Source organism: Corallococcus sp. CA054B (assembly GCF_003611625.1).
Lineage (GTDB): Bacteria > Myxococcota > Myxococcia > Myxococcales > Myxococcaceae > Corallococcus > Corallococcus coralloides.
The window spans coordinates 1-88,699 of record NZ_RAVY01000010.1 but is presented as its reverse complement, the minus strand read 5'-3'; the positions used below and the strand labels follow the sequence as shown (position 1 = coordinate 88,699).

77 protein-coding genes are annotated in these 88,699 nt (G+C 70.1%); 53 read left to right on the top strand and 24 right to left on the bottom strand.

Annotated features, from left to right (window positions below):
• The first annotated feature begins 166 nt into the window (after positions 1-166).
• The 9 genes from D7V80_RS04700 to D7V80_RS04660 all read left to right on the top strand — a co-directional run bounded on the left by D7V80_RS04700 (position 167) and on the right by D7V80_RS04660 (position 9,230).
• Positions 167-1,156, top strand: a complete 990-nt coding sequence (locus tag D7V80_RS04700; protein WP_120579511.1) for a MoxR family ATPase — start codon at positions 167-169, stop codon at positions 1,154-1,156.
• A 24-nt stretch (positions 1,157-1,180) separates the two neighbouring features.
• The gene (locus tag D7V80_RS04695; protein ID WP_120587007.1) at positions 1,181-2,062 is read left to right on the top strand and encodes a DUF58 domain-containing protein; all 882 of its coding nucleotides are present in this window, start codon (positions 1,181-1,183) and stop codon (positions 2,060-2,062) included.
• Positions 2,059-3,048: a hypothetical protein gene (locus D7V80_RS04690; RefSeq protein ID WP_120587006.1), complete on the top strand. Its 990-nt coding sequence runs from the start codon at positions 2,059-2,061 to the stop codon at positions 3,046-3,048. The genes D7V80_RS04695 and D7V80_RS04690 overlap by 4 nt, the downstream gene beginning before the upstream one ends.
• The gene (locus tag D7V80_RS04685; RefSeq protein ID WP_120587018.1) at positions 3,023-4,033 is read left to right on the top strand and encodes a VWA domain-containing protein; all 1,011 of its coding nucleotides are present in this window, start codon (positions 3,023-3,025) and stop codon (positions 4,031-4,033) included. The genes D7V80_RS04690 and D7V80_RS04685 overlap by 26 nt, the downstream gene beginning before the upstream one ends.
• Positions 4,033-5,088: a VWA domain-containing protein gene (locus D7V80_RS04680; RefSeq protein ID WP_120587017.1), complete on the top strand. Its 1,056-nt coding sequence runs from the start codon at positions 4,033-4,035 to the stop codon at positions 5,086-5,088. The genes D7V80_RS04685 and D7V80_RS04680 overlap by 1 nt, the downstream gene beginning before the upstream one ends.
• Positions 5,085-6,113 carry a tetratricopeptide repeat protein gene (locus tag D7V80_RS04675; protein ID WP_120587005.1) on the top strand — a complete coding sequence of 343 codons (1,029 nt, stop codon included), beginning with the start codon at positions 5,085-5,087 and terminating at the stop codon, positions 6,111-6,113. The genes D7V80_RS04680 and D7V80_RS04675 overlap by 4 nt, the downstream gene beginning before the upstream one ends.
• Entirely contained in the window at positions 6,097-7,974 is a 1,878-nt protein-coding gene (locus D7V80_RS04670; RefSeq protein ID WP_120587004.1) for a BatD family protein, read from the top strand. The genes D7V80_RS04675 and D7V80_RS04670 overlap by 17 nt, the downstream gene beginning before the upstream one ends.
• A complete protein-coding gene (locus D7V80_RS04665) occupies positions 7,974-8,699 on the top strand; it encodes an SH3 domain-containing protein (protein WP_014398936.1) in 726 nt (241 codons plus the stop codon). Before D7V80_RS04670 ends, D7V80_RS04665 begins: the two co-directional genes overlap by 1 nt.
• Positions 8,700-8,828: 129 nt before the next feature.
• Positions 8,829-9,230: a response regulator gene (locus D7V80_RS04660; protein ID WP_120587003.1), complete on the top strand. Its 402-nt coding sequence runs from the start codon at positions 8,829-8,831 to the stop codon at positions 9,228-9,230.
• A gap of 16 nt (positions 9,231-9,246) precedes the next feature.
• On the opposite strand, the gene D7V80_RS04655 is transcribed toward D7V80_RS04660, so the two are convergent.
• Complete coding sequence (locus tag D7V80_RS04655) at positions 9,247-9,579, bottom strand: PilZ domain-containing protein (protein WP_014398934.1); 333 nt, start codon at positions 9,577-9,579, stop codon at positions 9,247-9,249.
• 226 nt (positions 9,580-9,805) lie between these two features.
• On the opposite strand from D7V80_RS04655, the gene D7V80_RS04650 reads away from it, so the two are divergent.
• The 11 genes from D7V80_RS04650 to D7V80_RS04600 all read left to right on the top strand — a co-directional run bounded on the left by D7V80_RS04650 (position 9,806) and on the right by D7V80_RS04600 (position 18,802).
• A complete protein-coding gene (locus tag D7V80_RS04650) occupies positions 9,806-10,303 on the top strand; it encodes a hypothetical protein (protein ID WP_120587002.1) in 498 nt (165 codons plus the stop codon).
• 12 nt (positions 10,304-10,315) lie between these two features.
• Complete coding sequence (locus D7V80_RS04645) at positions 10,316-10,804, top strand: ATP-dependent helicase HrpB (RefSeq protein WP_120587001.1); 489 nt, start codon at positions 10,316-10,318, stop codon at positions 10,802-10,804.
• A 15-nt stretch (positions 10,805-10,819) separates the two neighbouring features.
• Positions 10,820-11,635, top strand: a complete 816-nt coding sequence (locus D7V80_RS04640) for a flagellar M-ring protein FliF (protein ID WP_120587000.1) — start codon at positions 10,820-10,822, stop codon at positions 11,633-11,635.
• Positions 11,636-11,642: 7 nt separating this feature from the next.
• Complete coding sequence (locus tag D7V80_RS04635) at positions 11,643-12,122, top strand: hypothetical protein (RefSeq protein ID WP_120586999.1); 480 nt, start codon at positions 11,643-11,645, stop codon at positions 12,120-12,122.
• Between the two features lie 165 nt (positions 12,123-12,287).
• Complete coding sequence (locus D7V80_RS04630; protein WP_233585135.1) at positions 12,288-13,406, top strand: FliM/FliN family flagellar motor switch protein; 1,119 nt, start codon at positions 12,288-12,290, stop codon at positions 13,404-13,406.
• The gene (locus D7V80_RS04625) at positions 13,403-13,897 is read left to right on the top strand and encodes a flagellar biosynthetic protein FliO (RefSeq protein WP_120586998.1); all 495 of its coding nucleotides are present in this window, start codon (positions 13,403-13,405) and stop codon (positions 13,895-13,897) included. The genes D7V80_RS04630 and D7V80_RS04625 overlap by 4 nt, the downstream gene beginning before the upstream one ends.
• Complete coding sequence (gene sctR / locus D7V80_RS04620) at positions 13,894-14,619, top strand: type III secretion system export apparatus subunit SctR (RefSeq protein ID WP_120586997.1); 726 nt, start codon at positions 13,894-13,896, stop codon at positions 14,617-14,619. The genes D7V80_RS04625 and sctR overlap by 4 nt, the downstream gene beginning before the upstream one ends.
• Positions 14,620-14,623: 4 nt before the next feature.
• Entirely contained in the window at positions 14,624-14,893 is a 270-nt protein-coding gene (locus D7V80_RS04615; RefSeq protein WP_120586996.1) for a flagellar biosynthetic protein FliQ, read from the top strand.
• Entirely contained in the window at positions 14,890-15,684 is a 795-nt protein-coding gene (locus D7V80_RS04610) for an EscT/YscT/HrcT family type III secretion system export apparatus protein (RefSeq protein WP_120586995.1), read from the top strand. Before D7V80_RS04615 ends, D7V80_RS04610 begins: the two co-directional genes overlap by 4 nt.
• Positions 15,681-16,727 (top strand): flagellar biosynthesis protein FlhB, encoded by a 1,047-nt coding sequence (locus D7V80_RS04605; protein ID WP_120586994.1) that lies wholly within the window; start codon positions 15,681-15,683, stop codon positions 16,725-16,727. The genes D7V80_RS04610 and D7V80_RS04605 overlap by 4 nt, the downstream gene beginning before the upstream one ends.
• The gene (locus tag D7V80_RS04600) at positions 16,727-18,802 is read left to right on the top strand and encodes a flagellar biosynthesis protein FlhA (RefSeq protein ID WP_120586993.1); all 2,076 of its coding nucleotides are present in this window, start codon (positions 16,727-16,729) and stop codon (positions 18,800-18,802) included. The genes D7V80_RS04605 and D7V80_RS04600 overlap by 1 nt, the downstream gene beginning before the upstream one ends.
• Positions 18,803-18,805: 3 nt before the next feature.
• On the opposite strand, the gene D7V80_RS04595 is transcribed toward D7V80_RS04600, so the two are convergent.
• The 6 genes from D7V80_RS04595 to ligA form a co-directional block, all read right to left on the bottom strand.
• Positions 18,806-19,156, bottom strand: coding sequence for an HU family DNA-binding protein (locus D7V80_RS04595; RefSeq protein WP_043321998.1), 351 nt, complete (start codon positions 19,154-19,156; stop codon positions 18,806-18,808).
• 125 nt (positions 19,157-19,281) lie between these two features.
• Positions 19,282-20,685 (bottom strand): YhjD/YihY/BrkB family envelope integrity protein, encoded by a 1,404-nt coding sequence (locus D7V80_RS04590; RefSeq protein ID WP_370452458.1) that lies wholly within the window; start codon positions 20,683-20,685, stop codon positions 19,282-19,284.
• Positions 20,686-21,035: 350 nt separating this feature from the next.
• Positions 21,036-23,720, bottom strand: coding sequence for an Rne/Rng family ribonuclease (locus D7V80_RS04585; RefSeq protein ID WP_120586992.1), 2,685 nt, complete (start codon positions 23,718-23,720; stop codon positions 21,036-21,038).
• Between the two features lie 575 nt (positions 23,721-24,295).
• Positions 24,296-24,739, bottom strand: a complete 444-nt coding sequence (locus tag D7V80_RS04580) for a DUF3052 family protein (protein ID WP_120586991.1) — start codon at positions 24,737-24,739, stop codon at positions 24,296-24,298.
• A complete protein-coding gene (locus D7V80_RS04575) occupies positions 24,736-25,023 on the bottom strand; it encodes an acylphosphatase (protein ID WP_120586990.1) in 288 nt (95 codons plus the stop codon). The genes D7V80_RS04580 and D7V80_RS04575 overlap by 4 nt, the downstream gene beginning before the upstream one ends.
• Positions 25,024-25,033: 10 nt before the next feature.
• Positions 25,034-27,058, bottom strand: a complete 2,025-nt coding sequence (gene ligA / locus D7V80_RS04570; protein WP_120586989.1) for an NAD-dependent DNA ligase LigA — start codon at positions 27,056-27,058, stop codon at positions 25,034-25,036.
• A 495-nt stretch (positions 27,059-27,553) separates the two neighbouring features.
• Between ligA and rho the strand changes: the two genes are divergently transcribed.
• Both rho and D7V80_RS04560 read left to right on the top strand, forming a co-directional pair.
• Positions 27,554-29,167 carry a transcription termination factor Rho gene (rho, locus tag D7V80_RS04565; RefSeq protein WP_014398916.1) on the top strand — a complete coding sequence of 538 codons (1,614 nt, stop codon included), beginning with the start codon at positions 27,554-27,556 and terminating at the stop codon, positions 29,165-29,167.
• A gap of 24 nt (positions 29,168-29,191) precedes the next feature.
• Positions 29,192-29,512: a hypothetical protein gene (locus D7V80_RS04560; RefSeq protein WP_120586988.1), complete on the top strand. Its 321-nt coding sequence runs from the start codon at positions 29,192-29,194 to the stop codon at positions 29,510-29,512.
• 22 nt (positions 29,513-29,534) lie between these two features.
• Here the strand turns inward: D7V80_RS04560 and D7V80_RS04555 are convergent, their stop codons facing one another.
• The 5 genes from D7V80_RS04555 to D7V80_RS04535 all read right to left on the bottom strand — a co-directional run bounded on the left by D7V80_RS04555 (position 29,535) and on the right by D7V80_RS04535 (position 35,742).
• Positions 29,535-32,099, bottom strand: a complete 2,565-nt coding sequence (locus D7V80_RS04555; RefSeq protein WP_120586987.1) for an ATP-binding protein — start codon at positions 32,097-32,099, stop codon at positions 29,535-29,537.
• 139 nt (positions 32,100-32,238) lie between these two features.
• Positions 32,239-33,456 carry an AI-2E family transporter gene (locus D7V80_RS04550; protein WP_120586986.1) on the bottom strand — a complete coding sequence of 406 codons (1,218 nt, stop codon included), beginning with the start codon at positions 33,454-33,456 and terminating at the stop codon, positions 32,239-32,241.
• A 129-nt stretch (positions 33,457-33,585) separates the two neighbouring features.
• Positions 33,586-34,047: a hypothetical protein gene (locus tag D7V80_RS04545; protein ID WP_120586985.1), complete on the bottom strand. Its 462-nt coding sequence runs from the start codon at positions 34,045-34,047 to the stop codon at positions 33,586-33,588.
• A gap of 3 nt (positions 34,048-34,050) precedes the next feature.
• On the bottom strand, positions 34,051-34,881 hold the full coding sequence (locus D7V80_RS04540) for a triacylglycerol lipase (RefSeq protein WP_120586984.1): 831 nt from the start codon (positions 34,879-34,881) through the stop codon (positions 34,051-34,053).
• A 102-nt stretch (positions 34,882-34,983) separates the two neighbouring features.
• Complete coding sequence (locus D7V80_RS04535; protein WP_120586983.1) at positions 34,984-35,742, bottom strand: glutamine amidotransferase; 759 nt, start codon at positions 35,740-35,742, stop codon at positions 34,984-34,986.
• 88 nt (positions 35,743-35,830) lie between these two features.
• On the opposite strand from D7V80_RS04535, the gene D7V80_RS04530 reads away from it, so the two are divergent.
• The 4 genes from D7V80_RS04530 to D7V80_RS04515 all read left to right on the top strand — a co-directional run bounded on the left by D7V80_RS04530 (position 35,831) and on the right by D7V80_RS04515 (position 40,627).
• The gene (locus D7V80_RS04530) at positions 35,831-37,318 is read left to right on the top strand and encodes an aldehyde dehydrogenase family protein (protein ID WP_120586982.1); all 1,488 of its coding nucleotides are present in this window, start codon (positions 35,831-35,833) and stop codon (positions 37,316-37,318) included.
• A 67-nt stretch (positions 37,319-37,385) separates the two neighbouring features.
• Positions 37,386-38,849, top strand: a complete 1,464-nt coding sequence (locus D7V80_RS04525; protein WP_199738370.1) for a glutamine synthetase family protein — start codon at positions 37,386-37,388, stop codon at positions 38,847-38,849.
• Positions 38,850-38,867: 18 nt separating this feature from the next.
• A complete protein-coding gene (locus D7V80_RS04520) occupies positions 38,868-40,052 on the top strand; it encodes an iron-containing alcohol dehydrogenase (protein WP_014398907.1) in 1,185 nt (394 codons plus the stop codon).
• A gap of 158 nt (positions 40,053-40,210) precedes the next feature.
• Complete coding sequence (locus D7V80_RS04515) at positions 40,211-40,627, top strand: ATP-dependent DNA helicase (RefSeq protein WP_120586981.1); 417 nt, start codon at positions 40,211-40,213, stop codon at positions 40,625-40,627.
• An 80-nt stretch (positions 40,628-40,707) separates the two neighbouring features.
• Here D7V80_RS04515 and D7V80_RS04510 read toward each other — a convergent pair whose 3' ends face one another.
• Positions 40,708-41,214 (bottom strand): hypothetical protein, encoded by a 507-nt coding sequence (locus tag D7V80_RS04510; RefSeq protein WP_233585134.1) that lies wholly within the window; start codon positions 41,212-41,214, stop codon positions 40,708-40,710.
• 91 nt (positions 41,215-41,305) lie between these two features.
• On the opposite strand from D7V80_RS04510, the gene D7V80_RS04505 reads away from it, so the two are divergent.
• From D7V80_RS04505 to D7V80_RS04495, 3 genes are all read left to right on the top strand, one after another.
• Positions 41,306-42,739: a hypothetical protein gene (locus D7V80_RS04505; RefSeq protein WP_120586980.1), complete on the top strand. Its 1,434-nt coding sequence runs from the start codon at positions 41,306-41,308 to the stop codon at positions 42,737-42,739.
• A 5-nt stretch (positions 42,740-42,744) separates the two neighbouring features.
• Positions 42,745-43,281, top strand: a complete 537-nt coding sequence (locus D7V80_RS04500; RefSeq protein WP_120586979.1) for a hypothetical protein — start codon at positions 42,745-42,747, stop codon at positions 43,279-43,281.
• A gap of 132 nt (positions 43,282-43,413) precedes the next feature.
• The gene (locus D7V80_RS04495; protein WP_120586978.1) at positions 43,414-43,818 is read left to right on the top strand and encodes an ATP-dependent DNA helicase; all 405 of its coding nucleotides are present in this window, start codon (positions 43,414-43,416) and stop codon (positions 43,816-43,818) included.
• 80 nt (positions 43,819-43,898) lie between these two features.
• Here the strand turns inward: D7V80_RS04495 and D7V80_RS04490 are convergent, their stop codons facing one another.
• The 7 genes from D7V80_RS04490 to D7V80_RS04460 all read right to left on the bottom strand — a co-directional run bounded on the left by D7V80_RS04490 (position 43,899) and on the right by D7V80_RS04460 (position 51,567).
• Positions 43,899-44,465, bottom strand: a complete 567-nt coding sequence (locus D7V80_RS04490) for a hypothetical protein (RefSeq protein ID WP_120586977.1) — start codon at positions 44,463-44,465, stop codon at positions 43,899-43,901.
• Between the two features lie 148 nt (positions 44,466-44,613).
• Positions 44,614-46,452 (bottom strand): glycosyltransferase family 39 protein, encoded by a 1,839-nt coding sequence (locus D7V80_RS04485; RefSeq protein ID WP_120587013.1) that lies wholly within the window; start codon positions 46,450-46,452, stop codon positions 44,614-44,616.
• A gap of 8 nt (positions 46,453-46,460) precedes the next feature.
• Positions 46,461-47,411 (bottom strand): hypothetical protein, encoded by a 951-nt coding sequence (locus tag D7V80_RS04480; RefSeq protein WP_120586976.1) that lies wholly within the window; start codon positions 47,409-47,411, stop codon positions 46,461-46,463.
• Positions 47,398-47,910 (bottom strand): hypothetical protein, encoded by a 513-nt coding sequence (locus D7V80_RS04475; protein ID WP_014398900.1) that lies wholly within the window; start codon positions 47,908-47,910, stop codon positions 47,398-47,400. The genes D7V80_RS04480 and D7V80_RS04475 overlap by 14 nt, the downstream gene beginning before the upstream one ends.
• An 85-nt stretch (positions 47,911-47,995) precedes the next feature.
• Positions 47,996-48,955, bottom strand: a complete 960-nt coding sequence (locus D7V80_RS04470; RefSeq protein ID WP_120586975.1) for a CarD family transcriptional regulator — start codon at positions 48,953-48,955, stop codon at positions 47,996-47,998.
• A 78-nt stretch (positions 48,956-49,033) separates the two neighbouring features.
• A complete protein-coding gene (locus D7V80_RS04465) occupies positions 49,034-49,249 on the bottom strand; it encodes a hypothetical protein (protein ID WP_120575436.1) in 216 nt (71 codons plus the stop codon).
• 98 nt (positions 49,250-49,347) lie between these two features.
• Entirely contained in the window at positions 49,348-51,567 is a 2,220-nt protein-coding gene (locus D7V80_RS04460) for a serine/threonine-protein kinase (RefSeq protein ID WP_120586974.1), read from the bottom strand.
• Between the two features lie 223 nt (positions 51,568-51,790).
• Here D7V80_RS04460 and D7V80_RS04455 point away from each other — a divergent pair, with 223 nt between their 5' ends.
• On the top strand, positions 51,791-52,507 hold the full coding sequence (locus D7V80_RS04455) for a hypothetical protein (RefSeq protein ID WP_370452457.1): 717 nt from the start codon (positions 51,791-51,793) through the stop codon (positions 52,505-52,507).
• Positions 52,508-52,686: 179 nt separating this feature from the next.
• Positions 52,687-54,495: an acyl-CoA dehydrogenase family protein gene (locus D7V80_RS04450; protein ID WP_120586973.1), complete on the top strand. Its 1,809-nt coding sequence runs from the start codon at positions 52,687-52,689 to the stop codon at positions 54,493-54,495.
• 33 nt (positions 54,496-54,528) lie between these two features.
• On the opposite strand, the gene D7V80_RS04445 is transcribed toward D7V80_RS04450, so the two are convergent.
• Entirely contained in the window at positions 54,529-55,239 is a 711-nt protein-coding gene (locus D7V80_RS04445) for a PilZ domain-containing protein (protein WP_120586972.1), read from the bottom strand.
• Positions 55,240-55,500: 261 nt separating this feature from the next.
• On the opposite strand from D7V80_RS04445, the gene mraZ reads away from it, so the two are divergent.
• The 18 genes from mraZ to ftsZ all read left to right on the top strand — a co-directional run bounded on the left by mraZ (position 55,501) and on the right by ftsZ (position 82,797).
• Positions 55,501-55,953, top strand: a complete 453-nt coding sequence (mraZ, locus tag D7V80_RS04440; protein ID WP_014398893.1) for a division/cell wall cluster transcriptional repressor MraZ — start codon at positions 55,501-55,503, stop codon at positions 55,951-55,953.
• Positions 55,954-56,003: 50 nt separating this feature from the next.
• A complete protein-coding gene (locus tag D7V80_RS04435) occupies positions 56,004-56,387 on the top strand; it encodes an STAS domain-containing protein (RefSeq protein ID WP_120587011.1) in 384 nt (127 codons plus the stop codon).
• Between the two features lie 22 nt (positions 56,388-56,409).
• Positions 56,410-57,315: a 16S rRNA (cytosine(1402)-N(4))-methyltransferase RsmH gene (rsmH, locus tag D7V80_RS04430; RefSeq protein WP_120586971.1), complete on the top strand. Its 906-nt coding sequence runs from the start codon at positions 56,410-56,412 to the stop codon at positions 57,313-57,315.
• Complete coding sequence (gene ftsL, locus D7V80_RS04425; RefSeq protein WP_014398890.1) at positions 57,312-57,704, top strand: cell division protein FtsL; 393 nt, start codon at positions 57,312-57,314, stop codon at positions 57,702-57,704. Before rsmH ends, ftsL begins: the two co-directional genes overlap by 4 nt.
• Entirely contained in the window at positions 57,701-59,722 is a 2,022-nt protein-coding gene (locus D7V80_RS04420) for a penicillin-binding protein (RefSeq protein ID WP_120586970.1), read from the top strand. Before ftsL ends, D7V80_RS04420 begins: the two co-directional genes overlap by 4 nt.
• 49 nt (positions 59,723-59,771) lie before the next feature.
• The gene (locus D7V80_RS04415; protein WP_120586969.1) at positions 59,772-61,310 is read left to right on the top strand and encodes a UDP-N-acetylmuramoyl-L-alanyl-D-glutamate--2,6-diaminopimelate ligase; all 1,539 of its coding nucleotides are present in this window, start codon (positions 59,772-59,774) and stop codon (positions 61,308-61,310) included.
• A gap of 27 nt (positions 61,311-61,337) precedes the next feature.
• Complete coding sequence (gene murF / locus D7V80_RS04410; protein ID WP_120586968.1) at positions 61,338-62,738, top strand: UDP-N-acetylmuramoyl-tripeptide--D-alanyl-D-alanine ligase; 1,401 nt, start codon at positions 61,338-61,340, stop codon at positions 62,736-62,738.
• Positions 62,738-63,916 carry a phospho-N-acetylmuramoyl-pentapeptide-transferase gene (gene mraY / locus D7V80_RS04405; protein WP_120586967.1) on the top strand — a complete coding sequence of 393 codons (1,179 nt, stop codon included), beginning with the start codon at positions 62,738-62,740 and terminating at the stop codon, positions 63,914-63,916. The genes murF and mraY overlap by 1 nt, the downstream gene beginning before the upstream one ends.
• A 32-nt stretch (positions 63,917-63,948) precedes the next feature.
• On the top strand, positions 63,949-65,319 hold the full coding sequence (murD, locus tag D7V80_RS04400) for a UDP-N-acetylmuramoyl-L-alanine--D-glutamate ligase (protein WP_120586966.1): 1,371 nt from the start codon (positions 63,949-63,951) through the stop codon (positions 65,317-65,319).
• Positions 65,320-65,324: 5 nt separating this feature from the next.
• Positions 65,325-66,488, top strand: coding sequence for a putative lipid II flippase FtsW (gene ftsW, locus D7V80_RS04395; protein WP_120587010.1), 1,164 nt, complete (start codon positions 65,325-65,327; stop codon positions 66,486-66,488).
• Positions 66,485-67,636, top strand: coding sequence for an undecaprenyldiphospho-muramoylpentapeptide beta-N-acetylglucosaminyltransferase (gene murG / locus D7V80_RS04390; RefSeq protein WP_120586965.1), 1,152 nt, complete (start codon positions 66,485-66,487; stop codon positions 67,634-67,636). Before ftsW ends, murG begins: the two co-directional genes overlap by 4 nt.
• On the top strand, positions 67,633-69,057 hold the full coding sequence (gene murC, locus D7V80_RS04385; RefSeq protein WP_120586964.1) for a UDP-N-acetylmuramate--L-alanine ligase: 1,425 nt from the start codon (positions 67,633-67,635) through the stop codon (positions 69,055-69,057). Before murG ends, murC begins: the two co-directional genes overlap by 4 nt.
• Positions 69,058-69,060: 3 nt before the next feature.
• Positions 69,061-69,993: a UDP-N-acetylmuramate dehydrogenase gene (gene murB / locus D7V80_RS04380; protein WP_120586963.1), complete on the top strand. Its 933-nt coding sequence runs from the start codon at positions 69,061-69,063 to the stop codon at positions 69,991-69,993.
• A complete protein-coding gene (locus D7V80_RS04375) occupies positions 69,990-70,946 on the top strand; it encodes a D-alanine--D-alanine ligase (RefSeq protein ID WP_120586962.1) in 957 nt (318 codons plus the stop codon). The genes murB and D7V80_RS04375 overlap by 4 nt, the downstream gene beginning before the upstream one ends.
• 134 nt (positions 70,947-71,080) lie before the next feature.
• On the top strand, positions 71,081-71,938 hold the full coding sequence (locus D7V80_RS04370; protein WP_120586961.1) for a cell division protein FtsQ/DivIB: 858 nt from the start codon (positions 71,081-71,083) through the stop codon (positions 71,936-71,938).
• Positions 71,939-71,979: 41 nt separating this feature from the next.
• Positions 71,980-73,215, top strand: a complete 1,236-nt coding sequence (gene ftsA / locus D7V80_RS04365) for a cell division protein FtsA (protein WP_120586960.1) — start codon at positions 71,980-71,982, stop codon at positions 73,213-73,215.
• Positions 73,216-73,557: 342 nt separating this feature from the next.
• Entirely contained in the window at positions 73,558-81,222 is a 7,665-nt protein-coding gene (locus D7V80_RS04360) for an Ig-like domain-containing protein (RefSeq protein ID WP_233585133.1), read from the top strand.
• A 339-nt stretch (positions 81,223-81,561) separates the two neighbouring features.
• Positions 81,562-82,797 carry a cell division protein FtsZ gene (ftsZ, locus tag D7V80_RS04355; protein WP_120587009.1) on the top strand — a complete coding sequence of 412 codons (1,236 nt, stop codon included), beginning with the start codon at positions 81,562-81,564 and terminating at the stop codon, positions 82,795-82,797.
• Between the two features lie 16 nt (positions 82,798-82,813).
• Here ftsZ and D7V80_RS04350 read toward each other — a convergent pair whose 3' ends face one another.
• Positions 82,814-83,158, bottom strand: coding sequence for a hypothetical protein (locus tag D7V80_RS04350; RefSeq protein ID WP_233585132.1), 345 nt, complete (start codon positions 83,156-83,158; stop codon positions 82,814-82,816).
• A 173-nt stretch (positions 83,159-83,331) separates the two neighbouring features.
• Here D7V80_RS04350 and D7V80_RS04345 point away from each other — a divergent pair, with 173 nt between their 5' ends.
• The 3 genes from D7V80_RS04345 to D7V80_RS04335 are packed head-to-tail and all read left to right on the top strand — an operon-like array spanning position 83,332 to position 85,700.
• Positions 83,332-84,681: an acetyl/propionyl/methylcrotonyl-CoA carboxylase subunit alpha gene (locus D7V80_RS04345; RefSeq protein ID WP_120586957.1), complete on the top strand. Its 1,350-nt coding sequence runs from the start codon at positions 83,332-83,334 to the stop codon at positions 84,679-84,681.
• Between the two features lie 29 nt (positions 84,682-84,710).
• A complete protein-coding gene (locus D7V80_RS04340; protein ID WP_014398873.1) occupies positions 84,711-84,923 on the top strand; it encodes a biotin/lipoyl-binding carrier protein in 213 nt (70 codons plus the stop codon).
• Positions 84,924-84,935: 12 nt separating this feature from the next.
• Positions 84,936-85,700: an enoyl-CoA hydratase/isomerase family protein gene (locus D7V80_RS04335; RefSeq protein WP_120586956.1), complete on the top strand. Its 765-nt coding sequence runs from the start codon at positions 84,936-84,938 to the stop codon at positions 85,698-85,700.
• On the opposite strand, the gene D7V80_RS04330 is transcribed toward D7V80_RS04335, so the two are convergent.
• Both D7V80_RS04330 and D7V80_RS04325 read right to left on the bottom strand, forming a co-directional pair.
• On the bottom strand, positions 85,697-86,290 hold the full coding sequence (locus D7V80_RS04330; protein WP_014398871.1) for a response regulator: 594 nt from the start codon (positions 86,288-86,290) through the stop codon (positions 85,697-85,699). The two genes, D7V80_RS04335 and D7V80_RS04330, sit on opposite strands and share 4 nt — an antisense overlap.
• A 76-nt stretch (positions 86,291-86,366) precedes the next feature.
• Complete coding sequence (locus D7V80_RS04325) at positions 86,367-88,235, bottom strand: FHA domain-containing protein (protein WP_120586955.1); 1,869 nt, start codon at positions 88,233-88,235, stop codon at positions 86,367-86,369.
• A 228-nt stretch (positions 88,236-88,463) separates the two neighbouring features.
• Here D7V80_RS04325 and D7V80_RS42540 point away from each other — a divergent pair.
• The coding region (locus D7V80_RS42540; protein WP_233585131.1) for a rhomboid family intramembrane serine protease at positions 88,464-88,699 on the top strand (236 nt) is incomplete at its 3' end.

Genomic DNA, 88,699 nt, shown 5'->3' with positions numbered 1-88,699 from the left:
GCCTTATCGTCGGCAGCGTCAGATGTGTATAAGGGACAGGGGCGGGACATGGGAGGATGACCCTTTACGGCACGGGGCGGCTTGACGGAATGTCCGGCGTACAGCGGTGTTGAGCCGGACGCCCGGGAACCCTAGGCTGCCCGCCGCCCAGGCCGACAGAGGGGACATGAACACCGACATTCGCGCGCTCACCGAACGCGTGCAGCAGGAAAGCAGCTTCGTCGAGGTCCTCAACCAGGAGACCGGCAAGGTCATCGTCGGGCAGCGGTACATGCTCGAACGCATCCTCATCGGCCTCTTGTGCAACGGCCACGTCCTCCTGGAGGGCGTGCCCGGACTCGCCAAGACGCTGACCGTGCGCACCGTGGCGGACTCGCTCAGCGCCACCTTCATGCGCGTGCAGTTCACGCCCGACCTGCTGCCGGCGGACCTCGTCGGCACCATGATCTACAACCAGCAGACGGCCGCCTTCACCGTCCGCAAGGGGCCCATCTTCGCGAACATCGTCCTCGCGGACGAAATCAACCGCGCCCCCGCCAAGGTCCAGTCCGCCCTCCTGGAGGCCATGGCCGAGCGCCAGGTCACCATCGGCGACCAGACCTTCGGCCTGCCCTCGCCCTTCCTGGTGCTGGCCACCATGAACCCCATCGAGCAGGAGGGCACGTATCCCCTCCCCGAAGCGCAGGTGGACCGCTTCATGCTCAAGGTGAAGGTGGGCTACCCGACCCGTGATGAGGAGAAGGTCATCATGGACCGGATGTCCGGCGGCTCGTCGCCGAAGGTCCAGCGGGTCATCGCGCTGGAGCACCTGGTGCGCGCGCGCGAGCTCGTCCACGCCATCTACATGGACGAGAAGGTGAAGGAGTACATCCTCAACGTGGTGTTCGCCACGCGTGAGCCCGCGCGCTACGGCCTCAAGGACCTGGCGGACTACATCCAGTTCGGGGCCTCGCCGCGCGCCACCATCGCGCTCGCGCAGGCGGCCCGCGCGCACGCGTTCCTGCGCCACCGCGGCTTCGTCACCCCGGAGGACGTGAAGGCCATCGCCTTCGACGTGCTCCGCCACCGCATCGCGATGACCTACGAGGCGGAGGCCGAGGAACTCACCCAGGAGAAGATCATCCAGCGCGTCTTCGACCGCGTGGAAGTCCCCTGACAAGGCCCCGGTAAGAGCGCGCCCGTGCTGCCCAAGGACCTCATCCGCCGCATCCGCAAGTTGGAGATCCGCACCCGCAAGGTGGTCTCCGACATGCTGGCCGGCCAGTACCACTCGGTGTTCAAGGGCCGCGGCATGGCCTTCTCCGAGGTGCGCCAGTACCAGCCCGGCGACGAGATCCGCTTCATCGATTGGAACGTCACCGCGCGCATGAACGAAGCGTTCATCAAGGTCTTCACCGAGGAGCGCGAGCTCACGGTGATGCTCCTGGTGGACGTGTCCGCCTCCAACGAGTTCGGCTCCAAGGACCGCACCAAGGCGGAGGTCGCCGCGGAGGTGGCCGCGCAGATTGCGTTCAGCGCCATCGCGAACAACGACCGCGTGGGGCTCATCCTCTTCTCGGACCGGGTGGAGAAGGTCGTCCCGCCGCGCAAGGGCCGCACGCACGTGCTGCGGCTCGTGAGCGACATCCTCACCTTCAAGCCCAAGGGCCACGGCACGGACCTGTCCGCGGGGCTCACGTACCTGACGCAGGTGTCCAAGCGGAAGGCCGTGACGTTCCTCGTGTCGGACTTCATGGCCACGGGCTACGAGAAGCCGCTGCGCCTCGTCGGCCGCCGCCACGACCTGGTGCCGGTGGTCATCGAGGATCCGCTGGAGCAGCGCTTCCCCGCCCACGGCCTGGTGGAGATGGAGGACCCGGAGACGGGCGAGCGCTTCGTGGTGGACACCAGCTCCACCGCCGTGCGCGGCAGGTTCATGCGCGCCATGCAGGCCCAGCGCGACGAGCGCCGCAAGCTGTTCAAGAAGCTGGAGCTGGACCACGTGGAGCTGCGCGCCGGGGATGATCACGGTAAGGCGCTGGCCAACTTCTTCCGCGCGCGGGCCCGGAGGATGGCGGCATGAGACACGCGCTCGTCCTCGCGGCCGTCCTCTTTGTCAGCGCGCCGGCCGTGTGGGCCCAGGCCCCCTCGCCCAAGGCCCCGGTCGCCCTGGAGACGGTGACGCCCACGGGCGCGTCCGCGCGGGTGGAGCCGGAATCGGTGCACATCGGCGAGCCCTTCACCTACCAGGTGACGCTCACGCACCCGAAGGACCAGCGCTATGAGCTGGTGGCGCCCACGGGTGAGGGCGCGGTGGAGCTGCTCCAGCAGACGCGCCAGCGCCAGGACAACGCGAACGACGCGACCACGACGTTCGGCCTGCGCTTCTCCGCGTTCGACCTGGGCGACGTGCAGCTGCCGGACCTCGCCTTCGACGTGGCGACGCCGGAGGGGCCGCGCCGCTTCGTGCTCAAGGGCAAGACCGTGGAGGTGACCTCCACGCTGCCGCCGGACGCGCAGGGGCAGGGCGCGGAGTTGTTCGACTACCAGCCCCCGCAGGAAGTGCCCATCCGTTCCTGGACGCTGCTCTACGCGCTGGCGGTGGCGCTGGCGGTGGCCGTCGCGGTCTGGGCGCTGGTGCGCTGGTGGCAGCGCCGGCCGAAGCGCGAGAAGGTGATCCCGGTGCTGCCGCTGGACGTGCGCGTGCGCCAGTCCCTGGACGCGCTCAAGCGCGAGGACCTGCCCGGCCGTGGCCACGTGAAGGACTTCTACTTCCGCCTCTCCGAAATCGTGCGCGGCTACCTGGGCGAGCGCTACGGCTTCGAGGCCCTGGAGTGCACGTCGTCCGAACTGATGGCGTCCCTGCGCCGGCTGCCCACGCCGGGCCTGCCGGAGGACGCGCTGATGCGCTTCGTCTCCGAGTCGGACATGGTGAAGTACGCCCGCGCCGACGCCTCCCCCGAGTCCTGCAATCAGGCGCTGGCCTTCGGCTACGACCTGCTCGCCAAAACGTACGTTCCTCCCGCTCCCCCCAAGCCCGATGCTGCCCCCGGACCTCGCGTTCAATAACCCGGAGGCGCTCTGGGCCCTGCTGTTGGCGCCGCTGCTCCTGGCGCTCGCGTTCTGGGAACGCAAGCGTCGAGCCACGCTGCGCTTCTCCGCCGCGCACGTCTTCGCGAAGGGCGGTCGGGGCTTCCGCACGTACCTGCTGCCGCTCTTGCCCATCCTGCGCGCGGCGGCGGTGATTGCGGCGGTGGTGGCCATCGCCCGGCCGCAGTCGCGCGACTCGCGCGTGCGCGACCTGTCGGTGGAGGGCATCGACATCGTGGTGGCGCTGGACCTGTCCACGTCCATGGAGGCCGGTGACTTCCGTCCGCAGAACCGACTCAACGTGGCGAAGGAAGTGCTGACCGAGTTCATCTCCGGCCGCGTGAACGACCGCCTGGGCCTGGTGGTGTTCTCCGGCGCCGCGTACACGCAGTCCCCGCTGACGCTGGACTACGGCGTGCTGAAGGAAGTGCTCAAGCAGCTGCGCACCCGCGTGCTGGAGGACGGCACGGCCATTGGTGACGCCATCGCCACGTCGCTCAACCGCCTGCGTGACTCCGACGCGAAGAGCCGCGTGGTGGTCCTCATCACCGACGGCGACAACAACGCCGGCAAGATTTCCCCGCTGGACGCGGCGAACATGGCCGCGTCGCTCCACATCCCCATCTACACCATCCTCGTGGGCAAGGGCGGCAAGGTGCCCTTCCCGCAGGGCACGGACCTGTTCGGCAACACCGTGTGGCGCGAGACGGAGATCCCCATCAACCCGGAGCTGATGCAGGACATCGCGGACCGCACCGGCGGCGAGTACTACCGCGCCACCGACCCGGAGGGCCTCAAGCAGGGTCTGCAGAAGGTGCTGGACGCGCTGGAGCGCTCGAAGCTGATGGAGGGCGGCGCCAGCGCCACGTACAAGGAGAACTTCCACCCGTTCCTGCTGGTGGCCTTCGGGCTCGCCGCGCTGGAGCTGCTGCTGCGCGCCACCCTCCTGCGGGTGTTCCCATGATGCCCACGATGGACGCCTGGCGCTTCACGCTCCTGGGCTACCAGGTGGGCCTGGCGCAGCCGCTGTTCCTGGGGCTGTTCCTGGTGGGCCTGCTGTTGGGGCTGCTCGCGCTGCTCAAGGCGCTGGGGCGCAGGACGCGGCTGTCGGCGCTCATCGCGGAGCGCCACGTGACGGCGCTCGCGCCCGGCGTGTCCGTGTGGCGGCCGGCGGTGCAGGGCGGCTTGTACGGGCTGGGGCTGATGCTGTTCGGGCTCGCGCTCGCGCAGCCCCAGTGCGGCACGAAGAGCGAACTGACGAAGCGACGCGGCATCGACGTGGTGGTGGCGCTGGATGCGTCCAAGTCCATGCTCGCCAGGGACGTGCAGCCCAGCCGGCTGGACCGCGCGCGGCTGGAGCTCAACACGCTGCTGGATGAGCTGAAGGGCGACCGCGCGGGCCTGGTGGTGTTCGCGGGGGATGCGTTCGTGCAGTCGCCGCTCACGTCGGACTACTCGGCGGTGAAGCTGTTCCTGCGCGCGGTGGATCCGGACGCGATGCCCCAGGGCGGCACGAACGTGGGCGCGGCGCTGCGGCTGGCCAAGCAGGTGCTGGACAACGCGGACCGGGGCTCCAAGGAGCGCGTGGTGGTGCTGCTGTCGGACGGCGAGGACCTCACGGGCGACGTGCGCGAGGCCACGGAGGCGCTCAAGGACGCGCGCGTCCAGGTGCTCGCGGTGGGCGTGGGTTCGGACTCCGGTGAGCCCATCCCCGTCTATGACCGGCGCGGCGAGTTCGTGGACTACAAGAAGGACTCCAACGGCGACACGGTCATCACGCGCCTGGACCGCGCGGGGCTCACGGCCATCGCGGACGCGACGGGCGGCGCCTTCTTCTACCAGCCCAACGGCGTGGCGATGGGACAGGTGGTGGAGCGCATCGACCAGTTGCAGAAGAGCGAACTGGAGAGCCGCGTGACGGTCCGCTACGACGAGCGCTTCCAGTGGTTCGCCGTCCCCGGACTGGTGCTGCTGGTGCTGGGCATGGCGCTCATCCCTTCGCGCCGGAGGGCCGCATGAGCACGCAACCGATGCGGCGGCGCGCGGCGCGTGCGGTGGCGGTGGGCCTGGCGGGCCTCCTGGCGCTGCCGGGGCCCGCGTGGGCGGTGGGGCCGCTGGAGAAGGACCACCCGCTGGTGCAGCGCGGGCGCGAGGCCTACGCGGCCGGACGCTACGAGGACGCGCTCCGGGACTTCGAGGCCGCGAAGAAGGAGCGGCCGAATGATCCGACGGTGGAGTTCAACCGCGGGGACGCGCTGGCGAAGCTGGGCCGCAATGCGGAGGCGCGCGAGGCCTTCAAGCAGGTGGCGGAGTCCTCGCGCCAGCCCGACCTGGCGCAGAAGAGCTGGTACAACCTGGGCAACCTCGCGGCCACGGCGGGTGACCGCTCGGAGGCGCTCAAGTCCTACCGCAAGGCGCTCACGTTGGATCCCACGGATCCGCAGGCCCGGCACAACTACGAGGTGGTGCTGCGCGACCTGCCTCCGCCCCAGAACGGCCCGGATGGCGGCACCGACGGAGGCCAGGACGGCGGCAACGACGGCGGACGTCCGGACGCGGGCGAGGACGGCGGCCAGAAGGGTGACGGCGGCACGCCGCAGGACGGAGGCCAGGACGGCGGTCCGGATGGTGGCGCGGACGGCGGGGCCGACGGAGGCCAGGACGGCGGTGGCCAGGATGGCGGCCAGGACGGCGGCACGGACGGGGGCGGCGGCGACGCCGGGCCCGGTGACGGTGGCTCGGATGGGGGCCAGGACGGCGGCGGCGACGGCGGTCCCAGCGACGGCGGCGGGGACGGTGGTCAGGGCGACGGTGGCCAGGACGAGGGCGAAGGCGACTCGCGTGATGGCGGCGCGGACGGCGGCAGCGAGGGCGAGGAGGAGACGGAATCCAACCCGCGCGACGGCGGAAGTTCGCCGGGTGACGTCGACCGGCAGGAGGCCGAGCGCCTGCTGGATGCGATGAAGCAGAACGAGAAGAATCTCCAGCTCTGGCGTTTCCAGCAGAAGAAGAAGCAGAGGAAGCCCAATGAGAAGGACTGGTAGCGGGCGCACGGCGCTGCTCGCCGTGCTCGCCCTCCTGGCCACGGCGCCAGCGTGGGCGGCGGACATCGAGTTCTACCAGACGGTGGACCGCACCGAGGTGGGCACCGATGACACCTTCAAGCTCACCGTGGTGATGGTGGACGCGCCGTCCAACGCCCAGCTGCGCCTGCCCCAGTCCAACGACTTCGAGGTGCTCTCCTCGTCGCGCGGCAGCCAGCGCTCCATCTCGTTGTCCGGCGGCGGCCCCGCCGTCATCCAGGACATCACCCGCCACGAGCTGCTGATGCGCCCGCTGCGCGCGGGCAAGCTCACCATTCCGCCCGCCACGCTCACCGCGGGAGGCCGCACCTACCGCACGGACGCCGTGCCGTTGACCGTGCGCGAAGGCCGCGTGGGCAACGCGCCCCAGGCGCAGCAGGGCGGCCGGCCGCAGTTGCCGGATCCGTTCCGCAACTTCCGCAACATGCCGGACCCGTTCGGGGACGACGACTCGGGCCTGCGGGACGACGAGCCGGTGATTCCGCGCGGGGACTCGGACCTGTTCCTGCGCGCGAGCCTGGACCGCGACGAACTCTACGTGGGCGAGCAGGCCACGCTGTCGCTCTACATCTACTCGCGCGTGGACCTGTCCAGCGTGGACGCGGTGACGATGCCCAAGCTGGAGGGCTTCTGGACCGAAGAGGTGGAGAGCCCCACGCAGCTCACGGGCGAGCAGAAGGTGGTGGACGGCATCCCGTACCGCGCCTACCTGCTGCGCCGCCGCGCGCTGTTCCCGGTGAAGTCCGGCACGCTGCTGATCACCCCGGCGGAGGCGGACATCACCACGGGCTTCCTCTTCGCGGGCCACCGCGTGCACCGCGTCTCCAACGGCCTGAAGGTGAAGGTGCGGCCCCTGCCGAACGGCGCGCCGCCGAACATGTCCAACGCGAACGTGGGCTCGTGGCGCATGTCGCTGGACGTGTCGCAGACGCGCGTGGAGCTGGGGCAGCCCATCACGGTGAAGGTCATCCTGGAGGGGCAGGGCAACGTGAAGAACGTCACCCCGCCGAAGCTCACCGGCCCGTCCGCGCTGAAAATCTACGAGCCCACGACGACGGACCGGCTCACGCCCAACCGCAACCGCATCCAGGGCCGCCGCGTGGTGGAGTACCTGGTGATGCCGCAGCGCACGGGCACCTTCACGCTGCCGGAGCTGCGCTTCCCGTACTTCGACCCGTCGCGGCGCCAGTATGAGACGGCGCGCACGGACCCCGTGACCATCACCGTGGAGGCGGGCGCGGGCGGCGTGTCCTCGCTGCCGTCGGCGATGACGCCCTCGCAGGTGGCGGACGCGGCCAACGAGCAGAAGAACGTGCTCACCACCGGCGGCCTGCGTCCGGTGCGAGCCCGGGCCCACTTCGTGGGACCGTCGCAGCCCGTGTGGATGCGGCCCTTCTTCCTCGCGGGCGTGCTGGCGCCGCTGGGCTTGCTGGCGGGCGTGGCGTTCGCGGGAGGCATGCGCGGCCGGCTGGCCACGCGCTCCGAGGCGGGCCGGGGCCGTCAGCAGGCGAAGGCCGCGCGCAAGCGGCTGGCGGAGGCGGAGAAGCTCAAGGCGGGCTCGGACGCGGGCGCGTTCTACGTGGAGGTCGAACGGGCGATGGTCGGCTTCCTGGAGGCCCAGCTGGGCTTCCCCGTGGGCGGGCTGACGCGCGAGGCGCTCGGGGAGAAGCTGGCGGCGGCGGGCGTGGACGCGGAGCGGCGCGCGCGCGTGCTCTTCGTGCTGGAGGCGTGCGACCTGGGCCGCTACGGCGGCGGGGTGGAACCGGGTGAGCGGCGCAAGGTGCTGGCGACCGCGGCGGCGGTGATGGAAGGCTGGGCGTGATGAGCGACGCGGCGACGCAGGGCTACTACACCGCCGAGGAAGCGGAGGCCGTCTTCCAGCAGGCCAACGACGCGTATGGCCGCGAGGACTACGCCACCGCGCAGGCCCAGTACGAGAAGCTCATCGCCCACGGCTTCGGCGGGCCGGACGTGCTCTACAACCTGGGCACCACGCACCTGGCCCGGGGCGACCTGGGCCGCGCGGTGCTGGCGCTGGAGCAGGCCCGGAAGCAGGGCGGACGCGCCGAGGACCTGGAGGCCAACCTGGCCCTGGCGCGGGCGCGGCAGGTGGACAAGGTCGTGGGCGCCGCCGCGGACGAGGCCTTCCTCCCCCGGCTGGCGGCCGCGACGGACGGCGCGGCCGTGGCCTGGGTCTTCTTCGTCGCGTGGCTGGTGGGCTTCGCGCTGCTGCTCTTCCGGCGCGCCTTCCCTTCGATGCGGCGCACGGCGGTGGCGGTGGTGGCGGGCCTCTGCCTCACGGCGGCGGTGCCGGCGGCGCTGCTCCTGGGGGCGCACATCTGGGTCCACCAGAACGTCCACGAGGCCGTGGTGCTGGCGCCCACCCTGGTGGCGCGGGAGCTGCCTCGCTCGGAAGGGCGCTCGCTCTTCGAGGTGCACGCCGGCCTGAAGGTGCAGCTGCTGGATGAGACGGGGAAGTACGTCCGTATCCGCCTGCCCAACGGCCTGGAGGGCTGGGCCGAGCGCGACGGCGTCTCCGAAATCTAGGCGGGGCCGGCGCGACCCCGCCGTCGGGGAAAACCGACAGGGGACCGCTTTCGTACAGAGGGGCTACCGGGAGGTGTCGCTTCGCTGGACGTCGCCAGGGCAATGGCCTACGAGGGGCCCCGAGGAATCATGGCTGGCAACGCGCAAGCGCCCTTCCACATCCTGCTCGTCGAGGACGAGCCCGTCATCCGCGAGCTGGTTCGCTCCATGTTGAGCGACGGCGCGGTGGACGTCGTCTGCGCGGCCAATGGCATCGAAGGCCTGAAGCTGGCCCGCGACCGCGACTTCCACCTCATCCTGATGGACGTGGTGCTGCCGCAGCTGGACGGCGTCTCCGTGTGCCGCATCCTGAAGAGCGACCCGGCCACGGCGAAGGTGCCGCTCTACATGCTCACCGCGAAGGCGAAGAAGGCGGATGTGGCGAGCGCGACGCAGGCGGGCGCGGACGGCTACATCCACAAGCCCTTCCGCGGCGCGGAGCTGATGGACCTGGTGGAGCGGCTGCGCATGGCCCGCTCGGCCGCGGACTGACGCTCCACCGGCGGCCTTACGGCAGGTGAGGGTGGAGGAACCGGGCCAGGGCGATGAGGTCGTCCCAGTCCAGCTCGCCAAATTCCAGCGCGACGCCGTCCACTTCCCGGCGGCGGATGGTGCACATGGTGACGAGCTCCCGGTCGCCCGGCAGCGGCAGGGCGATGGTGAGCGCGCGCTGCGAGTCCGCCGGGTGGGCCTGGAGGAACAGGCCATTCATGGAGATGTCGCGCGCCTGCGCCGTCACGGTGCGGCCCGACAGGAGCACCTTCACCTGGAGCCGGGCTTCGACGCGCGGGTGGTAGCGCTCTCGCTCGTTCGGACGGGGACCGTTGGAGGGGTTCATCATCGGGGGCTCACCTTCGGGTGCGACAGGACGCGACAACTGTGAAGCAGGTTGGAGCGGTGGCAAGTTTTCGGGTTTTCCTCCGCCGTCCCGCGCCGTGGACGTGGCGCGCGCGCCGCGGAGACGCCTGGCATGGAGGTGACGGAACTCGCCCCTGTCGTTTCAAGGGGTTGGCCGCTGGCACGGACGGTGGAAGGCAGCCCCGGCGAATCCCTGCCGGAGGCACCCCTTGGAAGACCGTCGCATCCCGTCGTTGAGCATCGCCCCGTCCATCGCGCGCCAGACGCCGAAGACGGAGTTCGGCCCCACGCTGGCGCGAGCGGCGCGCGAGGTGGTGCGCACGGGCGCGGGGCTCGTGGGCGGCATGTTGCCGGCAGGCCCCATCTCCAGCGCGGTGGTGTCCACGCTGAGCGGCACGGTGTCCGCGGCGGTGCCGGCCGAGGCGGTGTCGTCGGTGCCGGCGACGGGAGGTGCCACCGCGATGTCGGCGCGCGCGAGCACGGCGGGGACGACGGCTTCGACGGGGAGCGCGGCGACGGGGCAGGGGGACGCGTGGGACCTGCTGGAGGCGCAGAAGCTGATGGCCGCGGACGGCCAGAAGTTCAACATGGCCTATGTGGCGCTCCAGAACGCGATGCAGAAGGAGAGCCGCGAGCACAACGCCATCTCCAACATCATGAAGGTCCGCCACGACTCGGCGAAGGCCGCCATCAACAACATCCGCTGAGGCGCGTTCGCGATGGCCATCGACAAGTTGGGAGCCGTGGGCGGCGCGGGCCCTTCGCCCGCGGTGGAGTCCGGCAGGGAGACGTTCAACAAGGTGCTGGAGGGCGTGCGCACGCCGCAGTCACGCCCCGTGCCGGTGACGACGGAGGGGCCGCCGAAGCCGGTGCGCACGCCTACCGAGGCCGCCGCCGGCACGTCGCGGGCGGACGGCGTGGAGCGGGCGAAGGCGGGCTGCGCGGAGGTGAAGCCGGGGGCCCGCGTGGATTCGGCGCAGGCCGCGCGCAGTCAGCAGGCGGTGGAGATGTTGGACCGGGTGGGGCAGGCGCAGCAGCGGCTGGACCACATCCTGAAGCTCGCCGAGTCCGGCCGCACGTTCAGTCCCTCGGAGTTGCTCGCGCTCCAGGCCCACGTCTACCGCGCCAGTCAGGAGCTCGATCTCGCCGGCAAGGTCGTCGAGAAGGCCACCGGCGGCGTCAAGCAGGTCCTCCAGACCCAGGTGTGAGGAGTTCTTCCTTTCATGCGTTCCGCTCCCCTTCGTTGTCTCTGTTTCCTCCTGCTCCTGGGCGCTTCGGCGTGCCGGGAGCGCATCCAGCACGGCCTCGACGAGCGTCAGGCCAATGAGCTGCAGACGGTGCTCGTCGAGCGGGGGCTCGACGCGCGCAAGGTGCCCGAGTCGGGCAAGAAACCCACCTGGGCCATTGAGGTGACGGACGCGCAGTCCTCGGACGCGGTGCGCATCCTGGCGGAGCTGGGGCTGCCCCGGCTCGCGGCGGAGACGGGCTGCGACGTGTTTGGCGGAAGCGGGCTCGTGCGCTCGCCGCTGGAGGAACAGGTCTGCCGCGTCCGGGGGATGGAGCGGGAACTGGAGAAGACGCTCCAGACGGTGGACGGCGTGCTGCTGGCGCGCGTGCACCTGGTGGTCCCACCGCCGCCGAGGCCGGGCCAGCCTGCCGCGCCCTCGAAGGCTTCGGCCATGCTGCGCACGGCGCCCGGCGGTGCGACGCGCGTCCGCAAGTCAGCGGACATGCTGCGTGAGTTCATCGCGGGAGGCGTGGAGGGGCTGTCACCGGAGGCGGTGTCGCTGCTGGTGGACGAGGTGACGACGCACGTGGAGGCACCGTCCCCGAAGGGAGGCCCTGTCCCGCTGCGGCTGCGCGTGGTGCTCGCCCTGCTGGGCGTGTTGGTGACGGGGCTGTCCGGAGCGCTCGTCTGGACGACGCTGCGCTGGAAGCACTACCGGGCCCTGGCGGAGCAGCCCCCCGCGGCGCCGCCTGTACCGCCCACGCCCGCGCGGCCGGTGGTGACCCCGGGCTCCACGCGGAAGCTGGCCTGAGCACGCCATGGACGTCACACGCGTGGGACGGGTGCTACGCAAGGCCCGGAAGCTCCTGCCCGCGAGGAAGGAAGCACCGCGGGCCCCAGTGGCGGAGGTCACGCTGCCCGCGTTGTCCCTGCCCCTGGAACGCATCGCGCTGGTCGTCTGCGTCCTGGCGCGGGAGCGCGCCGCGGAGCTGCTGGGGGGACTGGTGGACGCCGAAGCGGGCAGGGCGCTGCGCCACCTGGAGCGCTTCGCCGCCATGCCCTCCGCTCAGCGGCAGGCCAAGGTGGCGGTGGAGTTCGGCGAGCGTGCGGACGGCGCGAACCGGCTGGCCCTCTTCCTGGAGACAGCACCCGAAGCCCTGCGTCAGGAAGCCTTTCGAGGCCTTCCGCCGTACCACCGAAGCCGGTTTCCCCAGTGGGAGGGTGCCGAGTCACAAGCGGATGCCGCACCGGCCCTGACCGCCCTGGCGGAGCGGCGCATCCGCGAAGCCCTGCGCTGAGCGTCCTCGGGCGTGGAAGGCCATCCCGAAGACGGACCTCCACCCCTGCCAACACCCTGATTCCACGAGCCGGCGCCCTGGCCATGGCCGTGCACAGGGGACGTGTGTCCCATCGTCGTCCCGGAGCTCCGGATGCAAACGAATCCAGTCAGGACCCCCAGCGCCGTGAGGAAGCCCACGCGTCCGTTCCGCCCGGGAGCGCGGCGGCTGACGCGAGCCCATCTGGTGTTGGGGCAGCGGCCCCAGGTGGGGCGTTGGGGCGCGGAGCTCCTGCGCGACGTGGGCGCGGCGCTGTCGCGGGACCTGGGCGCGGCGGTGAAGGTGGAGGGGCACCTGGTGCCGGCGGCGGTCCAGCCGGAGCGCGAGCTGGCGGTGGGAATGGTGTTCGCGCTGGTGGAGCTGTCGGCGGTGGGGGGCACCGCCATCGTGGAGCTGGAGGTACCCCTGGTCTTCGCGGCGCTGGCGAGGCTGGCGGGGACGGGACTGCGGCCGGCTCCCGTGGCGGAGCTGACCCGGTTGGAAGAGTCCACGCTGGTGTACCTGCTGCTGTCCACGCTGGCCGCGATGCGCGGGCAAGGCGAATGGGTGCGAAGGCTGGGGCCCCGCTTGTCCGCGGTGTCGATGCGGCGCGGTGACGTGCTGACGCGAGTCGATACGCGGCAGCCCTACGTGGCGGTGTTGCTGACGGCAACGGTGGACGGAGCGACGGTGGGAGGCCGGGTGCTCCTGCCCGCCCGTGCCGTGCAGACCGCATTCCAGGAACTGCCCCTGGAGCCAGGAGGCACGGCCGCGCCCCAGGTGCTGGCGGCATCAATCCCCGCGCGCTGCCTCATGGGGCGCAGTTCATTGCAGGCCTCTGCGGTGGATGTGCTGGCCGCGGGAGACGTCGTGCTCTTCGAGGGCGTGCGTCTCCGGGACGGCCGGGTGGAGGGACAGGGACAGCTGATCACCCGAGGCTTCGCGCTCCGGGGCGAGTTTCTCGCGGAAGGTTTTTCGACAGGGAGCGTGCACTCGCGCGCGGCCCGACAGGAGTCGGACATGGTGGCGACGAACAAGCGGAGCGAGGCGATGCCGCCGCTCCCGGTGGATGTGGAGATTGAACTGACGCGGTTGATGTTGCCCCTGGCGGAGCTGGCGGCGCTGAAGCCGGGCACGTTGCTGCCCCTGCACGTGAACGCGAGCAGCCCGGTGCTGCTGCGCGTGGGTGACCGGGTGGTCGCGCGTGCGGAGTTGGTGGAGATCGAAGGCGAAGTGGGCGCCCGCATCCTGGCGTTGCTGCCGTGAGCGCACCCGTGAACACGCTGCTGTCCTCGTTCTCGCCACGCGGCAGGCTGCTGTTCGCGTCGGCCCTGCTCGTGGGGCTGGCGACGCTCGCGCCCCTGGGGGGACTGTCGTTGGTAGGGACCTCGCGCCTGTTGATCGGCGCAATGGCGCTCGCGGGGCTGGGCTGGGTGTTGCTTCGCAAGGGAGGCATGGCCGGGAGTGCCGACGCAACCGCTCCGGAGCCCCTGAGCATCGTCTCGCGAACGGGGCTTTCACAGCGCTGTGGCCTCGCGCTCGTGGAGGCGGATGGACGGCGGTACCTCGTGGCCTACGGCGACACCTTCGCGGAGATCCATGAGACCCGGACCATGGCGCTCCTGCCCGGCGGCGCCACGCCCAGGCCGACTGTGAAGTCCCGGTTCGACCTGGAACTGGAGCCCACGGTGCTCTTCCCCCGCGCGCGACAGACGAAGACGGCGTGCGGCGCACTCCGGAAGCGGGGTGGGGGATGAAAGTCCTCGGATTCGGATGCGGCGTGTTCCTGCCCATGAGCGCGTTCGCCGCGGAGCAGTCCCTGTCGCAGGCCTCCTATGCCGGCAGCCCGCTGGCGATGATGGGGATGCTCGCGCTCCTGTCGCTGCTGCCGTTCGCGGTGCTGATGCTGACGAGCTTCTCGAAGATCGCCGTGGTGCTCTCCCTGGCCCGCTCGGCGATGGGTACGCAGCAGGCACCGCCGACGCTGGTGCTCACGGGGCTCGCGGTGGTGCTGACGGGGCACATCATGGCGCCGGTGATGGAGCGCATGTACGACGCGGGACAGGCGGCGTACGACGAGGTGCATTCCGGAGCGCAGGTCCTCTCCGCCGCGAAGCAGGTGACGGAGCCCCTGCGCGCCTTCCTCATGAAGCACGGAGGCCCAGAGGAACGGGCCCGCTTCGTGGACCTGGCTCGTGAGCTGCGTCCTCCAGAGGAATCCGAGCAGGTGCAGGAGACCGACCTGTTCGTCGTCATCCCGGCCTTCGTCATCACCGAGCTGAAGGAGGCCTTCCAGATTGGCTTCATCATCTTCCTGCCCTTCCTGGTGCTCGACATGGTCATCGCCAACGTGCTGCTCGCGTTGGGCATGCAGACGTTGTCGCCGGGCCAGGTGAGCCTGCCCTTCAAGATCCTCCTCTTCGTCGCCGTGGATGGCTGGGCCCTGCTCGCGCGGGGACTCATCCTCGGCTACCGGTGACGCCATGACCCAGGACGTCCTGCTCACCCTGGGGCGTGAAGCCCTGCTGTTGATGGTGCTCGCCTCTCTGCCGCCCATTGGCGCGAGCCTGGTGGTGGGCTTCCTGATGAGCCTCTTCCAGGCCACGACCCAGTTGCAGGAGAGCACGCTGTCGGTGGTGCCCAAGCTGTGCGCGGCGGTGCTGTCCCTCGTGCTAGCGGGGCCGTGGATCGCCGGACAGCTCACGCGCTTCACCCAACAGCTCCTCATGCTCATCGCGGACGTGGCGCTGTGAATCCAGAGGCGTTGGGCGAACAGCTCCTCGCCCTGGGACCGCACGTGGTCGCGGTGGCGCTGTGCGCGGCGAGGCTCGTGCCCATCGCGTTCCTCTGTCCATTGCTGGGAGGCCAGGCCGCGCCGACGACGGTCCGGCTGGGGCTGGTGCTCGCGCTCTCGCTGTTCCTGCACGTCGAGGCAGGCGTGGAGTTCAGTGGCACGGTGGAGACGCCGGTGGTGATGGCGGCGCTCGTGGTGCGTGAGCTGGCCTACGGTGTCTCCGTGGGGCTCGTGGCCGCGCTGCCCTTCGACGCGGCGAGGATGGGCGGCCGTTTCATCGACCTGTTCCGGGGAACCTCCGCGGAGGCGAGCCTGCCGCAGGCGGGGAGCCGCGAGTCGGCCACGGGAGACGCGCTGTACCACCTGCTGGTGGCGAGGGTGGTGTCGGGCGCGCTGTTCCCCGTGGTGCTCTCCGCCCTGCTGCGCGGCTTCGGGGTGGTGCAACTGGGGGCCTTCGTGCCCACGGAGGCCTCGGCCCTGCACGTGGTGGTGATGGTGGGCGGCGCCATGGCCACGGGACTCGCGGTGGGCGCTCCGGTGGCGGCTGCCTCGCTCGCGGTGGACTGCTTCCTGGGCATGGCTTCGAGGGCCGCGGCCCAGGTGAACCTCCAGGAGCTGGGGGCTCCGCTGCGCATCCTCGGAGGCGGCGCGCTGCTGTGGCTGGGCGTGGGCCTGCTGTGTGAGCGGCTGCTCGCGGGCGTGGCCTCGACGGAGGGCGCGCTGGCGCTGCTGGGCGAGGTCTCCCGATGAGCGGCGAGAAGACGGAGCAGCCCACCGCGAAACGGATGCGGGAGGCCCGGCGCAAGGGCCAGCTCCCGCGCAGCCGGATGTTGACCTCCAGCGCGACGACGCTGGGAGGGCTGCTGGGCTTCATCGCGTTCGCGCCAGAGGGCTTTGCCCGTCTGCGGGACTGGACCGCGCGGTTGATGCTGGAACAGACCGCCGCTGGCGCATGGGAGGAGGGGGCCTGGGTCGCCGCCCGGCTGTGCGGTCCTGCCTTGGGTGGAGCGCTCGTGGCCTCGCTGGCGGTCTCCGTCGCCACCGTGGGCTTCGAAATGGACGCTCGCCATGCCGCGCCGAAGCTCGAGCGCATCAACCCGGCCGCGGGCCTCAAGCGCCTCTTCAGCGTCAAGCCGCTGGTCGAGCTGGGCAAGGCGCTGCTCGTGGCGGCACTGCTGGGCCTCATCGTCTGGAACGAGGTGGAGGCGGTCGGCCCCGATGCCTTGCGAACCGCGTGGCTCGATGGAACCCAGGGAATGGAGTTCCTGCTCGACCGGCTGGCGGCGCTGGTGACGCGACTGGCGTGGGTGGTGCTGGGGTGCGGCGCCGTGGACTACGCGCTCGCCCGTCGCAGTCACCGGCGCGAGCTGATGATGACCCGCGAAGAGGTCAAGCGGGAGCACAAGGAGAGCGAGGGCGACCCGCGCCACAAGGGACAACGGCGCGCCCTTCATCGCCAACTGGCGCAGGGCGGTCCGGCACGTGGAGTGCAGAAGGCCACCGCCGTGATCGTCAACCCCACGCACATCGCGGTCGCGCTCCGCTACGACGCGGGCGAATGCGACGCGCCCTATCTCGTGGCCAAGGGCCGCGAGCAGGACGCGCTCGCGCTCAAGGAGGAGGCGCGCCAGCAGGGCATCCCCGTGGTCCGGGACGTGCCGCTGGCCCGCAGCCTCATCCACTTCGACGTCGGAGAGTCCATCCCCGAGGAGCTGTACCAGGCGGCGGCCGTCGTGTTGCGGACCGCGATGGAGCTTCGCGAGCCGGACGACCGTCCACGGAGACAGACGTGATGCCCCCATTCTTGAAGGTCTTGCTGAAGGCCCGTCAGTCCTCGGACGTCGTGCTCGCGGTGGCGATGGCGGCGGTGCTGGGGGCGCTCATCATCCCGCTGCCTGCGTGGCTCCTCGACATGGGTCTCGCGGTGAACCTGGCCGCGGCGGTGGCGCTGCTGGTCGCCGCGCTGAACGCGAAGGATGCGCTGCGGGTGACGTCGTTCCCCACGTTGCTGCTCTTCACCACGCTGTTCCGGCTGTCGCTCAACGTGTCGTCCACGCGGCTGGCGCTCTCCGAGGGCCACGCGGGCGAGGTCATCCAGGCCTTCGGCGAGTTCGTGGTGCGAGGCGACTACGTGGTGGGCGCGGTGGTGTTCGCCATCCTCACGCTGGTGCAGCTGCTGGTGGTGACCAAGGGCGCCGAGCGGGTGGCGGAGGTGTCCGCCCGCTTCACGCTGGACGCCATGCCCGGCAAGCAGATGTCCATCGACGCGGACCTGCGCGCGGGCGCCATCGACCAGACCCAGGCCCGGCGCAGGCGGCGCGACCTGGAGCGCGAATCCCAGATGTTCGGTGCCATGGACGGCGCGATGAAGTTCGTGAAGGGGGATGTCATCGCGGGCCTGGTCATCGTCGCGGTGAACCTGCTGGGCGGCACCCTCATCGGCGTGCTGCAGAACGGCCAGTCCTTCTCCGAGGCCGCCGCCACCTTCGCGCTCATCGCCATCGGCGACGGGCTCGTGTCCCAAATACCTTCGCTGTGCATCGCGGTGGCCGCGGGCCTCGTCGTCACGCGGGTGGCGTCGGAGAAGGAGGAGGACTCGCTCGGGGCGGAGATCGGCTCCCAGTTCTTCGGTGACTTCCGCACCCTGACCACCGTCGCGGGCCTGTGCGTCGCGCTGGCCTTGATGCCGGGCATGCCGCACCTGACCTTCCTCTCGCTGGCGGCGGGCCTCGGCGGGCTCGGGTATGCGCTGCGGCGCAAGGGCCAGGCGCCGGAGAAGTCACCGTCGAAGGATGGCGCCTCCTCGGAGGCCTCGGTGCCCGCTGGAACCGCGGGCAAGCCGCCGGAGAGCGCGAAGGCACCGGTCGGGGTGACGCCGCTCACGCTGGACCTGTCCGCGCAGCTGACGCCGCTCGCGGAGGCGGACGGAGGCGCCTTCGTGCACACGGTGCTGAACGCCGTGCGCGACGAGCTGTTCTTCGAACTGGGCGTGCGCATCCCTGGCATCCGGGTGCGGACGCACGCCGCCTACCTGGGCCCCGGCGAATACCGCATCCTCCTGGACGAAGTGCCCGCCGGTGGCGGCGTGGTGCAGCCCGGCGCCCTGTACGCGCTCGTTCCTCCGGGGGAGCTGGCCTTCCTGGAGGTCCAGGCGGAGGCGTCGGTGGAGCCCGCCAGCGGGCGGCCCATCAGCCGCGTGGGGGAGGGCGCCCGCTCCCGGCTGGAGCTGGCCCAGGTGCCGGTGCGCAAGCCCTCGGAACTCATCGCGGACCACCTGCGGGCCGTGCTGCGCCTGCGCGCCGCCGCGCTGCTGGGACTCCAGGAGGTGCAGGGTCTGCTGGAGGGGCTGGAGGCCCAGTCGCCCGTGCTGGTGAAGGAAGCGCTGCAGAAGGTGCCGCTGCCGCTGCTGGTGGACGTGCTGCGGCGGCTCGTGCAGGAGCAGGTGAGCATCCGCGACCTGCGAGCCATCCTGGAGGCGCTCGTGGCGCCCACCACCGAAGGCGACGCCACGGCCCTGGCCGAGCGCTGCCGTCAGGCCCTGCACCGCTACCTGAGCCACCAGTTCGCGCCCACGGGCCCACTGTACGCGTACCTCGTGGATCCAGAAGTGGAGGAGGTGCTGCGCGCCAGCGGTCCCCGAGGGCTCGCGCCGGAGCCGGAGCGCATCATGGAGATTCTGGAAGGGGTGCGGGTCATCGCCAACGGCGGCCGGGCGGTGGTGCTCGCGGCCCCGGACATCCGCCGTCCGCTGCGCAAGCTGTGCGAAGGCCCGTTCCCGGACGTGGCGGTGCTCACCTACGGTGAGCTGGACGGAGACCTGCAGATTCGCCCCATTGGCCGGCTGTCGCCGGTCGCCGTGGGGCGGTGAGGCCTAGAGGGTGCCGGTGCCGCTGCTGCCCTTGAACTCGGAGGAGGGCGGCAGGTCCGACTGGGCCTGCAGCGGCGCGGGACGGTTGACCCGGTCGCGCAGCTCCTTGCCCGTGCGGAAGAGCAGGCCGCGCTTGGGCTTCACCGGGATGACCTGGCCCGTCTTCGGGTTGCGGCCCTGGTAGCCCTGGTAGTTCTTCACGTGGAAGGCGCCAAGCCCGCGAATCTCGATGTTCTCCCCGCGGCAGAGGGCGTCCTTCATCGACTCGAAAATCGTCTCGATGGTCGCCTCCGCCTGCTTCTGGGTCACGCCTCGTTTGGCAACGAGGATGTTGATCAGATCGGACTTGAGCATCGGACGCTCCCGCAAACCCCGTGACCCCTTGGTGACAGGGCTCTCTGGCCCGTTGTCGAGTCCCGAATACATAACAGAACACCTCCTCCTTGCAAGCCGGGTGGGCTTCCAACCCTCTATAAACGTTACGGATTTCCGCCGCTGGCCGCTGCCTTGGGGGCCTCGGGGGCGGGCGGGGCGAGCAGCCCCGGGCGCAGCGGCGTCACCAGGTCCAGCCACCGGGTGCGGCGCAGCAGGTCGACCCCGGCACAGTCGGCCGCCTGGAACAGGGGTTCGAACTGTTCGAAGCCCGGGGCCTTGGGGCCCGTCCAGGTCTCCGGGCCGCCGGTAATCATCACCCCGTGCACGGCGAGCGTGGTGTCGGCGAGCGTGATGTCGGCGGGGTCTCGCGTGGGACGCAGGCCGCCCCGCCGTCCCCGCTCCAGCAGGCGGGCCTCCACCATGCGGTCCACCACCTCGTGCACCAGCGACTCCGGCACGCGCAGCCGCGTGGCCAGCTCCCGGGGCAGGGGCGGGGTGGCGCCATCCACCCAGCACAGGGTGACGTCCTGGGCGACGCGCGCGCCCACCAGCTCGTGCGCGCGCGGGTGGCTGCCGAACGCGAAGAGCGAGTCGCGGAAGGAGACGTGCTCCACGGCGTAGGACAGCCGGGCGCCGAACAGCATCACCAGCCAGCTCACGTACACCCAGGCGAGGAACAGGGGCAGGGCGCCCAGCGACGCGTAGAGGGGGTTGTAGAGGAAGCTGCGCGCGGCGAACTCGGCGTACACCTGCTTCGCCAGCATCCAGCCCAGGCCGGCCACCAGTCCGCCCGCCAGCGCCGAGCGCACGCGCACGTGGGCGTAGGGGGTCCAGAGGTACAGCAGCGTCAGGCTGCCCATGGCGATGAGCATGGTGCCCACCCCGATGAAGAACGGCGCGGAGGGGGCGTGGCTCTGCAGCAGCATGCGGACCCGGCCCGTACCGGAGAAGGAGATGGCCAGGAAGATGGGCCCCAGCAGCAGCAGGCCCGCGTAGATGGACAGGCGCGTCAGCCACGGGCGCTGGCGCCGGATGCCCCACAGCTCGTTCACCGCGCCGTCGATGTGGCGCAGCAGCGAGCCCGCCGACAACAGCACCGCGAGGAAGCCCACGCTGCCCACAGCGATGGAGTCGCCCGGGTGCAGGAACCGGTCGAGCAGGGCGGCGGACTCCTCGCTGACCCCCGGTGCCAGCACCTCGGAGATGACGAAGCGCAGCTTCCGCTGGAACTGCTCCTGGTGGAGCGTGCGCAAGAGCACGATGCCCACGGTCAGCAGCGGCACCAGCGAGAACATGCTGATGTACGTGAGCGCGGCGGCGCGCAGGCGCAGGTTCTCGCCCATGAAGCCGCGCGCCACGGTGCGCCCCGCGAAGAAGATGTCCGCCGCGAAGCGGCCCGCTGACGTGGCCCCGATGGGCGCCCACACGCGGGCCGCTGTCTGGAGCGCCCAGGCCCGTGCTCGCACCAGCGAACGCCGCACGCGCCAGGACAGCTTCCGGAGCTTCAAGACTCCCTCCTGGTGTGCTTCCAGCCCGGTGCGGCCAGGGCGCGGGAGTCCACGAGCGTGCGAAGGCGCGAAGGCGAGCGGTTCATCCCAGGCGATTCAGATGGGCCAGGGACTCGACGACACCCCTGGCGTGGAAGTGCCACCGTAGCCAAACCCCACCCCGCTGAACCAGCCCTCCCACCCCACCCGAGCGGACGTTGTCCGCACATGCACGTGCCTTGGCCGCCTGGCCGGTCACCATGCGGGAGGCCGTGTTCCAGCTCCAAAGCAGAAGGCCCGGCGGGATGCACCCACCGGGCCTTCGCGGTCACTCACGGTCCGGACTCAAGGGCCCGGTGTCGCTTCAGTGCTCAGCCTTCGCTGCTCCCGCCGGACGGCTCGGACGAGCCCCCGCCGGACGCCGCGGGAGGCGCGCCGCCGCCATTGCCGCCGCCGTTGTGGCCACCGCCGGAGCCGCCGCCGCGCTCGGATCGCTCCCCACCACGGCCTTCACCGCCACGGCCCTCGCCACCACCGCGACGCTCACCACGGTCCCGGTTGCGGTCACCGCCGCGCTCGCCGCGCTCGGGACGGCGGCCCTCGCGACGGTCACCGCCGCCGCGCTCGCCTCCGCGTTCCCCGCCGCGCTCGCCGCCACGGCTCTCGCCGCCGCCGCGGTTCTCACCGCCGCCGCGCTCACGGTCGCGGTCCCGGCCACCGCCCCGGCGGCCCTGGTCCTGACGGCCGCCGCCGCCGTAATTGCTCTCCGGGCGGCGCTGCTGCATCGCCAGCTCGCCGTCACCGGAGCCCGGCGACGAGGCCACCTTGTGCTCGGGGCCCGTGGCCGACCGGCCGTAGATGTCGTACTGCTCGCGGTGGTAGTTCTGCTGCGCCTTCACCTGGATGGACTTGTTGTAGCGGTCCATCAGGTGCCGCAGCTCGTTGCGCTCCTCGCCCTGCAAGAGCCGCGCGACCTCCGCGTTGCAGTTGATGACGAGCGTGGAGTCCTTGTAGCCCGGCGCCTCGCGGCGGATCTCCCGGAAGATTTCGTACGCGACCGTGGTGGCCGTCTTCACGAAGCCCTTGCCGTCGCAGTACGGGCAGTCCTCGTGCAGCACGCGGCCAATGGACTCGCGCACGCGCTTGCGCGTCATCTCCACCAGGCCCAGCTCGGAGATGCGCAGCACGTTCGTCTTGGCCTTGTCCCGGCCCAGCGCCTCCTGCAGCGACTTGAAGACCTTGTCGCGGTTCTGCGCCTTCTCCATGTCGATGAAGTCGCAGATGATGATGCCGCCGATGTTGCGCAGCCGGAGCTGGTAGACGATCTCCTTGGCCGCCTCGACGTTGATCTTGGTGATGGTCTCCTCGAGGCTCTTCTTGCCGACGTAGCGGCCCGAGTTGACGTCGATGGCGGTGAGCGCCTCCGCCTGGTCGATGATCAGGTAGCCGCCGCTCTTCAGCCACACCTTGCGCTGGGTGGCGCGCTGCAGTTCCTGCTCGATGCCATAGGCGTCGAAGACGGGCTCGTCGGTTTCGTGCAGCACCACGCGGTCGCGCAGGGCCGGGTCCTGCGCGGTGACGAAGCCCTGGATGCGCTCGTACTCCTCCGCGTCGTCCACGACGAGCTTCTCCACGTCGTGGGCGAACAGGTCGCGCGTGGCGCGCAGGATGAGGTCCAGGTCCGGGTGCAGGAGGCCCGGTCCGCCGCGCTTCTCGTTGCGGCGCACCACCTGGTTCCACACCTCGATGAGGAACCGGATGTCGCTCTCCAGCTTCTCCTGGGGAACGTTCTCCGCCACGGTGCGCACGATGAAGCCCGTGCCGGGCGGCCGCAGCCGGTCCACGATTTCGCGCAGCCGGCGGCGCTCCTTCTCGTTGGAGATGCGGCGGCTGATGCCCACGTGGTCCACCGTGGGCATGAACACCAGGTGACGGCCAGGGATGGAGATGTGCGAGGTGAGCCGCGCGCCCTTCGTGCCGATGGGGTCCTTGGAAATCTGGACCACCACCTCCTGGCCCACCTTCAGCAGGTCTTCAATCTTGTCCGTCTTGCGCTGCTTGGGCTTCTCCTTCTCCTCGTCGCGCTTCTCGCGGCGGGGCTGCTCCTGGCGGCGCTTGTCCTTGTCCTTCTCGCGGCCCTCCCGGTTGCGCGGCTCGCGGGCCTCGCGCGCCTCACGCGGCGTGCGGCGCTCGCCGGAGACCTCGGCGGGACGGGCGTCGGCGGCGGGGGAGGGGATGATCTCGCCCAGGGCGGATGCGTGCGGCGGCGGCTCGGCGGCGCTGCCCTCCGTCGCGGGCGCCACGCCGGACTCGGCGGCGGCGACGGTGGCGCTCTCCGCGGGCGTCTCCTGCACCGGCGCGGGGACTTCCGCCGCGGGCGTGCCGTTCTCCGTCAGCGGCACCGCCACGGCGGCGGTGGACACCTCGGCCGGGGACTCCTGGGGGGCACCCTCGGCCGGGGTCTCCACGAGGAGGGCCACGGGCGACGCGGGCTCGGTCGGCTCGACCGGCTCGGCCGGCGCCTGGGCCTCCACCGGGGCCGGGGCGGCCTCCGGAGCCGGCTTCGCGGCCTCGGGCGAGGCCTCCGGGGACGACTCCACGGCCGGGGCGGCCTGGGCCTGGACGTCCAGCGCCAGCGCGCCGTCGTGCGCCAGCACCGGCTCCGGAGCAGCTGCGGGGGCCTCCGTGCCGGCGGGCAGCGCGTGCGTGGCGTCAGGGACGCTGGCGGCCGCGAACTCCACGGCGTCGGCTTCGGATTCGGTGGGGACCTCCGGGGCGTCCTCGTGCTCGCCCTCGGTCAATTCGAACTGCGCGCGGGCGAAGTCCGGGTCGTAGACGACGTCGCTGACGTACAGGAAGGCGGCCTTCTCCAACCCGATGTCCACGAAGGCCGCCTGCATGCCTGGGAGCACCCGGACGACGCGACCCTTGTAGATGTTTCCGACGACGCCCTTGTCCTTCTTACGCTCGAGGTAGAACTCCGCGATATGGCCGCCCTCGACGAGCGCCACCCGGGTCTCCCGACCCGCGGCATTGATGACGAGCACACTGCTCATGGATGAATCCTGGTAGCGCGCGCGGTAGGAGGGACCTCACCGGACGGGAGGCGGCGAGACGCCACACCTCCGAGCGCGCTGCGAGGGGAGAGGCGGCCAGCGGCCCTCCGGCGTGTGGACGCCTTCCGGAGGACCCGGAGGGAGAACGCATCACCTGGGTGGGGGCCGAGGACATCGCCGCCTGCTCCTCCGAGTTCATGTCGCCCCGCATTGCGACCGGCACCGTGCCGGGCGGGGCTGCTTCTCTTCACGCGCTCGAGGCTTCCTCCACGCCCGTGCCGTCCGCCCCCTCTTCCACACCCGGTCGGTGCCCGTCATGTGGGCCACCTTGGGGGGGTGTCTGGGGGCCCCGGAGCAGCAGGGGCATCCGGAGGAATCCGGAAGCGCAACCCGTCGAAATTCCTGCCTGGGCGTGATGTCCCGCCAACGCGGGGCGTCACACAACCGCCCAGAAACACGGAGAGTTTTCCACGCCCCTCCAGGTGTGTAAAGGCCCGATGCGCCCGTTCATCCACTGTCGGGCAGATGGAAGGCGGGCCCGCCCGGCGGGTCCCCGGGCGCTCGGAAACGGACGTTCAGGCCTGGGCGGGGGCCTGCTTGCGCCCTTCCGGCTTATCCAGCTTCCCGCGCGGACGGCGCACCAGCCGCAGGCCGGTCCAGGTCTCGTCGATGACGCAGATCTTGTTGTCGACGAGGCCGATGTCGAGCGCCGCCTGGCGCACGAAGTCCTCGGACAGGCGCGTCTTCACGCCCTCGCCGGCGGGCCAGCAGACCCAGATGCCGCCGTTGAGGGTGGTGGCGCGCGACAGCGCGGGCAGCCGCTGCACCAGCTCCGTGGCGTCGGAAGTGAAGAAGAGGATGACGTCCAGCCCCGTCTGGGCCGTGACGAGGAACTCCACCCCATCCGGCAGCGGGTTGAGCTTCTGCACGAAGCCCCGCGGGGGGTTGATGACGGAAACCTTGGTGCCGGACCGGATGCCCAACATGGCCGGCAGGGAAGCCAGTGCGTAGGGCGTCATGATGTGCGCTCCACGGTGAAGGTGCGGAATTCGCCAGAGGCCTGACCGTCCGTGCGCGCCACGTCCGTGACGCGCGCCATGCGGGGACCCGTGTGACACCAGCGGATGAAGTCTTCCAGCGCACCCGGTTCGCCTTCCACCGTGGCCTCCACGGAGCCGTCGCTCCGGTTGCGCACCCAGCCGGACAGGCCAAGGCGCAGCGCTTCCTGGCGGGCGCTCTCCCGGTAGGAGACGCCCTGGACCGTGCCCTGGATGCGCAGGGTCGCCCGGCGCTGCGTGCTCATGCCTCTGGCCTCATGCTCTGACGTCCCCTTCTAGCAGCTTCAGGAACGCCTGCTCATCCAGGATTCTTACGCCCAATTCCTGCGCCTTCTTCAGCTTGGTACCCGCGTCCTCGCCGGCGACCACGAAATCGGTCTTGCGCGAGACACTTCCGGAGACCTTACCGCCGCGCCGTTCGATTTCCTCCTTGGCCTGCTCGCGCGCAAGCCGCTCCATGGTGCCGGTGAGCACCACCGTCTTGCCCACGAAGGGGCCGCCCGTGGCGACCGCCGGGGGGGCAGGGTGGACGCCCGCGTCCAGCAGGGCCTGGATGGCGGCCTGGTTCTGGGGCTCCTGGAAGAAGGTGTGGATGACCTGCGCCATCACCGGGCCCACGTCCTTCACCCGGCTGATGTCCTCCAGGCTGGCCGTGAAGAGTGACTTCACCTCCGGGAAGGCCTCCGCCAGGGCGCGCGCCGTGGAGTCGCCCACGTGGCGGATGCCCAGCGAATACAGGAAGCGGCGCTGGGTGGTGTTCTTGCTGCCCTCGATGGAGGCCAGCAGGTTGTCCGCGCTCTTCTCCCCCATGCGCTCCAGCTTGAGCAGCGAGTCCCGGGTGAGCGCGAACAGGTCCGCGAACGTCTTCACCTGACCGGACGTGACGAGCTGCATGGCCAGCTTGTCCCCCAGGCCTTCAATGTCCATGGCGATGCGGCTGGCGAAGTGGCGCACCTTCTCCACCAGCTGCGCGGGGCAGGACGCGCCCGTGCAGCGGATGATGGCGCCGTCCTCGTCCTTGGCCGCCACCGCGCCGCACACCGGGCAGTGGGTGGGGAAGGTGAAGGGCTGGGAGTCCTCCGGGCGCTTGGACAGCACCACGGAGACGATTTCTGGAATCACGTCACCCGCGCGGCGCACGAAGACGGTGTCGCCCTTGCGCACGTTCTTGCGGCGCAGCTCGTCCTCGTTGTGCAGCGTGGCGCGCGACACCGTCACGCCGCCCACCTTCACCGGCTTCAGGTGCGCCACCGGCGTGAGCGCGCCCGTGCGGCCCACCTGGATGCCGATGTCCTCCACCGTGGTGGACTCCTCCTCCGGCGGGAACTTGTAGGCCACCGCCCAGCGGGGGCTCTTGGACACCTGGCCCAGGCGGCGGCGCAGGTCCTCGTCATCCACCTTCACCACCATGCCGTCGACCTCGAAGGGCAGGGCGTGGCGGCCCTTCAGGGACTCGTCGTAGCGCTGGCGCACGCCGTCCGCCCCGTCCGCGTGCTGGTAGCGGTTGATGGGCAGGCCCAGCGTCTTCAAGTACTCCAGCTTCTGCGTGTGCGTCTTGAAGGCGGGCACGCCGTCGCCGGGCACGCATTCATACAGGTAGACGGACAGGGGCCGGGCGGCGGTCTCCCTGGGGTCCAGCTGGCGCAGGCTGCCCGCGGCGGCGTTGCGCGGGTTGGCGAAGAGCGACTCGCCCGCCTCTTCGCGCTTCTCGTTGAGCTTGCGGAAGTCCTCCTTGCGGATGAAGACCTCGCCGCGCACCTCCAGCCGCCTGGGCACCTTCACGCCGTCCTGGGGGAACAGCTCCAGGGGCAGGCTCTTGATGGTGCGCAGGTTGCCCGTGACGTCCTCGCCGGTGGTGCCGTCGCCGCGCGTGGCGCCCTGCACGAAGCGGCCGTCCTCGAACCTCAAGGAGATGGCCAGGCCGTCCAGCTTGGGCTCGCACACGTAGCCCACCTGCGACAGGCCCGTCAGCTTGCGGATGCGGTCGTCGAACTCCGTGAGCCCGGCGTCATCGAAGATGTTCGCCAGGGACAGCATCTGCGTGGTGTGCACCACCTGCCCGAAGTCCTCCACCGCCGCGCCGCCCACGCGCTGGGTGGGCGAGTCCGGCGTCACCAGCTGCGGGTACTGCTCCTCCAGCCCCTGGAGCTCACGCATCAGCGTGTCGTATTGGGCGTCGCTGATTTCCGGCGCGTCCAGCACGTAGTAGCGGTGGTTGTGGTGGGCCAGCTCCTGACGGAGCGCTCGGGCGCGGGCTTCGGCTTTCGGGAAGGTGTCCACGGGGTGTGTCCTTACCCCAATTCAGGGGCGCGGCCAGTTGCGCACGCCCCGCGTTGGAGGAGGAGCACTCTACCGGCACCACCTGACAGGGCCGCTCCACGCGCCCGGGAAGGGGAACCCGGGGACGCGTGTTCACGCCAAGAGAGCGCATCCGCCGCCCCATTAGGCCCGAATTTCGGATACATAGCGGATTCCCTGTTCGCAATCCCCCCGCCCTCCAGTGCAACCCCCTGAAAAACGGGACAGAGCCAGGCACGGATGCCTTGACAGCTCTGGGGGCGGTCAATAGTTTCCAGCGCGGTTCCTGGCGCAGGGGTTCCCCCGGCGCCGTCTCTTCCCAACCACAGGCCCACGCGCCCTCCGGTCCGTTCCCAGGACTTGGGTGGTGCTGCCCCCTGGAAGGTGCTTCCGAGCGCCGCGCGGACGGATCGCCGTCCCGCGTACAGCCTGCCCGAGCCTTCGGGCGATTCCCCCTACGTCCGTTCGCAGACCGTCATGGCCAAAGCCCGTTCCCCCCGAGAGAAGGTAGTCGAGCCCGCGTTCACCGAGGAGAAGCCCCGGCGCAAGCGCGCGGCGGCGAAGGAGGCGGAGAAGCCCGCGCCCCGGTCTCGCCGTGCTCCGGCTCGTCGTGAAGAGGCTCCCGCCGAGGAGGCCGAGGCCCCCGAGGTCGCCGCGGAAGCGCCCCGCCCGGTGCTCACTCCCATCTCCCGTCCCGTGCGTGACGACGAGCTCCAGGAGCTGCGCGGCACGGAGGAGGAGACGCCCGCCGAGGAGGCCGCTCCCGCCGCCCCGCAGGAGTCCGCGGAAGGCCCCGCCATCACGGAGGTCGAGCGCGACGGCACCCCGATGCAGGTCATCAAGCTCAATGACCTGAAGCGGATGAAGATCGTCGACCTGGCGAAGATGGCCCACGACACGGGCATCGAGGGCTACCAGGGACTGAAGAAGCAGGACCTCATCTTCGCGCTGCTGGGCGGCATCGCCGACAAGCGCTTCGAGGTCCACGCGGAAGGCGTGCTGGAGCTCTTGAGCGACGGCTTCGGCTTCCTGCGCAGCGCGGACAGCGACTACCAGCCGTCCCCGGACGACATCTACGTGTCGCCGTCCCAGGTGCGCCGCTTCAACCTGCGGCCCGGCGACACGGTGACGGGCCCCATCCGCCAGCCCCGCGAGGGCGAGCGCTTCTTCGCGCTGCAGAAGGTGGACAAGGTCAACTTCGCGGACCCCATGTCGGACGCGGCGCGCGAGCGCATCCTGTTCGACAACCTCACGCCGCTCTATCCGACGCGCAAGCTCAAGCTGGAGCACGAGTCGTCGGAGATGACCACGCGCATCATCGACATGTTCTGCCCCATTGGCCTGGGCCAGCGCTGCCTCATCGTGGCGCCTCCGAAGGCCGGCAAGACGGTGCTGCTGCAAAACATCGCGCACGCCATCAGCCGCAACCACCCGGACGTCTACCTCATCGTGCTGCTCGTGGACGAGCGCCCGGAGGAAGTGACGGACATGGAGCGCAGCGTGCGCGGCGAGGTGGTGTCCTCCACCTTCGACGAGCCCGCCACGCGCCACGTGCAGGTGGCGGAGATGGTCATCGACAAGGCCAAGCGCCTGGTCGAGCAGAAGTACGACGTCTGCATCCTGCTGGACTCCATCACCCGTCTGGCGCGCGCCTACAACACGGTGGTGCCCGCGTCCGGCAAGATTCTGTCCGGCGGCGTGGACGCCAACGCGCTCCACAAGCCCAAGCGCTTCTTCGGCGCGGCCCGCAACATCGAAGAGGGCGGCAGCCTCACCATCATCGGCACGGCGCTCATCGACACCGGCAGCCGCATGGACGAGGTGATTTTCGAGGAGTTCAAGGGCACGGGTAACTCCGAAATCGTCCTGGACCGGAAGTTGATGGAGAAGCGCATCTTCCCAACGCTCGACATCAACAAATCCGGCACCCGCAAGGAGGAGTTGCTCTTGTCTCAGGCGGACCTGGTGCGCATTACGGCGTTGCGCCAGGTGCTCCACCCGTTCACCCCCATCGACGCGATGGAGTTCGTGCTCAAGCACATGCGTCCGACGGCGGCGAACGCGGAGTTCCTGGGCTCGATGAACCGGTAGTTCCCTTCCGGCCAAGGAGCCCCCATGCGTCGTGCCCGCCTCCCTCTTCTTGTCGCCCGCGCTGTCGCGGGCCTCACCCTGGGGCTGTTGGCGGGCTGCGACCTGGGGGTGGAGGACCTGCCCATTGGAGACACCCCACCGGTGCTCTCCAGTCAGGTCTGCTACGACGACTCGGACTGCGTCGCGAACGCGTGCTGCGGTGAGGGCACCGCCATCACCCACCGCGACGTGGGGCCGGACTGCACCGGCGTGCGGTGCGACGGGGCGTGTACGCCCAACAGCGTGGACTGCGGCCGGTGCATCCCCACGTGCCGCAACGCGCGCTGCGCCGCCGCCTGCCAGTAGCAGGCGGCCGCGCGTCCGGACTTCAGCTGGCCAGCCCGCTGGCCACGTCCACCGGCGGGTCCCTCAGGGGCAGCGTCACGCGGAAGGTGGTGCCGCCGCCCGGCGTGTCCTCCACGTCGATGCGGCCCTGGTGCGCTTCCACCACCTGACGTGACACCCAGAGCCCCAGGCCCAGGCCGCCGTAGTGGTGCGTGGACACGGCGCGCTCGAAGCGGTCGAAGATGCGCTCGCGGTCCTCCGGCTTGATGCCGATGCCGTGGTCCACCACGGACAGGCGCACGACCTCGCCATCCGGTTGGAGCGTCACGTCCACCGGACGGCCCCGGCCGAACTTCAGCGCGTTGGCGATCAGGTTGTGCACCACCTGCGAGATGCGTGACGGATCGAAGGCGCCCATCACCGGCCCCTTCACGTCCACGGTGAGCGGCGTGCCGTCACGGCGCGCTTCTTCCTCCGCGAAGCGCGTCACCTCCACCAGCAAATCTCCCAGGTCCACGTCCGTGCGGGTGATCTTCAGCCGGCCGCTGGTGATCTGCGACACGTCCATCAGCACGTCCACGAGCATCGCCAGCCGGCGGATGAAGGAGCGGGCCTGCTTCAGGCGCTCCAGCGCCTTGGGCGGGGCGTCCTTGCCCAGGCCGCGCTCCACCAACTCCAGGTGCAGTTGGAAGGCCGCCAGCGGCGTGCGCAGCTCGTGCGCCGCCACGGAGAGGAAGTCGTCGCGGGCGCGCAGGGCCGCCGTCAGGTTCTCCGCGCGGGCGCGCTCGTTGGCCATCTCTCCGCGCATCCTCGCGAGCTTCAGGTTGGACGCGATGCGCGCGAGCAACTCGCCCGCGGAGAAGGGCTTCACCAGGTAGTCGTCCGCGCCGGACGCCAGGCCCTGCACCGTGGCCTCTTCTCCGGCCTTCGCGGACAGCAGCAGGATGGGCAGCTCGCGGGTGGTGGGCGCGGCGCGCAGGGCCCTCAAGAGGCCCATGCCGTCCAGCTTCGGCATCATCACGTCCGACAGCACCAGGTCCGGCGGCCGGGCCAGCGCGGCCTCCAGCCCCTTCTGGCCGTCCGTCGCCACCTCCACGTCGTACTCGGGGGAGAGCACGCGCTGGATGTAGTCGCGCATGTCCCGGTTGTCGTCCACCAGCAGGATGCGCGCGCGCGACACCGGGGACACCGCGTGGCCGCCCGCGGACGCCGGGTGGTGGTGCGAGGACTGCGTGCGGTCCTTGGGCTTCGCGCTGCCCCACAGCAGCGCTTCCTCGACGTAGGCCGACGTGGCCTCGCGCGCCGCGGAGCGTGGCCGGGAGGTGGTGCGGATGCGCTCTGGCGGCAGGTGCGCATGGCCCAGCGGCAGCTCCACGGTGAAGACGCTGCCCTCGCCCTCGGTGCTGCGCGCGGACACGGCGCCGCCGTGCAGCCTGGCGAACTCCTGCACCAGCGCGAGCCCGATGCCGCTGCCCTCCATCGTGCGCGACGGCGAGCCCGGCACGCGGTGGAAGCGCTCGAAGAGGCGGGGCAATTCGTGCGCGGGGATGCCCGAGCCGGTGTCCTCCACCTCCAGCGACACCCGCTGCCCGTGCTCGCGCAGGCGCAGCGTGACGCCGCCCTGGAGCGTGAACTTGAAGGCGTTGGAGACCAGGTTGAGGACGATCTGCTCCCACAGGTCCGGCGCCACGTAGACGGGCTGGGACAAAGGAGGGCAGTCCACCGTGAGCTTGAGGCCCGCGCGCTCCATGGCGGAGCGGAAGCTGGACGCCGCGTCCTTCGTCAGCGCGGCCAGGTCCGTGGGCGCGAAGCGCTCCTCCCGGGGGCCCGCCTCCAGCTTCGACAGGTCCAGGAGCGCGTTCACCAGCTTGAGCAGGCGCCCGGCGTTGCGGTGCACCCGCTCCATCTCCTTGCGGACCTCGTCCGACAGCGGGCCCGCTCTCCCGGCGAGCAGGTCCTCCGTGGGCCCCAGCATCAGCGTCAGCGGCGTGCGGAACTCGTGGCTGACGTTGGCGAAGAACTCCGACTTGAGTCGATCCAACTCGCCCAACTGCTCGTTCGCCACGCGCAGCTGCTGGTTCGCCTCTTGAATCTGCTGGGCGCGCCGGAAGATTTCGCCCTCCATCTCGTCCGCGCGGGCGCGCAGCTCGGCGTGCTGGCGGCTCTGCTCCTCGTCCAGGTGCTTCAGGCGGATGAAGTCGGTGACGTCCTCCACGCGGTGGATGACGTAGCGCACCTCGCCGTCCTCACCGAACACCGGGGTGTTCAGCGGGCTCCAGTAGCGCAGCTCGAACCCGCCGCCGGCCTGGTCGGGCCGGGGGATGTCGTACTTCTGGACCGCCATCGCGTCCGGGGTGCGCGTCTTCACCGCGCGCTCCAGCGACGCGCGCAGGTTGGCCACCCCGCTGGCCAGCGGGTCCTGCGGGTTGTCCGGGAAGACGTCGAAGATGTTGCGGCCCAGGATGTCCTCGCGCCGCGTCCGCGTGGCGCGCAGGTACGAGTCCGTCACCCCGACGATGACGAACTCCGGCGTCAGCACGAGGTACGGGTTGGGCGCGGCTTCGAACAGGCTCCGGTAGTCCGGGGCCGGTGAGGGGCTGGGGGGCATCACACGTCCTCAGAGGCGGAGGCGTGCCTGGAATTAGTCACTCCCCCCCATGATGGCCAGGGGGGAAAGTGGGAGACAGCCCCAGGTTTTCCACCGGTGGACGCTTGGGACCGCCCGCATCCCACCCCGGTGGAGAAGTTCAGGCCGCGGGGGCGGCGTCCGTGGCGGCGACCGCCTGCTGGGCCGGAGCGGCCACCAGCGGGGGCGGCTGTGCCTTGAGGCGCGCGTAGTCGAAGCAGGCCACCGCGATGGAGGCCACCGGCACCGCGAACAGCGCGCCCCAGAGGCCGAAGAGCTTCTCGCCCGCGATGAGGGAGAAGGCCACCACCACGGGGTGGATGCGCGCGGCCTCGCCCATGATCTTCGGGTTGAGGAAGTACGCCTCCAGCGCGTGGATGCCGATGATCCACAAGAGGAGCGCGACGCCCTTCTGGAAGCCGTCCGCCAGCGCGATGAGGACGATGGGCACCGAGCTGATGATGGTGCCGAAGATGGGGATGAGGCTGAAGAGCGTGGCGATGGTGGCCAGCAGGAACGCGAACTTCACGCCGAACAGCAGCAGGCCCAGCAGCGTGAGGCCGCCGTTCACCAGGCAGATGGTGACCTGCCCGCGCACCACGCCGGACAGCGACTTGTCGATGTTCGCCACCAGCGTCTTCGCGCCCGGCAGGAACTCCGCGGGGATGAGCGTGCCGAAGTAGCGGCGGATGGCCTGCGCGTCGATGGAGAAGAACGCGGCGACCATCAGGATGAAGAACAGCATGAAGACGCCGGTCAGCACCTCCGTGACGATGCGGCGCGACACGTTGACGATGTCCGCCAGGTTCTCCTTCGCGAGCGACGTCACGCGCGCCACCGCGTCGGTGAGCATCTGCTCCAGGTCCAGCGCCAGGCTGAAGCCGCCGGACGCGCCCGCCGCGCCCTCCATGGCCCGGTCCGACAGGGCCACGGGGATGCCGTACGTGTTGAGCCACGCTTCCGCGCGCTGCGCGAGCCCCTGCACGTGCTCCGGCGTGAGCGCGCTGGCGAAGGCGGCCATCTCCCGGCTGATGCGCGCCACCTCGCGGTAGAGCTGCGGCACCAGCGCGACGAAGAAGAGATACACCGCGAGGAAGAACCCCGCGTAGATGAGCAGGATGGCCACCCAGCGCGGCACGCCGTGGCCCGCCACCTTCAGCCGCGTGATGCGCGCCACCAGCGGCTGCACCAGGTACGCGATGAGCGCCGCGCCCGCGAACGGCATCACCACCGAGCGCAGGGCGAAGAGCGTCACCGCGATGGCCACCCACAACCCCGCGAGGAGGATCAGGCGCTTGCGGCGTTCGTCAGGGGCAATGGCTTCCACGGGCGGCGACATGCACCCGGGCTTAAGGCAGTGGCCTCCCTCCTGACAAGCTCCAGGCGGAAAGCTTCCAGTGGCCCCTGTCTCCTATGCCCCCCAAGGGTCCGGAAGCGCTCGGGTGAAGGCAGGCGGCCGGCCGGGGGCTCAAGCCTGGGGCAGGCGGGACCGGTCGCCCAGCCGGGCCTCCACGCGGTCCAGGCAGTCGCGCATCAGGGGGCGCTTGATGCGGCCCTGGGTGGCCTCTCCCAGGCCCAGCATCTGCTCGGTGAGCCAGCGGGTGAGGAAGAGCAGGGGGACGCGGTCGTCAGGGCCCAGGCCCCGCTCCAGGTAGCGCTTGTTGCGCACGTAGTCGTCGAAGGCGTCGAACTCGCGGGCCAGGTCCCACTTCGCCAGCCGCAGGGCCTCCGTGTAGACGGCCGGGGCGGGGCGCCGGGTGGCCTCCTGGAACAGCGGGGCGAACTCGCCCAGCGTCGCGGGGTCCAGGTCCTGAACGGGTGGGGGCCAGGAGTCCAGGTCCTTGGCGAGCAGCCGCGCCACCTCGTCCAGCAGGTGGTCCACGAGGGCGACAGGCTTGAGGTCGAAGAGGTGATCCCAGCGCGAGGGCATGTGTCAGGGACTGGCTGCGGCGGGCAGGGCCACCGGAAGGGGAGGGGACGGAAGCGCGGCGAAGGGTGCGGCCACGGGGCCATCAACATAGCCCAGGGACAGCTCGCGCTGGATGACCTCCCACACGGCCCGGCGCGTGAGCAGCTCGCCGTGGGGTACCACGCCGGACAGCTCCACGTTGAAGACGTTGGGCTGGCCGTCCACGTCCAGCACGGAGGAGGGGTAGGGCGCGATGACGTCGTCGCGCGAGTAGATGGACGTGAGCCGGACGTGGCGAGGGAAGGCGCCCACGCCCAGGTCCTTGATGAAGCGCGACGTCGGGGTGAGCTGCCACATGCTGCGGCTGAACCAGCCCAGCGTCGCGCAGCCCAGATAGGCCATGCGCGTGCCCTTGTGCGGCGTGCCCAGGGTGATGAGGCTCTTCACCCGCGTGTCCCCGCCCAGCCGCTTCACGTAGTACGTGCCAATGAGGCCGCCCTTGGAATGGCCGATGATGGTGAGCGGCCCCATGCCCGGGTGACGCTCGTAGAGCCGGTCCACCTTGCCCTGGACCTTGCGCGCCAGCTCGTCGATGCGGTGCGTGTTGAAGCGGTCCATGGTGCCGCCCAGGTGGATGGACCAGACGCAGTAGCCCTCGCGGCGCAGGCGGTGTTCCAGCACCTCCAGGACGCGGCGCGTGCTGAAGAAGCCGTGCAACAGGAGCACCGGCCTCTGGCAATGCTTGAAGTCCGTGCGGCGCACGACCTGGTTGCCGCGTGGATCCAGATCCACGTAGCTGGCCAGGTACTTCAGCTGGCACTTCAGCTTCCGGTACTGCAGCACGAACGGATTCATCCCAGCCCCCGTCCCTCCTGGACGGTGCGTGGACCGCCGTCCTGGAACACGGAAGAAAGCTAGGGAGCGCGTCAGCGGGCGGCCCGAATCCGGAAGGTCCGATCAGGTGAAGTGTTGGAGGAAGTTCATCAGCACCCGGTGCGCGTGCGGCGTCGGGGTGATGCCGGACAACAGCCGCGGGACGTACTCGCCCTCCGGAACGCCCTTCTCGCGCGCGAGCGCGTCCAGCTTGTCCTCGCGGGCGAGGATGACCGCGCGCATGGCGTCCGTGGGCATCTCCGGGTGGAACTGCACGCCGCGCACGTTGTGACGGAAGGCGAGCGCCTGGTTCGCGGTGTTGGCGTTGCCCGCGAGCACCGTGGCGCTTTCGGGCAGGCGCGAGACGATGTCCTCGTGGGTGGCCTGCACGACGAAGCGCTCCGGCAGGCCGGTGAACAGCGGATCCGCGCGCCCTTGCGGTGAGAGCGTCACCTCCACGGTGCCCGTCTCGCGGCCGTTGGGGTTTCGCGTCACCTTGCCGCCGTAGGCCTCCGCGAGCAGCTGTTGGCCAAAGCACACGCCGAGCACGGGGATGCCCTGCTCGCCCGCCTCCACCATGAAGGCGCCCGCGCGCTCCATCCACGGCTCGCGCTGCGTCACCGACAGGGGCGAGCCCGTCATCATCACCGCGTCGTAGCCCTTCGCGTCCTTCGGCAGGGGCGCGCCCTTGTGCACGGGAAGAATGTCGAAGCGCTGCCCGGACAGTCCGATGGTTTGCAGAAACCACCGCTCGTAGTCGCCCACGGAGAGCTGGACGGAGGTCGCCGCGTCGCCGGCTTTCAGCAGGAGGACGTTCTTCTTGGGGGCAGCTTGCCGCGTCATGTCCCCATTCCTACCGTGTCCAGCCGTCCGTGTCCGGTGCCCGCCACTTCCAGGTCGCTTGCGCGCCGTGCTCACCCGAGGTCTCGCCATGACCGACGCTCGTTCGCTTACTCCCAAGCTCCCCGTGCTCAAGCTGCTCATCGACGGGCAGCAGGTGGACCCCATCGAAGGGGGCACCTTCGCGGTGGTGAATCCCGCCACCGGCCAGAAGATCGCTGACGTGCCCGCGGGCACCGCCGCGGACGTGGACCGCGCGGTGAAGGCCGCGCGCCGCGCCTTCGAATCCGGGCCGTGGGGGAAGATGACCGGCCGCGAGCGCGGCAAGCTCATCCGCAAGCTGGCGGACCTGCTCCATGAGCGCCGTGAGGAGTTCGCGCTCGTCGAGTCGCTGAACAACGGCAAGACGTTCAAGGACGCCATCCGGGGTGACGTGGCGCCGGCCGCCGCGACGCTCGCGAACTTCGCGGACATGGCCAGCACCATCACGGGCGAGGTGCTGCCCGTGGACGGCCCCTTCCACACCTACGCGCTCAAGGAGCCCGTGGGCGTGGTGGGCGCCATCGTGCCGTGGAACTACCCCACGTGCATGCTGGGCTGGAAGCTGGGGCCCGCGCTGGCCGCCGGCTGCACGGTGGTGGTGAAGCCGTCCGAGTACACCCCTCTCACCGCGCTGAAGCTGGGCGCGCTGGCGCTGGAGGCGGGCTTCCCGCCCGGCGTCATCAACGTCATCACCGGCCTGGGCGACCCCGCGGGTGAGGCCATCGCCCGGCACCCGGACGTGGACAAGATTTCGTTCACCGGCTCTGGCCGCACCGCGCGCCGGCTGCTCCAGGCCTCCGCCGCGAGCAACCTGAAGAAGCTGACGCTGGAGCTGGGCGGCAAGAGCCCGCAGATCATCTTCCCAGACGCGGACTTCGACCGCGCGGTGGAGGCGTGCTTCTGGGGCATCTTCGGCAACAAGGGTGAGACCTGCAACGCGGGCAGCCGCGTGCTGGTGCACCAGGACGCCTACGAGGCCTTCGTCGCGAAGCTCGCGGAGAAGGCGCGCACGATGAAGGTGGGCGACCCGCTGGACGCGACCACGGAGATGGGCGCGCTGGTGAGCCAGAAGCAGATGGACGTGGTGCTGGGCTACATCGAGAGCGGCAAACAGCAGGGCGCGAAGCTGCTCGCGGGCGGTGGCCGCGACACGGAGGGCTTCAAGGCGAAGGGCTGCTTCGTGAAGCCCACCATCTTCGGCGACGTGAAGCCGGACATGAAGATCGCCCAGGAGGAGATCTTCGGCCCGGTGCTCAGCTGCCTGCGCTTCCGCGACGACGCGGAGGCCATCGCGATGGCGAACAGCACGCAGTACGGCCTGGCCGCGTCCATCTGGACGGGTGATGTGGCCAAGGCGCACGCGCTGGCGAAGCAGGTGAAGAGCGGCGTGGTGTGGATCAACTGCTTCAACGAGTTCGACGACGCGGCGCCCTTCGGTGGCTACAAGGAATCCGGTTGGGGCAAGGACCTGGGCCACCACGCGCTGGATGGTTACCTCCAGACCAAGGCCGTGTGGACGAAGCTGCCGTCTCCGTGACGCACCCCGCGCGCTCCATTCCATTCCACCGCTTCACCGCCGCATGACGAAGAAAAGGAAGGTCCGCATGCCGTCGCGTCCCAAGGCCAAGGTGCTCACCCATCCGGCGATGGCCCGCCGGGCCCGCGCGAAGGAGCGGAGCGAGGGAGGGCCGCGAGCGGTGCCCGGACAGCAGGGGGACATGGACTCCCTGCGCCGGTGGATGGACGAGAAGGGCGTCCGCAAGGTGAAGGTGGGCGCCATCGACATGGATGGCGTCTGGCGCGGCAAGTACATCTCGCTGGAGAAGTTCTACAGCGCCGCGAAGAGCGGCCTGGGCTTCTGCGACGTCGTCTTCGGCTGGGACCTGGGCGACGAGCTCCTGGACAACACGAAGGTGACGGGCTGGCACACGGGCTACCCGGACACGCCCGCGAAGGTGGACCTGTCCACCGCGCGCATCATCCCGTGGGAGCCGGACACCGCGGCGTTCCTGCTGGACTTCGTGAACCCGGACGGCACGCCCTTCGAGGCGAGCCCCCGGCAGCTGCTCCAGAAGATGGGCCAGCGCGCGCGCAAGCTGGGCTTCCTGCCCAAGTTCGGCGCGGAGTACGAGTTCTTCCTCTTCAAGGAGGGTCCGCAGAGCCTGCATGAGAAGGGCTTCAAGAACCTCACGCCGCTGACGCCGGGCATGTTCGGCTACTCGTGGCTGCGCACGTCCCTGAACGCGCCGCTGGTGCACGCGCTCATCGACGGGTGCAACGCGTACGGGCTCAACATCGAGGGCTTCCACACGGAGACGGGCCCCGGCGTCTTCGAGGCCGCCATCCGCTACGACACGCTGGAGCTGGCGGCGGACCGCGCGGCGCTCTTCAAGACGGTGGTGAAGGAGATCTGCGCGAAGCACGGCGTGTCCGCGTGCTTCATGGCCAAGGTGGACCCGAAGCTGCCGGGCTGCTCCGGCCACGTGCACCAGTCGCTGTGGAACCTGAAGGGCGAGGAGAACCTCTTCCACGACCCGTCGCAGAAGCACGGGATGAGCAAGCTGATGCGGCACTACATCGGCGGGCAGGTGGCGCTGATGCCGGAGCTGACGGCGCTCTACTGGCCCACCATCAACAGCTACAAGCGCAGCGTGGAGAACACCTGGGCGCCCACCACCGCGACGTGGGGCCTGGAGAACCGCACCTGCGCCATCCGCGTCATCGGCGACAGCGGCAAGTCCATGCGCATCGAGTACCGCCAGCTGGGCGCGGACATGAACGCGTACATCGGCATGGCGGTGAGCCTGGCCGCGGGCCTGTGGGGCATCGAGAACGAAATCGAGCCGCCCGCGCCCGTGCTGTCCAACGCCTACGAGGCGAAGAACACCCAACCGCTGCCGCGCACCCTGAAGGACGCGGTGGCCCTGTTGAAGAACAGCGAGCGCGCCCGCGAACTCTTGGGTGACGGCTTCGTGGACCATTTCGTGCGCACCCGCGAGTGGGAGGTGCGCCAGTTCGAGCGGGCGGTCACCTCCTGGGAGCTGGAGCGCTACCTGGAACTCATCTGATTTGAAGGAGGACCGTTCATGAAGCCTTTCGACATTCCCTCCGAGCCGCGCGTCACGGAGATGGCATGGCCCACGCGCATCGTGTTCGGCGCGGGCGCGCTCCAGAAGCTGCCCGCGCACGCGGCGCGGTTGAACATGAAGCGCCCGCTGCTGGTGACGGACGCGGGCGTGGTGAAGGCGGGCCTCGCCACGCGCGTCGCGGACGTGCTCAAGGGCGCGGGCCTGGAGTGCGCGGTGTTCGACCGCGTGGAGCCCAACCCCACGGAGCGCGACGTGTTCGCGGGCCTGGAGGCGTACCGCGCGCACAAGGCGGACGGCATCGTCGCCCTGGGCGGTGGCAGCGCGCTGGACGCGGGCAAGCTGGTGCAGTTGCTCACCACGCATGAGCCGCCGCTCAGCCGCTACGACGACGCGAAGGGCGGCGACCAGTACGTGCGCGACGACCTGCCTCCGCTCATCGCCATCCCGACGACGGCGGGCACGGGCTCGGAAGTCGGGCGCTCGGGCGTGGTGACGCTGGCGGACACGGGCCGCAAGACGGTCATCTTCAGCCCGCACCTGCTGCCGAAGGCGGCGGTCATCGACCCGGAGCTGACGCTGGGCCTGCCCCCGTCCGTCACGGCGGCCACGGGCATGGACGCGCTCACCCACTGCATCGAGGCGTATGTCGCCAATGGCTTCCATCCGCTCGCGGACGCGGTGGCCATTGACGGCGTGATGCGCGTGGGGCGCTCGCTGGTGACGGCGGTGAAGGAGGGCCGCGACCTGGCGGCGCGCACGGACATGATGGTGGCCGCGATGGAGGGCGCCATGGCCTTCCAGAAGGGCCTGGGCGCGAGCCACGCGCTGGCGCACGCGCTCACGCCCATCTCCAACGTGCCGCACGGCCTGGCGAACGCCATCGTCCTGCCCGCGGTGATGGAGTTCAACCGCGCGTCCTGCACGGCGCGGCTGGCGCGCATCGCCGCGGCGCTGGGGGACACGGCCAACGCGCGCGAGGAGGTGCTCGCGGCGAACGCCATCGACCGCGTGCGCAAGCTGGCGGCGGCCGTCGGGATTCCGGCGCGGCTGCGCGACGCGGGCGTGCAGGAGAAGGACCTGGAGCACATCGCGCAGAAGGCCTTCCAGGACGCGTCCCACCAGGGGAATCCGCGCGCCGTGACGGAGGCGGACCTGCTGGCCATGGCCCGCGAGGCGTACTGAAAAGCGGCTTCACTCCGGCTTGATTTCAGAGTGTTTCAGCGGGGCCTCTTCCGAGGGAAACGGGAGGGGCCCCGTGCCTTTGGTGCGCTTGAATCAAGCGGTGCCTCCTCCGTCAGAAGGTTCAGAACGCAGCACAACGCGGCTCACGGAGGCAGGTCATGAAGGCGATGCTCAAGAAGATGGTGGTGGCTGTGGCGCTGGTCGCGAGCTCCCCGGTGATGGCGGCGGACTACCACGGCGCCTCCCCCCTCGTGAGCCGTCAGGACCAGGCTCGCATGGAGCGCGAGCGGCACGAGCGGGAGCGGTTGGCGCGGATGGAGCGGGAACGGCAGGAGCGGGCGCGGATGGAGCGCGAGCGTCAGGCCCGGCTGGAGCGCGAGCGCAAGGAGCGGGCGCGGATGGAGCGTGAGCGTCAGGCCCGGCTGGAGCGCGAGCGGTTGGAGCGGGAGCGCCAGGCCCGGATCGAGCGGGAGCACAAGGAGCGTGAGCGTCAGGCCCGGCTGGAGCGCGAGCGGCGGGAGCGGGAGCGGCTGGCGCGGCGCGACTCGCACTACCGGGGCGGCTGGGTGAACTAAGCAGCGATGGGGGCACAGCCTGAAGCAGCACGGAGGCCCGGGGGCGGAGATCCACCCTCGGGCTTCTTCGCGTCTGGAGCTCAGCGTGCGCCGGAGTCCACGGTCATCGCTCGGGTGCCGGCGTCCGCGACGCCGCCTGTCTCCGGCGTGAACTCCAGCGTCTCCATAAAGAGGCGCCCCGGCAGCCGCATGTCCATGGCGGTGATGCGCTCGCGGTCGCGCAGCTCATAGAGCTGCCGCGCCACCCAGGCGGTCTGCACGGGTTCGTCGGAGAAGAAGACGTAGACGCGCACCTTCCCCTCCTTCACCGGCACACGGAAGCTGGTGTTGGCGACGGGCCGGTTGGCGTCGCAGCGGATGGAGCGGTTGTCTCGCGTGAGCGTGAGCTGCCGGATGACGCCCTTCTCGGACGTCGTGAAGATCATGCAGTAGGGGAGCTGTCCCTCGACGGGGATGATCTCCATCGTCGCGGGGCCCGTGCGCTTCACCAGGGCACGCACCACCTTCGCGGGCGGCTTCGCGTCGTCGCAGCCCACGACACCCGCGCCCAGCGCCATCACCGTCAACCAGCCCGTCCAGCGCGTCACGTGTTCTTCCCTGGGAAGGTGGGATACCGACCGCGAGTCTACCTCGGTAGAATGCAGAAGCTGCCACGCGAGTACGCCATTGGGGGGACTCATGGACTTCGCTGCGCTCTGTCTGCAGATCAAGAAGGGACTGGATGCGCCGAAAGATCGCATGCCCATCTTTCAGGCCCTCTCCCAGCTCTCCTCCCCGGATCAGGTTCCCAAGCTGCTCCAGGCCTGGAATCTGCTCTACCCGAACCTGATTCTCTTTGATGAGTTGGAACGGGTGCTGGACGACAAGGAAGAGCTCCAGGCCTGGGAGCGCTTGACGGGAAAGTCCGTCAAGGCGGGCGCCATCTCCGCGACCACAACGGCCTCCTATCTGAATCTCCGGGCAACCCCTGGCACGTCCAAGAGTTCCGTGGTCATCGGGAAGCTCATCGGGGCCAACATGCCCGTGACGGTCCATGGCAAGGCAATCAAGGATGGCTCGACATGGTACCTGCTGGAGTTCTCCGCGAACGACTACCCAAAGGTCGTGTCAGTTCCGAAGGACGCCGCCGGCGACATTCGCGCGCTCTACAAGAGCCATCGTGCCTGGGCCATCGAGTCGGCTGTCGCGACGTACGTTGACTACAATGTCTTCATGGCTCAGTTGCGAGCCTTCGAGATGATTCACCGCAAGCTCTCACTCAAGCAGCGAATTACCTTGCTGCGGCAGATGGCCCATCCGAGCGATCTGCCTTTCGACACGGTGATTGGCACCTCGGGAGGCAGCGTCTACGAGGAGACGCGCCCCAAGGTCCATGAGGTGTACCAGCTCGTGAGGGATGCGAAGGCCTTCCTCACTCCCAGCGGAGAACTGGTCGACATCTACCACTTCATTGTCGGCATGGACGTGTACCAGAAGGACCGGATGGGGCGCGAGCGGGTCAAGTTGATCAGGCTGGGAGAGAGCGATCCCTCCGCGACCTGGGCCGGTGACATCGGAGCCGGTGCGGCGGATGCGCTGCTGCACAAGGACAAGGACTACGAGGACAATCACCCTGGCCAGACCGAGGCGGAGCGCATCCTTCACTACTACCAGACCCGGGCGCCTTCGCAGGATCTGCTTGGAGACTTGGATGCGTGGGGAGTCGCGGGGCGTGTCGACCATGATGCGACGGGCGACACGATTTCATCGATCATCGAAAGCGTCTACGGGCGTGGAAACGCGACGAAGATGGGGACTCCCCAGCTTCGAAAGTACGCGCTGGAGAATTTCTTCGCACGCCATGGCCTCACGATGAGTGGCTCCTCGCTCGTCTCTGTCGCCAATCTGGAGGTCTTGAAGTATTACATCAATGACTTTGCTCGTGTCTGGGTATATCGCGCACAGATGAAGAATGACTTTCTTGGCAATTCGTTTTGGTTTGGATCGCGCTATGACAAGCCCGGGCTGGCGGCGATGAGCGAGAAGATGGCGGCTCTGTACTTGCGGTGGCTGGATGAGCAGTGTCGGCTCAATGGCCTGCTTCCCAGCGTGGCCCCCGCGGCCAGGAGATGAACCGAATGGATGGTGGTCACGGGAACGCGTCCTTGAGTGCACCGGGCGCTCCTGCCCTGTCACGACTCCGGCCCTGGCTTGCCGCGCTGGGCTACCTCGTGGCGCACCCCCTGGTTTCTCTGCTGGGCATCCAGTGGGGGCCCCTGGGTGGTCTTCAGACCCAGGGCGTGATGCTCGTGGCCGGTTTCGCGGTGCTGGTGGTCGCGGGATTCCTGCCCAGACTCTTCGAGTCGCGGCTCCTCCAGACGCTCCTGCTCGCACTCGGATGGCCCCTGGTGGTGGCCGCGGTGGCCGTGGCGTGGTTCGCCCCCTACGCCGTCATTCAGGAGTCGCAGTGGTTGGGTCCCAGTACCCACCGCACCACCCTGCATCCGTTCTTCACCGGAGGCCTGAGCTGGCTGCTGTTCCTTGCCGCCCTGGGCTACGCAGCAGGCTTGGGAACGCGCTTTCGGCGGGGGCTCTGTCTCGGGGCGCCGCTGATTGCCTTCCTCGCGCTCTGCTGGCTGCTCCACCTCCGGGGCTATCCCGCCTTCGAAGGGTGAAGCGGCTTCACTCCGGCTTCATTTCAGAGTGTTTCAACAGGGCCATCTTCCGATGGCGCGGTTGAATCAATCAGGGCCTCCCCCGTCAGTAGGTTCAGAACGCAGCAACAACGCGGCTCACGGAGGCAGGTCATGAAGGCGATGCTCAAGAAGATGGTGGTGGCTGTGGCGCTCGTCGCGAGCTCCCCGGTGATGGCGGCGGACTTCCACGCCGCCACCCCTCTCGTGAGCCGCCAGGACCAGGCCCGCATGGAGCGCGAGCGGCAGGAGCGGGAACGGCAGGCGCGGATGGAGCGCGAGCGTCAGGAGCGGGCGCGGATGGAGCGTGAGCGTCAGGCCCGGCTGGAGCGCGAGCGTCAGGAACGCGAGCGTCAGGCCCGGCTGGAGCGGGAACGGCAGGAGCGGGAACGGTTGGCCCGGCTGGAGCGCGAGCGTCAGGAGCGGGAGCGGCAGGCCCGGCTGGAGCGGGAACGGCAGGAGCGGGAACGGTTGGCCCGGCTGGAGCGCAACCGTTACAGCGGTGGCTGGCTGAACTAGGCGGCCACGGGGTCACGGCTTGAAGCAGCACGGAGGCCCGGGGGCGGACAGCCACCCTCGGGCCTCTTCGCGTCTGGAGGTCAGTTGGCCACCGGCTCCACGGTCAGCGCGCGGGTGCCGGCATCTTCAGCCGTGCCTCCGTCGGACGTCACCACGCCGCCCGCGCCCACGATGCCGCCCGTCTGCTCCGGCTCGCCCGTCTCCGGCGTGAACTCCAGCGTCTCCACGAAGATGCGCCCCGGCAGCCGCAGGTCCATGGCGGTGACGCGCTCGCGGTCACGCAAGTCGTAGAGCTGCTGCGCCACGGAGCCCGCCGGCACGCGCTCGTCGGAGAAGAAGACGTAGACGCGCACCTTCCCCTCCTGCACCGGCACCCGGAAGCTCGTGTTCGCGACGGGGCGGCCCGGGTCGCAGCGGATGGAGCGGTTCTCTCGCGTGAGCGTGAGCTGCCGGATGACGCCCTTCTCGGACATCGTGAAGAGCATGCAGTAGGGGAGCTGCCCCTCGACGGGGATGATCTCCATCGTCGCGGGGCCCGTGCGCTTCACCTGCGCGCGCGCCACCTTCGCGGGTGGCTTCGAGTCGTCGCAACCCACGACGCCCATGCCCAGCGCCATCACCGTCAACAAGCCCGTCCAGCGCGTCATGTGTTCCTCCTCGGGAAGGTGGAATGGCCGACACGGCCAGCCTACCCCGGCCCCACGCCTTTCCGTCCTGTCCGCTTTTCGTGGACGCCCGCGGGGCCGCCGAGTGCACGGTCGTGCACATGGCTTCCTGCGTCATCCGGGCCCGGACCTACTCCGGGCGTTGGTAGACAATGACCTGCGGCGTTTCGTCCAGGTACAGCCCGGTGACGGGCGTGCGCGTGCCGAAGGCCTGCCACGTGAGGAACTCGTGCTCGCGGAACTCCTGGTGGTACTGGTACGCGACGATGTCCGCGTCGAACGGGCTGTTCACCGGCCGCACGTCCGGCCGCAGCATGCCGTTGCGCTGGTAGTCGCGGAACGAGAAGCCGTTCACCTCGTGCAGGTAGATGCGGGCGCCCGGCTTCGCGTGTTCGTTGATCCACGGCAGCACGCCCGTGACGTGGCTGGACCAGAACTGCCGCTGCATCCCCAGCGTCGCCGCGCCCGGCAGCCCACCCGCCAGTTCCGAGTACGCCGCCGTGCCGTACGGGAACACCCGCACCAGCCCCAGCAGCGCGGGCGCCATGAGCAGCGCGAACACCGGCACCGTCACCGCCAGCGGTGACACCGACGGCCGCCGCGCCTTCAGCACCTCCCACAGCGCGAAGCACCCGCGCGCCACCGCGGCGCCCGCGAGGATGCCCAGGAAGGGCATGGACGGGAACCAGTGCTTCACGCCGCCGAAGTGCGGCACCTGCGGGTGGCTGATGATGAGGATGGACGTCACCGCGTTGACGCCCACCAGCGCCTCGGACGCCGTGGGCATCCGCACCCAGTCACGCGTGCGTTCACTCAGGCTGAGCAGCGCGCGGCCCACGAGCGCGACGAAGCCCGTCACCATGGGCGCGAAGAGGCTGGTGGGCACCGTCAGCGCCGTCTTCACCACCACGTAGCTGAGCGGGAAGGGCGGCCCGCGCATCAACGTGCCCAGGTAGAACCAGGCGTAGTGGTTGTGCGTCGCGTGGAAGGCCAGGTACCACGCGGTGCGGTCCACCGGCGCGTGCCAGAGGTAGGGCCAGTGCAGATAGAAGAGGACCGGGCCCAGCACCGCCATGGCCGCCAGCGGCACCAGCGCCTGCGTCACCGGCAGGCTGACGCGCCGCAGGTCCCGCAGCAGCACCGCGCAGCCCACCGCGAGCCCGACGAAGAACAGCGTGTGCGGGCTCAGGAGCAGGAACTTCTTCTGGAACCCCGCGGGCCCACCCAGGAACACCACGAGCAGGCCGTACAGCACCGCCACCGCGACGAAGAGCCCCACGAAGCGGAAGAGCCGCACGCGGGCCTCGGGGTTGCCTTCGCTCGCCTGCCACGCGCGCCACAGCGCGAACGGCGACAGCACGAACGGCATGAAGAGGGCGTTGTGCTTCGTGGCGATGGCCAGGCCGAACGCCACGCCGCACGCGACGCCCCACCGGGTGCTCTCCAGCGCGCGCCAGAAGCAGTACACGACGAGCAGCCACATCGCGGCCACCGGCATGTCGAAGCACGCCAGCTCCGCGTTGAAGTACTGGCGGGGCACCAGCAGGAAGGAGAGGGCGGCGAACCACCCCGCGGTGCGGCCATACAGCGCGCTGCCCAGGAGGAAGCACAGCGCGGGCACCAGCGCCGCCATCGCGAACGCGGGCAGCCGGTAGGCCGTCGCGTCGCGCATCACGCCCAGCGTGTCGTGGAAGAGCAGGTGGCTCAACCCGAACAGCGTCTTCATCAGCGCCGGGTGCTCGTGGTTGTAGTCCCACAAGCGCACGATGGCGCTGTCCGTGAACGCCTGCGCGGGCGCGCGGAACAGCAGCCGGAACCACTGCGAATAGCCCTCCGCCGCGGCGAAGTAGACGCTCTCGTCGCGCGTGAAGCCCACGGCCGCTTCCGTGCTCCACAGCGCCGCGAACGCCAGCACCCACAGCGCCAGGGCCGTGAACTTCTCCTCGCGCGTCGCGGGGCGTCCGGTCATCTCGAACGTCATGGCTTCACCCCCACCGCGGGCTCCAGCGCCATCACGTCCAGGCACACCTGCCGCGACTCCGCGTTGTCCGCCTGCACCCAGACCTTCACCGTGCGCGGCGGCCCGGGCGGCAGCACCACCTCCGCCTTCTGCACACCCTCCCGGCCCGGGGGAATGGACACCTCCAACAGCCGCTCGCCCGTGGCCGCGTCATCCACGCCCAGGTACGAGGTGGACAGGCGCGGGTCCTTGGCGTGCGCGAACTCGAAGATGATGCCGCCCTCCAGCCGCAGGCCCATGTTGGCGGGCACGTTGGCGAACTCCGCCACCAGCCGCTGCGCGCCTCCGGGCGCGTGCATCCACAGGCAGTGCCGGGGCTCGTAGAGGATTTCGTGCCACTCCGGCGCCACGTACAGGTGCGGCGGGCCAGGGCAGCGGTGCACCTTGCCGTCGAAGGGGCAGTCCCGGCGCGAGCCGTCCGGCTGCTCCAGGTACACGCGCGCCGTGCTCGCGGACTCGCTCGCCACCCAGTGGCGCGGGCGGTAGCGGCCGTTCTCATAGAGGCGCAGCGACAGCGGGCCCATGCGCGACTCGGGCCCCAGCGCCTTGCGGCCGGGTTGGAAGGCCGCGTCGAACGCGCCCACGTCGGAGCGGGGCAGCTCCGGCTGGCCCAGCACCCAGATGCGCGGGTGCGCGCTCAGGTCCGCGCGGTCCGACTCCAGCCACCCGTACACGGGCACGGACGGAGGCACGAAGAGGCGGGCGCGCTCGGTCCACCAGGGGAACAGCAGCACCGCGTCCCCGGGGCGCGCGTCGCGGGCCAGCACGTCCGCCACGGCGCGCTCGTCCGCGTCCGTGGGCAGCCGGCCCGGAAGCCTCAGCTGGAAGGCGAGGCACCCGAGCGCGACGAGCAACAGGGCCCCCAGCTCCACCAGGGGCAGGGCGCGCAGGGCCTTAGGACTTGGCAAGACGGATCTTCTGCTCGCTCTTTTCGCGGCAGAAGGTGCAGAAGATGTGGTCGCCCTGGTTGAAGGACGGCGTCCAGGGCGGGTACATCGCGCAGCGCGGATCCAGGCAGTGGTGCAGCTCCCAGAGCGTGCCCAGCTGGTGCAGCGCGTGCCGCGCGATGGGCTTGAAGTCCTTCTCCAGGTCCTTGAACGGCGCGATGGAGAGGATTGCCCGGTCCTTGCCGTACCTGGCGAAGCCCGATGTGGGCGCCTTGCCGCTGGGCAGGTCGCGGTCCTTCAGCTTACGCGAGGTGAGCAGCAGCACCTTGTCGTCCTTGTAGGCCCGGATGCCCTTCACCTCATCGAGCAGCTTCTCCGCGTCCAGGGGCTCGGACATGCCCGCGGGGACTTCCGCGGAGCCGCTGTGCTCGCTGCCCACGCCGAAGGCCGTGTAGAGCGTGCGGTTGAACTTGGCGAGTTGCTTGTCGTCGAAGGGGTCCAGCGTCACGACGCGAATCACGGGGCGTCACCTCGGCGGGAAGGCCCTCGCGGTGCCGGGCGCGCGCTTGAACGCGCGACGCGGGCGGCCGGGAGGGCCGTGGGGTTCACTCGTCCTCGGGCGGCTTCGCCTTGGGAGGACGGCCACGCTTCTTGGGCGCGGCGGGCTCCGCGGGCGCGGCGCCCTCGGGCGGCTTCGCCTTGGGCGGACGGCCGCGCTTCTTCGGAGCGGGGGCTTCCGCACCCTCCGCCACCTCGGGCTTCGGCTTGGGCGGACGGCCGCGCTTCTTCGGGGCGGCGGCTTCCGCGCCCTCGGCCGGCTTGGCCTTGGGCGGACGGCCGCGCTTCTTGGGAGCGTCCTCGGCCCCCTCCTCGCCGCCTTCCTCCTCGCCGCCCTCTTCCTCGGAGGACTCCTCGTCGGACTCGGCCTGCGGCTCCTCGTCCGAGGGCAGGTCCAGCTCTCCGCCCTCCAGACCCATGAGGTCGCCGTCCAGGTCCATGTCGTCCTCGTCGCCACCGGGCCGCGCGAACTCCGCGGCGGTGCGCTTGGGACGCTCCTTCCCGGGCGGGAAGAGGACGATGTCGATGGAGTCCTCGGCGTTGGCCTCGGCGGTGCCCAGCGCGGCGGCGACCTCCGAGACCAGCAGGTGCCGGGCGTTGTCGTAGAGCTCGCGCTCCTTGGTGGGCAGCGGCCGCAGCTCACTGAGGACCTGGAGGCCCTTGACGACCTCCGCCAGCCCCAGGATGCCGCCCTGGGTCATGCGGTCCAGGTTGGTGCGCGCGCGCTGCTTCCAATCCAGGTCGGCCTTGTCACTGTCCGAGCGGAGGAATGCGTAGATCTCCTCCACCTCAGCGGGACTGGCCACCTTGCGGACGCCGATGGAGAGGATCTTCCCTTGCGGCACCATCACGACCGCGCCGTCTTCCTCCCGGCGCATGGTGACGAAGGTGAGGCTCTGGCCCGCCACCTCCTTCACGTCGATGGCGGCGACGCGGCAGACCCCCTGGTTGGGGTAGACGACCCGGTCTCCAACCTGGAGCTGGAGTGCAGCGGACCCTTCTGGCATGGCCCCCTCGTGGGCGGGTGGGATGAGCACCGAAGCGAGCGCCGGTCGTAGCACCGTGCCCCGCCGGATGCCACGAGATTACCGGGGAAGCATTGTCATCCGGTTGGCATTGCGCTGCGCTTCCAACAGCTTGGCCATGACCTCGTGCGCCTGCGAGTCCAGGACCGCGTCGATTTGGGCGTCGGTCGGCCCCTCGTCCGCCGTGCTTCCGGGCCGAGCGTCCACGCGGGTGGAAAGTCCCACCGTCGCCATCACCGCGATCCCCAGGGCCAGCACCGCCAGCAGCTTCTTCATTGAGCGTCCTCCGTGGCGGCCCAGGGTAGGGGCGGCGTCCGGATGATCAATTTTTCGGCTACAGGCTGGCGGTGTCCTGTAGCGGCCCGTCGCGCGCGCTACTGGTGCAGCGGCGCCACCGGCGTCACCTCCAGCGCAAGGCCGCCGGAGTTGTCGCGGACGTCGTCATCCGGGAACGCGAGCCGCAGCCAGCTCGCGCCGCGCATCACCGTGGGCTGGTTGACCTCCAGCACCTCCAGCGTGCCCGGGGCCACGGCCGGGGACGGCCCCGCGCCGTGCAGCGCGAGCACGCCGCCCACCTCTCCGCCGCCAAAGCCGCGCGTGCGCGCCGGCTCCCTGGCCGACCGCACGACGACGCGGTACGTGGTGGATGGATCCAGCTCCCGGAGCGTGAAGCCGTCGTGGGGGGACAGCGAGACGGCGTGCCGGCGCGCGTCCAGGAGCAGGGTGGTGATGGCGCCGCTCGCCTGTTCGCGCACGTGCACCTGGAGCGCGCCGCGGTTGTCGTCGGGGCGGTCGTCCCAGAGGAACACGTAGAGGACGGAGGCGTCGCGCACCAGCACCTCGTCCGCGCCCACCAGGCCGAAGCTGTCGCGCGCGGCCAGCGCCGTGCCGCCCTCCAGGAAGTACACGGCCTGGGCCACCGGCAGCGGGCCGCCCACCGACACGCGGCCCTCCACGCGCAGGCCGTAGGTGCGGGACGGATCCAACCGCATGCGCGCCGCCTGGGACGAGGGCACGCGCAGGGCATGCGCGACCGCGCTGAGCGCGAACGGACCTCCAGACGAATAGCGGGCGATGGCCGCGGGCGCGTCGTTCGGACCCGCGCGGGGGAGGGAGCGCGCCGCGACCGCCTGCTTCGGCGCGAGCCGCGCGTGGACCGCCAGCGTGGTGCCGCGCTCGGCCTGCACGCGCTGGCTGAAGGGCACCATGCCCGGCAGCAGCACCTCCAGCACGTGGTCGCGGTCCGACTGCAGCTGGGTGATGAGCGTGGGCGTCGTCTCCCTCAGCGTCCGGCCGTCCACGCGGATGGTGGCGCCCGGAGGCGAGGAGCTGAGCTCCACCGCGAACGTGTTGGAGCCGCCCATGACCAGGCCCAGCCACGTGGCCACGAGCGCCGCCACCACCACCGGCGCGCCGCGCACCGCCCAGCCGCGCAGGGAGCGGTGCCACGCGGGCCGAGGCTCCGGAGGCATTGCCTGCGGGGGCAGGGGCTGCGTCGTCAGATCGCCTCGGGGCTCGCCGGGCTCACCCCGGGGCTCGGAGACGTGGCGGGGCACCTCCGGCGGCGTGGCGATGGGCGGCGGTTCGGCGATGCCGCTCCAGCGGCCCACCCGCGCGATGAACTCGCGCGGCAGCTGCACCGGGCGGCCGGCCTCCACGAGCTCCGGCTCGAAGAGGTAGCCCATGAAGTGGCCCAGGTCGCTGGTGGACACGTCCGGCGCGGTGACGTGGAGCTGGCGCGCCAGCGCCTCCGCGAAGGCCTGCGCGGTGGGGTAGCGCTGCTCCGGGCTCGTGGCCATCGCGGTGAGCAGGATGCGCTCCAGCGCGGCCGGGATGTTCGGCGTCCACTCACGCGGGCGGGGGAAGTCGCCCTGGGAAATCTTGCGCAGCACGTCCTGGAGCGAGCCCTCGAAGGGGCGCCGCCCGCAGAGCATCTCGTAGAGGACCGTGCCCGCGGCGAACACGTCCGTGCGCGCGTCCAGCGCCTCGCCGCGCGCCTGCTCCGGCGCGAAGTAGACGTACTTGCCCTTCGCGGGGTCCGCCTTCGTGTCGGAGCGTCCGGCGAGCCGCGCCCGCGCGATGCCGAAGTCCACCAGCTTCACCTGCCCCTCGAAGGAGAGGAGCACGTTCTGCGGGCTCACGTCCCGGTGGACGATGTGCAGCGGGCGGCCGTTGTCATCCAGCCGCGTGTGCGCGTACGCGAGCCCCCGCAGCATGTCGATGGCCACCAGCACCGCCAGGGGCGGCGGCAGCGCGGGCAGCCCCTTCTCCTTCGCCCGGCGCAGCACTCGCGAGAGCGGATGGCCGTCCACCCACTCCATCGCGAGGAAGTACTCGCCCTCCACCTCGCCGAAGTCGAAGATCTGCGCGATGTTGCCGTGCGACAGCCCCAGCGCGATGCGCGCCTCGTTGATGAACATGGACACGAACGCGCTGTCGTCCGCGTAACCGGGGAGGATCTTCTTGATGACCACCGGCTTCGTCACGCCCGCCACCGCCGTCATCCGGGCGCGGTAGATCTCCGCCATGCCGCCCGTCGCGATGCGCTCGAGCAGCTTGTACTTGCCGAACTGGAAGCCGGCGGAAGGCGGCACGTTCGAATCGGCTCCGGTGGAGGGGAGTCCTTCGCAAAAACCGCGAGAAGCTATCATGAGGCCATTCAGACGCTCATGGTGGAATATTCCGCTACGCTCGCCAGCCTGTTCCCGTAACCCTGCATTCTTCCTCCTGGTGTGGAGCAGCCTCACATGGGGTGGGTGCCGGGAGTCCCCGCCCGCTGAACCGGCACGCACGGTGTCTCCAGAGCTAGCACTTCGAGTGGATTCGTCCGCCCCTCCACCGGCTCCCCTGGACGCGGGCAGCTGGGCGGATGCGACCGTCACGCCCGTGTCCGCGCCCGCCTGGGGCGAGCCTGTTCCGGACGATGTCCTCCGGCTGGAGCTGTCGGGAGAGCAGGTGCGCCTGGGCGCGGAGACCTTCACCCCGGCCCGGGACGCGGCCAGGCTCGCGGAGCGGGTGCGGGGCAGGGACGTGCTCGTCGCCGTGGAGGACGCGGACACGTTCCTCGCGCAGGTGTCGGAGGCGCTGGCGGCGCTTCGCGCGCAGGCGTCGGAGGTGTGGCTTCAGCACCCGGACGCGCCGGTGGCCTACCGCGTGGTGCTGCGCGACGAGCAGGGCTTCCGGGCGTGGTTGGACGAGGTGGCGCCCGGCAAGCTGCGCATCATCCAGCGCGCGGACGGCTTCGAGCTGAGCACCAGCGTGGGCAAGCTGCCGGGGCCGGACCGCAACGGCCCGTCCGTGCCGGTGCGCGGCGGGCGCCAGGACATCGCGACGCTGCGGCGGGAGCTGGCCCGGCTGAAGACGCGCTTCACCACGTCGGACGACCTGTGCCTCGTCCCCTCGTTCGGCACGGAGGTGGTGCAGGTGGCGCGGGCGCTCGGCGGCACGTACGTCGCGCCGGAGGAGGGGCTCTTCGACACGCTCTGCCTCGTGTACCCCACGCCCCGGTCCGCTCCAGACGCGGGTTCCCCGTAAGGCGGGGTCCACGAAGCCTCCCGCCTGGCGGGCGGGCACACACCCGGAGGGAGTCCCACGTCGCATTGAGGTGGTGGGTCCGCGGCGCTACTACCCCTGGCGGTCCGCGCGCCCTAATGTGCCGCGCGCCTTTTTCCTGAAGGCTTCGGAGGGCAATGCTCCCTCCCCGGAGGTCGTCGATGGTCGCCGCAACCGAGCCCGCTTCCCGTCCCCAGGATGTTCTCGCCGGGGGCACCTTCCTCTTCCAGGAGGTGGGCTCCACCCGCATCCTCACGCCGGAGGGGTTCTCCGAGGAGCAGCGGCTCTTCTTCAAGACGGCGCTCCAGTTCTGCCGGGAGCAGGTGCTGCCCCAGGCCGCGCGCATCGAGGGCAAGGACAACGCGCTCTTGCGCGACCTCCTGCGCCGCGCGGGCGACCTGGGCCTCCTGAGCGTGGACATCGCGGAGACGTACGGCGGCACGGGCCTGGACAAGACGACGTCGCTCTTGCTCGCGGAGGCCATGAGCCTCCTGGGCTCCTGGTCGGTGACGTCCAGCGCGCACACCGGCATCGGGTCGCTGCCCATCGTGTGGTTCGGCAACGAGGCGCAGAAGGCGAAGTACCTGCCCAAGCTCGCCACGGGTGAGTGGGTGGCGGCGTACGCGCTGACGGAGCAGGGCAGCGGCAGCGACGCGCGCGGGGCGAAGACGAAGGCGGTGAAGTCCCAGGACGGCAAGCACTACGTCCTCAACGGCTCCAAGCTCTACATCACCAACGCGGCCTTCGCGGACGTGTTCGTCGTCTTCGCGCAGGTGGACGGCGACAAGTTCACCGGCTTCATCGTGGAGAAGGACACCCCGGGCCTCACCGTGGGCCCGGAGGAGCACAAGATGGGCATCCGCGGCTCGTCCACGTGCCCGCTCTACTTCGAGGACGCGCTCGTTCCCGTGGAGAACCTGCTGGGTGAGCTGGGCAAGGGCCACCGCATCGCCTTCAACATCCTCAACTACGGCCGCCTGAAGCTGGGCGCGGGCGTCATCGGGGGCATGAAGCTGCAGCTGCAGAGCGCGCTGAAGTTCGCGCAGGAGCGCAAGCAGTTCAAGGCGCCCATCGCCACGTTCCCGCTCATCCGCGAGAAGCTCGCGCGCATGGCCACGCTCGTCTACGCGGTGGAGAGCATGACGTACCGCACGGCGGGGCTGGTGGACGGGCGCCTCGCGTCCAAGGAGCGCTCGGACGCGGACTACGACGCGCACGTCATCGCCGCGATGGAGGAGTTCGCCACCGAGGCCTCCATCATGAAGGTCTTCGGCTCGGAGGCCATCGGCTTCCTGGTGGACGACGCGGTGCAGGTGCACGGCGGCGCCGGCTACATCGAGGAGTACCCGGTGGAGCGCGCCTACCGCGACGCGCGCATCAACCGCATCTTCGAGGGCACCAACGAAATCAACCGCATGCTCATCACCGGCATGCTGCTCAAGCGCGCCGTGAAGGGCGACCTGCCGCTGTTCGCGCAGGCGCGCTCCGTGGCGGAGGAGCTGGGCCGCGGCGAGCGTCCCCGCGCGGGCCGCCACGACGCGCTGGCCAACGAGGAGATCGCCGCCGAGTGCGCCAAGCACCTGGCCATCCACGGCATGCGCCTGGCCGCGGAGACCTTCGGCACGGAGCTGGACAAGCACCAGGAGGTCATGGCCGCGCTGGCGGACGTGGTGATGGACGCGTACGCGCTGGACTCCATGGTGACGCGCACCCGTCAGGGCGCCGCCAGCGGTGTGCTGGACCCGGTGCGCGTGGCGCTGGTGCGGCTGTACGCGATGGAGTCCACCGCCCGCGCCTTCGAGCGCACCCGCCGCGCGCTCTGCGCCACGCTCAAGGGGGACGCGCTCTCGCTGGAGTTGAAGCGCCTGTCCGCGCTGGACGCCTTCACCCCGTACGACCCGGCGGAGCTGCGGGAGACCATCGTCGCGGGCCTGGAAGAGGCCGGCGGCTACCCGTACAACCCGCTGTAACGGCTGAAGCGCGCGGGTGCCCTGGGCGCAGCGTCAGGGCATCCGCGACACGGCATCCAGGCCGAAGCTGACCCGGGCCCGCCAGGGCGCGGGCGGCAGGTGCTCCAGCGCCATCAGGGCCTCCAGCCGCTGGAGCATGTCCGGCCGCAGCCGGCCGAACGTCGCGCCGAAGCCCGGCGTCACCGCCTGCGCCACGCCCTTGCGCGGCACGGACGACGTCCAGGCCACCTCGCCGTGGAGCAGGAGCGGCCCCTCCGTCATGTCCATCTCCATGAAGAAGGGCGTGCCCACCTGCACCTCGCGGGGCAGGGCGGGGGCGTCCACCTCCAGGCCCACGCCGCCCCGGGAGATGTCGCGCACGTAGAAGAACGGCGCCCGGGGGTCGCTCTCCCTGGCGCGCAGGTGCAGCGGCAGGCGCGGGAAGCGGCGCAGGCCGTTCTGCTCCTCCTGGGCGAAGATGAACTGGAGCACCGCGTCCAGCGCGCTGCGATCCTCCGCGCCGTCGTAGCGCACGGTGAGCATGAAGCGCTCGCCGGGGCGCGGCTCCACCTTGACGACCTCGCCCAGCACCTCCACCGGCCGCGGCATGCCGCCCGCGTGCAGCTCAAAGGTGAAGCGGGTGCCCAGCGGCAGGGCCCTGCGCGTCTCCAGGGTGACGCCGCCCTGACCCACGCTGCGGGTGTACTCGCCGACCAGCGACTGCGGCGTCTTGTAGGCCACCTTCAGTCGAACGTTCGTGTTCACGCGCCCGTCAGTCTCAGCCTGGGAGCGAAAGAACTCAAGTTTACCCCACCCCCGAACTCAATTTGACCCCGCCCCCAAAGGTAGGCCGTCCGGCATGTGCCCCGCGGGATGTCCGGCGCCGGGCGCGCGGTGTTCCAGCCTGTTGCGCGCTTTCTTGACCCCCCTGGGGGGGGCGCGTATGTATGCCGGCCGCAGAGGGGTAAGAAGTGGGAAGGAGTGGTGGTCCGTCCCGTGTCGGGCTGAAAAGGTGGATCGTCCCGCGTGTTCCGAGGCGTCTATGAGCACCAGATCGACGCGAAGGGGCGCACCAGCCTCCCGGCCAAGCTGCGGGAGACGTTGGTGGGCGCCTACGACGAGCGGCTCATCGTCACCACGGCCCTGGACCCCTGCCTCCACGCCTATCCGGTGCGGGAGTGGGAGGCGTTGGAGACCGCGCTCGCCCGGCGCAACCCCATGGAGCCGGGGGTCAAGACGTTGATGCGGCTGTACGTGGCCAGCGCGCAGGAGTGCCCGCTGGACAAGCTGGGCCGGTTGCTCATCCCGCCGTCGCTCAGGACGTACGCGAAGTTGGAGAAGGACGTGGTGTGGGCGGGGATGGTGAAGGTGATTGAGCTTTGGAGCCAGGAAGGCTGGGCGAAGGCGCAGGAGGATGCGCGCCAGGAAGCCACCTCCCCGGACGTGTTGCGGGTGCTGGGCGAGCTGCGCCAGCCGTAGCCAGGAAGTCGACAGCTTCAGGTTTCGCAAAGAGAAGGGTGGGCAGGCGCATGGACCAGGTGCAGGAGGTTCGTCGGAACAGGGCGGTGGTGGCGGCGTCCGAGCGCGTGGAGACGCTGATGCTGGAGGGCGAGCTGGAGGAGGCGGACCTGCTCAAGCTGTGCGAGGACCTGATGCACCGGCTGCACCGGGGCACCCGTCAGGTCGTCCTGGACTTCGCGGACGTGTCGCACCTGAACTACCGCGGCGTGCGCCCGCTGATGGCCCGCACGGACGCGTTCCGCCGCGCCGGTGGGGACGTGAAGCTGTCCGGGCTGTCGCCGTACCTGGCCGCCATCTTCCGCGCGGCCGGCGCCCATGACGTCTTCGAGCTGTACCCGCACATGAACGATGCCCGGGCCGCCTTCCAGCTCTCGCGCGCTCCCTTCGTCTGACCCGCACCCAAGGCCCCCTCCCGTGGACTTCCAGCACCAGACCGTCCTGCTCCACGAGACGGTGGAGCTGCTGAACCCGGCGGAGGGCAAGGTCATCCTCGACGGCACGCTCGGCGGCGGAGGCCACACGCAGGCGCTGCTCGCCCGGGGCGCCACGGTGGTGGGCGTGGACCGGGACCCCGTGGCGCTCGCCGCGGCCACCGCCCGCATGGGCGGCAACGCGCGCTTCCAGGCCCGGCAGGGCAACTTCGCGGACCTGCCCCGCGTGGCTCAGGACCTGCTGCCCGTGGACGGCGTGCTGGTGGACCTGGGCGTGTCCTCGCCCCAGCTGGACGTGGCCGAGCGCGGCTTCTCCTTCATGAAGGACGGCCCGCTGGACATGCGCATGGGCGACAGCGGCATCACCGCCGCGGAGCTCATCGCTGAAACGGACGAGCGCGACCTGTCGAAGCTGCTCAAGGACTACGGGGAAGAGCCCTTCGCGCGGCCCATCGCGCGGGAGCTGAAGAAGGCGCTGCCCCAGCGCACGCTGGAGGCCGCGGAGGTGGTGAAGCGCGCCGTGCCCCGCAAGGCGTGGCCGGACCGCATCCACGTGGCCACCCGCACCTTCCAGGCGCTGCGCATGGCGGTGAACGGCGAACTGGAGGCGCTGGACGCGCTGCTCGCCGCGCTGCCCTCGCTGCTCAAGGTGGGCGGCCGCGCCGCGGTCATCTCCTTCCACTCCCTGGAGGACCGGAAGGTGAAGGAAGCCTTTCGCGCCCTGGTGGGCGGATGCACCTGCCCGCCGGGCTTCCCGGTGTGCGTGTGCAACAGCCAGGGTGACTTCGCCCTCGTGTCCAAGAAGGCCGTCGCGGCTTCCGAAGCGGAAGTCGAGGCCAACCCCCGCTCTCGCAGCGCGCACCTGCGCGTGGTGGAGAAAATCCGATGAGCAAGGCCCTCTCGCGTCCCTCCGTGTCCGTGGCCGGCGTGCTGATGCACCTCTTGCCCGCCGTCATGCTCTTCACCCTGTTCGCCGCCGTGGGCATCCTCCACGTCACCAGCCGCGTGCTCGTGGTGGACATGGGCTACCGCCTGTCCAACGCGGAGGGCGAGAGCCGCTCACTCACCCGGGAGAACGACCGGCTCAAGCTGGAGCTGGCCACGCTCAAGGCGCCGGCCCGGCTGGAGCGCGTGGCCCGTGAGCAGCTGGGCATGGCCATGCCCAAGGGCGGCGCGGTGGTGTCCATCGCCGACGAGCGCGTGAAGGGCTCCAGCACCGCGCAGGCCCGTTCGGCGGCCCCGGCCGTCCGCGTGGCGGAGCGGGGGACCGGGCGGTGAGGGACCTCAAGAGCGCGCGGATTCCGGAGTCGAACACGAAGGGGCTCAGGCTGCGGGTCCAGCTCTTGTTCGGGCTGTTCCTCGCGCTCCTGGGCACGGCGTTCGGCCGCGCGGTCTACCTCCAGGTCTTCCAGCAGGAGAAGCTGCGCGGCCTGGCGCAGGACCAGTACGTCCGGCAGATCGACATTCCCGCCCGGCGCGGTGACATCTACGACCGGCGCGGCACGCCGCTCGCGCAGAGCGTGGAGGTGGACTCCATCTGGGTGGACCCGTCCATGCTCCCCGACGTGCCGCAGGCGGCCCGTCAGCTCGCCCGCGCCGTGCACCTGGACAGCCGCGACCTGGTCGCGCGCCTGTCGCGCGCCAGGCGCTTCGCGTGGGTGAAGCGCCAGGCGAAGCCCCAGGAGGTGGAGGCAGTGAAGGCGCTGGGCCTGCCGGGCCTGGGCTTCACCAAGGAGCCCAAGCGCTTCTATCCCCAGCGGGAGCTGGGCGCGCACATCGTGGGCATGGTGGGCACCGACGGGCACGGCCTGGAGGGCCTGGAGCTGGCCTTCGAGGACGAGCTGTCCGGGCAGAACTCGCGCACCTCCGGCTTCCGGGACGCCAAGGGCCGCAAGCTGATGGTCCAGGGCGCCATGGATCCCCTGGAGCGCCAGGGCGCCACCGTGACGCTCACGCTGGACCGCCACCTCCAGTACGTGGCGGAGAAGGCGCTGGCCAAGGCCGTGGACGACGCCAAGGCCACGGCGGGCATGGCGGTGGTGCTGGACCCGCGCACCGGGGAGCTGCTGGCGCTGGCCAACAACCCGCGCTTCAACCCCAACACGCCCGAGGACGGCGTGAAGAACGCCATCCGCAACCGCGCCGCGCTGGACGCCTTCGAGCCCGGCTCCACGATGAAGGCCTTCGTGGTGGCCGCCGCGCTGGAAGAGAAGGTCATCACCCCGGACCAGCTGTTCTTCTGTGAGAACGGCGCCATGCGCATCGGCCGCCACACCATCAACGACACCCACCGGCACGGCTGGCTCAACGCCCAGGGCATCCTCCAGGTGTCCTCCAACATCTGCGCCGCGAAGATCGCCGAGGCCCTGGGCCGCGAGAAGTTCGTCGCCGCCTACCACGCCTTCGGCTTCGCGGAGCGCACCGGCCTGGCGCTCACCGGCGAGAGCCGCGGCGTCATCCCGTTTCCGAAATCGGACATCTCCCTGGCCACCCAATCCTTCGGCCAGGGCATGACTTCCACCGCCGTCCAGCTGGCGGCGGCCTATGGCGCGCTGGCCAACGACGGCGTGCTGATGCGCCCGTTCCTGGTCTCCAAGGTGGTGGACCCGGACGGCGTGGTGCTGCTGGAGAACCAGCCCACGGAGCTGCGCCGGGTCGTTTCCCAGAGGGTGGCGCGCCAGGTCGTGGGCATGCTCGAGAGCGTGGTGGTCAAGGGAGGGACCGCGCCCAAGGCCGCCATGGACGACTACCGGGTGGCCGGAAAGACGGGCACGGCGCAGAAGGCGGACCCCGTGGCACGGGGGTATTCCGACAAACGCATCGCGTCGTTCGCGGGCATGGTGCCAGCCGAGGCCCCGCGCGCCGTGATTCTCGTGGTGGTGGACGAACCCAAGACAGACGTATACGGGGGGAACGTGGCTGCCCCTGCCTTCAAGGAAATCGCTACCGCTGCCATGGCCCACCTGGCCGTGCCCCCGTCCCGGACGGTGGCACCCGCCGAGGTGGCCGCGGCCGCCGCGCCCGTGGTGCCCCCTCCGGCACCGAAGGCGATGGCGAAGGCCGTGCCCGTCAGGGCCGGCCTGGAGGATGCGGTGACCGAGACCCCGGAACCCGGCACGGTGCGTGTGCCGGACGTCCAGGGTCAGGCGGGTCGGGAGGCCGTGGTGAAGTTGCTCGCCGCGGCGTTGGAGCCACAGCTGCAAGGAAGTGGACGAGTCGTATCTCAGACCCCCCCCGCCGGTGCGCTGGTGGAGAAGGGGGCCCGGGTGACGCTGGAACTGGCGGCACGGCAATGAGGCCGTGTCCTTTCCAGGCCCCGCAAGCAATGCGTGTGAAGGGGAAGAGATGAAGCTGACGGATGTCCTCGCAGGGTGTGGAGCCGAGCAGACCTCGGGCGGCCGTTCCGCGGTCGACGTCACGGGAGTGACGCAGGATTCGCGGCGCGTGAAGCCGGGGGATCTCTTCATTGCCGTGCCGGGCCTGAAGGAAGACGGGGCCCAGTTCATCGGTGAGGCTGTGTCGCGCGGCGCCGTGGCCGTCGTGTCGGAGAAGCAGGGGCAGTCCTCGCAGGTGCCGTTCTTCAAGGTGAGCAGCGCGCGCAAGGCGCTGGCCCTCATCGCGGCCAACTTCCACGGCCGCCCCGCGGACAAGCTGACGCTCCTGGGCGTCACCGGCACCAACGGGAAGACGACCACCACGTACTTGCTGGAGGCCATCCTCGCCACCGCGGCCATGTACACCGGCTCTCCGGCGCCGGGCGTCATCGGCACGCTGGGCTACAAGTTCGGCGGCAAGACGACGGAGCTGGCCAACACCACCCCGGACCCGCTGGAGCTGCACCGCATCTTCCGGGAGATGGTGGACGCGGGCGTGGAGACGGTAGTGATGGAGGTCTCCAGCCACGCGCTCGCGCAGGAGCGCGTGCACGGGCTCACCTTCAAGGCCGCGGGCTTCAGCAACCTGTCTCGCGACCACCTGGACTACCACAAGGACCTGGAGGAGTACTTCCAGGTGAAGCGCAAGCTCTTCCTGGAGAACCTGGCCGCCTCCGGCACCGCGGTGGTGAACGGCGACGACACCTTCGCCAGCCGCATCTACACGGAGCTGCGCAACCAGAAGCGGATGGCGTGGAAGTTCAGCCGCACGGGCGCGGGTGAAATCTCCGCCGCGGACGCCGCCTACTCGCTCAAGGGCATCGAGGCCACCCTGAAGACGCCCGCGGGCGACATCAAGGTGAAGAGCAAGCTCCTGGGGCCCCACAACCTGGAGAACATCATGCTCGCCGCCGGCATCGCGCTGGGCGCGGGCATCAGCCGCTCGGACGTGAAGAGCGGCATCGAGCTCGTCACGGGCGTGGCCGGCCGCATGGACCGCGCGGAGAACCACCGCGGCGGCCCGGCTCCGGCGGTGCTGGTGGACTACGCGCACACGGATGACGCGCTCAAGCGCTCCATCGAAGCGGCGCGCGCGCTGGCCAAGGGCCGCGTCATCGTCGTCTTCGGCTGCGGCGGCGACCGCGACAAGGGCAAGCGCCCGCTGATGGGCACGGTGGCCGCGGAGGGCGCGGACCTGGTGATGGTGACCAGCGACAACCCGCGCACCGAGGATCCGGAGACCATCATCTCCGAGGTGACGCCGGGCCTGGAGAAGGGCGGCCTGCGCCGCATCTCCGAGGGCAAGGCGAAGAACGGGGAGAAGGGCTACCTGGTGGACGCGGACCGCCGCGCCGCCATCGAGCAGGTCATCAACCTGGCCAAGGACGACGACGTCGTCCTCATCGCCGGCAAGGGCCACGAGACCTACCAGACGGTGGGCACCGAGAAGCTCAAGTTCGACGACCGCGAGGTCGCCGCGCGCGCGCTGGCCAACCGCATCCCGGGCTGAACCTGCTCAAGGCCACACCCCCCCTCCATGGCCGCTCGATTCTCCGATGACGAGGTGGTGCAGGCGACGGGTGCGACCCGTCGCGGGGAGCCCGTGGAAGCGGGCTTCCCCGCCGTCTGCACCGACACGCGGTCGCTCACCCCTGGGTGCCTCTTCGTGGCGCTGCAGGGCGAGCGCTTCGACGCCCACGACTTCGTGGACGGAGCCCAGCGCCAGGGAGCGGCCGGGGCGGTGGTGAAGCGGGGGAGGGCGCTGCCGGCCCTGCCCCCGGGCTTCGCCCTGTACGAAGTGGAGGACACCCTGGCCGCGCTCGGCGGCCTGGGCGCGCTGCACCGCCGCCGCTTCCAGATTCCGGTGGCGGCGGTGGGGGGCTCCAACGGGAAGACGACCACCAAGGAGATGGTGGGCGCCATCCTGGCCACGCGGGGCCCGGCGCTGAAGACGGAGGGCAACTTCAACAACGAGGTGGGCGTCCCGCTCACGCTCTTCCGGCTGGAGCCGTCCCACGTGGCGGCCGTCATCGAAGTGGGGATGAACCAGCCGGGCGAAATCGAACGGCTCACCCGCAAGGTCCAGCCGGACGCCGGTGTCATCACCGTCGTCCAGCCGGAGCACCTGGAGGGGCTGGGCAGCCTGGAGGGCGTGGCGGAGGCGGAAGGGGAGATGTTCCGCGAACTGCTGCCCCAGGCGACCGCCGTCGTGAACCTGGACGACGCGCTCATCGTGCGCCAGGCCGCGCGCAGCGGCGCGAAGCACCTGTCGTTCGGCCGGGCGGAAGGGGCGGACGTGCGCCTCACGGCGGTCCACACGCTGGGCCGTGACGGCATGGTGGCCACCGTGCGCTACCAGGGGAAGGACTGGCCGGTGCGCCTGCACTTCGTGGGGCCGCACAACGCGCAGAACGCGACGGCGGCGTTCGCGACGGCGCTGGCCCTGGGCTACTCCCCCGAGGAGTGCGTGAAGGGCCTGGAGTCCGCGCGGCCGTACGCGCGCAGGCTCAACATCGTGGATGGCAGGAACGGCGTCACGGTGGTGGACGACTGCTACAACGCCAACCCGGCCTCCATGGAGGCCGCGCTCGTCACGCTGGGCACGCTGGTGCCGGAAGGTGGCCGGGCGGTGGCGGTGCTGGGCGACATGTTGGAGCTGGGCGCGGGCGAGGCGGAGGAGCATGCCCGGCTGGGTGAGCTCGTCGCGCGGCACGCGAAGCTGGTCGCGTTCTTCGGCCCCCGGTCCTCGGGCGGCCTGGGCAGCGCGGACATGGGAGATTCCGCCGCCCATTTCACCGAAGTGGAGCCATTGGTGGCGTGGTTGACGCCCCGGCTCTCGCCCGGTGACGTGGTGCTGGTGAAGGCCAGTCGCGGCATGCGATTGGAGCGCGTGGTGGCGGCCCTGACGGGTGCGGCACCCCCCGGAGGGAGTCACTAGTGCTGTACCTTCTGTACGAGCTCATCCAGAACACCGAGGCCGGGCGCGTCCTCAACTTCCTGCGCTACCCGACCTTCCGCATCATCGCCGCGGGCGTCTTCGCCCTGCTCCTGGGGATGCTCATCGGCCCGCGCCTCATCGCGCGGCTGCGCCTGAAGCAGCACGGGCAGAGCAACGTGCGCGAGGACACCCCGGACAGCCACCAGAAGAAGAAGGGCACGCCCACCATGGGTGGCGCGCTCATCCTCATCTGCATCGCGGCGGGCACGCTCTTGTTCGCGGACCTGAAGTCCCGCGGCGTCTGGGTGATGATCCTCCTCACCTTCGGCTACGGCTTCATCGGCTTCCTGGACGACTGGCTCAAGCTGTCCAAGCGCAACTCCAAGGGCCTGGCCGGGCGCAAGAAGATGGCGCTGCAGACGCTCTTCTTCCTCATCGCCATCTTCGGCCTGATGTGCACGTGGACGAAGGCGGATGGCTCCTTCGGGCCCACGCTGCTCATCGACACGCGGCTGACGCTGCCGTTCGTGCCGTCCCATTGGTTCAATCCGGACCTGGGCTGGTTCTACGTCGTCTTCGCGTGGATCGTCATCGTGGGCACGTCCAACGCGGTGAACCTCACGGACGGCCTGGACGGCCTGGCCATCGTGCCCACCATCGTGTCGGCGGTGACCTTCTGCGTGCTCTGCTACGTGGCGGGCACCACGCTGCACATCGCGGACACGGAGACGGTGAACGGCGTCACCAGGCTTACGGCCACGCCGCTGTACCGCTACCTGGGCATCCTCCAGGTGCCGGGCGGCGCGGAGCTGGCCGTCTTCTGCGCGAGCATCGTGGGCGCGGGCATCTCCTTCCTCTGGTTCAACACCTACCCGGCGTCCGTGTTCATGGGCGACATCGGCTCGCTGGCCCTGGGTGGCGCGTTGGGCGCGCTGGCGGTGTTCTCCAAGAACGAAGTCGTCTCCGCCATCATCCACGGCATCTTCTTCGCGGAGGCGCTCTCCGTGATGATCCAGGTGGCATCCTTCAAGATGACGGGCCGGCGCGTCTTCAAGATGGCCCCGGTGCACCACCACTTCGAGCTCAAGGGCATGGCCGAGCCGAAGATCATCGTGCGTTTCTGGATTGTCGCCATCCTCTGTGGTGGCGTGGCCCTGCTGTCCCTGAAACTGCGCTAGTCGCTTTGCCCCCATCGAGGTCGGCCCGCCCCATGAATCCCTCGCTGTCCGGTCGGAATGTCGCGGTGTTCGGGCTGGCCAAGAGCGGCGTCGCGGCGCTGCGGCTTCTGGTCCAGCACGGCGCGAAGGTGACGGCGCTGGACGCGCGCTCCGAGGACGCGCTCGGCGACGTCGCGAAGGAGCTGCACGCGAAGGGCGTGACGCTCGTCACGGGCGCCACGCCCCCGGGGCTGCTCACCCGCCAGGACCTGGTGGTGGTGAGCCCGGGCGTGCCGCTGTCCCTGCCGGAGCTGGAGGCCGCGCGCACGTCGGGCGTTCCCGTTTGGGGCGAGATCGAGCTGGCGGGCCGCCTCCTCACGGGCACCCGCTTCCTGGGCATCACCGGCACCAACGGCAAGAGCACCACCACGGCGCTCACCGGCGAGCTGTACGCGAAGGCCGGTCTGCGCACCTTCGTGGGCGGCAACCTGGGGCGCCCGCTGGCGGAGGCCGCCATGTCCCCCGGGGACTGGGACGCGCTGGTGGTGGAGCTGTCCAGCTTCCAGCTGGAGGGCATCCACCAGCTCAAGCCCACGGGCGCGGCCATCCTCAACCTCACGCCGGACCACCTGGACCGCTACGCCAACCACGCCGAGTACGGCGGGGCCAAGGCGCGCATCTTCATGAACCAGGACGCCAGCAGCGACTTCGCCGTGGTGAACGCGGACGACGCGGCGGTGATGGGGCTGGCCGCCTCCGCGCGCGCGCCCGTGTACGGCTTCTCCATGACGGGCCGCCCGGTGGTGGACGCGCCGAAGCTGGCGGGGCTGGCCATCGCGCGGCCCGGCGGCTTCGAGCTGGAGTTCGCGGGCGAGTCCTACACGCTCACCAACCGCTCGCTCCGGGGCGCGCACAACGCGCAGAACGCGATGGCGGCGGCGCTGCTGGCCCGGCTGGGCGGCGTGGCGAAGGACGCGGTGCAGGCGGGGCTGGACAGCTACCCGGGCCTGGCTCACCGGCTGGAGAGCGTGCGCGTGCTGGACGGCGTGGAGTGGGTGAACGACTCCAAGGCCACCAACGTGGACTCCGTGCTGGTGGCGCTCAAGGCGTTCGCTGGCGACGTGTGGCTCATCGCGGGCGGCAAGGGCAAGGGCGCGCCGTACGCGCCCATGGTGGAGGCGGGGCAGGGCAAGGTGAAGGGCGTGCTCACCATTGGCCAGGACGCGGACGCGCTGGCGCGGGCGTACGCGAACGACGCGCCGGTGCACGCGTGCGGCACGCTGGCCCAGGCGGTGGCGAAGGCGCGTGAGGTGGCGAGGGCGGGGGACACGGTCCTCCTGTCCCCGGCGTGCGCGTCGTACGACCAGTTCAAGAACTTCGAGGACCGGGGCGACACGTTCAAGCGCCTCGTCGGGGCGCTCTGACCGTGATGAAGACCTCTCCTCCGGCCGCCCCCGTGCGGTTCGATCCGATTTTGCTGTGCGCGGTGCTGGCGCTGGTGGCGCTGGGCCTGGTGATGACGTACTCGGCCAGCGCCGTGCTCGCGCAGGACAAGCTGGGCGACAGCCTCTACTTCCTCAAGCGCCAGCTGTCCGCCGCGGGCCTGGGCCTCGTGGCCATGGCGGTGGGCATGAAGCTGGGCTGGCGGAAGCTGGCGCGGCTGGCGTACCCGCTCCTGCTCATCGCCATCGTGCTGCTCATCGCCGTGGCCATCCCCGGCATCGGCACCACGGCGGGCGGCGCGCGGCGGTGGATCCGCCTGCCGGGCTTCAGCCTCCAGCCGGCGGAGCTCGCCAAGTTCGCGTGGGTCGTCTACCTGTCCTATTCGCTGGCGAAGAAGCGGGAGAAGGTGGCCACGTTCTCCATCGGCTTCCTGCCGCACCTGGCCCTGTGCGGCATCCTGGTGTTCCTGTGCATGCTCCAGCCGGACTTCGGCAGCAGCGTGCTGCTGGTGTTCATGCTCTTCGTGCTGCTGTTCGCGGCGGGCACGAAGCTGTCGTACCTGGTGGGCTCCCTCCTGCTCGCGCTGCCGCTGGCCTTCGTCGCCATCGCGACCAGCCCCTACCGCATGAAGCGCATCCTCGCGTTCCTGGACCCCTGGGCCCACCGGCACGACGTGGGCTACCAGGTGGCGGAGTCGCTGATGTCCATCGGCTCCGGCGGCATCACCGGCCTGGGGCTGGGGGACGGCCGGCAGAAGCTGTTCTTCCTGCCGGAGGCGCACACGGACTTCATCTTCTCCATCCTCGGTGAGGAGCTGGGACTCATCGGCGTGGGGCTGCTGGTGGTGCTGTACGCCATCGTCCTGTGGCGCGGCATCCGCGCGGCCCTGGCGGCGGGGGAGACCTTCGGCACGTACCTGGGCCTGGGCATCAGCTCCATCATCGCGTTCCAGGCCACGGTGAACATGTGCGTGGCCATGGGCCTCCTGCCCACGAAGGGCCTGACGCTGCCGTTCGTGTCCTACGGTGGCACGTCGCTGGTGGTGCTGATGGGCTCGGCGGGCGTGCTGCTGTCGCTGAGCGCGAACACGCAGGGCGCGACGAGGCCGGTGCGCACGGGCACCACGGACCTACGGGAGGTGACGGCGTGAAGGTGCTCATCGCGGGCGGCGGCACCGGGGGCCATCTCTTCCCGGGCATCGCGCTGGCGGAGGAGGTCGTGACCCGCCACCCGAACAACGAGGTCGTCTTCGTTGGGACGGAGAAGGGGCTGGAAGCTCGCGTGGTGCCCAAGGAGGGCTACCCGCTGGAGCTGGTGAAGGTGCAGGGGCTCAAGGGCAAGGGGCTCATCGGCCTCATCAAGGGGCTCATCGCGCTGCCCCTGGCGTTCCTCGCTTCGTTCCGCATCCTGTCGCGCCACAAGCCGGACGTGGTGGTGGGCGTGGGCGGCTACGCGAGTGGGCCCGTGGTGCTGGCCGCGTGGCTGATGGGCATCCCCACCGCCATCCAGGAGCAGAACGCGCTGCCCGGGCTCACCAACAAGGTGCTGGGCCGCATCGTGAAGGTCGTCTTCACCGCCTTCGAGGAAGCGCGCAATTACTTCCCGGAAGCCAAGGTGCAGATGATTGGCAACCCCATCCGCAAGAAGCTGATGGACAACTACCTGCGCAGCAGCTCCGCGCACGAGAAGTTCTCCGTCCTCATCTTCGGCGGCAGCCTGGGCGCGCGCGGCCTCAACAACCGCGTGCTGGAGGCGCTGGACTCGCTGGGTGACGTGAAGGACCAGCTCGACATCGTCCACCAGACGGGGAAGCTGGACCTGGAGAACGTGAAGAAGGGCTACGCGGACAAGGGCTTCGCGGACGTGGCGCAGGTGGTGGAGTTCATTGACGATATGTCCTCCGCCTACGCGAAGGCGGACCTGGTCATCTGCCGCGCGGGAGCCACGTCGCTGGCGGAGCTGACGGTGTGCAAGAAGGCCAGCATCCTGGTGCCCTTCCCGCACGCCACGGACAACCACCAGGAAGTGAACGCCCGCGCGTTGGTGGACGTGGGCGCGGCCATCATGTTCCGCGAGTCGGAGCTCACCGGGCAGAAGCTGGCGGAGACGCTGCGCGGCCTGATGACAGACCCCGCGAAGCTCAAGCAGATGGCGAAGAAGGCGGGCATCCTGGGCCGCCCGGCCGCCGCGAAGGAGCTGGCGGACGTGTGCGTGGACCTGACCACCCAGGCCTGGGGCCCGGGCGGGCGCGACCGCGGACAGAAGGACGTGAAGAAGGCACCCGGGAGCAAGGCATGAGCAGCAAGACCGTCAGCAACAAGCCCGGCAGCCTCTTCAAGACGCGCCACGCGGCGCACGTGCACTTCGTGGGCGTGGGCGGCATCGGCATGAGCGGCATCGCGGAGGTGCTGCTCAACCTGGGCTACCGCGTCTCCGGTTCGGACCTGCGCGAGAGCGACATCACCCGCCGCCTGGCGAAGCTGGGCGCCACGCTCTACGAGGGCCACAAGGCGTCCAACCTGGTGCACGCGGACGTGGTGGTCATCTCCTCCGCGGTGCGCAAGGACAACCCGGAGGTGGTGACGGCGCGCCAGCGCAAGATTCCCGTCATCCCCCGCGCGGAGATGCTCGCGGAGCTGATGCGCCTGAAGTACGCGGTCGCCGTCGCCGGCAGCCACGGCAAGACGACCACGACGTCCATGGTGGCCACGGTGCTGTCCGCGGCGGGCCTGGACCCCACGGCGGTGGTGGGCGGCAAGGTGAACGTGCTCGACTCCAACGCCAAGCTGGGCAAGAGCGAGCTGATGGTGGTGGAGGCCGACGAGTCCGACGGCAGCTTCCTCAAGCTGCACCCGTCCATCGCGGTCGTGACGAACATCGACCCGGAGCACATGGACCACTACGGCGACCTGGAGACGCTCCAGTCCGCCTTCGTGGAGTTCTGCAACCGCGTTCCCTTCTACGGCCTCAACGTGCTGTGCCTGGACAACCCCAACGTCCAGGCGCTGCTGCCGCGCATCGAGAAGCGCTTCGTCACCTACGGCAGCTCCCACATGGCGGACTACCGGCTGGAGGGCATCTCGCTGGACGGCTTCACCACCACCTTCCGCGCCTTCCGCCGGGAAGAGGACCTGGGCGAGTTCCGCGTGCGCATGGTGGGCGCGCACAACGCCTTCAACGCGCTGGCGGTGGTGGCCATCGCGGAGGAGATGGACATCCCGCTGGAGACGGTGCGCTCCGCGCTGGCGGAGTTCGGCGGCGTGCAGCGCCGCTTCACCGTGCGCGGCGAGGTGGGCGGCATCACCGTGGTGGACGACTACGGGCACCACCCCACGGAGGTGATGGCCACGCTGTCCGGCGCGCGCCGCGCCTTCGGCCGCCGGGTGGTGGCCGCCTTCCAGCCGCACCGCTACACGCGCACGCACGACCTGATGAAGGAGTTCGCCACCGCGTTCAACGACGCGGACGTGCTCTTCGTCACCAGCGTCTACGCGGCGGGCGAGGAGCCGATTCCCGGCGCCACCGGCGACGCGCTGGCGGAGGCCATCCGCGCGCACGGCCACCGCGACGTGACGTTCGTGGAGAAGCGCGCGGACGTGGCGAAGGCGCTCCACGAGCGCGTGCGCGAGGGCGACCTGGTGCTGACGCTGGGCGCGGGCGACATCACCCAGGTGGGCCCGGACCTGCTCAACCTGATGGGCGCGGCGAAGGGCGGGTAGGGGATGCAGCCGGGCGAGGTGACACCGCTGGCGGCGCGCGTGGCGCGGCTGCCGGGCCTGGACGTCAAGCCGGGCGAACCCCTGGCGCCGCTCATCAGCGTGCGCGTGGGCGGTCCGGCGGAGGCGCTGGTGCGTCCCCGCTCACCGGATGCACTGGTGGAGCTGCTGCGCCTGGCCCGCGACGAGGGCATCCCCGTGACGGTGCTGGGCGGCGGGGCCAACACGCTGGTGGGCGACGGCGGCGTGCCGGGGCTCACCGTGAAGCTGCCCCCGGATTTGTTCCCGGAGGCGCTGGACGTGGGCCCGGACGACGGGCGGGTGACGCTGGGCACGGGCGCGGCCATTGCCCGGCTGGTCAACGTGATGCGCGCGCAGGGCCTGGTGGGCGCGGAGTTCCTCGCGGGCATTCCCGGCACCCTGGGCGGCGCCGTCACCATGAACGCCGGCACCAAGAACGGCGAGTGCTTCCGCGTGGTGGAGGCCATTGAGGTCGCCACGGCGGATGGGGTGGGGTGGCTGACGAAATCGCAGGTGCCGCACACCTACCGTCACGCCACGCTGCCCGCGGGAGGTATCGTCACCCGCGTGCGCTTCCATCTTCCCAAGGGCGATGTCGTGGCCAGCAAGGCGGCCATGGACGCGGACCTGGGCTACCGCAAGCGCACGCAGCCCTTGAGTCAGCCCAACTTCGGCAGCGTGTTCACCAACCCGCCGGGCGACCACGCCGGGCGGCTCATTGAACTCGTGGGCCTGAAGGGGCACACCCTGGGGCGCGCGCAGGTGTCCACCCTGCACGCGAACTGGATCGTCAACCTGGGCGGCGCGGCCGCTCGCGACGTGCGGGGCCTCATCACCCTGATGCAAGAGCGGGTGAAGGAAGCCTCCGGCGTCGTCATGCACCCCGAAGTCAAATTCGTCGGAGTCTTCCTGCCATGAGCACCGGTCCCCGAGGCTTCACCCCCGCTGAGTTGAAGGCGAAGCGTGTCGGCGTGCTGTACGGCGGCCTCTCCAGCGAGCGCGAGGTGTCCCTGCGCACGGGCGCCGCGGTGTCGGGCGCCCTCAGGGGCCTGGGCTACGACGTGGTGGAGATCGACGTGGGCAAGGACCTGCCCGCGCGCCTCATCGCGGAGAAGGTGGACGTGGCGTGGCTCGCGCTGCACGGCCGCTTCGGCGAGGACGGCTGCATCCAGGGCCTCCTGGAGGCCATGTTCATCCCCTACACCGGCAGCGGCGTGATGGCGTCCGCCGTGGGCATGGACAAGGTGTACGCGAAGGAGATCTTCGTCGCGCGCGGCATCCCCACGCCGCCCTACCGGGCCTTCGACTCGGCGGAAGCCGCGCTCGCGGAAGCGGACCGGCTGCCGTTCCCCTTCCCGGTGGTGGTGAAGCCCAGCCGCGAGGGCAGCAGCGTGGGCGTGCACATCTGCAAGACGCGCGAGGAGTACACCGCCGCCGTCCAGGACGCCTCGAAGCACGCGGGCACGCTCCTGGTGGAGCAGTTCATCAAGGGCCGGGAAGTGCAGGGCGGCGTGCTGGACAACGAGGCCCTGGGCGTCATCGAAGTGAAGGCCGCCCGCGAGTTCTACGACTACGAAGCCAAGTACAAGTCCGGCAGCGGTACTCAGTATCTCTTCCCCGCGCCGCTGCCCCCGGACCTGTACGCGCGCGTCAACGAGGTCTCCCTGGGCGCGCACAAGGCGCTGGGGTGCTCCGGCGGGTCGCGCTCGGACGTCATCGTCACGGAGAGTGGCGACGTGTTCCTGCTGGAAATCAACACGCTGCCCGGAATGACGGCCTCCAGCCTCCTGCCCAAAATCGCGGCGGGGCGGGGCATCGACTTCCCGGCCCTCTGTGAGCGGCTGCTCCAGGGCGCTTCGCTCAAGGCCTGAGCCGCTGCGCGTTCTTTCCTGGAGTTCCGGCCTCTTGTGAGGCCGGCGTGTCCCCCCGTGCCGCTACAGCGACGTGCCTGTAGCCAAAAACTGGCGTGGTTTGACGTCCGCACGCAGCATGCGCCTCCCTGCTCATGGCCTTTGGAAAATCCAAGAACCGCCGACGCATCGACGCCGCACCGCGCAATGACGCGGTGAAGGGTGCGGTCCGCTCGCACGGGCCGTCGGTGGCGAAGGCGCTGGGGCTGGCGGTGGCGACGGCGGGGCTCATCTGGGGCGGCATCGAGCTGCGCGCCTGGGCGGTGGTGACGCCGCGCTTCGCGCTGGAGTCGGTGAACTTCACCGGCCTGGAGCGCGCGTCGCGCCCGGAGCTCTTGAAGCTGTCCGGCCTCACGGCGGGGCAGAACCTGTGGACGCTGGATACGGCCGCGCTGGCCCGGGCCATGGGGCAGCACCCCTGGGTGCGCACGGTGGAGGTGACGCGGCGGTTTCCGCGCGGCGTGTCCGTGGAGGTGACGGAGCACGCACCCGCGGCGCTGGCGGTGCTGGGCGACCTCTACGTGCTGGACGACGAGGGCGAGCCCTTCAAGCGCGTCACCCCGGGGGACGGGCTGGACCTGCCGCTCGTCACGGGCGTGGAGCGCGATGCGTACGTGGCGGACCCGGACGCGGTGCGTTCGAAGTTCCGCGAGGCGCTGGATGTAACCCGTGCTTATGCGCGGCTGTCGCCGGGGCGATCCGACCGGCTGTCCGAGGTGCGCCTGGAGAACACCGGGCTTGCGCTGGTGACGGCGACGGGGCAGGAGGTGCGCCTTGGTGCTGGCGATACGGAAGTCAAGCTCCAGCGGCTGGCGCGCGTTCGACGCGAGCTCAGCACAAGGGGGCTTGCAGCCGCGATCATTCGCCTGGATAACCGTGCCCGACCGGGTTGGGTGGCGGTGAGGCTTTCGAGTGGGTCCGACTCCGTGCGGAGCGGGGACTCGACGCAGTGAGGATGCTTCCTTCACGAAAGTGAGGGAGCCTGGGAGGAGTCATGGCGAAGCAGAAGTCGGGGGAGATCATCGTCGGCCTCGACATCGGCACGACGAAGATCTGCGCCATCGTCGGCGAGCTGACCGATAGCGGTATCGACATCATCGGTATCGGCACGCATCCGTCGAAGGGATTGCGCAAGGGCGTCGTGGTCAACATCGAGGCCACGGTGTCCTCCATCCGGCGCGCGGTGGAGGAAGCCGAGCTGATGGCCGGGGCGGAGATCTCCCACGTCTACACGGGGATCGCCGGCGGCCACATCAAGGGCTTCAACTCCCAGGGCATCGTCGCGGTGAAGGACAAGGAGGTCCGCGACGCGGACATCGCGCGCGTCATCGACGCGGCGAAGGCGGTGGCCATCCCGCTGGACCGGGAGGTCATCCACGTCCTGCCGCAGGAGTTCATCATCGACGACCAGGGCGGCATCAAGGAGCCCCTGGGCATGGCCGGCGTGCGCCTGGAGGCCAAGGTGCACATCGTCACGGGCGCCGTCTCCAGCGCGCAGAACATCGTCAAGTGCGCCAACCGCACGGGCCTGAACGTCTCCGACATCGTCCTCCAGCCGCTGGCCTCCGCCGAAGCGGTGCTGAGCGAGGACGAGAAGGAGCTGGGCGCGTGCCTCGTCGACATCGGCGGCGGCACCACGGACATCGCCATCTTCTCCGGCGGCTCCATCGTCCACACGGCCGTGATTGCCCTGGGCGGCAACAACCTGACGAGCGACATCGCCATCGGCCTGCGCACCCCCGCGCACGAGGCCGAGCGCATCAAGCAGAAGTACGGCTGCGCGCTCGCGTCCATGATCAACAAGGACGAGACGATCGAGGTCCCCAGCGTGGGCGGCCGTCAGCCGCGCGTCCTGGGCCGGCAGATCCTCTCGGAGATCCTCGAGCCGCGCGTGGAGGAGATCTTCCAGCTGGTGCACCGGGAGATCCAGAAGTGCGGCTACGAGGACCTGCTCGCGTCCGGCATCGTCATCACGGGCGGCTCCACGCTGCTCGCGGGCATGCCGGAGCTGGCGGAAGAGGTGCTGGGCCTGCCGGTGCGCCGGGGCATGCCGCGCGGCATTGGCGGCCTGGTGGACGTGGTGAAGAGCCCCATGTACGCCACGGGCGTGGGCCTGGTCGTCTACGGCGCCAAGCACATGGACCGCCGCATGTTCCGCATCCGCGAGGACGGCAACGTCTACAAGAAGGTGAAGGGCCGGATGCGCGAGTGGCTGGAAGAGATCTTCTAGGCCGGTCTCCGGCGTCCGTAACGCGCTGAGCCAAGGGGCCCCTTCGGGGGCCCTTTCGCGTTTCTGGAAGCTGTGTCCGGCAACTGGATTGACGTGTCAAAGGGGGACGCTGACGCGTCTGCCCAGGACGCGGAGTGTCTTCCAGATTCCGGAATCTGGATCCGCCTTCCGGATTCTCGCCCTAGGTACGGGCGTCCAGCCGTGCAAGTTCCAGGATTTGGACGGATTGGGAATTCGACAGAGGATGGCGCTCTGCTTGCTAGGGGAGCCCAGGGCTCCCGGAACGGATTTCTCCGTTCCTGGTGAGCCTCTGCCCTTATGACTCCACAAAAGACTTCGCGGTTGCTGACGCCCCTCACGGGACTTCGCCGCTCGGCCGCGGGCCTGTTGGCCCTGCTGTGTGCCGTGTTGTTGGCGCCACCCGCGTTCGCGGAACCGGACACCTTCTTCCTGGGCGACGGCTCGGACGGCGCGCTGACGGTCGGCGCCGGCCAGACGCGGACCATCAACATCTACGCGCGACTGACGGCGACCGCGCCTGCGGGCCAGTCGTTCGTGACGGTGACGGACACGACGGGCTTTGCTCTCAACGACCTGGTGATGGTGTACCAGGCCACCGGCTACGAGGGCCCGGTGACGTCCGGCAACCAGGGGCCGTTCGACTTCTCCTCGGCCCCGGTGGGCCGCTGGCAGTTCGCGCGTGTGACGGCGCTGACGGGTACGCGCCTCACCTTCGGTTCGCCCCTCACGGTGCCGTTCCTGGGCGGCCCGGACGATGACGAGCTGGCCCGCCGCACCGCGGCCCAGGTCATCCGCGTGCCCGAGTACACGACGGTGACCGTCAGTGCGGGCGGCAGCATCGTCGCCAAGGGCTGGTCCAACGACGAGGACCAGATCGACAGCCTGGGCGGCATCGTGGTCTTCCTGGCCCAGGGCGCGGTCATCAACAACGGCACCATCTCCGCCAATGGCGCGGGCTTCCGTGGCGCGACGTACTTCAACGGGGATGGCGACAACTGCACGGAGTTCGACGAGGAGTGGCCGGGCGGCGCCATCAAGGGAGAAGGCGTGGTGCCGGCGCGCTTCAAGCTTCCGGCGACGTTCCCGGATGCCCAGGGCATCACGGGCCGGGGAAACATCCTCAACGCGGGCGGCGCCGGCATCTGCCACAACTCCGGTGGCGGTGGCGGCGGCAACGGCGGTCAGGGCGGCATCGGCGGCCGGACGTGGACGGGTGACACCGCCCCGGCGCGCCCGGTGGGCGGCCTGGGCGGCGCGAAGATGAACTTCCTGCCTCCGACGCGCGTGCTGTTCGGCGGCGGTGGCGGTTCAGGTCATGGCAATGACGGCGTGGGCGGTGGTGGCGGCAACGCGGGTGGTGTCGTGTTCATCCGCGGTGGTTCGCTCGCGGGCGCCGGTGTCATCAGCGCGGACGGCCAGGCGGGCGGCGACTCGGATAATGACGCGGCGGGTGGCGGTGGCGCGGGCGGTACGTTGTCCCTGCGCTTCAATGGCAATCTGACCTGCAATCCCGGCAACATCTCCGCGAAGGGCGGCCGTGGCGGCATCAGCTCCGCGGACGAGCACGGGACGGGCGGTGGCGCGGGCGGCGGCAACATCTTCCTCCAGGGCGCGACCATCGCCTGCAACACCGTGGCGGCCACGGAGACCTCGGGCGGTGCGCCGGGTACGCAGGCGCTCGATGACTCCATCTATGACGGCGCGACGTACGGCGCCGCGGCGGGCAATGTCGGCGTGGTCAACACGCTCACGTCCGCGCTGACCGTGCCCGCGGCTCCGGTGGTCACCACGCCGGCCAACGGCTCCACCACGTCCAACCGGACGCCCGTCATCAGCGGCACGGGCCCGGTGAACACGACCATCGTCGTCATCGTGGACAACGTGGAGATTGGCCGGACGACGTCGGATGCCACGGGCAACTGGTCCTTCACGCCCACGACCCAGCTCAGCGTCGCTGGTCACACCGTGTACGCGTACGCGGAGGTCAACGGCCAGGCGAGCCCCAGGAGCAACACCAACACCTTCACCATCACCGCTGCGGCAACGCCGACGGTGGCCATCAGCACCCCGGCCAACGGCTCCACGACGAACAACCCCAACGTGACGGTGACCGGCACGGCCGCGAACGCGACCAGCGTGACCGTGACCTTCCAGGGCACGAACTACCCCGCCACGCTGACCGGCAATAATTGGACGGTGGCGCTGCCGGGCCCGCTGGCCAACGGCTCGTACACCGTGACCGCGGTGTCCTCGAACGGCACGACCAACAGCACCCAGGCTTCCTCCACCTTCACGGTGGCGGGCCCGACGGTGGCCATCACCACTCCGGCCAACGGCTCCACGACGAACAACCCCAACGTGACGGTGACCGGCACGGCCGCGAACGCCACGTCCGTGACCGTGACCTTTCAGGGCACGAACTACCCCGCCACGCTGACCGGCGGTAACTGGACCGTGGCGCTGCCGGGCCCGCTGGCCAACGGCTCGTACACCGTGACCGCGGTGTCCTCGAACGGCACGACCAGCAGCACCCAGGCCTCCTCCACCTTCACGGTGGCGGGCCCGACGGTGGCCATCAGCACCCCGGCCAACGGCTCCACGACGAACAACCCCAACGTGACGGTGACCGGCACGGCCGCGAACGCCACGTCCGTGACCGTGACCTTCCAGGGCACGAACTATCCCGCCACGCTGACCGGCGGTAACTGGACGGTGGCGCTGCCGGGCCCGCTGGCCAACGGCTCGTACACCGTGACCGCGGTGTCCTCGAACGGCACGACCAACAGCACCCAGGCTTCCTCCACCTTCACGGTGAACGTGCCCGCGCCGACGGTGGCCATCAGCACCCCGGCCAACGGCTCCACGGTGACGAACCCGAACGTGACGGTGACGGGGACGGCCGGGAACGCGACCAGCGTGACGGTGACCTTCCAGGGCACGAACTACCCCGCCACCCTGACCGGCGGTAACTGGACCGTGGCGCTGCCCGACCCGCTGGCGGACGGCACGTACACCGTCACCGCGGTGTCCACGAACGCCCAGGGCGTGAACAGCACCCAGGCCTCCTCCACCTTCACGGTGGACCAGACGCCTCCGACGGTGGCCATCAGCACCCCGACGGACGGCTCGACGATCAACACCCCGAATGTGACGGTGACGGGCACGTCCGTGGGCGCGACGTCCGTGATGCTGACCTTCGACAATGCGAGCTACGGCCCCATCACGGTCAATGGTAACGGCAGCTGGAGCTTCCCGCTGCCCGGTCCCCTGGCCGAGGACACGTACACGGTGACGGCGGTGGCCGTGGACGCGGCGGGCAACACCAGCACGACCGCGACCTCCACCTTCACGGTGGACCTGACCGCGCCGACGGTGGAAATCAGCACCCCGGGCGACGGCGATGTCATCGGTACCAGCACGGTGACCGTCACCGGTACGGCCTCGGGCGCGACGTCCGTGACGCTGACCTACAGCGGCACGGACTACGGCCCCATCCCCGTGGATGGCGCGGGTAACTGGAGCTACACGCTGCCCCTGGCCGTGCCGCCGGGCTCCCACACCGTGACCGCGGTGTCCGTGGATGCGGCGGGCAACGAGAGCACGCCGGACGAGTCCACCTTCACGGTGGACCTGACGGTCCCCACGGTCGCCATCTCCAATCCGCTGACCGGCACCTCGGTGAACACCGACACGGTGACGGTCACCGGCACGACGACCAACGCGACCTTCGTGACGCTCACGTTCGATGGCTCCAGCCATGGCCCCGTCACGGTCAATGGTGACGGCACCTGGAGCTACACGCTGCCCGGCCCCCTGGCCGAGGACACGTACACCGTGACCGCGGTGTCCGTGAACGGCGCGGGTACCACCAGCGCGACCGCGACCACCACCTTCACGGTGGACCTGACCCCGCCGACGGTGGAAATCAGCACGCCTGGCGATGGCGACGTCATCGGTACCAGCACGGTGACCGTGACGGGTGTCTCCACGGGCGCGACGTCCGTGACGCTGACCTACAACGGCACGGACTACGGCCCCATCCCCGTGGATGGCTCGGGTAACTGGAGCTACCAGTTGCCGGTGACCCTGCCGGAGGGCTCCATCACCGTGACCGCGGTGGCCACGGACGCGGCGGGCAACACCAGCACGCCGGACGACACCACCTTCACGGTGGACCTGTCCGCGCCGGAAGTCGAAATCACCGTGCCGGTGGACAACACGACGGTGGCCTCCAACACGGTGACCGTCACCGGTACCTCCGTGGGCGCTACCTCCGTGACGCTGACCTTCGAGGGCACGACCTACGGCCCCATCGCGGTGGATGCTTCCGGCAACTGGAGCTTCACGCTGCCTGGCCCGCTGGCGGACGACACGTACACCGTGACCGCGGTGGCCACGGACGCGGCTGGCAACGAGAGCACGCCCGACAGCGCCACCTTCACGGTGGACACGACCGGCCCGACGGTGGCCATCACCACGCCGGCCAACGGCTCCACGGTGGGCGCCAACGTCACGGTCACCGGTACGACCGCGGGCGGTGCGACAAGCGTGACGGTGACGTTCCAGGGCACGGACTACGGCCCCATCGCGGTGGATGCCTCCGGCAACTGGAGCCAGGCGCTGCCCGGCCCGCTGGCCAACGGCACGTACACGGTGACGGCGGTGGCGGTGGACGCGGTGGGCAACACCAGCACGACCGCGACCTCCACCTTCACGGTGAACACGGCCGCTCCGACGGTGGCCATCACCGTCCCGGCCAACGGCACCACGGTGGTGGTCCCCAACGTGACGGTGTCGGGCACGTCCGCGAACGCCACGTCCGTGACGGTGACGTTCCAGGGCACGACCTACGGCCCCATCGCGGTGAACGCCTCCGGCAACTGGAGCCAGGCGCTGCCCGGCCCGCTGGCGGACGGCACGTACACCGTCACCGCGGTGTCCACGAACGGCGCGGGTACCAACAGCGCGACCGCGACCACCACCTTCATCATCAACCTGGGGATGCCGGTGGACACGGACAACGACGGCCTGACCGACGAGGAGGAAGTCGCCCAGGGCACCGACCCGAACAACCCGGACACCGACGGCGACGGCATCCCCGACGGCATCGAGGTCAAGGTGGGCGGCACGGATCCGCTCGACGACGACTCGGATGACGACGGCATCCTCGACGGCAACGAGGACAAGGACCACGACGGCATCGTCGACCCCGACGAGACCGACCCGAAGAACATCGACACCGACGGCGACGGCCTGACCGACGGCGTGGAGCTGGGCCTCACCGAGCCCGAGGGCGACGACACCGACCCGTCCAAGTTCGTGGCGGACAAGGACCCGTCCACGAAGACGAACCCGCTGGACGACGACTCGGATGACGACGGCCTCACCGACGGCAACGAGGACGCCAACCACGACGGCAAGGTGGACCCGACCGAGACGGATCCGAACAAGATCGACACGGACGGCGACGGCCTGACGGACGGCCTGGAGCTGGGCCTCACCGTGCCCCAGGGCGGCGACACCGACCCGACGAAGTTCAAGGCGGACCAGGACCCCCTCACCAAGACGAACCCGCTCGACAACGACACCGACAACGGCGGCGTGTTCGACGGCGTCGAGGACCGGAACCACAACGGCCGCGTGGACGTGCAGGAGTCCGACCCGCTCAACCCGGCGGACGACAATGACGCGGACGGCGACGGCATCGACAACGCCACGGAGCTGGAGCTCGGGTTGGATCCATTCGACGCCGACACCGACGACGACGGCGTGCCGGACGGCATCGACGGAATCACCGACACGGACGGCGACGGCACCATTGATGCGCTCGACCCGGACAGCGACAACGACGGCATCAACGACGGCACGGAGATGGGCGTCACGGTGGAAACCGCTCCGCCGGGCACCGACACGTCGTCCCCGAACTTCAAGCCGGACGCGGATCCCTCGACGAAGACGGACCCGAAGAACCCGGACACGGACGGCGACGGCCTGAAGGACGGCGAAGAGGACGCCAACCACGACGGCCGCCGTGACGCCACGGAGACGGATCCGAACATGAAGGACACCGACCAGGGCGGCCAGGACGACGGCACGGAGGTGAAGAACGGCTCCAACCCGCTCGACGCCAACGATGACTTCGTGGACGAGTTCCTGGTGATGGGCCACGGCTGCAACACGGGCGGCTCCGGTTCGCTGGCGCCCTTCGCGCTGATGCTGCTGGCGCTGCCCCTGGTGGGCCGCCGCTTCCGCCGCGCCGGGAACCTCCTGGCGCGCGCGGGTGGGGCGCTGGCCGTGTTCGTCACGGCGCTGGTCATGGGCATGGGCACCACCGCCCACGCGCAGGCCACCGGCGTGTCGCAGGCCATCGACGTGCAGCAGTACAAGCCGGGCCCGGGCGTCGCGGACGTGCTCGCGGTGCACGGCGCGAAGGTGCAGCGGCACCTGGGGTGGAACGTGGGGCTGTCGGTCAACTACGCCGACAAGCCGCTCAACTTCTTCAACCCCCGCACGGACACGTACGTCACCTCCCTGGTGAAGAGCCAGGTGGGCTTCGACCTGATGGGCGCCATCGGCCTCTTCGACCGGTTCGAAGTCGGCGTCGTGCTGCCCATCACCGTCCAGGGCTCGGAGAACTCGCCGAGCGTGGACTCCTCCTTCGCCAACGGGGTGAGTGGAGGCGGCATCGGCGACCTGCGCCTCATCCCGAAGGCGCGGCTGCTGGATGGCGACGACTACGGCGTGTCCGTGGTGCTGCCCATCTCGCTGCCCACGGGTGGTGCGTCGGACTTCCTCGGCGGGTCCGGCGTGTCCGTCAACCCGCGCGTGGTGGCGGAGTACGGCAAGCGCTTCCGCATCCTCGCCAACGTGGGCGTGGACCTCCGCAAGGCGCAGCAACTGCGCAACCTGAACGTCGGCAGCGCGCTGGCGTACGGGGTGGGCGCGGAGGTTCCGCTGGGTGACCTGCCGCTGGCCGCCCAGGCCTCGCTGGTGGGCGCGATGGGCTTCAAGGAGCAGAACGAGGAGGAGCGTCCTCTGGAACTGCTCGCGGCCCTGAAGTACCGCGCGCCCACCGGTCTGTCCGCGCAGGTGGGCGCGGGCCCGGGCCTCACCCACGGCTACGGCACGCCGACCTTCCGCGTGCTCGCGTCCGTGGCCTACACCGCTCCGGAGCGCGCCCCGGCGCCTCCGAAGCCTGTGTGCCCGGAAGGCCCCGAGGACTTCGACGGCTTCCAGGACCAGGACGGCTGCGCCGACCCGGACAACGACGGCGACGGCATCCTCGACACGGCCGACCAGTGCCCCAACGAGCCGGAGACGGTGAACGGCTTCGAGGACGAGGACGGCTGCCCGGACACGAAGCCTGCGCCGCCTCCGCCGGTGGACTCCGACGGCGATGGCCTGATGGACCCGGACGACAAGTGCCCCAACGCGCCCGAGGACAAGGACGGCTTCCAGGACGAGGACGGCTGCCCGGATCCGGACAACGACAAGGACGGCATCCCCGACGTCGCGGACAAGTGCCCGCTGGAGCCGGAGACCATCAACGGCGTGGATGACGAGGACGGCTGCCCGGACAAGGGCAAGGTCAAGGTGCTCGTCGAGGGCGAGCGCATCCTCATCCTGGAGAAGGTCTACTTCGCCACGAACAAGGACGTCATCCTGCCGCGCTCGTTCCCCATCCTGAAGCAGGTGGCCGCCGTGCTGCGCGCCAACCCGCAGGTGGAGCTGCTGCGCGTCGAGGGCCACACGGACAGCCAGGGCAACGACGCCTCCAACCTGGACCTGTCCAAGCGCCGCGCCGCCAGCGTGAAGGCGTTCCTCGTCAACGAGGGCATCGCCGCGGAGCGCCTGGAGTCCGAGGGCTTCGGCGAGACGAAGCCGGTGGACACCAACAAGACGGCCGCGGGCCGTGAGAACAACCGCCGCGTGGAGTTCAACATCACGCGGATGGGCAAGGTCGAAGTGGAGAAGCCCGCCCCGTAGCGCTCCGCTTCAGGAATGAAACACGGAAGGCCCGGTTCCCCCAAAGGAGCCGGGCCTTTTCGTCATCCGTGCCCCGTCCTGTCACGTCACGCGTGCGCGGAAGGCGCGCACAACTGGTCACGGCGAGTCAGCGGACGCGAGTCAAGAGGGTGTTTACATCCGCGCGATGTTCGCATGGCCGCTGATGCCATTCGCGTAAGTGGGCGTCAGGACTCGGTCGCGCAGCAGGGCGCTACAGGCTGGTAGCGGAATACTTGCCAAAGCGCCCGACTTCCTGATGATTGTCGAGGGTGGGTGTTTCCGCGGACGGCGCCGCGGTGCTTCCGCCACGAGGACGACATGGACCAGTTCGAGCAGAACAAGCAGGCCGCGAAGATTCGTGTCGTGGGCGCGGGCGGGGCGGGCTGCAACGCGGTCAACACGATGATTCTGTCGAAGTTGGACCGCGTGGACTTCATCGCCGCCAACACCGATGTCCAGGCGCTCGCCGCGAGCAAGGCGCCCACCCGGCTGCAGCTGGGCCAGGCGCTCACCAAGGGCCTGGGCGCCGGCGCCAACCCGGAGATGGGCCGCGAGGCCGCCCTGGAGTCGCGCGATCAGATCGCCGCGGTGCTGGAAGGCGCCGACATGGTCTTCGTCACCGCGGGCATGGGCGGTGGCACCGGCACGGGCGCCGCGCCCATCATCGCGGACATCGCCAAGAGCCTGGGCTGCCTCACGGTGGGCGTCGTCACCAAGCCCTTCCTCTTCGAAGGCAACAAGCGCCGCAAGCAGGCCGAGCAGGGCATCGTGGAGCTCAAGGCCGCGGTGGACACGCTCATCACCATCCCCAACCAGCGCCTGCTGTCGCTCTCCAACGAGCCCATGCCGCTGCTGGAGACCTTCAAGCGCGCGGACGAGGTCCTGCTCAACGCCGTGCAGGGCATCAGCGACCTCATCCAGTACCACGGCTACATCAACGTGGACTTCGCGGATGTGAAGACCATCATGAGCGACAAGGGCCTGGCGCTCATGGGCACGGGCCACGCCTGTGGCGACCGCCGCGCCATCACCGCCATGCAGCAGGCCATCTCCAGCCCGCTGCTGGAGGACGTCTCCATCGACGGCGCCACCGGCCTGCTCATCAACATCACCGGCGGCCGCGACATGACCCTGCAGGAGGTCAACGAGGCGCTGACGCTGGTGCACGACTCGGCGGACGGCGAGGCGGAGATCATCTTCGGGTCGCTCATCGACGAGCAGATCCAGGACGAGGTGAAGATCACCATCATCGCCACGGGCTTCGTGCACCGGGACGCGCCCAAGGTGCGCTCCATGCCGCAGGTGGTGCAGGTGCCGCTGGTGGGCCGTCCCTCCACGCCGCCGTCCGTGCTGTCCTCGACGCGTGAGGAGGTGGCCAGCCTGGTGCCCGCGAAGAGCACGCCGCGTCCGACCATGTCCACCGTGGAGGCGCCCAAGTCGTCCATGCAGAGCGCGCGCACGGCCGTGGTGAAGGACGCGGCGCTGCCCCTGGACGAGGATCAGTTCGACATCCCCACGTTCCTGCGCCGTCAGGGCCAGACGGAGCTGCCGTAGTCAGGCAGCGGGGACGCTAACCGCGGGGGAGGCGGGCGACGCTCGCCGTGCCCCTGCCGGTGAGGCGGTCGCATTTGGTGAACAGTCCGTCCACCTCGTCGTAGAGCGCGTCGATGCGCTCCGACGCGCTGGGGGCGGGCAGCAGGCCATCGCCGGACAGCTCCTCCAGGCGGGTGCCGGCGCGCTGCAAGAGCTGCAGGGCCTTGAGCAGGGAGCGGCCCTGCTGCGTGCCGTCGGGCGTGAAGAGGGTGCCGCCCTCGTAGAGCGTCACCAGATTGGCGCGGGTGTCCTGCTGCCGCTGGTTGAGCCGGTTCCGGTACAAGTCCAGACGGCGGGCGCGACGGGCACCATGCAGGTCCACGACGCTGTGCGTTCCTGTCGAGGGAGGATTCACGTCGGGCAAGGTACGCCAGGCCCTCGCAAGCCCGCAAATTTACGGGACTGTACGGACCTGTTGCGCGACTGCCCGGACGCTTGTCAGTCAAGGGGGTGGGGGTTAGTTTGGCCGCCCTTCGTCACGCCAGGGTGCCTGCCATGTTCCAGAAGCTGCTCATCGCCAACCGGGGTGAAATCGCGCGTCGCATCGGGGCGGTGGCCCGGGGCATGGGCGTGAAGACGGTGGCGGTGCACTCGGACGCGGACGTGAACCTGCCCTTCGTGAAGGAGGCGGACGAGGCCGTGCGCATCGGCCCCGCGCCCGCGAAGGACAGCTACCTGAGCATCCCCGCCATCCTGGAGGCCGCGAAGAAGACGGGCGCCCAGGCCGTGCACCCGGGCTACGGCTTCTTGTCGGAAAACGGCGAGTTCGCCCAGGCGTGCGCGGACGCGGGGCTGACCTTCGTGGGCCCGCCGCCGGAGGCCATGGCGCGGATGAAGGACAAGAGCCAGGCGCGCAAGCTTGTGTCCGCCGCGGGCGTGCCGGTGGTGCCGGGCAGTGACGGCGTGCTGCCGGACGTGCAGAGCGCCCTCGAGGCCGCGGAGCGCATCGGCTACCCGGTGCTGTGCAAGGCCGCCAGCGGCGGTGGCGGCATCGGCATGGCGGCGGCGAACAACCCCGCGGAGCTGGAGAAGGTGTACCGCCAGTGCACGGACCGCGCGAAGGCCGCCTTCGGCCGCGAGGGCGTGTACCTGGAGCGCTACTTCCCGGCGCCCCGCCACATCGAGGTCCAGATCCTGGGCGACACCCACGGCCACCTCATCCACGGCCTGGAGCGCGAGTGCTCCATCCAGCGCCGGCACCAGAAGGTGGTGGAGGAGGCTCCGTCGGTGCTGTTCGCCAACGGACGCAACGCGGCGCTGGCGGACACGCTCTTCACGGCGGCCGTCAAGGCGGCGAAGGCCTTCGGCTACGCCAACGCGGGCACGGTGGAGTTCCTGTACTCCGACGGGCAGGTGTACTTCATCGAGATGAACGCCCGGCTCCAGGTGGAGCACCCGGTGACGGAGCTGACCACGGGCCTGGACCTCATCGGCTGGCAGCTGCGCATCGCCGCGGGTGAGAAGCTGACGGTGAAGCAGGAGGACGTGAAGCGGAAGGGCGCCGCGCTGGAGTTCCGCATCTACGCGGAGGACCCGGTGAAGTACTTCCCGTCCCCCGGCCCGCTGAAGGTGTTCCAGCCCCCCACGGGCGAGGGCGTGCGCCTGGACTCCGGCTACGCGGAAGGGGACGTGGTGACGCCGAACTACGACCCGATGATCGCCAAGCTCATCATCAGCGGCGCCACGCGCGACGAGGCCATTGCCCGCGCGGTGAAGGCCCTGGAGTCCTTCCGCATCGAAGGCATCAAGACGAACATCCCGCTCCACCTTCGCATCCTGAAGGACCCGGCCTTCGCGGCCGGTGAGCTGGACACGCACTTCCTGGATCATCACGCGAAGCCTTAAAAGTTTTCCCCCCCGAGGAGGGACGGTTCATGGCGGACGTTGCGGCGCACATCACGGGAACGGTGTGGAAGATCGAGGTGAAGGTGGGCGACAAGGTGGATGCCGGCACCACGCTCGTCATCCTCGAGTCCATGAAGATGGAGATGCCCGTGGAGGCCGAAGAGGGCGGCACGGTGAAGGAGATCCGCTGCAAGGAGGCGCAGGCGGTCAACGAGGGTGACGTCCTCGTGGTGCTCGAGTAGCCACGCGTAAGGATGGAGCCCACGCTGGAGGTGGAGGATCGCGAGGGCGGTGTCCGGGTGCTCACCGTCTGCAACCCGGCGCGGCGCAACGCGCTGAATGACGCGCTGCTGGCCCGGATGGACGCGGCGCTGGAGCCGGCCGCCCACGTGCGCGCGCTGCTGGTGCGCGGCCAGGGCGGGCACTTCTGCGCGGGCTATGACTTGACGCACCTGGGGCCGCCGGGCGCGGATGGGCGGCTGCCGGATGACCCGCTGGTGGCGTGCCTGCTGAAGCTGGAGCGGCACCCGGCGCCGTCGGTGGCGCTGGTGCAGGGCGGCGCGGTGGGCGCGGGCTTCGACCTGGCGGCCTCCTGCGACTTCCGCGTGGGCGCCTCCGACGCGTTCTTCCTCATGCCTCCGGCCCGGCTGGGCATCGTGTACTCGCCGGAAGGGCTGGCGCGGGCGGTGCGGCTGGTGGGGCTGTCGCGCGCCAAGCAGCTGTTCCTCACCGCGCGCCGGCTGCCGGCGGCGGAGGCGGTCGCGTGGGGGCTGCTGGATGAGTGCCCCGAGGACGCGGAAGCGCGCGCGCTGGCGCTGTGCGCGACGCTGGCCTCGGGGGCGCCGAAGGCGGTGTCGGGGATGAAGGAGGCGTTCGGGCTGCTGGCGCGCTCCGGGCTGTCCCCGGAGGACGTCGCGCACCTGCGTCAGGTGCGCGGCGAGGCGTTTGGCAGCGAGGACGCGAAGGAGGGGCGCGCGGCCTTCTTGGAGAAGCGCGCGCCCCGGTTCTCCGGCCGCTAGGTATCGCCGAACAGCTCGCCCATACGCAGCTGCAGCGCGGAGGCGATCTTGTAGAGCGACGAGATGGACGCGGAGGACTCCGCGCGCTCGATCTGGGACAGCAGGGACACGGACAGGCCGGTGCGGCGGGCCAGCTGCTTGAGCGTGAGCTCCTGCGTCTTGCGCGCGTCGCGGATGGTGCGGCCGATGGCGCGGTGCAGGTCCGCTTCCGGGTCCTGGGACAGGCCCTTCTTCTGCAACGCGTTGCGCACGGCGGCCGTGAACTGCTCCGGCTCCATGGGCTTCTTCACGTAGTCGGACGCCTGCGCCTTGAGCGACGCGACGGCCGTGTCCACGGTGGGGTAGGCCGTGGCGACGATGACCGCGATGTCCGTGTCGTACTTGCGGATCAGCTCCAGCACTTCGGTGCCGGACATCTGCGGCATCATCATGTCGAGGATGACGAGATGGAAATCGGAGCCACGGAGGATGTCCACCGTCTGGGTGGGGTCCGTGGTGGTGACGACCTCGTAGCCTTCACGGGTCAGCACGAGCTTGAGGTAGTCGCAGTTGTCCTGCTCGTCATCAACTACCAGGATGCGAATCTGCACAGCGTCTCCTCGCTGCAGGGTTGAGGGAAGTGCTGCGGGGGGGGAGCTACTCGCCATTGTGGGAGGCGGGAGGGGGTTATTGAGCCTTGGACTCTGCTTGGACCTTGCTCAGGGCTTTGATCACCAGGTCGCGCTTGGGATGGCCCTCGGACGTGAGCAAGAGGAATTCCTTGTAGGCCTGCTCACTCGCTTTGTAGTTCTGGAGCTTGGCGTGCACCACGCCCAGCATGAGGTGGCACTCGGGAACCCTGGGGTCGAGCAGCGCGCAGTCCCTGGCGATCTCCAAGGCGCTGTTCCGCTCGTTGGCCTTGGTCAGGTCGAGGACCCGGGCCTGGATTCCTTCGATGTTCTTGCTCACGTCCGCCGGCTTCATGCTCCGCATGAAGTCGGACGTGGGCTTGGCATTCGAGTTCTTGGGAGCGGTGGCCGTTGCCCCCGGCTCGTCCTGGGTGGGGGGCTCTGTCACCACAGGGGCGGTCTGCGCGGCCTGGGCCTGCGCGGCTTCCAGCTGGTCACTCAGCTCCGTACGCTCCTTCGCGAAGACCGTGTCCGAGGGGATGGCGCTGAAGAGCCTGGTCGCCTCATCGACACCGGCACCATTGGGCTTGAGGAGCGCCTTGCGGGTCGCGTTGAGGTCCTTCTCCGCCTTCTTCTCCTTGTCCAGCCGCGCCTGGAGCTCTTCGAGCTTCGGTGCCGGGAGTGCCTTGGACTTGCGGAGCGAGTCGAGCGCGGTGGCGGCGATGTTCAACTTGCCCCCCTGCAGCGCTTCCAGGAAGGCCTGATCCGCCGGAGGCTCCGGGGGCATCTCAGGCGTCGCGGGCGGCTTCGCGGCCACGGTCTCCGGGGGCGTCGTCTCGGGAGGCTTCGTCTGCGGCGGCGCCTCCGGGATGGGCTGCGGAGCCGCGGCGACCACGGGAGGCGTGTCGTCCGGCGGCTTGGGCAGCAGGTCCTGGCCCTTCACCACGAAGAGCGCCGCGCCCGCGCCAATGGACAGGAACACGATGACCGCGGCCACCCACATCTTCTTGGCGCCGCCGCGGCCCTGCGCCGCGATGTCCTCTTCCAGCGAGCCGGGGCCCACGAAGCGCAGCTTCACGTGGCCCATCTCGATGATGTCACCGTGCGCGAGCGTCGCCTGGGCGTAGCTCTCGCCGTTGACCGTCATCCCGTTGGCGGACTGCATGTCGATGACGCGCCACTCGCCGGTCTCCTCGCGCACGACCTTCGCGTGCGTGCGGGACAGCGAGCGGTGGTCCAGGGCCACGTCGTTCTCCGACGTGCGGCCGATCCGCAGCTCCGTGCGGTTGCAGTCGAACTCCTGGCCCTTGAACTCGGCGGGGCCGAGCACCACCAGCCGGGGCTGCTCGTCCTCGGGCACGCGCTCCACGCGCCGGGGCCGGTCCGCCTCCATCTGGTCCATGCGGATGATGGACGTGGCGTTGCGGCGCGCATCCGCGGACACGGGCGTGTGGTCGTGCTCGTCGTCCGAGTCGTCGTCGTCCGCCTCGTCCTCGCCATCCACCATGGTGTCGCGGGGACGGGGGCCGCTGGCGACCTCGTCGTCGTCGTCCTCCTCCTCGGGCTCCGGCTCCGGCCGGCGGGAGGCGGGCACCTTGGCGGTGATGGCGCCAGTGGGGGCGCCAGCGTTGGCCGCGCCCTCGACCTGCAACGCCAGATCGTAGTCGCCGATCTGGATGAGGTCGCCCTCCTTGAGAGGGAGCTGGCCTGCGACGCGTTCGCCGTTGATCCGGGTGCCGTTGTAGCTCCCCAGGTCTTCGAGCACGACGTGTCCATTGAGGCGCACGAGCCGGGCGTGTCGACGTGACACGTTTCGCTCGGTCAGGCGGATGGTGTTCCCCTCCTGACGGCCAATGGTGATTTCGTCGCGCACGAAGGGAACAACGGTCTTGCGCCCCTCGTCGTCTTCGATGATGAGCTTCAGCACGGGTCCGGTCCGAGTACAGCTATAGCAGAATGCCCTTCACCGAGACAAGCCATGTATCCCCCGAGAACAACAGGGTTTTTCGCCCATCCCAGGGTCAGGAAGGCACTGTTGTCCATCGGTCGATTGGCCGGAAAGGGTGGGGAGGGCAGGGTACCGGGGCTCACGATAGCGCTGATCGCGGCGCAGGCCATTCTGTACATCTGGGTGGCGTCCGGAGGACCACCCGGAGTGGATGCGTTGATCCACTGGGGGGCCAAGTCCGGCCCCCTGGTGACGGACGCGGGGCAGGGCTGGCGGCTCCTGGCGGCCAACCTCCTGCACCGGGACGCCCTGCACCTGGGCCTCAACCTGCTGGTGTTCGCGGGGGTGGGCACGGCGGTGGAGCGCTCGTGCCGGTGGTGGGACTACGTGGCGCTGCTCGCCGTGTCCGGGCTGGCGACGATGGCGGGCTCGCTCTGGTGGTC

Excerpts from the sequence above, each read along its gene's own strand:
- D7V80_RS04700 (WP_120579511.1), top strand. The coding sequence starts at position 167 with ATGAACACCGACATTCGCGCGCTCACCGAACGCGTGCAGCAGGAAAGC.
- D7V80_RS04690 (WP_120587006.1), top strand. The coding sequence starts at position 2,059 with ATGAGACACGCGCTCGTCCTCGCGGCCGTCCTCTTTGTCAGCGCGCCG.
- D7V80_RS04680 (WP_120587017.1), top strand. The coding sequence starts at position 4,033 with ATGCCCACGATGGACGCCTGGCGCTTCACGCTCCTGGGCTACCAGGTG.
- D7V80_RS04675 (WP_120587005.1), top strand. The coding sequence starts at position 5,085 with ATGAGCACGCAACCGATGCGGCGGCGCGCGGCGCGTGCGGTGGCGGTG.
- D7V80_RS04670 (WP_120587004.1), top strand. The coding sequence starts at position 6,097 with ATGAGAAGGACTGGTAGCGGGCGCACGGCGCTGCTCGCCGTGCTCGCC.
- D7V80_RS04665 (WP_014398936.1), top strand. The coding sequence starts at position 7,974 with ATGAGCGACGCGGCGACGCAGGGCTACTACACCGCCGAGGAAGCGGAG.
- D7V80_RS04660 (WP_120587003.1), top strand. The coding sequence starts at position 8,829 with ATGGCTGGCAACGCGCAAGCGCCCTTCCACATCCTGCTCGTCGAGGAC.
- D7V80_RS04655 (WP_014398934.1), bottom strand. The coding sequence starts at position 9,579 with ATGATGAACCCCTCCAACGGTCCCCGTCCGAACGAGCGAGAGCGCTAC.
- D7V80_RS04645 (WP_120587001.1), top strand. The coding sequence starts at position 10,316 with ATGGCCATCGACAAGTTGGGAGCCGTGGGCGGCGCGGGCCCTTCGCCC.
- D7V80_RS04640 (WP_120587000.1), top strand. The coding sequence starts at position 10,820 with ATGCGTTCCGCTCCCCTTCGTTGTCTCTGTTTCCTCCTGCTCCTGGGC.
- D7V80_RS04635 (WP_120586999.1), top strand. The coding sequence starts at position 11,643 with ATGGACGTCACACGCGTGGGACGGGTGCTACGCAAGGCCCGGAAGCTC.
- sctR (WP_120586997.1), top strand. The coding sequence starts at position 13,894 with ATGAAAGTCCTCGGATTCGGATGCGGCGTGTTCCTGCCCATGAGCGCG.
- D7V80_RS04615 (WP_120586996.1), top strand. The coding sequence starts at position 14,624 with ATGACCCAGGACGTCCTGCTCACCCTGGGGCGTGAAGCCCTGCTGTTG.
- D7V80_RS04605 (WP_120586994.1), top strand. The coding sequence starts at position 15,681 with ATGAGCGGCGAGAAGACGGAGCAGCCCACCGCGAAACGGATGCGGGAG.
- D7V80_RS04600 (WP_120586993.1), top strand. The coding sequence starts at position 16,727 with ATGCCCCCATTCTTGAAGGTCTTGCTGAAGGCCCGTCAGTCCTCGGAC.
- D7V80_RS04595 (WP_043321998.1), bottom strand. The coding sequence starts at position 19,156 with ATGCTCAAGTCCGATCTGATCAACATCCTCGTTGCCAAACGAGGCGTG.
- D7V80_RS04585 (WP_120586992.1), bottom strand. The coding sequence starts at position 23,720 with ATGAGCAGTGTGCTCGTCATCAATGCCGCGGGTCGGGAGACCCGGGTG.
- D7V80_RS04580 (WP_120586991.1), bottom strand. The coding sequence starts at position 24,739 with ATGACGCCCTACGCACTGGCTTCCCTGCCGGCCATGTTGGGCATCCGG.
- D7V80_RS04575 (WP_120586990.1), bottom strand. The coding sequence starts at position 25,023 with ATGAGCACGCAGCGCCGGGCGACCCTGCGCATCCAGGGCACGGTCCAG.
- rho (WP_014398916.1), top strand. The coding sequence starts at position 27,554 with ATGGCCAAAGCCCGTTCCCCCCGAGAGAAGGTAGTCGAGCCCGCGTTC.
- D7V80_RS04560 (WP_120586988.1), top strand. The coding sequence starts at position 29,192 with ATGCGTCGTGCCCGCCTCCCTCTTCTTGTCGCCCGCGCTGTCGCGGGC.
- D7V80_RS04555 (WP_120586987.1), bottom strand. The coding sequence starts at position 32,099 with ATGCCCCCCAGCCCCTCACCGGCCCCGGACTACCGGAGCCTGTTCGAA.
- D7V80_RS04550 (WP_120586986.1), bottom strand. The coding sequence starts at position 33,456 with ATGTCGCCGCCCGTGGAAGCCATTGCCCCTGACGAACGCCGCAAGCGC.
- D7V80_RS04545 (WP_120586985.1), bottom strand. The coding sequence starts at position 34,047 with ATGCCCTCGCGCTGGGATCACCTCTTCGACCTCAAGCCTGTCGCCCTC.
- D7V80_RS04540 (WP_120586984.1), bottom strand. The coding sequence starts at position 34,881 with ATGAATCCGTTCGTGCTGCAGTACCGGAAGCTGAAGTGCCAGCTGAAG.
- D7V80_RS04535 (WP_120586983.1), bottom strand. The coding sequence starts at position 35,742 with ATGACGCGGCAAGCTGCCCCCAAGAAGAACGTCCTCCTGCTGAAAGCC.
- D7V80_RS04530 (WP_120586982.1), top strand. The coding sequence starts at position 35,831 with ATGACCGACGCTCGTTCGCTTACTCCCAAGCTCCCCGTGCTCAAGCTG.
- D7V80_RS04525 (WP_199738370.1), top strand. The coding sequence starts at position 37,386 with ATGCCGTCGCGTCCCAAGGCCAAGGTGCTCACCCATCCGGCGATGGCC.
- D7V80_RS04520 (WP_014398907.1), top strand. The coding sequence starts at position 38,868 with ATGAAGCCTTTCGACATTCCCTCCGAGCCGCGCGTCACGGAGATGGCA.
- D7V80_RS04515 (WP_120586981.1), top strand. The coding sequence starts at position 40,211 with ATGAAGGCGATGCTCAAGAAGATGGTGGTGGCTGTGGCGCTGGTCGCG.
- D7V80_RS04505 (WP_120586980.1), top strand. The coding sequence starts at position 41,306 with ATGGACTTCGCTGCGCTCTGTCTGCAGATCAAGAAGGGACTGGATGCG.
- D7V80_RS04500 (WP_120586979.1), top strand. The coding sequence starts at position 42,745 with ATGGATGGTGGTCACGGGAACGCGTCCTTGAGTGCACCGGGCGCTCCT.
- D7V80_RS04495 (WP_120586978.1), top strand. The coding sequence starts at position 43,414 with ATGAAGGCGATGCTCAAGAAGATGGTGGTGGCTGTGGCGCTCGTCGCG.
- D7V80_RS04490 (WP_120586977.1), bottom strand. The coding sequence starts at position 44,465 with ATGACGCGCTGGACGGGCTTGTTGACGGTGATGGCGCTGGGCATGGGC.
- D7V80_RS04485 (WP_120587013.1), bottom strand. The coding sequence starts at position 46,452 with ATGACCGGACGCCCCGCGACGCGCGAGGAGAAGTTCACGGCCCTGGCG.
- D7V80_RS04470 (WP_120586975.1), bottom strand. The coding sequence starts at position 48,955 with ATGCCAGAAGGGTCCGCTGCACTCCAGCTCCAGGTTGGAGACCGGGTC.
- D7V80_RS04465 (WP_120575436.1), bottom strand. The coding sequence starts at position 49,249 with ATGAAGAAGCTGCTGGCGGTGCTGGCCCTGGGGATCGCGGTGATGGCG.
- D7V80_RS04450 (WP_120586973.1), top strand. The coding sequence starts at position 52,687 with ATGGTCGCCGCAACCGAGCCCGCTTCCCGTCCCCAGGATGTTCTCGCC.
- D7V80_RS04435 (WP_120587011.1), top strand. The coding sequence starts at position 56,004 with ATGGACCAGGTGCAGGAGGTTCGTCGGAACAGGGCGGTGGTGGCGGCG.
- ftsL (WP_014398890.1), top strand. The coding sequence starts at position 57,312 with ATGAGCAAGGCCCTCTCGCGTCCCTCCGTGTCCGTGGCCGGCGTGCTG.
- D7V80_RS04415 (WP_120586969.1), top strand. The coding sequence starts at position 59,772 with ATGAAGCTGACGGATGTCCTCGCAGGGTGTGGAGCCGAGCAGACCTCG.
- murF (WP_120586968.1), top strand. The coding sequence starts at position 61,338 with ATGGCCGCTCGATTCTCCGATGACGAGGTGGTGCAGGCGACGGGTGCG.
- murD (WP_120586966.1), top strand. The coding sequence starts at position 63,949 with ATGAATCCCTCGCTGTCCGGTCGGAATGTCGCGGTGTTCGGGCTGGCC.
- ftsW (WP_120587010.1), top strand. The coding sequence starts at position 65,325 with ATGAAGACCTCTCCTCCGGCCGCCCCCGTGCGGTTCGATCCGATTTTG.
- murC (WP_120586964.1), top strand. The coding sequence starts at position 67,633 with ATGAGCAGCAAGACCGTCAGCAACAAGCCCGGCAGCCTCTTCAAGACG.
- murB (WP_120586963.1), top strand. The coding sequence starts at position 69,061 with ATGCAGCCGGGCGAGGTGACACCGCTGGCGGCGCGCGTGGCGCGGCTG.
- D7V80_RS04375 (WP_120586962.1), top strand. The coding sequence starts at position 69,990 with ATGAGCACCGGTCCCCGAGGCTTCACCCCCGCTGAGTTGAAGGCGAAG.
- D7V80_RS04370 (WP_120586961.1), top strand. The coding sequence starts at position 71,081 with ATGGCCTTTGGAAAATCCAAGAACCGCCGACGCATCGACGCCGCACCG.
- ftsA (WP_120586960.1), top strand. The coding sequence starts at position 71,980 with ATGGCGAAGCAGAAGTCGGGGGAGATCATCGTCGGCCTCGACATCGGC.
- ftsZ (WP_120587009.1), top strand. The coding sequence starts at position 81,562 with ATGGACCAGTTCGAGCAGAACAAGCAGGCCGCGAAGATTCGTGTCGTG.
- D7V80_RS04345 (WP_120586957.1), top strand. The coding sequence starts at position 83,332 with ATGTTCCAGAAGCTGCTCATCGCCAACCGGGGTGAAATCGCGCGTCGC.
- D7V80_RS04340 (WP_014398873.1), top strand. The coding sequence starts at position 84,711 with ATGGCGGACGTTGCGGCGCACATCACGGGAACGGTGTGGAAGATCGAG.
- D7V80_RS04335 (WP_120586956.1), top strand. The coding sequence starts at position 84,936 with ATGGAGCCCACGCTGGAGGTGGAGGATCGCGAGGGCGGTGTCCGGGTG.